The 108,438-nt window shown below is 63.0% G+C and carries 90 protein-coding genes, 2 tRNA genes, 1 rRNA gene and 2 pseudogenes; 55 read left to right on the plus strand and 40 right to left on the minus strand.

Features of this window, described 5'->3' with window-relative positions:
* The 7 genes from rrf to yfiB all read left to right on the plus strand — a co-directional run.
* Positions 1-101 (plus strand): 5S ribosomal RNA (gene rrf / locus Q6A47_RS18285); the annotation flags it as partial.
* Positions 102-251: 150 nt separating this feature from the next.
* Positions 252-3,734, plus strand: a complete 3,483-nt coding sequence (recC, locus tag Q6A47_RS18290) for an exodeoxyribonuclease V subunit gamma (protein ID WP_304485016.1) — start codon at positions 252-254, stop codon at positions 3,732-3,734.
* Positions 3,731-7,408: an exodeoxyribonuclease V subunit beta gene (gene recB / locus Q6A47_RS18295; RefSeq protein WP_304485017.1), complete on the plus strand. Its 3,678-nt coding sequence runs from the start codon at positions 3,731-3,733 to the stop codon at positions 7,406-7,408. The genes recC and recB overlap by 4 nt, the downstream gene beginning before the upstream one ends.
* Positions 7,405-9,480: an exodeoxyribonuclease V subunit alpha gene (recD, locus tag Q6A47_RS18300; RefSeq protein WP_304485018.1), complete on the plus strand. Its 2,076-nt coding sequence runs from the start codon at positions 7,405-7,407 to the stop codon at positions 9,478-9,480. Before recB ends, recD begins: the two co-directional genes overlap by 4 nt.
* 76 nt (positions 9,481-9,556) lie before the next feature.
* Complete coding sequence (gene yfiR / locus Q6A47_RS18305; RefSeq protein WP_369811554.1) at positions 9,557-10,132, plus strand: regulatory sequestration protein YfiR; 576 nt, start codon at positions 9,557-9,559, stop codon at positions 10,130-10,132.
* Entirely contained in the window at positions 10,129-11,397 is a 1,269-nt protein-coding gene (gene dgcN / locus Q6A47_RS18310; protein ID WP_295485995.1) for a diguanylate cyclase DgcN/YfiN, read from the plus strand. The genes yfiR and dgcN overlap by 4 nt, the downstream gene beginning before the upstream one ends.
* Positions 11,398-11,400: 3 nt before the next feature.
* Complete coding sequence (gene yfiB / locus Q6A47_RS18315; protein ID WP_304485019.1) at positions 11,401-11,901, plus strand: outer membrane lipoprotein YfiB; 501 nt, start codon at positions 11,401-11,403, stop codon at positions 11,899-11,901.
* Positions 11,902-11,932: 31 nt separating this feature from the next.
* Here the strand turns inward: yfiB and Q6A47_RS18320 are convergent, their stop codons facing one another.
* A complete protein-coding gene (locus tag Q6A47_RS18320; protein WP_304485020.1) occupies positions 11,933-12,883 on the minus strand; it encodes a LysR family transcriptional regulator in 951 nt (316 codons plus the stop codon).
* A gap of 131 nt (positions 12,884-13,014) precedes the next feature.
* Here Q6A47_RS18320 and Q6A47_RS18325 point away from each other — a divergent pair, with 131 nt between their 5' ends.
* Positions 13,015-14,538, plus strand: coding sequence for a CoA-acylating methylmalonate-semialdehyde dehydrogenase (locus Q6A47_RS18325; RefSeq protein ID WP_304485021.1), 1,524 nt, complete (start codon positions 13,015-13,017; stop codon positions 14,536-14,538).
* A gap of 10 nt (positions 14,539-14,548) precedes the next feature.
* Positions 14,549-15,442 (plus strand): 3-hydroxyisobutyrate dehydrogenase, encoded by an 894-nt coding sequence (gene mmsB, locus Q6A47_RS18330; protein ID WP_116887534.1) that lies wholly within the window; start codon positions 14,549-14,551, stop codon positions 15,440-15,442.
* Between the two features lie 103 nt (positions 15,443-15,545).
* Here the strand turns inward: mmsB and Q6A47_RS18335 are convergent, their stop codons facing one another.
* The 8 genes from Q6A47_RS18335 to Q6A47_RS18370 form a co-directional block, all read right to left on the minus strand.
* Entirely contained in the window at positions 15,546-15,890 is a 345-nt protein-coding gene (locus Q6A47_RS18335) for a cupin domain-containing protein (protein WP_029613387.1), read from the minus strand.
* 114 nt (positions 15,891-16,004) lie between these two features.
* The gene (locus Q6A47_RS18340) at positions 16,005-16,937 is read right to left on the minus strand and encodes a phosphatidate cytidylyltransferase (RefSeq protein WP_039575048.1); all 933 of its coding nucleotides are present in this window, start codon (positions 16,935-16,937) and stop codon (positions 16,005-16,007) included.
* Between the two features lies 1 nt (position 16,938).
* Positions 16,939-17,562: a lysophospholipid acyltransferase family protein gene (locus Q6A47_RS18345; protein ID WP_304485022.1), complete on the minus strand. Its 624-nt coding sequence runs from the start codon at positions 17,560-17,562 to the stop codon at positions 16,939-16,941.
* 8 nt (positions 17,563-17,570) lie between these two features.
* Positions 17,571-18,002 carry a hypothetical protein gene (locus Q6A47_RS18350; RefSeq protein WP_304485023.1) on the minus strand — a complete coding sequence of 144 codons (432 nt, stop codon included), beginning with the start codon at positions 18,000-18,002 and terminating at the stop codon, positions 17,571-17,573.
* Complete coding sequence (locus Q6A47_RS18355; protein WP_304485024.1) at positions 18,002-19,324, minus strand: phosphatase PAP2/dual specificity phosphatase family protein; 1,323 nt, start codon at positions 19,322-19,324, stop codon at positions 18,002-18,004. Before Q6A47_RS18355 ends, Q6A47_RS18350 begins: the two co-directional genes overlap by 1 nt.
* Positions 19,324-21,072, minus strand: coding sequence for a bifunctional alpha/beta hydrolase/class I SAM-dependent methyltransferase (locus Q6A47_RS18360; protein WP_304485025.1), 1,749 nt, complete (start codon positions 21,070-21,072; stop codon positions 19,324-19,326). The genes Q6A47_RS18355 and Q6A47_RS18360 overlap by 1 nt, the downstream gene beginning before the upstream one ends.
* A gap of 30 nt (positions 21,073-21,102) precedes the next feature.
* Positions 21,103-21,708, minus strand: coding sequence for a CDP-alcohol phosphatidyltransferase family protein (locus tag Q6A47_RS18365; RefSeq protein ID WP_304485026.1), 606 nt, complete (start codon positions 21,706-21,708; stop codon positions 21,103-21,105).
* Positions 21,709-21,830: 122 nt separating this feature from the next.
* The gene (locus tag Q6A47_RS18370) at positions 21,831-22,145 is read right to left on the minus strand and encodes a putative quinol monooxygenase (protein ID WP_029613384.1); all 315 of its coding nucleotides are present in this window, start codon (positions 22,143-22,145) and stop codon (positions 21,831-21,833) included.
* Between the two features lie 159 nt (positions 22,146-22,304).
* Between Q6A47_RS18370 and mdaB the strand changes: the two genes are divergently transcribed.
* From mdaB to ggt, 3 genes are all read left to right on the plus strand, one after another.
* Positions 22,305-22,895, plus strand: a complete 591-nt coding sequence (gene mdaB / locus Q6A47_RS18375) for an NADPH:quinone oxidoreductase MdaB (protein ID WP_039575063.1) — start codon at positions 22,305-22,307, stop codon at positions 22,893-22,895.
* Positions 22,896-23,004: 109 nt separating this feature from the next.
* Entirely contained in the window at positions 23,005-23,901 is an 897-nt protein-coding gene (locus tag Q6A47_RS18380; protein WP_039575065.1) for a LysR family transcriptional regulator, read from the plus strand.
* Positions 23,902-24,016: 115 nt separating this feature from the next.
* A complete protein-coding gene (gene ggt, locus Q6A47_RS18385; protein ID WP_304485027.1) occupies positions 24,017-25,684 on the plus strand; it encodes a gamma-glutamyltransferase in 1,668 nt (555 codons plus the stop codon).
* Between the two features lie 169 nt (positions 25,685-25,853).
* On the opposite strand, the pseudogene Q6A47_RS23090 reads toward ggt, so the two are convergent.
* The 3 genes and pseudogenes from Q6A47_RS23090 to ypfJ all read right to left on the minus strand — a co-directional run.
* A pseudogene (locus Q6A47_RS23090) lies at positions 25,854-26,595 on the minus strand (methyl-accepting chemotaxis protein); the annotation flags it as partial.
* Positions 26,596-26,634: 39 nt separating this feature from the next.
* Positions 26,635-27,651 (minus strand): annotated as a pseudogene (locus Q6A47_RS23095) (methyl-accepting chemotaxis protein); the annotation flags it as partial.
* 183 nt (positions 27,652-27,834) lie between these two features.
* Positions 27,835-28,722 carry a KPN_02809 family neutral zinc metallopeptidase gene (ypfJ, locus tag Q6A47_RS18395; protein ID WP_029613107.1) on the minus strand — a complete coding sequence of 296 codons (888 nt, stop codon included), beginning with the start codon at positions 28,720-28,722 and terminating at the stop codon, positions 27,835-27,837.
* A 199-nt stretch (positions 28,723-28,921) separates the two neighbouring features.
* On the opposite strand from ypfJ, the gene pcaH reads away from it, so the two are divergent.
* The gene (gene pcaH / locus Q6A47_RS18400) at positions 28,922-29,641 is read left to right on the plus strand and encodes a protocatechuate 3,4-dioxygenase subunit beta (protein ID WP_304485029.1); all 720 of its coding nucleotides are present in this window, start codon (positions 28,922-28,924) and stop codon (positions 29,639-29,641) included.
* Positions 29,642-29,652: 11 nt separating this feature from the next.
* Complete coding sequence (pcaG, locus tag Q6A47_RS18405; RefSeq protein ID WP_029613105.1) at positions 29,653-30,258, plus strand: protocatechuate 3,4-dioxygenase subunit alpha; 606 nt, start codon at positions 29,653-29,655, stop codon at positions 30,256-30,258.
* A gap of 40 nt (positions 30,259-30,298) precedes the next feature.
* Here the strand turns inward: pcaG and Q6A47_RS18410 are convergent, their stop codons facing one another.
* The 9 genes from Q6A47_RS18410 to Q6A47_RS18450 form a co-directional block, all read right to left on the minus strand.
* The gene (locus tag Q6A47_RS18410; protein WP_369811559.1) at positions 30,299-30,691 is read right to left on the minus strand and encodes a cupin domain-containing protein; all 393 of its coding nucleotides are present in this window, start codon (positions 30,689-30,691) and stop codon (positions 30,299-30,301) included.
* Positions 30,692-30,836: 145 nt separating this feature from the next.
* Positions 30,837-31,745, minus strand: a complete 909-nt coding sequence (locus Q6A47_RS18415) for a LysR family transcriptional regulator (protein ID WP_304485030.1) — start codon at positions 31,743-31,745, stop codon at positions 30,837-30,839.
* A 172-nt stretch (positions 31,746-31,917) separates the two neighbouring features.
* Positions 31,918-32,355, minus strand: a complete 438-nt coding sequence (locus tag Q6A47_RS18420; RefSeq protein ID WP_304485031.1) for a cupin domain-containing protein — start codon at positions 32,353-32,355, stop codon at positions 31,918-31,920.
* A gap of 264 nt (positions 32,356-32,619) precedes the next feature.
* The gene (gene trmA / locus Q6A47_RS18425) at positions 32,620-33,705 is read right to left on the minus strand and encodes a tRNA (uridine(54)-C5)-methyltransferase TrmA (RefSeq protein WP_304485032.1); all 1,086 of its coding nucleotides are present in this window, start codon (positions 33,703-33,705) and stop codon (positions 32,620-32,622) included.
* The gene (locus tag Q6A47_RS18430; protein ID WP_039575089.1) at positions 33,702-34,997 is read right to left on the minus strand and encodes an NCS2 family permease; all 1,296 of its coding nucleotides are present in this window, start codon (positions 34,995-34,997) and stop codon (positions 33,702-33,704) included. The genes trmA and Q6A47_RS18430 overlap by 4 nt, the downstream gene beginning before the upstream one ends.
* Before the next feature lie 183 nt (positions 34,998-35,180).
* On the minus strand, positions 35,181-36,404 hold the full coding sequence (locus Q6A47_RS18435; protein ID WP_304485033.1) for an MFS transporter: 1,224 nt from the start codon (positions 36,402-36,404) through the stop codon (positions 35,181-35,183).
* A 119-nt stretch (positions 36,405-36,523) separates the two neighbouring features.
* Positions 36,524-39,334: an FAD-binding and (Fe-S)-binding domain-containing protein gene (locus Q6A47_RS18440; RefSeq protein ID WP_304485034.1), complete on the minus strand. Its 2,811-nt coding sequence runs from the start codon at positions 39,332-39,334 to the stop codon at positions 36,524-36,526.
* Positions 39,335-39,406: 72 nt separating this feature from the next.
* Positions 39,407-40,552 (minus strand): FMN-dependent L-lactate dehydrogenase LldD, encoded by a 1,146-nt coding sequence (gene lldD / locus Q6A47_RS18445; RefSeq protein WP_295486059.1) that lies wholly within the window; start codon positions 40,550-40,552, stop codon positions 39,407-39,409.
* A gap of 61 nt (positions 40,553-40,613) precedes the next feature.
* On the minus strand, positions 40,614-42,284 hold the full coding sequence (locus Q6A47_RS18450; RefSeq protein WP_304485035.1) for a lactate permease LctP family transporter: 1,671 nt from the start codon (positions 42,282-42,284) through the stop codon (positions 40,614-40,616).
* Between the two features lie 247 nt (positions 42,285-42,531).
* Between Q6A47_RS18450 and Q6A47_RS18455 the strand changes: the two genes are divergently transcribed.
* Positions 42,532-43,299, plus strand: a complete 768-nt coding sequence (locus Q6A47_RS18455; protein ID WP_029613100.1) for an FCD domain-containing protein — start codon at positions 42,532-42,534, stop codon at positions 43,297-43,299.
* 62 nt (positions 43,300-43,361) lie between these two features.
* Here the strand turns inward: Q6A47_RS18455 and smpB are convergent, their stop codons facing one another.
* Positions 43,362-43,844: an SsrA-binding protein SmpB gene (smpB, locus tag Q6A47_RS18460; RefSeq protein ID WP_029613099.1), complete on the minus strand. Its 483-nt coding sequence runs from the start codon at positions 43,842-43,844 to the stop codon at positions 43,362-43,364.
* 160 nt (positions 43,845-44,004) lie between these two features.
* Between smpB and Q6A47_RS18465 the strand changes: the two genes are divergently transcribed.
* Positions 44,005-44,439: a type II toxin-antitoxin system RatA family toxin gene (locus Q6A47_RS18465; RefSeq protein WP_029613098.1), complete on the plus strand. Its 435-nt coding sequence runs from the start codon at positions 44,005-44,007 to the stop codon at positions 44,437-44,439.
* A gap of 76 nt (positions 44,440-44,515) precedes the next feature.
* On the opposite strand, the gene Q6A47_RS18470 is transcribed toward Q6A47_RS18465, so the two are convergent.
* The gene (locus Q6A47_RS18470) at positions 44,516-45,040 is read right to left on the minus strand and encodes an outer membrane protein assembly factor BamE (RefSeq protein ID WP_029613097.1); all 525 of its coding nucleotides are present in this window, start codon (positions 45,038-45,040) and stop codon (positions 44,516-44,518) included.
* Positions 45,041-45,137: 97 nt separating this feature from the next.
* Here Q6A47_RS18470 and fur point away from each other — a divergent pair, with 97 nt between their 5' ends.
* Entirely contained in the window at positions 45,138-45,542 is a 405-nt protein-coding gene (gene fur, locus Q6A47_RS18475; protein ID WP_028695114.1) for a ferric iron uptake transcriptional regulator, read from the plus strand.
* Between the two features lie 82 nt (positions 45,543-45,624).
* On the opposite strand, the gene recN is transcribed toward fur, so the two are convergent.
* On the minus strand, positions 45,625-47,298 hold the full coding sequence (gene recN, locus Q6A47_RS18480; protein ID WP_304485036.1) for a DNA repair protein RecN: 1,674 nt from the start codon (positions 47,296-47,298) through the stop codon (positions 45,625-45,627).
* A 161-nt stretch (positions 47,299-47,459) separates the two neighbouring features.
* Here recN and grpE point away from each other — a divergent pair, with 161 nt between their 5' ends.
* From grpE to Q6A47_RS18520, 8 genes are all read left to right on the plus strand, one after another.
* Positions 47,460-48,032 carry a nucleotide exchange factor GrpE gene (grpE, locus tag Q6A47_RS18485; RefSeq protein ID WP_280790895.1) on the plus strand — a complete coding sequence of 191 codons (573 nt, stop codon included), beginning with the start codon at positions 47,460-47,462 and terminating at the stop codon, positions 48,030-48,032.
* A 102-nt stretch (positions 48,033-48,134) separates the two neighbouring features.
* Entirely contained in the window at positions 48,135-50,060 is a 1,926-nt protein-coding gene (gene dnaK / locus Q6A47_RS18490) for a molecular chaperone DnaK (protein ID WP_039575114.1), read from the plus strand.
* A 201-nt stretch (positions 50,061-50,261) separates the two neighbouring features.
* Positions 50,262-51,386, plus strand: a complete 1,125-nt coding sequence (gene dnaJ / locus Q6A47_RS18495; protein WP_116887552.1) for a molecular chaperone DnaJ — start codon at positions 50,262-50,264, stop codon at positions 51,384-51,386.
* A gap of 13 nt (positions 51,387-51,399) precedes the next feature.
* Positions 51,400-52,203: a 4-hydroxy-tetrahydrodipicolinate reductase gene (gene dapB / locus Q6A47_RS18500; protein WP_029613917.1), complete on the plus strand. Its 804-nt coding sequence runs from the start codon at positions 51,400-51,402 to the stop codon at positions 52,201-52,203.
* Between the two features lie 211 nt (positions 52,204-52,414).
* Complete coding sequence (carA, locus tag Q6A47_RS18505; protein ID WP_304485037.1) at positions 52,415-53,551, plus strand: glutamine-hydrolyzing carbamoyl-phosphate synthase small subunit; 1,137 nt, start codon at positions 52,415-52,417, stop codon at positions 53,549-53,551.
* Positions 53,552-53,657: 106 nt separating this feature from the next.
* A complete protein-coding gene (carB, locus tag Q6A47_RS18510) occupies positions 53,658-56,879 on the plus strand; it encodes a carbamoyl-phosphate synthase large subunit (protein ID WP_304485038.1) in 3,222 nt (1,073 codons plus the stop codon).
* Entirely contained in the window at positions 56,876-57,358 is a 483-nt protein-coding gene (greA, locus tag Q6A47_RS18515; protein ID WP_080754696.1) for a transcription elongation factor GreA, read from the plus strand. Before carB ends, greA begins: the two co-directional genes overlap by 4 nt.
* Positions 57,336-57,785, plus strand: a complete 450-nt coding sequence (locus tag Q6A47_RS18520; protein ID WP_080754697.1) for an MFS transporter — start codon at positions 57,336-57,338, stop codon at positions 57,783-57,785. Before greA ends, Q6A47_RS18520 begins: the two co-directional genes overlap by 23 nt.
* 12 nt (positions 57,786-57,797) lie before the next feature.
* Here Q6A47_RS18520 and Q6A47_RS18525 read toward each other — a convergent pair whose 3' ends face one another.
* A complete protein-coding gene (locus Q6A47_RS18525) occupies positions 57,798-58,106 on the minus strand; it encodes a YhbY family RNA-binding protein (RefSeq protein ID WP_029613920.1) in 309 nt (102 codons plus the stop codon).
* Between the two features lie 102 nt (positions 58,107-58,208).
* On the opposite strand from Q6A47_RS18525, the gene rlmE reads away from it, so the two are divergent.
* The 16 genes from rlmE (at position 58,209) to Q6A47_RS18605 (ending at position 74,208) form a co-directional block, all read left to right on the plus strand.
* Positions 58,209-58,835 carry a 23S rRNA (uridine(2552)-2'-O)-methyltransferase RlmE gene (rlmE, locus tag Q6A47_RS18530; protein ID WP_029613921.1) on the plus strand — a complete coding sequence of 209 codons (627 nt, stop codon included), beginning with the start codon at positions 58,209-58,211 and terminating at the stop codon, positions 58,833-58,835.
* Between the two features lie 203 nt (positions 58,836-59,038).
* On the plus strand, positions 59,039-60,946 hold the full coding sequence (ftsH, locus tag Q6A47_RS18535) for an ATP-dependent zinc metalloprotease FtsH (RefSeq protein WP_029613922.1): 1,908 nt from the start codon (positions 59,039-59,041) through the stop codon (positions 60,944-60,946).
* A gap of 8 nt (positions 60,947-60,954) precedes the next feature.
* Complete coding sequence (folP, locus tag Q6A47_RS18540) at positions 60,955-61,806, plus strand: dihydropteroate synthase (protein WP_304485039.1); 852 nt, start codon at positions 60,955-60,957, stop codon at positions 61,804-61,806.
* 17 nt (positions 61,807-61,823) lie between these two features.
* Positions 61,824-63,164 (plus strand): phosphoglucosamine mutase, encoded by a 1,341-nt coding sequence (gene glmM, locus Q6A47_RS18545; RefSeq protein ID WP_029613924.1) that lies wholly within the window; start codon positions 61,824-61,826, stop codon positions 63,162-63,164.
* A 66-nt stretch (positions 63,165-63,230) separates the two neighbouring features.
* Complete coding sequence (gene tpiA, locus Q6A47_RS18550) at positions 63,231-63,986, plus strand: triose-phosphate isomerase (protein ID WP_304485040.1); 756 nt, start codon at positions 63,231-63,233, stop codon at positions 63,984-63,986.
* Positions 63,987-63,990: 4 nt separating this feature from the next.
* Complete coding sequence (gene secG, locus Q6A47_RS18555; protein WP_029613926.1) at positions 63,991-64,383, plus strand: preprotein translocase subunit SecG; 393 nt, start codon at positions 63,991-63,993, stop codon at positions 64,381-64,383.
* Positions 64,384-64,404: 21 nt separating this feature from the next.
* Positions 64,405-64,490: transfer RNA gene (locus Q6A47_RS18560), tRNA-Leu, on the plus strand.
* Between the two features lie 99 nt (positions 64,491-64,589).
* Positions 64,590-64,666 (plus strand) — tRNA-Met (locus Q6A47_RS18565).
* A 130-nt stretch (positions 64,667-64,796) separates the two neighbouring features.
* Positions 64,797-65,255 (plus strand): ribosome maturation factor RimP, encoded by a 459-nt coding sequence (gene rimP / locus Q6A47_RS18570; protein ID WP_029613927.1) that lies wholly within the window; start codon positions 64,797-64,799, stop codon positions 65,253-65,255.
* Positions 65,256-65,314: 59 nt separating this feature from the next.
* Positions 65,315-66,796 carry a transcription termination factor NusA gene (gene nusA, locus Q6A47_RS18575; protein WP_029613928.1) on the plus strand — a complete coding sequence of 494 codons (1,482 nt, stop codon included), beginning with the start codon at positions 65,315-65,317 and terminating at the stop codon, positions 66,794-66,796.
* A gap of 27 nt (positions 66,797-66,823) precedes the next feature.
* Positions 66,824-69,361 (plus strand): translation initiation factor IF-2, encoded by a 2,538-nt coding sequence (infB, locus tag Q6A47_RS18580; RefSeq protein WP_039575131.1) that lies wholly within the window; start codon positions 66,824-66,826, stop codon positions 69,359-69,361.
* Between the two features lie 117 nt (positions 69,362-69,478).
* Positions 69,479-69,877, plus strand: coding sequence for a 30S ribosome-binding factor RbfA (gene rbfA, locus Q6A47_RS18585; RefSeq protein ID WP_304485041.1), 399 nt, complete (start codon positions 69,479-69,481; stop codon positions 69,875-69,877).
* 3 nt (positions 69,878-69,880) lie between these two features.
* On the plus strand, positions 69,881-70,798 hold the full coding sequence (truB, locus tag Q6A47_RS18590) for a tRNA pseudouridine(55) synthase TruB (protein ID WP_304485042.1): 918 nt from the start codon (positions 69,881-69,883) through the stop codon (positions 70,796-70,798).
* 151 nt (positions 70,799-70,949) lie between these two features.
* The gene (gene rpsO, locus Q6A47_RS18595) at positions 70,950-71,219 is read left to right on the plus strand and encodes a 30S ribosomal protein S15 (protein WP_029613930.1); all 270 of its coding nucleotides are present in this window, start codon (positions 70,950-70,952) and stop codon (positions 71,217-71,219) included.
* Positions 71,220-71,478: 259 nt separating this feature from the next.
* On the plus strand, positions 71,479-73,584 hold the full coding sequence (gene pnp / locus Q6A47_RS18600) for a polyribonucleotide nucleotidyltransferase (RefSeq protein ID WP_029613931.1): 2,106 nt from the start codon (positions 71,479-71,481) through the stop codon (positions 73,582-73,584).
* Between the two features lie 264 nt (positions 73,585-73,848).
* On the plus strand, positions 73,849-74,208 hold the full coding sequence (locus Q6A47_RS18605; RefSeq protein ID WP_029613932.1) for a BON domain-containing protein: 360 nt from the start codon (positions 73,849-73,851) through the stop codon (positions 74,206-74,208).
* A gap of 105 nt (positions 74,209-74,313) precedes the next feature.
* Here the strand turns inward: Q6A47_RS18605 and Q6A47_RS18610 are convergent, their stop codons facing one another.
* From Q6A47_RS18610 to dksA, 12 genes are all read right to left on the minus strand, one after another.
* Entirely contained in the window at positions 74,314-77,250 is a 2,937-nt protein-coding gene (locus Q6A47_RS18610; RefSeq protein WP_304485043.1) for a DUF748 domain-containing protein, read from the minus strand.
* 77 nt (positions 77,251-77,327) lie between these two features.
* Entirely contained in the window at positions 77,328-78,197 is an 870-nt protein-coding gene (locus Q6A47_RS18615) for an oxygenase MpaB family protein (protein ID WP_304485044.1), read from the minus strand.
* A gap of 11 nt (positions 78,198-78,208) precedes the next feature.
* Entirely contained in the window at positions 78,209-79,873 is a 1,665-nt protein-coding gene (gene pgi, locus Q6A47_RS18620; protein ID WP_304485045.1) for a glucose-6-phosphate isomerase, read from the minus strand.
* 195 nt (positions 79,874-80,068) lie between these two features.
* Positions 80,069-80,932: a pantoate--beta-alanine ligase gene (gene panC / locus Q6A47_RS18625; protein WP_039575144.1), complete on the minus strand. Its 864-nt coding sequence runs from the start codon at positions 80,930-80,932 to the stop codon at positions 80,069-80,071.
* The gene (gene panB, locus Q6A47_RS18630) at positions 80,929-81,729 is read right to left on the minus strand and encodes a 3-methyl-2-oxobutanoate hydroxymethyltransferase (protein ID WP_304485046.1); all 801 of its coding nucleotides are present in this window, start codon (positions 81,727-81,729) and stop codon (positions 80,929-80,931) included. Before panB ends, panC begins: the two co-directional genes overlap by 4 nt.
* Positions 81,730-81,980: 251 nt before the next feature.
* On the minus strand, positions 81,981-82,460 hold the full coding sequence (gene folK, locus Q6A47_RS18635; RefSeq protein WP_029613937.1) for a 2-amino-4-hydroxy-6-hydroxymethyldihydropteridine diphosphokinase: 480 nt from the start codon (positions 82,458-82,460) through the stop codon (positions 81,981-81,983).
* Between the two features lie 2 nt (positions 82,461-82,462).
* On the minus strand, positions 82,463-83,845 hold the full coding sequence (locus Q6A47_RS18640) for a polynucleotide adenylyltransferase PcnB (protein ID WP_039575148.1): 1,383 nt from the start codon (positions 83,843-83,845) through the stop codon (positions 82,463-82,465).
* 743 nt (positions 83,846-84,588) lie between these two features.
* Positions 84,589-86,037 (minus strand): sigma-54-dependent transcriptional regulator, encoded by a 1,449-nt coding sequence (locus tag Q6A47_RS18645; protein WP_304485047.1) that lies wholly within the window; start codon positions 86,035-86,037, stop codon positions 84,589-84,591.
* Between the two features lie 4 nt (positions 86,038-86,041).
* Positions 86,042-89,017, minus strand: coding sequence for a sensor histidine kinase (locus Q6A47_RS18650; protein WP_162889489.1), 2,976 nt, complete (start codon positions 89,015-89,017; stop codon positions 86,042-86,044).
* Positions 89,001-89,177, minus strand: a complete 177-nt coding sequence (locus Q6A47_RS18655) for a hypothetical protein (protein WP_003250005.1) — start codon at positions 89,175-89,177, stop codon at positions 89,001-89,003. The genes Q6A47_RS18650 and Q6A47_RS18655 overlap by 17 nt, the downstream gene beginning before the upstream one ends.
* Positions 89,178-89,338: 161 nt before the next feature.
* Positions 89,339-90,226, minus strand: a complete 888-nt coding sequence (gluQRS, locus tag Q6A47_RS18660; protein ID WP_304485048.1) for a tRNA glutamyl-Q(34) synthetase GluQRS — start codon at positions 90,224-90,226, stop codon at positions 89,339-89,341.
* A 63-nt stretch (positions 90,227-90,289) separates the two neighbouring features.
* Complete coding sequence (gene dksA / locus Q6A47_RS18665) at positions 90,290-90,736, minus strand: RNA polymerase-binding protein DksA (protein ID WP_029612663.1); 447 nt, start codon at positions 90,734-90,736, stop codon at positions 90,290-90,292.
* 211 nt (positions 90,737-90,947) lie between these two features.
* Between dksA and Q6A47_RS18670 the strand changes: the two genes are divergently transcribed.
* Complete coding sequence (locus Q6A47_RS18670) at positions 90,948-92,120, plus strand: pyridoxal phosphate-dependent aminotransferase (protein ID WP_304485049.1); 1,173 nt, start codon at positions 90,948-90,950, stop codon at positions 92,118-92,120.
* Positions 92,120-92,833: a DNA/RNA nuclease SfsA gene (gene sfsA, locus Q6A47_RS18675; RefSeq protein WP_039575220.1), complete on the plus strand. Its 714-nt coding sequence runs from the start codon at positions 92,120-92,122 to the stop codon at positions 92,831-92,833. Before Q6A47_RS18670 ends, sfsA begins: the two co-directional genes overlap by 1 nt.
* Here the strand turns inward: sfsA and Q6A47_RS18680 are convergent.
* Positions 92,823-93,140 carry a Rieske (2Fe-2S) protein gene (locus Q6A47_RS18680; RefSeq protein ID WP_304485050.1) on the minus strand — a complete coding sequence of 106 codons (318 nt, stop codon included), beginning with the start codon at positions 93,138-93,140 and terminating at the stop codon, positions 92,823-92,825. The two genes, sfsA and Q6A47_RS18680, sit on opposite strands and share 11 nt — an antisense overlap.
* Positions 93,141-93,289: 149 nt before the next feature.
* Between Q6A47_RS18680 and Q6A47_RS18685 the strand changes: the two genes are divergently transcribed.
* Genes Q6A47_RS18685 through Q6A47_RS18695 form a run of 3 tightly spaced genes read left to right on the plus strand, consistent with a single transcriptional unit; the run spans position 93,290 to position 95,975 of the window.
* Positions 93,290-94,174, plus strand: a complete 885-nt coding sequence (locus Q6A47_RS18685; protein WP_304485051.1) for a heme/hemin ABC transporter substrate-binding protein — start codon at positions 93,290-93,292, stop codon at positions 94,172-94,174.
* 50 nt (positions 94,175-94,224) lie between these two features.
* Positions 94,225-95,208: a FecCD family ABC transporter permease gene (locus tag Q6A47_RS18690; RefSeq protein ID WP_304485060.1), complete on the plus strand. Its 984-nt coding sequence runs from the start codon at positions 94,225-94,227 to the stop codon at positions 95,206-95,208.
* Positions 95,209-95,225: 17 nt separating this feature from the next.
* A complete protein-coding gene (locus tag Q6A47_RS18695) occupies positions 95,226-95,975 on the plus strand; it encodes a heme ABC transporter ATP-binding protein (protein WP_408082845.1) in 750 nt (249 codons plus the stop codon).
* Between the two features lie 208 nt (positions 95,976-96,183).
* On the opposite strand, the gene Q6A47_RS18700 is transcribed toward Q6A47_RS18695, so the two are convergent.
* Positions 96,184-96,459 (minus strand): TfoX/Sxy family protein, encoded by a 276-nt coding sequence (locus Q6A47_RS18700; RefSeq protein WP_029612657.1) that lies wholly within the window; start codon positions 96,457-96,459, stop codon positions 96,184-96,186.
* A 145-nt stretch (positions 96,460-96,604) separates the two neighbouring features.
* Positions 96,605-98,167, minus strand: coding sequence for a bifunctional aminoglycoside phosphotransferase/ATP-binding protein (locus Q6A47_RS18705; protein ID WP_304485053.1), 1,563 nt, complete (start codon positions 98,165-98,167; stop codon positions 96,605-96,607).
* A 115-nt stretch (positions 98,168-98,282) separates the two neighbouring features.
* Between Q6A47_RS18705 and mrcB the strand changes: the two genes are divergently transcribed.
* From mrcB to msrQ, 9 genes are all read left to right on the plus strand, one after another.
* Positions 98,283-100,604, plus strand: a complete 2,322-nt coding sequence (mrcB, locus tag Q6A47_RS18710) for a penicillin-binding protein 1B (protein WP_304485054.1) — start codon at positions 98,283-98,285, stop codon at positions 100,602-100,604.
* Between the two features lie 25 nt (positions 100,605-100,629).
* Entirely contained in the window at positions 100,630-101,376 is a 747-nt protein-coding gene (locus Q6A47_RS18715; protein WP_304485055.1) for a tetratricopeptide repeat protein, read from the plus strand.
* The gene (locus Q6A47_RS18720; protein WP_304485056.1) at positions 101,373-101,705 is read left to right on the plus strand and encodes a YqcC family protein; all 333 of its coding nucleotides are present in this window, start codon (positions 101,373-101,375) and stop codon (positions 101,703-101,705) included. The genes Q6A47_RS18715 and Q6A47_RS18720 overlap by 4 nt, the downstream gene beginning before the upstream one ends.
* A 408-nt stretch (positions 101,706-102,113) precedes the next feature.
* Positions 102,114-103,838: an acetolactate synthase 3 large subunit gene (locus Q6A47_RS18725; protein WP_304485057.1), complete on the plus strand. Its 1,725-nt coding sequence runs from the start codon at positions 102,114-102,116 to the stop codon at positions 103,836-103,838.
* A 1-nt stretch (position 103,839) separates the two neighbouring features.
* Positions 103,840-104,331 (plus strand): acetolactate synthase small subunit, encoded by a 492-nt coding sequence (ilvN, locus tag Q6A47_RS18730; RefSeq protein WP_003250040.1) that lies wholly within the window; start codon positions 103,840-103,842, stop codon positions 104,329-104,331.
* Positions 104,332-104,386: 55 nt separating this feature from the next.
* The gene (gene ilvC, locus Q6A47_RS18735; protein ID WP_039575260.1) at positions 104,387-105,403 is read left to right on the plus strand and encodes a ketol-acid reductoisomerase; all 1,017 of its coding nucleotides are present in this window, start codon (positions 104,387-104,389) and stop codon (positions 105,401-105,403) included.
* Positions 105,404-105,554: 151 nt separating this feature from the next.
* Positions 105,555-106,406 carry a CDP-diacylglycerol--serine O-phosphatidyltransferase gene (pssA, locus tag Q6A47_RS18740; protein WP_029612651.1) on the plus strand — a complete coding sequence of 284 codons (852 nt, stop codon included), beginning with the start codon at positions 105,555-105,557 and terminating at the stop codon, positions 106,404-106,406.
* 77 nt (positions 106,407-106,483) lie between these two features.
* Entirely contained in the window at positions 106,484-107,497 is a 1,014-nt protein-coding gene (msrP, locus tag Q6A47_RS18745; RefSeq protein ID WP_304485058.1) for a protein-methionine-sulfoxide reductase catalytic subunit MsrP, read from the plus strand.
* Entirely contained in the window at positions 107,497-108,108 is a 612-nt protein-coding gene (gene msrQ, locus Q6A47_RS18750; protein WP_304485059.1) for a protein-methionine-sulfoxide reductase heme-binding subunit MsrQ, read from the plus strand. Before msrP ends, msrQ begins: the two co-directional genes overlap by 1 nt.
* Positions 108,109-108,438: the final 330 nt, after the last annotated feature.

A 108,438-nucleotide genomic window follows, 5' to 3' on the forward strand; every position in this document is an offset into this window, starting at 1 on the left:
GCATTGGAACCACCTGATCCCATCCCGAACTCAGCAGTGAAACGATGCATCGCCGATGGTAGTGTGGGGTTTCCCCATGTGAGAGTAGGTCATCGTCAAGATTCATTTCGCAAAACCCCTATCTGCGCGAGCAGGTAGGGGTTTTGTCTTTTCACGACGCTCAAAACAAGGCCATTCCAAGAGGCGCATTGCTGCCACTCTCGCCACCCAGTATGGTTCCGTCAGCGAATCCGTTTTCCAGAGAACCCGCAATGGCCACCACCACCTCACTGCAACCCGGTTTCATGATCGTTCAGGGCAACCGCCTCGACGAGCTGCGCAGCCTGGTGGTGAGTGTCATGCGTAATTACCCGTTGGCTCCGCTGGAAAACGAAATCGCCCTGGTGCAGAGCAACGGCATCGCCCAATGGCTCAAGCTCGCATTGGCCGAAGACCCTGGAGACGATGACCAGGGCGGCTGCGGTATCGCGGCCGCGATCGATGTGCAGTTGCCCGGCAGTTTCATGTGGCAACTCTACCGTCGCGTGCTGGGCCGTGATCAGATTCCAGAAGTTTCGCTGCTCGACAAAGCCCCATTGACCTGGCGCCTGATGCGCCTGCTGCCGGCCCTGATCGAGCGCCCCCATTTCGAGCCGCTCAAACGCTTCCTCACTGACGACACGGACCTGCGCAAACGCTACCAGTTGGCTGAACGTCTGGCCGACCTGTTCGACCAGTACCAGGTCTATCGCGCCGATTGGCTCAAAGACTGGGCCTCAGGCCACCACGTACTCAACACCGCCCGTGGCGAGCGCAAGCCTTTGGCGGACGGCAATCGCTGGCAGGCCGAATTGTGGCGGGCGCTGCTGGACGATGTCGGGGCAGAGGGCATGGCGCAAAGCCGCGCCGGTGTGCATCAGCGCTTCATCGAGCGAGTCGATGCCTTGGAGCACGCGCCCCCGGGATTGCCTGCGCGGGTGATGGTGTTCGGTATCTCATCGCTGCCCGCCCAAACCCTCGAAGCACTGGCCGGTCTGGCCCGCTTCAGCCAAGTGCTGCTGTGCGTACACAACCCCTGCCGCCACCACTGGGGCGACATCGTCGCCGACAAGGACCTGCTCCGGCATCAGTACAAGCGTCTGCAGCGTAAACACAGCATGCCGCTGCAACTGGACGATGAGGCGCTTCATCAGCACGCCCATCCCCTGTTGGCCGCCTGGGGCAAGCAAGGCCGTGACTACATCAACCTGCTCGACAGCTACGATGACCCTGGCAGCTACCGTGGTGTCTTCAGCGACGGTCGTATCGACTTGTTCAGCGAGGCGCAACCGCTGACGTTGCTCAATCAGTTGCAGGACGACATTCTCGAGTTGCGCCCGCTGTCGGAAACCCGCGAAACCTGGCCTGCCGTCAATGTCGCGAGCGACCGCTCGATTCGTTTTCACGTGGCGCACAGTCCGCAGCGCGAGGTCGAGATCCTGCACGATCAACTGCTCGCTCGGTTCAGCAACGACCCGACGCTGCGCCCACGCGATGTCATCGTCATGCTACCGGCCATCGATGACTATGCCCCGCATATCCGCGCTGTGTTCGGTCAACTCGACCGCCATGACCCGCGCTACATCCCCTTCACCCTCACCGACCAAGGCCAGCGTGGCCGCGATCCGCTGCTCATCGCCCTGGAGCACCTGCTCAAGCTGCCCGACAGCCGCTTTGCCGTCAGCGAGATCCTCGACCTGCTGGACGTGCCCGCGCTGCGCGCACGCTTCGGCATCAAGCAAAGCGACCTGCCGACCTTGCACCGTTGGATCGAAGGCGCAGGCATCCGTTGGGGCCTGAGCGGCGAGCAGCGAGCCAGCCTCGGCCTGCCGGAGGGGCTGGAACAGAACAGTTGGCGATTCGGCTTGCGGCGTATGCTGCTGGGCTATGCGGTAGGTGTCGGTGAAGGTTGCGACGGCATCGAGCCGTTCGATGAGATCGGCGGCCTCGATGCCGCCCTGATCGGTCCGCTGGTCGCCTTGCTGGATGCGTTGGAAGTGGCCTGCCAGCACCTCGCCGAACCTGCCAGCGTTCAGCAGTGGGGCGCGCGCCTGCATGCCCTGCTGCAGGTGTTCTTCCTGGCCGAGGAAGAACATGACGAACTGCTGCTGGTCGAGCTGCAGGACCTGCGCGACACCTGGCTGGAAACCTGCGAAACGGTCGGCTTGGACGAACGACTGCCCCTGACGGTCGTGCGCGAGGCCTGGTTGTCGGGTCTCGATCAAGGCAAGTTGTCGCAACGCTTCCTGGCCGGCTCGGTGAATTTCTGCACACTGATGCCCATGCGCGCCATTCCCTTCCGCATCGTCTGCCTGCTGGGCATGAACGACGGCGATTACCCGCGCGCCCAGCCGCCGTTGGATTTCGATCTGATGGCCAGCGACTACCGACCCGGCGATCGCTCACGACGCGAGGACGACCGCTACCTGTTGCTCGAAGCGCTGCTCTCGGCCCGCGATCAGCTGTATGTCAGTTGGGTCGGGCGCAGTATCCGCGACAACAGCGAGCGCCCGGCGTCGGTATTGATCGGTCAATTGCGCGATCACCTCGCCACCGGCTGGCAGTTGGCCGGTGCCGAGCAGGGCGAACGCGACGATTCTGGTCAACAATTGCTGCACGCGCTCACCCAGGAACATCCGTTGCAGCCGTTCAGCCAGCGCTACTTCCAAAAGGACAGCCCGCTGTTCAGCTATGCCCACGAGTGGCAGGTGTTGCACCAGCCTGATCAAACAGCGATCCCGGACACCCTGGCACTGCCAGCGTACGAGAGCGATGAGCCGCTGACCCTGACCCAGTTGCAGGACTTTCTCCGTCATCCGGTGAGGCATTTCTTCAGTCAGCGGCTCAAAGTGTTTTTCGAAGCCCTGCAAGCGCCCACTCCCGACGAAGAGCCCTTCGTGCTGGATGCCCTGCAGCGCTACAGCCTGAGCGAGCGCCTGCTCGATGCCGCACTGACCGCGACTGACGACCCGGAGCAGGCCTTGCATAGCCAAGCGCGGCGCTTGCAAGCCTGTGGGCTGCTGCCGTTGGCGGGCTTTGGCGAGTCGCTGCAGGTCGAGCTGATCCAGCCACTGCCTGATTTGCTGACACGGCACCGCCAACTATTGCAGCGCTGGCCCCGCGTGGTCGAAGGTGCGCTGCCGATTCGTTTCGAGCGTGGCGCCCTGCGCCTGGAAGGGTGGTTGGGCCGTGTCTATCAAGGCGATGGCGAGGACTTGCTGAGCATTACCACCGTCCCGAACAGCCTCGGCGCCGGGCGCAACAGCCTCAAGTGGCATCGCTTGATCCCCGCGTGGGTCATGCACCTTGCCGCCTGCGCCGTGGGTTATCCACTGCACACCGCGCTGGTGGCCAGCGACCAGACCCTGCTGCTCGCGCCTCTGCCAAGCGCCCAGGCCAGCGATCTGCTCGCCGACCTGCTGGTCGCGCGTCAGGCGGGCATGAATGCGCCCCTGCCGGTGGCGCCGAAAACCGCTTTCGCCTGGCTCGCTCAGTCAGATCCGGACAAAGCCCAGGCCGCTGCAGCGAAGGCCTACGAAGGCGATGGCCAGAACAGTTTCGGCGAGCGCAGCGAAAGCCTTGCGCTGATCCGTCAGTTCCGCGACTTCGCCGCACTCTCTGCCGACGAAACCTTCGAAGGCTGGTGCGAAGCCCTGTATCGACCTCTGTTCACCGCCGCCTGGAAAACCCAGGACTCGCCGGAGACCGCCGCATGACCCAGGCCCGGCCTCTGGCCCTGAGCTTTCCCCTGTACGGCAGCCAACTGATCGAAGCCAGTGCCGGCACCGGCAAGACCTTCACCATCTCCGCACTCTACCTGCGCCTGATTCTGGGCCACGGCGGCGAACACGGCTTTGGCCGCGAGTTGCTGCCTCCGCAGATCCTTGTGGTGACCTTCACCGATGCCGCCACCAAAGAGCTGCGCGAGCGCATTCGCACACGCCTGGCCGAGGCGGCGCGCTTTTTCCGTGGAGAGTTGGACGGCGCCGACCCCTTGCTGTATCAACTGCGCGACGACTATCCACACGACCACTGGCCACGGTGCGCCAGTCGCCTGGAAGTGGCGGTGCAGTGGATGGACGAAGCGGCGGTCTCGACCATCCATGGCTGGTGTCAGCGCATGCTGCGCGAGCATGCTTTCGACAGCGGCAGCCTGTTCACCCAGAGCCTGGAGACCGATCACAGTGAACTGCTCGGTCAAGTCATGCGCGATTACTGGCGGCGCTTCTGCTATGGCATGCACGGCGAGGCGCTGGCCTGGGTGCGCAGCCATTGGCTCAGCCCGGATGCATTGCTGCCGCGTATCCGCCCGCTGTTCGGGCGCTTTCCCGCTGACGCCGAAGGCCCTGAGCCGCAAGCGCTGATCGACGCCGCCCTGGCGCAACGCCAGCAGCAACTGCAGGCGCTCAAGGCGCCCTGGGCGCGATGGGCCGATGAGTTGCAGGAGATCTGTCGCGCAGCGGTGGCCGCCAAGCAGGCTGACGGGCGCAAGCTACAAGCGCGCTTCTTCGAACCCTGGTTCGACAAGCTGCGCACCTGGGCCGGCGATGATCAGCTCATGGAGCTCGACCTGGGCACGGGCTTCACCCGCTTGACCCCGGACGGGATGGCCGAAGCCTGGAAGTCCGGCCAACCGCCCGAGCACCCGGCACTGCAGGCCATGACCGAGCTGCGCGCTCAATTGCAGGCGTTACCCGGCCCCGATGCGGCAGTGCTTGGGCATGCCGCCGGCTGGGTCGCGGCGCGCTTCGAGGTGGAAAAACGCCGACGCGCGGAAATGGGCTTCGACGACATGCTCCTGCGCCTGGAACAGGCCTTGCGTGGCGAGGCCGGCGAACGTTTGGCCGGGCTGATTCGCGAGCAGTTCCCGGTGGCGCTGATCGATGAGTTCCAGGACACCGACCCGGTGCAGTACGGCATCTTCGAGCGCATCTATCGCATTGGCGAGAATCGTTGCGAAACCGGCCTGTTCATGATCGGCGACCCCAAGCAGGCGATCTACGCTTTCCGCGGCGCCGATATCTTCACCTACCTGGACGCCCGGCGAGCCACTGCCGGACGCCTGCACAGCCTGGACACCAACTACCGCTCCAGCCAGGCCATGGTCGAGGCGGTCAACAGCACCTTCCTGTTGGCCGAGCGGCGTGCGCAGGGGCGCGGTGCCTTCCTGTTCCGCGAGGCCGATGACAACCCGCTGCCCTTCGTCGAAGTGCACGCCAAGGGCCGCAGCGAACGCCTGCTGATCGACGGTCAAGCGTGCGCCGCGTTGCAGTGCTGGCACCTGCCCAGCGACGAACCGCTGTCCAGCAGCCAGTACCGTCAGCAATTGGCGGCGCGCTGCGCCAGCCATATCGTGGCGTTGCTCATGGGCGGCCAGCTCGGGGTGAGTGGCTTCGCTGATGAACAGGGTGCGTTACGTGGCTGCCGTCCGTCGGACATCGCCATTCTGGTGCGCGATGGCCGCGAAGCGCAGATGATCCGCAGCGCGCTGACTGCGCGCGGCGTGCGCAGCGTCTATCTGTCCGACAAGGATTCGGTGTTCGCCGCGCAAGAGGCTCACGACCTGCTGGCCTGGCTCAAGGCGTGCGCCGAGCCCGACGCCGAACGTCTGCTCAAGGCTGCCTTGGCCAGCCTGACGCTGGACCTGCCGTTAATGGAACTCGAGCGTCTGAATCAAGACGAGCGGGTTTGGGAGGCCTGGGTCATGCGCTTTCGCCTGTATCGCGAAACCTGGCAGCGCCAGGGTGTGCTGCCCATGCTGCGTCGCCTGCTGCACGACTTCCAGTTGCCGCGCAGCCTGATCGGCCGCAGCGATGGCGAGCGTGTGCTGACCAACCTGCTGCACCTGGCCGAACTGCTGCAGCAGGCGGCCGGCGAGCTGGACGGCGAGCAGGCGCTGATTCGTCATTTGAGCGAGCAACTGGCCAATGCCGCGCAGGCGGGCGAGGAGCAGATCCTGCGCCTGGAAAGCGACGAGCAACTGGTCAAGGTGGTGACCATCCACAAGTCCAAAGGCCTGGAGTACCCGCTGGTCTACCTGCCGTTCATCTGCACCAGCAAGGCCGTGGACGGTCAGCGCCTGCCCTTGGCCTGGCACGACCGTGACGGTCAGCCATTGCTGACCCTCAGCCCCACAGCCGAACAGATCGCCCTGGCCGATGACGAACGCTTGGCCGAAGACCTGCGCCTGCTCTATGTCGCCCTGACCCGCGCCCAGCATGCCTGCTGGCTGGGGGTGGCCGACCTCAAGCGCGGCAACCAGAAAAGCTCGCAGTTGCACCGCTCGGCCCTGGGCTACCTGCTCGGTGGCGGACAGCCGCTGTCCGACTCCGCTCAGTTGGCCGACTGGTTGCAGACGCTGTGCGCGCAAAGCGCTGCGATTGCCTGCCCAGCGCTGCCCGAGGTCGATGACCAGGTCTACCAGGCCCCGCGTCACGGTACGCAATGGCGAGCTGCACTCAAGCCGCGACGGGCAGCGACGGAGCAGTGGTGGATTGCGTCCTACAGTGCGTTGCGCGTGGGTGACCAGACCGTGTTGGCCGACAGCTCCCAGGCCCAGCAACTGCTCGACGACGAAAGCATCGATCCGCAACTGCTGCGCGAGGTGCCGCCGGAAAACGGTGATATCCACCGTTTCCCACGCGGACCGAACCCCGGCACCTTCCTCCACGGCTTGTTGGAATGGGCCGGCCGCGAGGGGTTCGCCGAGATCGCCAGCCAGCCCGCGTTGATCGAGCGTACCGTGGGCCAGCGCTGCAATCGTCGCGACTGGAGTGGCTGGATTCCCACGCTCAGCCAATGGTTGCAGCACCTGCTCATTCAGGACTTACCGCTAGCTCCCGAGGGTACGCTGCTGCGCTTGGCGCACCTGCAGCAGTACCAGATCGAGATGGAGTTCTGGTTTGCCAGCCACCGGGTCGACGTGCGCCGTCTCGACCAACTCGTCGTGCGCCACACCCACGGCGGCGCCGCGCGCCCGGCGGCACTGGCCAGTCAGCTCAATGGCATGTTCAAAGGCTTCATCGACCTGGCCTTCGAACTGGACGGTCGCTATTACGTGGCCGACTACAAATCCAATTGGCTCGGCCCGGACGGCAATGCCTACAACGCACCGGCCATGGAGCAGGCGATTCTCGATCATCGCTATGACCTGCAGTACGTGCTGTACCTGCTGGCCCTGCACCGCCAACTGCGCGCGCGCCTGCCCGACTATGACTACGACCGCCATGTCGGCGGCGCGCTGTTCATTTTCCTGCGCGGCACCGGCAGTGCCGGTCGCGGCCTGTACGCGGTGCGGCCACCCCGTGAGCTGATCGAACAGCTCGATGCGCTGTTTCGCGGCGATCTCCAGCCCGAACAGCAGGACCTGTTTGCCGGAGCCACACCATGAGCCGCACCCTCGACGACCTGCTGCCCACCCCGTTGCAGGCCGAGCACCTGGCGGCCTTGGCGCCGCTTGCCGACAGCCACGATCTGCTGGCGCTGTTGGACCGGTGGGTCGAACGCGGCTGGTTGCGTGCGCTGGACCGCGCGTTCGTCAGCTTTCTCGCGGAGCGTGAGCCGGGCGGCGATCCGTTGGTGCTGCTGGCGGCGGCGTTGGCCAGTCATCAGTTGGGGCATGGGCATGTGTGCCTGGACCTGGAGCAGACGCTGGCCGAGCCTGACTTCGCGCTGTCGCTGCCGCCGGAGGGCGACGCCCTGGCCGGACCGTTGCTGCTGCCCTCACAACTGCTCGCCGCCCTCGAACCCGCCCTCTGGCGGCAGCGTATCGCAGCGAGTGGACTGGTGGCCGATGGCGATAGCGCCGGGCATGAGGCGCGGCCGCTGGTGCTCAGTGCTCAGCGCCTGTATCTACGCCGCTACTGGCGCTATGAGCGGCGTGTCGACCACTCACTGCAGCAGCGCATCGCGACCCACGAAGCGATTCCCCACGACCTGCCGGCGCGTCTGGCGCAGTTGTTCGAAGGCGGTGCTCCGGCTGGCCAGGTGGACTGGCAGAAGCTCGCCTGCGCCCTGGCCACCCGCGCCGCCTTCAGCATCGTTACCGGCGGCCCTGGGACCGGCAAGACCACCACCGTGGTGCGCTTGCTGGCCCTGCTCCAAGGCCCGGCAGTGGAGCAGGGCAGGCCTTTGCGCATCCGCCTGGCGGCGCCCACCGGCAAGGCGGCTGCGCGCCTGACCGAATCCATCGGTCAGCAAGTCAAGCGCTTGCAGGTGGACGCTACGCTGCGTGCGCAGATTCCCACCGAGGTGAGCACGGTGCACCGCCTGCTCGGCAGTCGCCCCGGCTCGCGGCATTTTCGCCACCACGCCGGTAACCCGCTGCCGCTGGATGTCCTGGTGGTGGATGAGGCGTCGATGATCGACCTGGAAATGATGGCCAACCTGCTCGACGCCTTGCCGAGCCGCGCGCGCCTGGTGCTACTCGGCGACAAGGACCAGTTGGCGTCGGTGGAAGCCGGCGCGGTGCTGGGCGATCTGTGTCGCTATGCCGAGGAGGGGCGCTACACGGCGGCGACCCAGGCCTGGCTGGAGCAGGTCGGTGGCCAGTCGTTGCATGACAGCGGGCTGCTGCCTGGCGATGCGCAGCAGCATGCCTTGGCGCAGCAGGTGGTGATGCTGCGTCACTCCCGGCGCTTCGGTGAAGGCAGCGGTATTGGTCGGCTGGCACGGTGGGTCAACCTGCAGCAGGCCGAGCAGGCGCGCGCGCTGCTCAGCCTGCCGCCGGACGATGTGTTCGGCCTGTCGCTGCGCGGCGAGCACGACCGGGCCTTCGACCGTCTGTTGCTGGAGGGGCTGGGGCGTGGCGAAGAGGGGCCCCAGGGTTACCGCAGTTACCTGCGCACCCTAGGCCGCCATCGGCCGGCACCGGGTACACCGGCCGACGCCAGCGAGTGGGAGCACTGGGCGGCGCGGGTGCTGGGCAGCTTCGAGGGTTTCCAGTTGCTGTGTGCCGTGCGCCGCGGTGCCTGGGGTGTGGAGGGTCTGAACGAACGCGTAGCGCGGGTGCTGCACGGCGCCGGCCTGATCGATACACGCCTGCCGTGGTACGAGGGGCGACCCGTGCTGGTCACCCGCAACGATTACGGCCTGGGCTTGATGAACGGCGATATCGGCATTGCCCTGCGGCTGCCGGACGAGACGGGTGAAACCTCGCTGCGTGTGGCATTCGCCCGCAACGACGGTTCAGGCGGCGTACGCTTCGTGCTGCCCAGCCGGCTCAACGAGGTGGAAACCGTCTTCGCCATGACGGTGCACAAGTCCCAGGGTTCGGAATTCAGTCATACCGCCCTGGTGCTGCCCGATGCGCTGAATCCGGTACTCACCAAAGAGCTGATCTATACCGGTATCACCCGTGCCAAAGCCTGCTTCAGCTTGATCGAGCCGCGAGCCGGCGTGTTCGAGGAGGCCGTCAAGCGCAAGGTGCGACGGATTTCTGGCCTTGCGCTGGAAAATATCTGACATTCGTCAATACCTTGGCATCGCGGCCTTGTGCTATCGTGCGAGACATCTGAATTTAACTTGAGAAGTTTCCTAGATGTCAGTGGTTGTCTCGCCTCGGTGGCGGGTGGCGAACTGTGCGTTGTCGCTGTTGATCGTCGCCCTGTCGTCGTTCGCCGAGCCTGCGCGGGCGTATGCGCCGGCCACTGCGGTGCAGGTGCAACAGCGCGCCAAGGCAGTGACCCAAGTAGTCCTGGGAATCTTCAGCTACGCCCGGTGGCCGGTGGAGCCTGCGCCCTTGCGCCTGTGCCTGATCGGTCCCACCGAGTACGCCGATGACCTGATCAAGGGCGAGCTGCAGACTGCATCGCAACCCTTGCAGGTGCGTCGTCTGCTGGCCGACGACCCCCGCACCGCCGAGACCTGCGATGCGGTGTATATCGGTCGACTCGACACGGGTGAGCGTGATCGGCTGTTCAACGCGCTGGTCGGCCATCCGGTGCTGAGCATCAGCGAGGCGGACGACCCGTGTACGGTCGGCAGCCTGTTCTGCCTGCGCGTCGAGGACGAGCAGGTGAGTTTCGCGGTCAACCTCGACTCGGTGGCGCGCAGCGGCTTGCGTATTCATCCCAGCGTGCTGCAATTGTCGCGGCGTCGGGCTGCGCAGCCATGACCTCTCGCCTCACGCGCAGACGCCGGCCGACCTTGCGCGCCGCACTCGGCCGCGGCCATCTGGCCATCGCCCTGCTGGCGGTCGGCCTGGCCGGTATCTCGGGAACCTTGCTCGGCGTTGCCGCCCTGCGTGTGCATGCCAATCACAACCTGGAACTGATCGCCCGCTCGATCAGCTACACCGTGGAAGCCGCAGTGGTGTTCGACGACAGCCCCGCCGCCAGTGAGGCCCTGGCAGTGATCGCAGGCAGCGAGGAGGTCGCCGACGCCAAGGTCTTCGCCCTCGACGGCGATCTGCTCGCGCACTGGCAGCGCGACGACACCGGGCTGCTTGCACCGCTGGAGCGCCAGGTGGCGAAGGCCTTGCTGGACGAGCCCATCTATCGGCCCATCGTCCACCAGCAGCGCACGGTCGGGCATATCGAGCTGACCGGGCAGGGCGGCAGCCTGCTGCGCTTCCTGCTCAGTGGGTTGTTCGGCATTCTCTGCTGCATCCTGCTCAGCACGCTGGTCGCCCTGCACCTGTCGCGCCGTCTGTTCGGCGATATCGTCCGACCGCTGCGCAGCCTGGCCAGCGTCGCCCACGCCGCCCGCCGCGAGCGCAGTTTCGACCGACGCGTCCCCGAGGCACGCATCGCCGAGCTCAACGAACTGGGTACCGACTTCAATGCCCTGCTCGACGAACTGGAAGTCTGGCAAAGCCACCTGCAAAGCGAAAACGCGACCCTGGCTCACCAGGCCAGCCACGATAGCCTGACCGGCCTGCCCAACCGCGCGTTCTTCGAAGGACGTCTCAACCGCAGCCTGCGCAACGCCGCCCGCCTTCAAGACCACATGGCGGTGCTGTTTCTCGACAGCGATCACTTCAAGCAGATCAACGACAGCCTCGGCCATGCGGTGGGCGACGAGGTGCTGATCAACGTCGCCAGCCGCGTGCGCGCGCAATTGCGCGAGCACGACCTGGTGGCGCGCTTGGGCGGCGATGAATTCGCCGTGCTGCTGACCCCGCTGCACTCGCGTGAAGACGCCGAGCGCATCGCCGACAAGATCGTCGCCAGCATGCGCTTGCCGATCCAGCTCGACGATGGCCGCCGCGTGCCCAGTGCGTTGAGTGTCGGTATCGCCTTCTACCCGGACGATGGCCAGGACCCGGCCAGTCTGCTCAATGCCGCCGATGCGGCGATGTACCAGGCCAAGCGCAGCCGTCGCGGCCACCGGCAAGCGGCGCGTGGTGACTGGGCCACGGACCCCGATGACAGGAGCTGAACCGTGACACACCCTTTTTACCGCCAGCCGCTCGCCTGGCTGGCTTTGTTGCTGGCACTGACCGCGTTGAGTGCGTGCAAGACGGCGCCGCCCGTCGGCCTGAGTCCCGAGCAAATCGCTGTGCTGCAGCGCGAGGGCTTTACCCCCAGCGAAGAGGGCTGGGCGTTCGATCTGTCTGGCAAGGTGCTGTTCGGCAGCGACCTGGATCGGCTCAACGCGCAGAGCCAGGCCATCGTCGAACGCGTTGGCCGCGCGTTGCTGTCGGTGGGCATCCAGCGGGTGCGCGTCGATGGCCATGCCGATGCCTCGGGCAAGGCGGCGTACAACCAGCAGTTGTCCGAGCGCCGTGCGCAGAGCGTGGCGCAGGCGCTGGTGGGGATCGGTATGCCGCCAGGCGATATCCAGACGCGCGGGTTGGGCAGCCGCCAGCCGGTGGCCGACAACCGCACCAGCGCCGGCCGTACCGAGAACCGGCGGGTGTCGATCGTGGTGGGCGCCAATTGAAAGACGAGTGTGCGGCTAACGACCGTCGCCCTCAGTCCTGTGCGAACACCATCTCGCGCGTCTGGCCCATCAACAACGGCGCATTCGCCTCAGTCACCTCGCGGATGTAGTCCCACAGCAGGGTGATGCGCTTCAACTTGCGCAGATCCTCCCGGCAATACATCCAGAACTGCCGTGTCACCTCGACCTCATCCTCCAGTACCGTCACCAGCCGCGCGTCCTGCGCTGCCAGGAAGCACGGCAGGATTGCCAGGCCACGCCCTTGCAGTGCGGCGGTGTACTGGGCGATCACGCTGGTGCTGCGCAAGTGGGCATGGGCGTTGGGGATCAGGTTCGCCAGGTACAGCAACTCGGAACTGAAGGCCAGGTCGTCGACGTAGCTGATGAAAGGGTGCTGCGCCAGGTCGGCCACCTCGCCAATCGGCGCGTGGGTGTCCAGGTATTCCCGGGTGGCATACAGCCGCAGGCGGTAGTCGCACAGCTTGCAGCAGACATACGGCCCGTGCTCCGGGCGCTCCAGGGCGATGACGATGTCCGCCTCGCGCTTGGACAGGCTGATGAAGTGGGGCAGCGGCAGGATATCCACCGAGATCGCTGGCCAGGTGTCGACGAAGCGGCTCAGTTGCGGGGTGACGAAGAAGCTGCCGAAGCCCTCGGTGCAGCCCATGCGCACATGCCCCGACAACGCCACGCCGGAGCCGGACACCTGTTCGCAGGCCATGTGCAAGGTGCTTTCGATCGACTCAGCGTAGCCCAGCAGGCGCTGACCTTCGGCGGTGAGTACGAAGCCGTTGGTGCGCGACTTCTCGAACAACAGCGTGCCCATGGCACCTTCCAGCGAGCTGATGCGTCGCGACACCGTGGTGTAGTCCACCGACAGGCGTTTGGCGGCGCTGCTGGCCTTGCGCGTGCGCGCCACTTCGAGGAAGAACTTGAGGTCGTCCCAGTTCAGCGCGCTGAGGGAGGTCAGGTCTTTTTGCATGTTGATCCGGTTTTTTTGTGCATTCTTGTTGGATGTTTGCACATCTATACTCGAACTCACTCCCTGCACGCCACCCCGTTCGCTGCGGCGTAGGCGTCTTCGTTCCGACAATAATTCCAAGGAGAGCGCAGATGAACGCACCCCACACCCCCACGACCCACGTGCAGCAGGCCAAGTTGTTGATCGACGGGCAATGGGTGGAGTCGACCACTCAGGAATGGCGCGACGTGGTCAATCCGGCCACCCAGCAGGTACTGGCGCGCGTGCCGTTCGCCACCGCCGCCGAAGTCGACGCCGCCATCGCTGCCGCCCAGCGTGCCTTCAAGACCTGGCGTGACACGCCGATCGGTGCGCGCATGCGCATCATGCTCAAGTTGCAGGCGCTGATCCGCGAGCACAGCAAGCGCATCGCCGCGACCTTGAGCGCCGAGCAAGGCAAGACCCTGGCCGATGCCGAGGGCGACATCTTCCGCGGTCTGGAAGTGGTGGAGCACGCCGCGTCCATCGGCACCCTGCAGATGGGCGAGTTCGCCGAGAACGTGGCCGGTGGCGTCGACACCTACACCTTGCGCCAGCCGATCGGCGTGTGCGCCGGTATCACCCCGTTCAACTTCCCGGCGATGATTCCGCTGTGGATGTTCCCCATGGCCATCGTCTGTGGCAACACCTTCGTGCTCAAGCCGTCCGAGCAGGATCCGCTGTCGACGCTGATGCTGGTCGAGCTGGCCTTGGAAGCCGGAGTGCCAGCGGGCGTGCTGAACGTGGTGCACGGTGGCAAGCAGGTGGTCGATGCGCTGTGCACCCATCGGGACATCAAGGCGGTGTCCTTCGTCGGCTCGACCGAGGTCGGCACCCACGTGTACAACCTTGCCAGTCAGCACGGCAAGCGCGTGCAGTCGATGATGGGCGCCAAGAACCACGCCGTGGTGCTGCCCGACGCCAACCGCACCCAAACCATCAACGCCCTGGTCGGCGCGGCCTTCGGTGCAGCCGGCCAGCGCTGCATGGCCACCTCGGTGGCGGTGCTGGTGGGCAAGGCCCGCGAGTGGCTGCCGGACATCAAGGCGGCGGCGAGCAGGCTCAAGGTCAACGCTGGCAGCGAGCCCGGGACCGACGTCGGTCCGGTGGTGTCCAAGCGCGCCAAGGAGCGGGTGCTGGGGCTGATCGACAGCGGCGTGAAGGAAGGCGCCACGCTCGAGCTGGACGGCCGTGACGTGCAGGTGCCGGGCTTCGAGCACGGCAACTTCGTCGGCCCGACCCTGTTCTCCGGTGTGACCACCGACATGCAGATCTACACCCAGGAAATTTTCGGCCCGGTGTTGGTCACGCTTGAAGTCGACACCCTCGATGAGGCCATCGCCCTGGTCAACGCCAACCCGTTCGGCAACGGCACCGGCTTGTTCACCCAGAGCGGTGCGGCGGCACGCAAGTTCCAGAGCGAGATCGACGTCGGCCAGGTTGGCATCAACATCCCGATCCCGGTGCCGGTGCCGTTCTTCAGCTTCACCGGTTCGCGCGGCTCCAAGCTGGGCGATCTGGGCCCCTATGGCAAACAGGTGGTGCAGTTCTATACCCAGACCAAGACGGTCACGGCCCGCTGGTTCGACGACGACAGCGTCAACGACGGCGTGAACACCACCATCAGCCTGCGCTAAGGAGTTGGTCATGCGTATCGCATTCATCGGTCTGGGCAACATGGGCGCCCCCATGGCCCGCAACCTGATCAAGGCCGGGCACACGCTGAACCTGTTCGACCTCAACAAAACCGTGCTGGCCGAGCTTGCCGAACTGGGCGGGCAGGTCAGCACCTCGCCGAAGGACGCCGCTGCCAGCAGCGAGTTGGTGATCACCATGCTGCCGGCCGCTGCCCACGTGCGCTCGGTGTACCTGAACGAGGACGACGGTGTGCTCGCCGGCATCAAGCCCGGCACACCGACGTTGGACTGCAGCACCATCGATCCGCAGACCGCCCGCGACGTGTCCAAGGCTGCGGCGGCCAAGGGCATCGACATGGGCGACGCGCCGGTGTCGGGGGGCACCGGTGGTGCCGCGGCGGGGACCTTGACCTTCATGGTCGGCGCCAGCCCCGAGCTGTTCGCCACGCTCAAGCCGGTGCTCGAACAGATGGGCCGCAACATCGTGCACTGCGGTGCAGTGGGCACTGGGCAGATTGCCAAGATCTGCAACAACCTGCTGCTGGGCATCTCCATGATCGGCGTGTCCGAAGCCATGGCCCTGGGCAATGCGCTGGGCATCGACACCCAGGTGCTGGCCGGGATCATCAACAGCTCCACCGGCCGTTGCTGGAGCTCCGATACCTACAACCCTTGGCCCGGTGTGATCGACACCGCGCCGGCTGCACGCGGCTACACCGGTGGCTTTGGTGCCGAACTGATGCTCAAGGACCTGGGCCTGGCCACCGAGGCCGCGCGCCAGGCGCACCAGCCGGTGATTCTCGGTGCAGTCGCGCAGCAGTTGTACCAAGCCATGAGCTTGCGCGGCGAGGGCGGCAAGGACTTCTCGGCGATCGTCGAGGGCTATCGGAAGAAGGACGGCTGAGCTGAACGCAAAAAGGCTACGTGATGCTCCGCTCAGCGGGTTCACGCAGCCTTTGTGCACGCGGCCTTGCGTCGCGATGGGCCGCTTGGCGGCCCTTCAGGCGTCAGGCGAACACGAAGTATTTGCGCACGGTCTCCACCACTTCCCAGGTGCCCTTCATGCCGGGCTCGATGACGAACACGTCACCGCCCTTCAGGTGCTTGGGCTCTTCGCCCTCCGGGGTGATGATGCAATAGCCTTCGAGGAAGTGGCAGAACTCCCACTTGTCGTAGTTCACCTCGAACTTGCCGGGCGTGCAGATCCAGGTGCCCATGATCTTGCTGCCGTCGGCCGACAGGTAGGCGTTGAGGTTGACGGTGTGCGGATCGCCGCCGATGCGTTTCCACTTGGTCGCGTTGACGACCGGCGTCGGGCAGGTTTCGCGCAGGACAGTGATGAAGTCGGACATGGCAGAGCTCCTGATGACGGGCTGAATGACCCGTCACCATAGGGGCTGAACGGTGGCTGCGGTTGCCTGGGCTCGACCTTCATGTGTCTGGATGCGCTGTTCGACCCGCTTCGGTCAGGCCCACCAGTAGCGAACGAAGTGGAAGAACACCGGGGCGGCGAAGCACACCGAGTCCATGCGGTCGAGCATGCCGCCGTGGCCTTCGATCATGTGGCCCCAGTCCTTCACCCCACGGTCGCGCTTGATCGCCGACATCACCAGGCCGCCGAAGAAACCCATGGCGTTGACCGTCAACGCCATCAGCGCCGCCTGCCAGAAGTTGAACGGCGTGATCCAGCACAGCAGCGCCCCCACCAAGGTGGCCAGGGCCACGCCGCCGGCCAGGCCTTCGACGGTCTTGGAGGGCGACAGGTTGGGCGCCACCTTGCGCTTGCCGAACAGCTTGCCGCACACGTACTGCAGTACGTCGCTGATCTGCACCACCAGGATCAGCCAGGCGATCAGCAACAGGTTGCGGCCCTCGTAGCCCGGAATGTCCAGCGTCATCAGCGCGGGTACCGACGACACGCAGTACACCGCGATCATCAGCCCCCACTGCACTTTCGAGGCGCGTTCCAGGAAGCGCGTGGTGTCGCCGCCGAAGCTGGCCAGGATCGGCAGCAGCAGGAACAGGTAGACCGGAATGAAGATGCTGAACAGCCCGTACCAGTCCATGCCGATCAGCAGGTATTGCACCGGCAAGGCTACGTAGAAGGCTGCCGCCAGCGCCGGGTAATCGCTGCGCCGGGTCGGAGTGAGGGTCATGAATTCGCGCAGCGCGTAGAACGACACGCAGTAGAACAGCACGATCACGCCGTACTTGCCGAACACGAAGGCCAGGCCGATCACCAGCACCATCACCCACCAGGCGTTGATGCGGGCGTTGAGGTTGTCGATCACCGCATGCGGGCCGGGGCCGGCGCGCCATTTCAGCAGGCGACCGATCAGGCTGGCGAGCAGCAGCAGGGCGCCGATGCCGATGAACAGGGACAGGGTGTTGTCTTCCATTTCAGGCTTCCTTCGGGGCCAGGTTCAGCAGGGCCTGCCGGGCCCGCTCGAGAAACGCCTGCTTGTCTTCATCAGGCTGAACGTGCAACGGCTCGCCGAAGCTCAGGGTGCACAGCAACGGCAGCGGCAGGGCGCGGCCTTTGGGCATCACGCGGTTGAGGTTGGCGATCCACACCGGCACCACTTCGATCTGCGGCTGGGCCGAGGCCAGGTGGAACAACCCGCTCTTGAACGGCAGCAGCGGCTCATCACCCAGATTGCGCGTGCCTTCCGGGAAGAAGATCAGCGAGTCGCCCTGGGCCAGGGCGTCGAGCACCGGTTGCAGGGGATTAGTCTGGGCATCGCTGCGCTGGCGGTCGATGAGCACACCGTTGAACACTTTGCGGATGATGAAATCGCGCAGGCCCGGCTGGCACCAGTAATCGGCGCCGGCCACCGGCCGCGTGCGCCGCCGTAGCGGCTCGGGCAACGAGGCCCAGAGCAGGACGAAGTCGCCATGGCTGCTGTGGTTGGCGAAATACAGGCGTTGTATCGGCTGTGGCGTGCAGCCAAGCCAGAGGGCGCGCGCCCCGGTGATCAGGCGCGCGGCGCAGGTGATGGCAAAAGCGGTGAGGGCTGGAAGCATGGTGCGGTTCATCCTGTGAAAGGCAGCGTCAGCAGGGTCGTCAAGGCCAGCAGCAGTTGCAGTGCCAGGCACAGCGCCTGGCGCCGCAGCAGCGCCAGGGCGCCTTGGCTGCGGGCTGGCCAGTGGCGCGGGTCGTCGGCACTGGCCTTGAGTTTGAGGTCGAACAGCGCCCGGTCCAGCGCGTCGGTGTCTTCGTCGAGCTGGGGGCTGCTGGCCAGGCGAGTGAACAGCTCGGCGTCCAGGGCCACGCGCAGCGCCCAGTATTTGTGGGCAAGGCCGAGGATCAGCAGCAGTGCGCACAGGGCACTGGCCAGCGCAGGCAGGTGCAGGCCGAGCAGGGGCGTGAGGCCGTAGCCGATGGCCAACACTGTGAGGCCATCGGACAGGCGCTCCAGTTGTCGGCCGCGGCCAAGCAGGGCAGCAACCAGGTGCAGGTCCATCAACGCACCTCCTTGTGCCGCAGGGCTTGGCGATGGCCTGGGTGCAGCACCACGCCGGGGCGCGCCTGGCGGATCAGGGCTTGGGCCGCCTCGATATCGGCGCAGCGGCCGGTGTGGATCAGCCAGGCAGCCACGGCACTGGCGCTGCGTGAATAGCCCAAGGCGCAGCAGACCAGGACGCTGCCGTGCTGGCGCAGGCGTTCGATGGCCTCGGCGGCTTGATCCTGCAGCGCGGGGCTGGGGGGGATGAGGTCAAGGGTGGGCAGGTTGAGGTAGGCCGGCTGTTCCTGCTGCATTGCGGGTAAATCGCAGCGGTAGGGCAACTCGGCGCTCAGGTCCAGCACGCCGGCAAATGAAGTCGCCTGGCCCCGACCAGGTATCCGCCCCAGGTAGACTCCGTCACACACTTCATCGGCGTGAGGGTGTCGCCAGGTCCACAGGCGCGAGTTGATCCAGGCGCCGATCAGGTACGGTGCCAGCAGCCAGGTTGCCGCTGTCGACAGGCGTCCGGTGGCATCCTTCTGGAAGCCACCGGCACCGAACAGCACGTAGTTCAGCGCCACCATCAGCAACGCCAGCGCCGGCCACAGCAGGCCTAGCCACAGCCCGCCCAGCGACGCGCCCAGCCAGGCACACAGCCCGGCGCCGAGGCCGTAGCGCAGGCCCAGTCGCCAGCGTTTCGGCTCGCGCGCAAGCCTCGCCGCGTGCAGGGGCAGCGGCCCTCGATGGGGCCACAACCAGACGCACAACAGGCCGACCAACGCGCCGCTGGGCAGGTCGATGAAATGATGCTGCCAAGTGGTCAGCACCGACACCCCGATCAGCGCCATCCAGCCGTGCACCCACCCACGCAGCAGTGGGCGCCGGGTGTGGCGGGCGAACATCGTCCAGATGATCACCAGCAGCGCGATATGCAGCGACGGCGCCTGGTTGAACGGTTTGTCGAAGCCCATCAGCACGTCGAACAGCCAGCCGAACAGGCCGGCCAGCTCCGGTCGCTCGAAGGTGAAGCGCAGCGGCCACAGCAGGAAACAACTGACGCTGAGCAGTTGCGCCGTCAGCAGCGCCAGGGCATGCCGATCCATTTCCCGGCGATTGCGCGGCAGCAGGAAGGACAGCCCGTACAGCAGGTCGATCGACCAATAGGGAATGATGGTCCAGGGCCACAGCGGCATATGCCGTTCCCAGTCGAACACCAGGCTGCCGACGTCGTCGCGCGTGGCCGTGTAGCTGTTGGCCAGGCCATAGCTGAGGAAGAACAGCGGCCCCAGCAGCAACAGCCACAGCACCCCGCGCCGGATCAAACCGGCCTCGCGGGCCATCAACGTACCCGCTGGGCCAGGCTGACGCTGAAAATGCCCCAGGGGTCGATGCGCTGGGTGATCTTGCGAAAGCCTGCCGCCTCCACCAGTTGGTCCATTTCCGCCTGGCTACGCCGGCGCATCACCCAGGCGTCGCCACCCCGGTGGCTGGTCAGGGCGCGGGCGATCATCTCCAGTTGCGGGTGCCAGGGTTGGCCGGTGTAGACCAGGTAACCGCCGTCTTCCACGGCGTCGGCCAGACCGGCCAGGGAGTTGCCCACCCACTGATTGCTGGCGAACAGTTCGTAGAGGCCGGAGACCACGGCCAGCGTTGGGCGCGGGTCGAGGCTGGCCAGGCTCTGGCGGTCGAAGGCGTCGCCTTGGACGAAGCGCGCAATCTCGCCGAGGCCTTTTTCCTGGATCAGGGCAGTGCCCTGTTGCACGTTCAGCTCGCTGTAGTCGCGCAGCAGGATCGAGTCCGGCCGGTGTGTCTGCAAGGCGTCGAGGATGTAGCGGCCGTGACCGGCGGCGATATCGACGATGTGCACCGCGCGGCCTTGTTCGCGCAGCCGCTCGATGGCCAGGCGCAGCAGTTCCTCGACGTGCAGCTTGCGCTGGCGGATGCCGCGCCAGCCGATGGCGTCGAGGTAGTTGCGGTCGATCAGGCGACCCAGCCAACCCTTGCCGCTGGCCTGGTCGCGGTACACGTAGTCCAGTGTGCTGCCCGAGTCGAAGCCGGTGTCGAAACCCAGCTTGACGCCATCGGACAAGCCTTTGACCAGGCGCAGCCCTGCGCGGTAGCTGCGCCAGTACAGCGCGCGCGGCGAGTGGCGTGGCAGTGGGGCAGCCAGTGCCTCGGCTTCGGCGCAACTGGCGCCGGTCTTGTCGGCGTCGAGCAGCGAGGGCGGTGCCAGCGGCGCGTCGAAGCAATGGGCGATGAAGCGCTCGATGCGCGCCAGTGCGTGGGCGCGATCACGCTCGCCGAGGGTGTCATGGAAGAAACCGGGCAACACGTGCAGCTCCTTGCGCGCGCTGCCGAGGCGCTCGAAGAAGCGCTCCTGCGGCGCGCGTTCGACCACGAAGTCCGCACCGGACACCAGCAGTTGAGTCGGCACCTGGATCGCCTGGGCATCGGCCACCACACGTTCGGCGGCTTCGTACAGGCCCAGCAGCACGGTCACCGAAATCGGTCGGCTGATCAGTGGGTCGGCGGCATAAGAGGCGACCCGGTCGGGATCGTGGGTCAGCAGTTGCGGTTTGACGTAGCTGTTGACGAAGAAATTGCCACGCACGGCCTTGAGCAGCTTCAGGCCGGGGCGAGCGAAGGGCACGTAGAGCTTGACCTTGAACGCTGGCGAGGCGAGCACCAGGCAGCGCACCTTGGGGGCGTAGTCGTGGGCCCAGGTGGCGACCAGTACCGCGCCGACGCTCTGCGCCAGTACCACCATGTCGGCCTCGGCGATGCCATGCCGGGACTGGATATGCTCGATGAAAGTCTGCACGTCGCGCACGCTGGTGGCGAAGCTCGGGCTGTCGCCTCGCGCGCCGGGTGACAGACCATGACCGCGGGCGTCCCAGGCGAAGAGGTCGTAGCCCGGCAGGTTCAGTTCGTCGGCCAGGTGCGCCAGGCGCGCACCGTGCTCGTGGCCGCGGTGGAACATCACCAGCGCCCGGCGTGGCTGGTACGCGTTGCGGGTGGCCGGCCAGTGCCGGTAGTGCAGTTCGACGCCATCGTGGGTCGGGAAGTGCAGCGATTGCGCTTGGCGCATGGCGAAAGTCCTTGTCCTGCGGCAGTGGAATCAGCGGGTTTCGGCCAGCCCGTGGCGCACCCGGTTGTAGAGGGTATAGAGCGACAGCGCGAGGATGACCAGCAGCAGGCCGTCGATCCAGCTCGCCGGCAGCAGGCCGAAGGCGACGCCGGTGCCCAGCACGCCGAACGCGAAGGCGCGGTCGCTCTTGCCCATCGGCCCGTCGTAGCGCCGCGAAGCCCCGACCAGAGGACCCATCACGCCGGCGTATTCGCTGACGATCGCCAGGATCACCACCAGCACCACGAGCATCGGCCAGACGCCGGTCAGCAGCGCGAAGGGCAGGTACAGCGCGGCGTCGGCGATCACGTCGCAGAGTTCGTTGAGGTAGCCGCCGAGGGTCGACTGCTGGCCGAATTCCCGGGCCAGCATGCCGTCTACGGCATTGAGCGCCATGCGCAGCAGCATCCACACCGGCAGCAGAATGAACAACCCGGTGACGTCGGGCAGGGCGGCCAGCAACAGCCCGAGCAGCACCGACACCAGTGCCGCGAAGACGGTCACTTGGTTGGCGGTCACCCCGCGATCGTGCAGACGCTGCACCGTAGGGCGCAGCAGGGCCTGGAAGCGAGGTTTGAGCTGGTAGATGGATGGCACGGGGGACTCCCTATCCGGGTGCAGGTAGGAGCCGATTGTGGGGAAAGAGTTCGCGGGGCGGCAAGCGCTATGTGGCGGTCCTGTGAACCAGGCAGTGTCTGGATACCCGTGCCTGGCGCTGATCAGCGCCGCGCTAAGTCAGGGCTGAGCACGTCGACGTGCTGGATATCGAAGTCGCGCTCCAGGAAGTCCATGCGTCGTTCGAAGAAGCTCGTCATGTGCGCCAACGCGCAGTGGGCGTCGAACGCGGCCTGGTCGGCCCACACTTCGTAGAACACGAAGAGGCTGGGATCTTCCTTGTCTCGCAGCATGTGGTATTCGATGCAGCCCGGTTCCTGGCGACTGGGCTCGACATAGGCGCGGAACAACGCCTCGAAGGCCGCTGCCTGTTCCGGGCGGGTCTTGGCTTTGAGAATGAAGGCGACCGGTTCGTTCATGGGTGGGATCCTCAGGAAAGATGAAGTGCGATTTTAGGGCAGTAATCGATGCGGGATTCGTGACTTTCAGGCAAAAGCCTTTTGCCGCTGACCGACTTTTTACAGCTTGCGTGACGTCCTAACCTGCCGCCATCCCAAACGTTGCGACGAGATCCTCCCATGAAAAATATCCTCTTGCTCAATGGCGGCAAGCACTTCGCCCATTCCGACGGTCGCCTGAACACCACCTTGCACGAAGCCGCCATGGCCTACCTGGACCACGCGGGCTTCGACGTGCAGCAGACCTTCATCGACGGCGGCTACGATATCGAGGCAGAGGTGCGCAAATTCCTCTGGGCCGACGTGGTGATCTACCAGATGCCGGGTTGGTGGATGGGCGCGCCCTGGACGGTGAAGCAATACATCGATGAGGTGTTCACCGCAGGCCATGGTCGTCTGTACGCCAACGATGGCCGTACCCGCTCCGACGCTTCGCAGAAGTACGGCAGCGGCGGATTGCTCATGGGCAAGCGCTACATGATCTCGGCCACCTGGAACGCGCCGCAGCAGGCCTTCGACGACCCGACCGATTTCTTCGAAGGCAAAGGTGTGGACGCGGTGTATTTCGCGTTCCACAAGGCCAACCAGTTCCTCGGCATGACGGGCCTGCCCAGCTTCGTGGCCACCGACGTGATGAAACGTCCGGATGTGCCAGCGGCGGTGGCCGCATACGAGGCGCACTTGGGCGCGCTGTTCGACAAGGCCGAGTGATGGCTGCGCTGTTTTCGTCCGCTGCCGGGCAGCGATGGCCTGGGCGCGTGCTTGCACGGTGAGCGATCAACCGCTATCAATCACTCCTTCCTCCCGCCAAGGCGCACGCGTGAAAACTCGATCCGAAGAACTTCAGGCATTCGTGGCCGTCATCGATTGCGGATCGATCTCCGCTGCTGCCGAGCAGATGGGCCAGACGCCCTCGGCCATGAGTCGGACCTTGTCGCGCCTGGAGGCCAAGCTGGGCACCACCTTGGTCAACCGCACCACCCGGCGCATGGACCTCACCGAGGAAGGCCGCTTCTTCCTCGAACGCGCGCGGCAGATTCTCGCGCAGATGGACGATCTGGAGGAGCGCCTGTCGATCAACCGTCAGACACCGACCGGCCGCCTGCGCATCAATGCCGCTGCACCGTTCATGCTCCACGCGATCTTGCCGTGGATCGGCGAGTTCCGCCGCCAGTACCCCGGCATCGAGCTCGAACTCAACAGCGACGACCTGATCATCGACCTGCTCGAGCACAGCACCGATGTCGCCATCCGCATCGGCGAGCTGGCCGACTCCAGCCTGCACGCCCGTTCGCTGGGGTGCAGCCCGCTGCTGATCCTGGCCAGCCCGCAGTACCTGGAGCGCCATGGCACGCCACGCGCGGTCGAGGACCTGAGCCAGCATGGGCTGCTCGGATTCAGCGCGCCGGAAAGTCTCAACCACTGGCCCCTGCGTCACGCCCAGGGCGACCGCTGGGCGATCCGTCCGGCGCTGCTGGCCTCCAGCGGCGAAACCCTGCGTCAGTTGGCGTTGGCGGGTGAGGGGATCGTCTGCCTGTCGCACTTCATGACCCATGACGACATCCGCACGGGCCGTCTGCAGGTGCTGCTGGCCGAGGCCAACAGTGGCTATCGCCAGCCGATTCATGCGGTCTACTACCGCAACACGCAACTGGCGCTGCGTATCCAATGCTTCCTGGATTTCATCCAGGCCAAGCTGTCGACGTACGCCTGCTGAGTTGTCTGAACGCGACACGGTTGCCCAAAGACGTCCACCTCAGTGCCTGCCGTTTGCCTGAACGCGATGCCTGCGCCTTAAATGGAGGTTCGACAAGAACGACTAAGGAAGCGTCATGCGTATCGTCATGTTCCAGTCCCTGGCCCTCGGGGCCGCGATCCTGAGCTGTTCCTCGGCCTATGCCGTGACCCTCGAAGGCGGCGCGGTCGCCGCGCCCGATCAGTACGGCGCCCAGGTCGCCGCCGATATTCTCAAGAAGGGCGGCAATGCGGTGGACGCTGCCGTTGCCACCGCGTTCACCCTGGCGGTCACCTACCCGGAAGCCGGGAACATCGGTGGCGGCGGTTTCATGACCCTGTTCGTCGACGGCAAGCCGTATTTCCTCGACTACCGCGAAGTGGCGCCGAAGGCCGCGACCAAGACCATGTACCTGAACGACAAAGGCGAGGTGATCGAAAACCTCAGCCTGGTCGGTGCTCGCGCCGCCGGTGTGCCAGGCACGGTCATGGGCCTGTGGGAGGCGCACCAGAAGTTCGGCAAGCTGCCGTGGAGCGAGCTGCTCACGCCGGCCATCGCCTATGCGCAGAATGGATTCAAGATCGCCCAGAAGCAGTACCAGTACCGCGATGACGCCCAAGGCCTGTTCAAGACCGCGACCAACTTCAATGACTACTTCGGCAGCATGAAAGTGGGCGAGCTGTTCAAGCAGCCGGAACTGGCCCAGACCCTCGAGCGCATCGCCGACAAAGGCGTGAGCGAGTTCTATCAGGGCAAGACCGCCGACTTGCTGGTGGCGCAGATGCAGGCCGACAAGGGCCTGATCACCAAGGACGATCTGAAGGACTACAAGGCGCTGTGGCGCGATCCGATCGCCATCGAGTGGCGCGGCAACCTGGTCTACACGGCGCCGCCACCGAGCTCCGGCGGTGTCGCGCTAGGCCAACTGCTGGGCATCAAGGAGGACCGTGCGGCGGACTTCAAAGGTGTGGCGCACAACTCGGCGAAGTACATTCACCTGCTGTCCGAGATCGAGAAACGGGTATTCGCCGACCGCGCCGATTACCTGGGCGATCCGGCCTTCACCCAGGTGCCGGTCAAGCAACTGATGGCCAAGGACTACCTGGCCAAGCGCGCCGCGCAGGTCAATCCGACGGCCATCTCCGCCACCGACCAGGTCAAGCCGGGCCTCGAGCCGCACCAGACCACGCACTTCTCCATCGTCGACCGCCAGGGCAATGCGGTGAGCAACACCTATACCCTCAACCTCGACTATGGCAGTGGCGTGGTGGTCAAGGGCGCGGGCTTCCTGCTCAACGACGAAATGGACGACTTCAGCGCCAAGCCGGGGGCGGCCAATGTGTTCGGCGTGGTCGGCGGTGACGCCAACGCCATCGCACCGGGCAAGCGCATGCTCTCATCGATGAGCCCGAGCCTAATCACGCGTGACGGCAAGGTCACCCTGGTGCTGGGGACGCCGGGTGGTTCACGGATCTTCACCTCGATCTTCCAGGTGATGAACAACCTGTACGACTACGGCATGCCATTGGAAAAAGCCGTCGCCGCGCAGCGTGTGCACCACCAGTTGCTGCCCAAGGACACGATCTACTTCGACAGCTATGCACCGCTCACCGGCCCGGTGGCCGACGAACTGAAGAAGATGGGCTATGTCCTGGAGGACCAGGGCTGGGAGATGGGCGACGTGCAGGCGATCCGCGTGACCGGGCAGACGTTGGAGACTGCGTCCGACCCGCGTGGGCGTGGGGTGGGCATGGTCGTCAAGTGATCGGCTGAGCGCCGCCCCTCAAGGGGCGGCGTCAGTCCTGTACAGCCTCAGACGCGGAAATGGCTGACCAGCGTCTGCAACTGCCCGCCCAAGCGCGCCAGTTCCACGGTGGACGCCGCGGTCTCGTCGCTGGCGGCGGCGGTTTGTTCCGACACGTCGCGCACGTTGAGGATGCTGCGGCTGATCTCCTCAGCCACTGCACTTTGCTGTTCGGCCGCTGCGGCGATCTGCTGGTTCATCGACTGGATGCTCGACACCGTGCTGGTGATGCTCGCCAGTGAATCGCCCGCTTTGCGCGCCAGGTCCACGCTGCTGTCGGTCAAGGTCTGGCTGCCGAGCATGGCGTTGGCCACCTGCTGGGTGCCGTTCTGCAAGCTGGCGATGAGTTCTTCGATTTCCTCGGTGGACTTCTGCGTGCGCTGGGCCAGGCCGCGCACCTCATCGGCGACCACCGCGAAACCGCGTCCGGCTTCGCCGGCTCGGGCCGCTTCGATGGCGGCATTGAGGGCCAGCAGGTTGGTCTGCTCGGCCACCGACTTGATCACGTCCATGACGCTGCCGATCTTCTGGCTTTCCTGTTGCAGCAGGTTCATCGCGTCAGTGGAGCGGTGCACTTCGCTGGCCAGGCGTTCGATCTGGCTGATCGCTTCGCCCACCACCTTGTCGCCAGCACGGGCCTGGTCATCGGCCTGGGTCGCGGCATGCGAGGCCTGCTCGGCGTTGCGCGCCACCTCCTGCACCGTGGCCGCCATTTCATGCATGGCAGTGGCCACCTGGTCGGTTTCGACCTTCTGGCTGTTGGCGCCGGCGCTGGTCTGTTCGGTCACGGCCGACAGTTCTTCAGCCGCGCTGGCGATCTGGGTCACACCATCGCGAATGCCGCCGATCAGCTCGCGCAAGGTCGTGCCCATGCGTGCGATGCCTTGTTGCAGCACGCCGAGTTCGTCGCGGCGGGTGACCTGCAGGTTCTGCGTCAAGTCGCCGCCGGCAATGCGCTCTACCACCTCGAGGGTTTCACGCAGAGGACGGGTGATCTGACGGGTGATGATCACGGCAGCCAGCACGCCGAACAGCAGGGCCAGCAAGGTGGCGCCGATCTGCAGGGTACGGGCATCGCCGCTTTCGATGTCGCGGCGCTCGAGCTGGATCTTGTACAGCTCATCGCTGACCTTGACGATGTCGGCGCCTTGCACGGTCATTTCCTGGCGGGCCACGGCGATCTGCGCGGTGGCATCGCGCAGTTGGCGAACGGCTTCGCCATAACCGCGCACGGCGGTCTCGAACGGCTGGATGCCAGCGGTATCGCCTGTCAGTTGGCGCTTGAGGCCGTCGATTTCGCCGAGGGTCTGCTCGAGTTGAGTCAGCATCGCTTGCTCGGTCGCTGCGCTGGAAGCGGCGATGTAATCGCGCATGGTCAGTCGCAACTGCGTGAGTTGCTGACGCGCCTTGCTGATCGCCAGGTACTGCTGCAAACGGCTGGCGTCGCTTTCGTCGCGACTGAGCACGGTCTGGCTCAGGGCCTCGATCGCCTGCACGGCACTGGCCGCGTTCTGGTCGAGAGTCTGCCGGGCCGCGACGGTGACCTTGTAGCCAGCGCGCATCTTGTCGAGCGAGACGCGATAGTCGGCGATGGTCTTGCCCAGCTCGCGCAGCAGCTTGACGTTCTCAGGGCTCTTGAAGGTGTTTTCCAGGCGCTGCTGCTGGGCGGTGAAGGTGTCGAGCTTGGCCAGGGTGGTGGCGGCAGCGGCATCGTCGCCATTGGCGATCATGTACTGCAGGCGCGCCACGCGCAGGTTGGTGAGGTCGATGTTGAGCCGGGTGATGTCGCTCATCCAGTTGCTGCGGTTGATCATGCTGCCCAGGCTGCTCCAACTGGCCAGGGCCAGCAGGCCGGTCAACAACAGGACCAGGCCGAAGCCCAGTCCGAGTTTGAGATTCACGCTCTTATCGGCAAACCATCTGTTCATGCACGCTCTCCAGAAAATGTGTGTTGCAAGAATTCACGTCGCTGGGCGTTGTTGTTTTAGAGGGCCAGCTTTGGATCCAGGGGTTATCGGCAGCAAGCGCTGTCGCTGAAACGTTTTTCAGCGGAAAAATGCCCCATTGGTCGTATTGCGATCTGGAGAAGCGAAGAAACGCCCCGAAGGGCGTTACAGATTACGGGTATTGAAGGTGTCGCAGCGGTTCAGGTCGCCGCTGCCGAAGCCGGTCTTGAACCAGCGCACGCGTTGCGCCGAGGTGCCGTGGGTGAAGGAGTCCGGGACCACGCGGCCCTGGCCCTGCTGCTGCAGGCGGTCGTCGCCGATGGCATTGGCGGCGTTCAGGGCTTCTTCCACGTCACCGGGTTCCAGCCAGTTCAGGCGCTTCTGTGCCTGATAGGCCCAGACACCGGCCAGGCAGTCGGCCTGCAACTCCTGACGTACCAGCAGACCGTTGTCACCTTCCATACGCTGGCCGCTGCGACGGGCGGCATCGACCTTGGCCGAGACGCCGAGCAAGGTCTGCACATGGTGGCCGATCTCGTGGGCGATCACGTAGGCCTGGGCGAAGTCGCCAGCGGCGGCGAAGCGGGTTTCCATTTCGCGGAAGAACGACATGTCCAGGTACACGCGCTGGTCGGCTGGGCAGTAGAACGGCCCGACCGCCGAAGACGCGAAGCCGCACGCCGAATTGACCTGACCGCTGAACAGCACCAGTTTGGGATCGCGGTACTGCTTGCCGGCCTGGGCGAACAGGGCTTTCCAGGTGTCTTCGGTGTCACCGAGGATCGAGGCGACGAACTGCGCCTGTTCGTCGTTGGCCGGCGGCGCTTTGCTGGCCGTGGTGCCTGGTGCGGCCTGCTGTTGCTGCTGCATCTGGCCGGAGAGCTGGCCGAGCAACTGCAACGGGTCCTGGCCGGTCAGCCAGCCGATGCCGACGATCAACAGCACCGCGCCAAGGCCCAGGCCTTTGCCGCCCCCGAAGCGCATACCGCCGCCCCCGCCTGAGCCGCGTGCGTCGACCACGTTGTCGCTGCGTCGGCCTTTTCGCCAGTCCATAGAGTGTCTCCGCTGTAAGGGGCAGTGCATGCAGGATAGTCCTGCGCTTGAGAGCCGGTCAGCTACCGGAAAGTTGCATAACCGTATGGTTATGTCTGCCCAGCAAGTTTTCAATAGGCCGGGTGCGCCGCCTACCGGACACTGTGCGTCCGCCTGCCACGCACAGGCGGCCCGCACAATTCCAAGAGAGGACACCGGCATGCCTGCCCAGGATAACCGCCGCTTCGCGATCCGTGATCGCAACTGGCACCCCAAGGCCTTGACCCCAGACTACAAGACCTCCATTGCCCGCTCGCCACGCCAGGCGCTGGTGAGCATTCCCCAGTCGATGAGCGAAACCACAGGCCCGGACTTTTCCCACCTGCGGTTCGGCGAGCATGACCATGACCTGCTGCTGAACTTCAACAACGGCGGCTTGCCCATCGGCGAGCGGATCATCGTTGCCGGCCGTGTGGTCGACCAGTACGGCAAGCCGGTGGCCAACACCCTGGTGGAAATGTGGCAGGCCAACGCCGGTGGCCGCTACCGACACAAGAATGACCGCTACCTGGCGCCGCTGGACCCGAACTTCGGCGGCGTCGGTCGGTGCCTGACCGACCGCGATGGCTACTACAGCTTCCGCACCATCAAGCCGGGTCCGTACCCTTGGCGTAACGGGCCGAACGACTGGCGTCCGGCGCACATCCATTTCTCCATCAGCGGCCCGGCGATCGCCACCAAGCTGATCACCCAGCTGTACTTCGAAGGCGACCCGTTGATCCCGATGTGCCCGATCGTCAAGTCGATCGCCAATCCACAAGCGGTGCAGAGCCTGATCGCGCGCCTGGACATGAGCCAGGCCAATCCGATGGATTGCCTGGCCTACCGCTTCGACATCGTGCTGCGTGGCCAGCGCCAGACCCACTTCGAGAACCGCTGAGGAGCGCCGTCATGCCTATCGAACTGCTGCCGGAAACCCCTTCGCAGACCGCCGGCCCCTATGTGCACATCGGCCTGGCCCTGGAAGCGGCGGGCAACCCCACCCGTGATCAGGAAATCTGGAGCCGACTCGCCCGCCCTGAGGCGCCTGGCGAGCATATTCTGCTGCTCGGCCACGTCTACGACGGCAATGGTCACCTGGTGCGCGACTCCTTCCTCGAGGTGTGGCAGGCCGATGCCAACGGCCAATATCAGGATCAATTCAACCTGGAAAATGCCTTCAACAGTTTCGGTCGTACCGCCACCACCTTCGATGCGGGCGAGTGGACGCTGCACACGGTGAAGCCGGGGGTTGTGAACAACGCTGCCGGGGTGCCCATGGCGCCGCACATCAACATCAGCCTGTTCGCCCGGGGCATCAACATCCACTTGCACACGCGGCTGTACTTCGATGACGAAGCCGAGGCCAACGCGCAGTGCCCGGTGCTCAACCTGATCGAGCAGCCGCAGCGCCGGGAAACCCTGATCGCCAAGCGCTGCGAAGTGGACGGCAAGACCGCCTACCGGTTCGACATGCGTATTCAGGGGGAAGGGGAGACGGTGTTCTTCGACTTCTGACGGGATGGGGCGGCAGCGTAAGGCCGCCCCGACGGCCTGGTCAGCCTTTGACCGGCTTCAGGTCGAAGGCATCGGCCTGGTACTGGAACAGTAGGCAGTCAGCCTCGGCGGTGCAGCCACTTTCGTGAACCAGGTCGGCCGGCAGTTTGTAGTAAGCACCTGCCGGGTACTCGACGCGTTTGCCGTCGATCACCGCGTAGAAGGTGCCGGCCAGTACCACTGTCGGCAGCACCTGAGTGTGCTGGTGCAGGCCGTTGTCCACACCTTTCTTGAACTTCACGTAGGCCGAATAAGGCCCTTTGCCGAAGAGGTCGCCCTCGACGTTGGCGTAGCTGACGGCGCCTTGGGTGTTCGGTACGTCCTGCCATTTCAGCGCAGCGCTGTTCGGCACCGAAATCAAGGTGTCATCGCCGGCGTGGGCGGTGAGTGCCATAGCGCCCACGGTCAGACCTGCCAAGAGTTTAGTCAGGGTATTCATACAGAGGCTCCTTCGCCTGTTCAGTGAGGAGGCGAAGGTTAGTCAGGGTGTCGATGTCCAGATACGGGCAAAACGTGCCAGCGCCTGTACAGTTTCTGCACTAATCGCAACCCCAGCGCGTTGTCGCGTAGTACTGCTGCGCGTAATCGATCAGCGCGCGGACCTTCGGCGCCAGATAACGACTGTGCGGATACACCGCATACAGGTTTCGTCCCGGCAGATGCCAGTCGCTCAGTACTGGCACCAGTCGCCCGTCGCGCAACGCGTCGTCGACGATGAAACGGTCGAAGCTGGCGATACCCAGTCCGCCGATGGCTGCTGCACGTAGGGCCATCGGTGAATTGGCGCTCAGGCGCCTGGGCATCAGCACGTCGCGGTGGCTGCCATCGGCAGCGCTGAGCGTCAGGCGCTGGGGTTGCTGCAGGCGGCTGTAACCGAGCAGCGGATGGGTGCTCAAGGCTTCTGGCGTGCTGGGAGAGCCCTGCCGTTCGAGGTAGCCCGGTGCAGCCACCAGCAGTACCGGGCTGGGGGTCAGCAGCCGGGCGATCAGGCTCGAGTCGGGCAGGTGATCGGTGATGCGTAGGCAGACATCGACCTCCTCTTCCAGCAGATCGACGAAGCGATCGGTGCAGTTCAGCTCCACGTGCAGGTGCGGATACTGCTCGACGAAGTCAGGCAACCAGCGGCCCAGCTCCAGATCGCCGAACGCCGAGCCCACGCTCAGGCGCAAGGTGCCGGTGGGTTGCAGTTGGTGCTCGGACAGCTCCAGCGTCATGGCCTGCACCTGGTCGAGGATCAGTACGCAGTGACGGTAGAACAGCAGGCCTGCTTCGGTCGGATGCAGCCGGCGCGTGGTGCGCGTGAGCAGTTGCGTGCCGAGGGCGCGTTCCAGGTTCTTCACCTGGCGCGACAGCACGGTGTGGGAGACGCCGGCCTGGCTGGCGGCGGCGCTGAAACTGCCGAGGTCGACGACCCGGCGGAAGGTGTGCATGGCGCTCAACTGGTCCATGGGCCAGCGTGTTCCTCGCGGTAGTGACCGGGTAACGGTGAGAGCCAGGCCGGCGCGGTTGTCGCGCCGTCTGGGGTGAGCGCTCATCCTGCATCCGAGCGACGCTTCGTGCCATAGGCAGACGGCTACGCGCGCGCCCGGTATTGGCGCCGGTCTTGCTTCGCGCCTCGCTTCAGGGCTTGGCGCCAATCAGGTCGAACGCGTCGCTCTGGTACTGGAACAGCAGGCAGTCGGCGGCCGCTGTGCAGCCGCTTTCGTGGACCAGGCGCGCGGGCAGCCGATAGAACGCCCCGGCCGGATACTCGGTTCGCTTACCGTCGATCACGGCGTAGAACGTCCCGCTGAGGACCACCGTGGGCAGGGTCTGACTGTGCAGGTGAAGACCGTTGTCGGTGCCTTTGCGAAAGCGGACATAGGCCAGGTAATCGCCGCGGCCGAAAATGTCGCCTTCGACATTGGCATAGGTGACCGCCCCCTGGGTGCCTGGCACCTCTTGCCAGGTGAGCTTGGCGCTGTCGGGGACCGATATCAGTGGCGGGCCGGACTCGCGGGCGCAGCCGGCCAGTGTGGCGACGATGGCGATTGCCAGGGGGAACGTGAACGTGCGCATGATGTGCTTCCTCGACCGATGGAATGGACATGCAGCCAGCAACCGCAGACATCGGACGAACCACAGGTACACCTCACGTCAGCGCGTTGAAGCGCGCGGCATGAGGTGCTGACAACCCCTCGCCCCAAGGGTAGGCGTGCAGGCAATACGGTATAGGAGACGGCGCACGCGCGCTGCTGGCAAAAATGTCAGGTGCCAGGTGTCCAGCCCTGCGCCAGCACAGCCAGGAAGGGACGAGCCTCTCGTAGCCGCGCTGGCGGAGTGTCAGCGCCGGACCAGCAGCACCCCGCTTTCCATGTGATGGGTGTAGGGGAACTGGTCGAACAGCGCGCAACGTTCGATACGGTGGGTGTCCTGCAACTGGGCGATGTTCTGCGCCAGGGTCTCGGGGTTGCAGGAAATGTACAGGATACGCTCGAAGCGTCGGGTCAGCTCGCAGGTGTCCGGGTCCATACCGGCGCGCGGCGGATCGACGAAGACGGTGCCGAAGGCATAGCTTTTCAGGTCGATGCCTTCCAGACGCCGGAACGGGCGGACTTCGTTCAGCGCCTGGGTCAGTTCCTCGGCCGACAGGCGCACCAGGCGCACGTTGTCGATGCCGTTCTCGTCGAGGTTGTGCAGGGCGGCATTGACCGAGGTCTTGCTGATTTCGGTGGCCAGCACCTGGCGTGCGCGGGTGGCCAGCGGCAGGGTGAAGTTGCCGTTGCCGCAGTACAGTTCCAGCAGGTCGTCGTCGCGTCGGCCCATGGCTTCGCAGGCCCAGGCCAGCATCTTCTGGTTCACCGCGCCGTTGGGCTGGGTGAAGGCGCCTTCGGGTTGGCGATAGGTGAAGGTTCGCCCGCCGATGTCGAGTTGCTCCAGCGCATAGTCGCGGCCGATCACCACGCGCTTGCCCTTTGAGCGGCCGATCACGCTGACCTCAAGGTCGGCGGCCAACTGTTGCGCGGCGGCTTCCCAGGCGGCGTCCAGCGGGCGGTGATAGCACAGCGTGACCATCGCGTCGCCCGCCAGGGTGGTGAGGAACTCCACTTGGAACAGGCGGTTGCTCAGGTCTTCGTTGCCCTGCCAGGCGGCTTTTAACTGCGGCATCAGCACATTGATGCGCTGGCTGGCGATGGGGAAGTCGTCGATGAGGATCGCCTTGTGCTTCTCGCCCGGCGCGAACATGGCGTAGTGGCGCTGGCCCTCCTCGCGCCACAGGCGGAACTCGGCGCGCAGGCGATAGTGCTCGCGCGGCGACTCGAACACCGATGGAGCCGGCGCATCGAACGGTGCCAGCAACTCGTTCAGGCGCTCGACCTTGGCTTGCAGTTGCGTGGCGTATTGCGAAGGGTCGAAGGCAGCACTCATGCGTTGAACCAGCCCAGCTTGATGACGAACAGGATGGACAGGATCACCAACGCCGGGTTCAGGTCGTGGCGACGACCGGAAATCAGCTTGATGGCGGTCCAGGCGATGAAGCCAAAGGCGATGCCGTTGGCGATCGAGTAGGTCAGTGGCATGGCCAGGGCCGTGACTACGACCGGTGCCGCTTCAGTGACGTCGTCCCAGTTGATTTCGGCCAGGCCCGAAGCCATCAGCACGGCAACGAACAGCAATGCCGGTGCGGTGGCGAAGGCCGGCACGCTGCCGGCCAGCGGTGCGAAGAACAGCGCCAGCAGGAACAGCACGGCGACCACGATGGCGGTCAGGCCGGTACGCCCGCCGGCACTGACGCCGGCCGCCGACTCGATGTAGCTGGTGGTGGTCGAGGTGCCCAGCAGGGAACCGGCCATGGCGGCGGTGCTGTCGGCAATCAGTGCCCGGCCCATCTTCGGCATGTGGCCGTCCTTGCCCATCAACCCGGCGCGCTTGGCCACGCCGATGAGGGTGCCGGAGTTGTCGAACAGGTCGACGAACAGGAACGCGAAGATCACGCTGATCAGGCCAACGTCCAGCGCGCCCTTGATGTCCAGTTGCAGGAAGGTCGGTGCGAGTGAGGGCGGCAGCGAGACGATGCCGGCGAACGGGCTGGCGCCGATCAGGATCGACACCACGGTCACGGCGAGGATGCCGATCAGCACCGCCCCGCGGACCTTCAACGCCTCCAGGGCGACGATCAGGAAGAAACCGAGGGTGGCAAGGATGGGGGCGGGGTTGCGCAAGTCGCCCAGGCCCACCAGGGTCGCCGGGTTATCGACGACGATGCCGGCGTTGTGCAAGGCGATCAGCGCCAGGAACAGACCGATGCCCGCCGCGATGGCCGACCGCAGTGGCAGCGGGATACTGTTCACGATCCATTCGCGAATGCGGAAGATCGACAGCAGGAAGAACAGCACCGCCGAGAGGAACACCGCGCCCAGTGCCACCTGCCAGGTGTGACCCATGTGCAGGACCACCGTGTAGGTGAAGAAGGCATTCAGGCCCATGCCTGGCGCCAGGGCGATCGGGTAGTTGGCGATCAGGCCCATGGTCACCGAGCCGATGGCTGCGGCCAGGCAGGTGGCGACGAAGATCGCGCCCTTGTCCATGCCGGTCTCGCCCAGGATGCTCGGGTTGACGAACAGGATGTAGGCCATGGCCAGGAAGGTGGTGACGCCCGCAAGGATCTCGGTGCGCACGTTGGTATTGTGTGCCTTGAGTTGAAACAGCCTTTCCAGCATGCCTGCTCCCATGACGCCGCAGCGCCGTGAATGTGTTGGACCTCAACAGCAAAGCACAGACCGTACCGGGTGCCGTGGATTTGTGCGGGGTGCAAAAAAGCCGCGCATCATACCAGCATGGTGGGCGGGGGCCTATGGCTGTTGCGGGTGGCCGCTGCGCGGTGTGAAGTGGCTTGGCCAGGGCTACTCGGGATTGTGCATCCGGTCGCGGTTGGCCAGAGTCGGGAACAGCTTTATCCACACCCCGGTGACCAGCAGCGTGCCCACGCCACCGAGCACCACGGCCGGCACTGTGCCAAACCAGTGCGCAGTGACGCCGGATTCAAATTCTCCGAGCTGATTCGAGGCACCGATGAACAGCCCGTTCACCGCACTGACCCGCCCGCGCATGTCGTCCGGCGTTTCCAACTGCACGAAGGCACTGCGGATGACCATGCTGATCATGTCCGCCGCGCCGAGCACCACCAGCACCGCCAGGGAGAACCAGAACGAGGTCGACAGGCCGAAGGCGATGGTCGCCACGCCGAACACGCCCACGGCGGTGAACATGGTTCGACCGACTTTGCGCTCGACCGGGAAGCGCGCCAGCCACAACGACATCAACAGCGCCCCCACCGCCGGCGCCGAGCGCAGCAGGCCCAGGCCCCACGGGCCGGTGAGCAGAATGTCGCGGGCGAACACCGGCAGCAATGCCGTGGCGCCGCCCAGCAACACGGCGAACAGGTCCAGCGAGATGGCGCCGAGGATGTCGGGGCGGCTGCGGATGAAGTGGATGCCGGCCAGCAGCGACTGCACGCTGGCTCGGCCGCGCTGCGGCGTCTGCTGGCGGGCCTGGAGGCTGAGCGTGAGTGCGCAGGCGATGGCGTACAGCGCAACGGTCGGGCCATACACCCAGACGCTGCCCAAGGCGTAGAGCAGCCCGCCGAGCGCCGGGGCGACGATGGTCGCTGCCTGGGTGGCGGAGGCCGAAGCGGCGACGGCACGCGGGAACAGCCCTGCGGGCACCACGTTCGGCAGCAGGGCCTGGGTGGCGGGCATCTCGAAGGCGCGGGTGGCGCCGAGCAGGAACGCCAGCAGGAAGATCAGTTCGCGGCTGACGTTGTCGGTGGCACTGCCCAGCGCCAGGGCGAGGGCGATCAGCCCCTGCAGGCTTTGGCACAGCGCCGCCACCTTGCGCCGGTCGTAGCGGTCGGCCACATGCCCGGTGTGCAGCATGAACAGCACGCGCGGGGCGAACTCCACCAGGCCGACCAGGCCCAGGTCCAGCACATTGCCTGTGAGCTGATAGAGGTGCCAGCCGATGGCCACGGTGAGCATCTGGAAGCCGCTGGCAGTGAACACCCGGGCGAGCCAGAAGGCGATGAAAGGACGGTGGTGACGCAGCAGCAGCGGTGCGGACTCTGACATCGGAGGTCAACGGCGGCCAAGGAGGAGGGCTGCAGAGTAGCATCTAGTTGTAACAAATGGTTGCGAGCAGGCCGCTCTGTGGCGACCGCCCCCATCAGGAGGCGGCGCCGTGTTCAGGCTCAGAGGCTGCGCGCCCGCGTCACCCGGTCCACCAGATACACCAGCCCGTGATAGTCGATACCACTGTGGGTCGATAACCCGATCTCACAGGTCCGACTGGTGGAGATCCCTTCGCTGCACTGCTGCACCGCACCCTTGAGCGTGCGCAGTGCATGGGCATTGAGCTGCGGTGTGGTGAAGCCTTTGTCGCCGGCGAAACCGCAGCAGTGAATGCCCTCGGGTATCACGACCTGTTTGCTGCAGCGACGCGCCAGGTCGATGAGCGCCTGGCTCTCGCCCAGGTGCTGGGTGCTGCAGGTGACATGCACGGCCACCGGTTCATCCTGTGGGGTGAACTCCAGCTTGTCGAGCAGGTGGGTACGGATGAAGCGCACGGGGTCGTACAGGTCGAGGCGGCAGTTGCCCAGATCCTGCACCAGGCGAAGGGTGCAGGGGCTGGTGTCGCAGTAGATCGGGTCGAGCCCGCCGCGACTGGCCTGCAGCAGCGCAGCGATCAGTTCCTGGCGCTTGTGCTCGGCTTGTTCGGCATAGCCCTTGGAGGCGAACGGCTGCCCGCAGCACAGGCTGTCGGCGTGCTCGGGGAAGATCACCTGATAACCGGCTTTTTCCAGCAGTGCACGGGTCTTGTCCAGCAACGAGCGCTGCTCGCCGTCGGTGTACGCCGGGCCCATCACCCGCGACACGCAAGCGGCCAGGTAGACGACCCGGGGGCGTGCGTCCTGGCTGACCGGGATCACGCTGATCGGCGCGAGCGGTTGCGGCATGGCCGCTGTCCACTGCGGCAGGCGACCCCGGCTGGCCCTGCGCAAGCCGCTGCTCAAACTCTCCAGGCGCGGCGCGCCCAGCAGCTTGCGTGCACCGTTGGCCACGGCCAGGGTCAGGCGCGCACCGCGCAGCACGGTATGGAAATGTTCGGCGAGCCAATCGGCCCGTTGGAGGTGGCTCGCCGCCTGGCCGCGCAGCTTCTTCACCAACTCGCCGGTATTGATGCCCACCGGGCAACGCTGGGCGCACAGCCCGGTGGCGGCGCAGGTGTCGAGGCCCTGGTACTGGTAGGTCTGCAGCAGCTCGCGGGTGTCGATGCCGGCGCGGCGCTTGGCCTGGATGTCGCGCCACATGACGATACGCTGGCGCGGACTCAGGGTCAGTCCGCGTGACGGACACACCGGCTCGCAGAAACCGCACTCGATGCACTTGTCGACGATCTCGTCGGCGGCCGGTAGCGGCTTGAGGTGTTTCAGGTGAATGTCCGGGTCGTCGCTGAGCACCACGTCCGGGTTGAGGATGCCATTGGGATCGAGCAGCCGTTTGAGCTGCCACATCAATTGGTAGGCGTCCTGGCCCCACTCCAGTTCGACGAAGGGTGCCATGTTGCGTCCGGTGCCATGTTCGGCCTTGAGCGAACCACCGAACTCCACCGCCACCAACTGCGCCACATCGTCCATGAACGCTTGATAGCGCGTCACTTCCTCGGCGCTGTTGAAGCCCTGGGTGAAGACGAAATGCAGGTTGCCTTCCAGGGCGTGGCCGAAAATGATCGCCTCGTCGTAGCGGTGCTTGTCGAACAACTGCAGCAGTCGGTTGACGCCTTCGGCGAGCAGTTCCACCGGGAAGGTCACGTCCTCGATGATCACCGTGGTGCCGGTCTGGCGCACGGCGCCGACCGCCGGGAAGGTGTCCTTGCGGATCTTCCACAACAGGTTGTAGACGGCAGGGTCTTCGCTGAAATCGACCTGCTGTTCCAGGGCGAAATCGGCGATGGAGGCCATCACTTGGTTCAGTTGTTCGTGCAACAGGCTTTGGCTGGCCGCGCGCGACTCGATCAGCAGGGCACAGGCGTGGTCCGACAATCCCCGGACCCAGTCCGGCATGCCTGGCATTTGCTGAACCGAGCGCAGGCTGCGGCGGTCGAGCAGTTCCACGGCGGACACCGGCTGCTGCTTGAGCACGGTGACCGCGCGACAGCAGCTCTCGACGCTGGGAAACACCAGCAGCGCACTGGCCTTGTGCGGGTGGTCGGGCACGGTGTGGTAGGTGACGGCGCTGATGAAACCCAACGTGCCTTCGGAGCCGACCAGCAGGTGCTGCAGGATGTCCAGCGGCGCGTCGTAGTCCACCAGTGCATTGAGCGACAGGCCGGTGGTGTTCTTCAGTCGGTACTTGTGCCGGATGCGCTCGGCCAGGGGCAGGTTGGCGCGGGTCTCGCGGCCCAGGCGCGCCAACGCGTCCAGCAGGTCGGCGTGGCTGCGTTCGAAGGCGGCCACACTGGCCGGGTCCTCGCTGTCCAGGCAGGTGCCGTCGGCCAGCACCAGGCGCAGGCCGGCCAGGGTGTGATAGGTGTTCTGCGCGGTGCCGCAGCACATGCCGCTGGCGTTGTTGGCGACGATACCGCCGATTTTGCAGGCGTTGATCGACGCCGGGTCCGGGCCGATCTTGCGCCCATAGGGTGCCAACCAGGTATTGGCCTGGGCGCCGATCACGCCCGGTTGCAGACGAATCTGTTCGCCCTGATTGCGGATCTCGCGGCCATTCCAGCGCTCGCCCAGCACGATCAGCACCGAATCGCTCAGGGCCTGGCCGGACAAACTGGTGCCGGCGGCGCGGAAGGTGACCGGCACGCGCTCGCGCTGGGCCAGGCGCAGCAGGCCGATCACCTCGTCCTCGGATTCCACGCGCACCACCAGCTTGGGAATCAAGCGGTAGAAGCTGGCGTCGGTACCAAAAGCCAGGGTCGAGGTAGGGTCGTCGAACCGGCGTTCGGCGGGGATCAGGCGCTCGGCATCGCGCAGGAACGCAGCGGGCAGACTCATGCAATCTCCTCACGGGGCCGGCGCGTCTGGTGCGCGGCGTGCCCCGGGCTATCAGGCTTGGTTACGCAGGGCTCAGGCGCCCAGTTCGCGGACCAGCGAGTCGCGGGTGATCTCGCCGATCGTCTTGGTGCCGGTCAACACCATGGCCACGCGCATTTCCTTCTCGAACAATTCCAGCAGGTTCTTCACTCCGGCCTGGCCATGCACGGCCAAGGCCCAGAGGAACGCGCGACCGATCAGCACGGTGTCGGCGCCCAGGGCGATCATGCGCACCACGTCCAGGCCGCTGCGAATGCCAGAGTCGGCGAGGATCTTCAGATCGCCTTTGACCGCGTCGGCAATCGCCGGCAGGGCGCGGGCGCTGGAGAGCACGCCGTCGAGTTGGCGACCGCCGTGGTTGGAAACGACGATGCCGTCGGCACCGAAACGCACGGCATCGCGGGCATCGTCGGCGTCGAGGATGCCTTTGATGATCATCGGGCCGTCCCAGAATTCGCGGATCCACTCCAGGTCCTTCCAGGAGATCGACGGGTCAAAGTTGGCGGCCAGCCAGCCGATGTAGTCGGCCAGGCCCGTCGGGTTGCCGCGGTAGGCGGAGATGTTGCCCAAGTCGTGCGGACGGCCCATGACGCCCACATCCCAGGCCCATTGCGGATGGGTCATGGCCTGCAGCATGCGGCGCAGCGGGCCGTTCCTGCCGCTCATGCCGGAGTGGGCGTCGCGGTAGCGGGCGCCCGGGGTGGGCATGTCGACGGTGAACACCAGGGTGCGCACGCCAGCGGCCTTGGCCCGCTCCAGCGCATTGCGCATGAAGCCACGGTCCTTGAGCACGTAGAGCTGGAACCACATCGGTCGGTCGATGGCCGGCGCCACTTCCTCGATCGGGCAGACCGACACGGTGGACATCGTGAACGGGATGCCGTGCTCGGCCGCCGCGCGCGCCGCCTGTACCTCGCCCCGGCGGGCGTACATGCCGGTGAGACCGACCGGCGCCAGGGCCACCGGCATGCTCAAGGTCTCGCCGAACAGCTCGGTCTTGAGGCTCAGCTCGGACATGTTCTTTAGTACGCGTTGGCGCAGGGCGATGCTGGCCAGGTCCGAGACGTTGTGGCGCAGGGTGTGCTCGGCGTAGGCGCCACCGTCGGCGTAGTGGAACAGGAAGGGGGGCAGCTTGCGCTGGGCTGCGGCGCGGTAGTCGGTGGAGGCGGAAATGATCATGGAATCTCGCAGCGTGGGTTGAAGGAGATGCCGGACGCCTGGGCGCCCGGCCCCTTTCACTTTAGTGAGTAACCAGCATGCCGGTCAGCCAATAGGCCTGAATCAAGGTGATCAGGCCGACGATCGTGGCGAAGAACAGGCTGTGCTTTAAGGTGAAGCGGAACAGATCCGACTCTTTGCCCACCAGCCCGGTGGCGGCGCAAGCCACGGCGATCGACTGCGGCGAGATCATCTTGCCGGTCACGCCGCCGCTGGTGTTGGCGGCGACCAGCAGGGTGTCGCTGACGCCGATCTGGTGCGCCGTAGTGGCTTGCAAGGAGCTGAACAGGGCGTTGGAGGAGGTGTCGGAGCCGGTCAGGAACACGCCCAGCCAGCCGAGGAACGGCGAGAAGAACGGGAATGCCGCCCCGGTGCCGGCCAGTACCAGGGCCATGGTCGAGGACATGCCCGAGTAGTTGGTGACAAAGGCAAAGGCCAGCACCATGCCGATCGACAGAATCGGCCAGCGCAGTTCCCAGACGGTTTCCTTGAAAGTGGTCAGACCAGTTTTGACGTTGATCTTCAGCACGGCCATGGCGATCAGTGCCGAGAGAAAGATCGCCGTCCCGGTGGCCGAGATCGGGTCGAACTTGAAAACCGCCGGCATGGCCAGGGGAGCGGTGACGATCGGCGCGGTCTTGATCACCAGTTGATCCAGGTGCGGGATGGCAAAATTGAACACGAAGTTGTACATCGCTCCGCCAGGCCCGAAAGCAGCCTTGAAGGGCTTGAGGGTCCAGATGGTCACGAGCACGGTCAGGATCAGGAAAGGCGACCAGGCTTTGAAGATCTCGCCGAAGCTATAGGGCGATGGCTGGCCGCCGACGCCTGCGACAACCGCTGCGCCTGTGCTGCCCTGGGTCTGGGTGAGCGCGCGCTTGGGCTGCCAGACCTTCAGGAACAGGGTCAGGGCGATCAGGCTGGCCAGGGCCGAGGTGATGTCAGGCAGTTCCGGGCCGATGAAGTTGGAGGTGAAGTATTGGGTGACGGCAAAGCTCAGGCCGGCGACCAATGCCGCTGGCCAGGTTTCTTTCACGCCGCGCAGGCCGTCCATCATGAACACCAGCCAGAACGGCACGAACAGCGACAGCAGCGGCAGTTGGCGGCCGGTCATGGCGCCAATGTGGAAGGCGTCGATGCCAGTCACCTGGCCGGCGACGATGATCGGGATGCCCAGCGCACCGAAGGCCACTGGCGCGGTATTGGCGATCAGGCACAGGCCAGCGGCGTACAGCGGATTGAAGCCCAGGCCCACCAGCAGTGCGGCAGTGATGGCCACCGGGGCACCGAAGCCTGCGGCACCTTCGAGGAATGCGCCGAAGCAGAAGCCGATCAGCAGCACTTGCAGGCGCTGGTCGTCGGTGATCGACAGCACCGAGCTGCGGATCACTTCGAACTGGCCGCTCTTGACCGTCAGTTTGTACAAGAACACGGCTGCGACGATGATCCAGGCGATGGGCCACAGGCCGTAGAGGAAGCCGTAGCCGGCCGCGGCGAGGGCCATGTCGGCGGGCATGTGGAAGGCGAAGATCGCCACCAGGATCGACAAGCCAAGGGTGATGCTGCCCGCCACATGCCCCTTGAGTCGGAACACGGCCAAGGCCAGGAAGAAGAATACGATGGGGATGACTGCCGCCAGTGCGGACAGGCCGAGACTCCCGAGTGGGGCGTAGAGTTGTTGCCAGGTTTGCATATGGGGTAACCCCTAATTGTTGTTGGTCAGCGCTGGCATTGGATAATTGGTAAGACCAATTTTCAATGGCTGGTGGCTAGGTTAAAAGCCCGGTCAGGGGTGTGTCAATTTGTCCCAAGCAGAACTTTGGTCGCAGGCCGATGAGCGGAGCATCCATTGGGCACGGCCGGTGGTGTGGCTGAACGCTCGGCAGAGGCGCACAATGGGCGCCCCGCGATCAATAGCGGGGTCAGTGGAGAGGCAGGTGATGGTGTTTGATCAGGTGCGCCAGCGGCGCTTGTCCGACGATATCGTCGACCGGTTGGAAGCGATGATTCTCGAGGGCACCCTGAGCGCTGGGCAGCGCCTGCCCGCTGAGCGCGCGTTGGCCGAGCAATTCGGCGTCTCGCGACCGTCGCTTCGCGAGGCGATCCAGAAGCTGGTGGCCAAGGGATTGCTGATAAGCCGTCAGGGCGGCGGCAACTATGTCGCCGAGTCGCTGGGCTCGACCTTCAGCGATCCGCTGCTGCTGTTGCTCGAAGACAATCCCGAGGCCCAGCGCGACCTGCTGGAGTTTCGTCACACCTTGGAAGCGTCATGCGCCTACTACGCTGCCCAGCGTGCCACCGAACCTGATCGGGCGCGGCTCAAGGCCGCGTTCGATACGCTTCAGGACTGCTATGCCCGCGCCGATGAGGTCAGCCGCGCAGAAGAGGGGGCGGCCGATGCGCGCTTTCACCTGGCGATCGCCGAGGCCAGCCATAACGCGGTGCTGCTGCACACCATCCGTGGGCTGTTCGATTTGCTCAAGCGCAATGTGGTGACCAATATCGGCGGCATGTACCAGCAGCGGCCGGAAACGCGCGACATGCTGATCGCGCAGCATCGCGAGCTGTACCAGGCGATCGTCGAGGGGCGCGCGCAAGAGGCGCGTGAGGTGTCGAGTCGACACATCATCTATGTGCAGGAAGTGCTCGAGGAGGCACGTCAGGAAGCCCAGCGTGTGGCACGGGCGCAGCGGCGCAGCGGGCGGTGAAGTTGTGCTGGCGAGCCCACTGCCACGGTTGACGTGGTAGCGGGGTCGCCCGACACGGGGCGTTATTCTTCCTTGCCCTTGTTGCGCACCGCGCGCTGCAGCTCGCGATTGGAGTCGCGTTCGCGCAGGGTGTCGCGCTTGTCGAACTCCTTCTTGCCCTTGCCGAGTGCGATCTCGCACTTGATCAGGTGCTTGCTCCAGTACAGCGCCAAGGCCACGCAGGTGTAACCCTTTTGCGCCACGGCCGCTTCCACGCGCTCAAGCTCGCGCTTGTTCAGCAGCAGCTTGCGCGTACGGATGGGGTCGGCGACGACGTGGGTGCTGGCGGCGGTCAGCGGGGCAATGTGGCTGCCGAACAGCCAGGCTTCGCCATCCTTGAGCAGCACGTAGCTGTCGGTCAGGTGCGCTTTGCCGGCCCGCAGGCTTTTTACTTCCCAACCGGACAGGACCAGTCCGGCCTCGAACTTGTGTTCGATGAAGTAATCGTGTCGCGCTTTCTTGTTCTGCGCGATGGTCCCGGTCGGATGTTTCTTTTGCTTAGCCATAGGGGCGGCATTATAGGCAGTCGCCATGGCCTCTGGCTATGGGGTTCGGTGTGCTTGAGCCGACAGGATGAATCCCGGACAATGCCGGAATAGTTCCCTTGAACGGAAACGTCCCGAAGCGCCGCGAGGTGCTGCCGCCCAGCTTGGAAGTGATGCCTGGATGACTACCCATATTCAACGCTCCGCCCTGCTGCCATACCCTGCCCAGGCGCTCTATGACCTGGTCAACGACGTGGCCAGTTACCCTGAGTTTCTCCCCTGGTGCTCGGATTCGACGGTGATCGAGTCGAGCGATACGCACATGCGTGCCAGGCTGGAGGTGGCCAAAGGCGGCATGAGTCAGCAATTCGTCACGCGCAATGTGCTGGTGCCTGGGCAGTCCATCGAGATGACGCTGGAGGAAGGGCCGTTCACGCAGTTGCACGGGGTATGGGTCTTCAAGGCGCTGGGTGAGAAGGCGTGCAAGATCAGTCTGGACTTGTCGTTCGATTATGCCGGGCCGTTGGTTCGCGCCACACTTGGGCCATTGTTCAATCAGGCGGCCAACACCCTGGTCGATGCCTTCTGCCAGCGCGCCAAGGAGTTGCATGGCTGAGCGGTCATGGACGCTCATCGCTGCAACGGCCAACAAAAAGCCCGGACATGTCCGGGCTTTTTCATGAGCGCTGCCTTTACTGGGGCGAGGTCTCGAGCGGCGCGGGTGTCGGCACCGGCGTGGTTTCGATGGTATCGATTTCGCGCTGGATCGACTCTTCGGCCGAACCGGGCTTGGCAGGCGTCTCAGGCTGGCCGGACGGCTGCTTGGCCGGGCTGACCGTGGTATCGCCGCTTCCACCCAGGATTTCCTGGTCGCGGCTGACGCCTGGCATGAAGTCGCCGGACAGGCTCACGAGTTGGTCGCCTTCATTGAAGAACACGCTCATGCGTTCCTGCTGACGCTTACCGCCGCCTGGCTGAATGCTATAGAGGTAATCCCAGCGATTGGTATTGAAGGGGTCCTGCAGGAGCGGGTTGCCCATGATAAACCTTACCTGCCGTCGGGTCATTCCCGGACGCAATTGGTCTATCATGTCCTGCGTGACGACATTGCCCTGCTGGATGTCGATTTTGTAAACCCCGGGAAACGAGCAACCGGCGAGTGCGAGCAGTCCCACGAGGGTGAGGCTGGTTAGCAAGAGCTTGGTGTTGTTTTGCATCGGTGGGCGACTTCCACTATCTTGGCTGGACAACGTAAACCCCGATCATACCCGTATTAAGAGAAGCTGCGAAGCAGCATCGGCGAGAAAGCTGACCATGGTTGAAAATAGCGAATTGCGCAAAGCCGGTCTCAAGGTGACACTGCCTCGAGTAAAGATCCTTCAAATGCTCGATTCTGCCGAGCAGCGTCACATGAGTGCCGAGGACGTCTACAAGGCGCTGATGGAAGCAGGTGAGGACGTCGGTCTGGCGACCGTCTACCGTGTACTGACCCAATTCGAAGCAGCGGGTCTGGTGGTTCGCCATAACTTCGATGGCGGCCACGCGGTGTTCGAGTTGGCCGACGGAGGTCACCACGACCATATGGTCAATGTGGAGACCAGCGAAGTGATCGAATTCATGGATGCTGAAATCGAGCGTCGCCAAAGGGAGATCGTGGCCGAGCACGGTTACGAGTTGGTGGACCACAACCTGGTCCTTTATGTGCGCAAGAAGAAGTAACGATTTCTGATCGTGACTGACGACAAAGGCGACCCTTGGGTCGCCTTTGTGTTTTCTGAGTGTCTTGTGGAGGCGTGAGGCGTCAGGCTTTGCCGCTGACCACCATCTTGCGGGCGTGGGCCAGCGACTCCTTGGTCAGGTCGATGCCGCCGAGCATGCGCGCCACTTCCTCGACGCGCTCGCGTTTGCCCAGGTTGGTCACTGCCGTGTGAGTGGTCTCGCTGTTGCGCACCTTGTGCACGAACAGATGGTGATGACCTTGAGCAGCCACCTGGGGCAGGTGGGTCACGGTCAGTACCTGGCCACGCTCGCCCAGCCGGCGCAACAACTGGCCGACGATCTCGGCGGTCGGTCCGCCAATACCCACGTCCACCTCGTCGAACACCAGCGTCGGAATGCGCGAGGTCTGCGCGGTGATGACTTGGATCGCCAGGCTGATGCGCGACAGTTCGCCCCCCGACGCCACCTTGGCCAAGGCCTTGAGTGGTTGGCCAGGGTTGGCGCTGACCAGCAGTTCGACCTGCTCCAGTCCATGCGGTGACAGCTCGTTGCCTTCCAGTGGCGTCAATTCGATGCAGAAGCGTCCGCCAGGCATGCCCAGGCGCTGGATTTCCTGTTCCACCGCCAAGGCCAACTGCGCCGCAGCCTGTCGGCGCAATCCGCTGAGCTCGCTGGCCTTCTCTTTATAGTGCTGGGCATAGGCCGCCAGCTCGTCGCCCAGGCGTTCGACGGATTCGTCGCTGGCGTTGAGACCTTCGAGTTCGTCCATCAAGCGCTGCTGCAACTGTGGCAGCTCGGACGGATGAACACGGTGCTTGCGTGCCAGGGTGTAGAGCGTGTCGAGGCGTTCCTCCAGGGCTTGCAGGCGCATCGGGTCGGCGTCGAAGTGGTCGAGGAAGCGATTGAGTTCGCCGACCGCTTCCTCGACCTGGATCTGTGCGCTGGCGATCAGGTTCACCGCTTCGCCCAGCGCCTTGGGCGCATCGCTGACGGCGGAAAGGCGATTGAGGCTGCTGGTCAGGGCGCTGAGCACATTGCCGGAGTCGCTTTCGCTGCACTGGTCGATCACCTGGCGGCAGATGCCGAACAGCGCTTCGGCATTGGTCAGGTTCTTGTGCTCCTGCTCCAGTTGTTCGAGTTCGTTTTCGCCCAAGCCCAGGTTTTCCAGCTCTTCGAGCTGGTAACTCAGCAATTGGTGTCGCGCACGTTGCTCATCGCTGGAGTTGGACAGGCGCTCCAGTTCCAGTCGGGTCTGGCGCCAGCGCTGGGCGGCCAATTGCACTTGGCGCGCCAGGTCGACGGCGCCAGCGTACTCGTCGACCAGCCGCCGATGGGTGTCGGTCTTGAGCAGCGACTGGTGCTCGTGCTGGCTGTGGATATCGATGAGCAGCTCGCCGAGCGCCTTGAGGTCGCCGAGCGGGCAGGGTGTGCCATTGATATAGCCGCGGCTGCGGCCCTCGGCAGTGATGACTCGGCGCAGGATGCACGGCCCGTCGTGGTCGAGGTCGCGCTCGGTGAGCCAGGTCCGCGCTTCGGGAATGTCCGCCAGATCGAAGGTGGCGAGGAGGTCGGCCTTGTCGGCGCCCGGGCGGACCACGCCGCTGTCAGCGCGGTCGCCCAGGGCCAGGCCCAGCGCATCGAGCATGATCGACTTGCCGGCGCCGGTCTCGCCGGTGATGACCGACATGCCGCGGGCAAGCTCGAGATCCAGGTGTTCGACGATGGCGTAGTTGTGTATGGACAGATGCACCAGCATGAGGGCCGCTCCCGAGGGTCATGTCTGGTTATTTATACAGTAGTTTTTTCCAGCCTGCCAAGCGCCGTTCGGCGACAGGGATTATCACCCAGCCCTTGAAGCTGATTTTTCCGACCCCATATACACGCCACACACGGCAGGCATGGCCTGTACACCGGAAAATGCGGAGGAGAGCCCCGATGGCTGACGAACAGCTGGATGAACAAAACCTTAATGCCGAAGAAGTCGGTTCCGAGGACCTCGGTGCCCGCGTTCAGGTGCTCGAGGAGCAGCTGGCCGCCGCCAAGGATCAATCGCTGCGCGTTGCCGCAGACCTGCAGAACATTCGTCGGCGTGCCGAGCAGGATGTCGAGAAGGCCCACAAGTTCGCCCTGGAAAAATTCGCCGGCGACCTGCTGCCGGTGATCGATAGCCTGGAGCGCGGCCTCGAGCTGTCCAGCGCCGAGGACGAAGCCATCAAGCCGATGCGCGAAGGGATCGAGCTGACCCTGAAGATGTTCCAGGACACCCTCAAGCGCTACAACCTCGAGCCAGTCGATCCGCACGGCGAACCGTTCAATGCCGAGCACCACCAGGCCATGGCCATGCAGGAAAGCGCCGAGGTCGAGCCGAACAGCGTGCTCAAGGTGTTCCAGAAAGGCTATCTGCTCAACGGTCGCCTGCTGCGCCCCGCCATGGTGGTGGTCAGCAAGGCGCCAGCAGCGCCTCAACCGTCGATCGATGAAAAGGCTTGAAATCCGTCGGGGCATCCCCATCTAGGTGTCAAGCCTTCAAGTATTTCCGCAGTTGGCCAATAGCAGTCGCTGCTACCTCATTCAAGTTTCGGGAGAGTTAACATGGGCAAGATCATCGGTATCGACCTGGGGACCACCAACTCGTGCGTCTCCATTCTGGAAAACGGTAACGTCAAGGTCATCGAGAACGTCGAAGGTGCGCGTACTACCCCTTCGATCGTGGCCTACGCCAACGATGGCGAAATCCTGGTCGGTCAGTCGGCCAAGCGTCAGGCCGTCACCAACCCGCACAATACCCTGTTCGCTGTTAAGCGTCTGATTGGTCGTCGTTTCGAAGAAGACGTCGTGCAGAAAGACATCAAGTTGGTGCCTTACAAGATCGTCAAGGCCGGCAACGGTGACGCGTGGGTCGAGGCTGCTGGCAAGGAAATGGCTCCGCCGCAGATCAGCGCCGAAGTCCTGAAAAAGATGAAGAAGACCGCCGAAGACTACCTCGGCGAGCCGGTCACCGAAGCGGTCATCACCGTTCCGGCCTACTTCAACGACAGCCAGCGTCAGGCCACCAAGGACGCCGGTCGCATCGCCGGCCTGGACGTCAAGCGCATCATCAACGAGCCGACCGCCGCTGCACTGGCCTACGGCATGGACAAGGCCAAGGGCGACCACACCGTGATCGTTTATGACCTGGGTGGTGGTACGTTCGACGTGTCGGTCATCGAAATCGCCGAAGTCGATGGCGAGCACCAGTTCGAAGTACTGGCCACCAATGGTGACACCTTCCTCGGTGGCGAAGACTTCGACATGCGCCTGATCGACTACCTCGTCGATGAGTTCAAGAAAGAGTCCGGCATGGACTTGAAGAACGATCCGCTGGCGCTGCAGCGTCTGAAGGAAGCCGCTGAGAAAGCCAAGATCGAGCTGTCCTCGGCCCAGTCCACCGACGTCAACCTGCCGTACATCACTGCCGATGCAACCGGTCCGAAGCACTTGAACGTGAAGATCTCCCGCGCCAAGCTGGAATCGCTGGTCGAAGACCTGGTCAAGCGCACCATCGAGCCTTGCCGCATCGCGCTGAAAGATGCCGGTATCGACGCCAGCAAGATCGACGACGTGATCCTGGTCGGTGGCCAGACCCGTATGCCGATGGTGCAGAAAGCCGTTGCCGACTTCTTCGGCAAGGAAGCGCGCAAGGACGTCAACCCGGACGAGGCTGTCGCCATGGGCGCCGCCATTCAGGGCGCGGTTCTGGCCGGTGACGTCAAGGACGTGCTGCTGCTGGACGTCAGCCCGCTGACCCTGGGTATCGAAACCATGGGCGGCGTGATGACGCCGCTGATCGAGAAGAACACCACCATCCCGACCAAGAAGTCGCAGGTGTTCTCGACCGCCGACGACAACCAGGCTGCGGTGACCATCCATGTGCTGCAGGGCGAGCGCAAGCAAGCCACGCAGAACAAGTCGCTGGGCAAGTTCGATCTGGCCGACATCCCGCCAGCGCCGCGTGGCATGCCACAGATCGAAGTGACCTTCGACATCGACGCCAACGGCATCTTGCACGTCAGCGCGAAGGACAAGGCTACTGGCAAGTCGCAGTCGATCGTGATCAAGGCCAACTCCGGTCTGTCGGACGAGGAAATCGAGCGCATGGTGCGTGATGCCGAGGCCAACGCCGAGGAAGACCGCAAGTTCGAAGAGCTGGCCGCTGCCCGTAACCAGGGCGACGCACTGGTTCACTCGACCCGCAAGATGGTGGCCGACGCAGGCGACAAGGTCACTGCCGACGAGAAGGCGGCGATCGAAGCAGCCGTTGTCGCGCTCGAAGCTGCGGTGAAGGGTGATGACAAGGCGGCCATCGACGCCAAGGTCGAGGAGCTGTCCAAGGTGTCCGCGCCAGTCGCTCAGAAGATGTATGCCGAGCAGCAGGGCGAACAGCCTCAGGGCGGCGCCCAGCAGGCGGAACCTGAAGCCAAGCACGACGACGTGGTCGACGCCGAGTTCGAAGAAGTGAAAGATCACAACAAGCAGTAATTTCTGCATGTTGTCGGCCGGTTCAGCGGCATTGGTCGCTGAGCTGGTAGGATGTCGCCGCGCGGGGGCTTGCTCCCGCGTTGGCGTGTCTGGAACACGGGAAATATTTCCAGCATCTGTCAGGGCGCATCAGGCGTGTTGCGGCAGGTGCTGACGGCACGGTGCACAGATGCCGAAAGCCCTCAAGAGTGCGAATGACCTATGGCAAAGCGTGATTTTTATGAGGTCCTGGGTGTCGAGCGTGGCGCCAGCGAAAGCGATCTCAAGAAGGCCTATCGCCGCCTGGCGATGAAATACCACCCGGACCGCAACCCGGGCGATAAAGAGTCGGAAGACAAGTTCAAGGAGGCCAACGAGGCCTACGAAGTATTGTCCGACGCCAGCAAGCGCGCAGCCTACGATCAGTACGGCCATGCCGGCGTCGATCCAAGCATGGGCGGCGGCGGTGCCGGTTTTGGCGGCGCCAACTTCTCCGATATCTTCGGCGACGTCTTCAGTGACTTCTTCGGCGGTGGCCGTGGCGGTGGTCGCGGTGGTGCCCAGCGCGGCAGCGATCTGCGCTACACCCTGGAGTTGAACCTGGAAGAGGCGGTGCGTGGCACGACGGTCAGCATTCGTGTGCCGACCCTGGTCAACTGTCAGCCTTGCGACGGCACGGGTGCGAAGAAGGGCTCGACCCCGTCTACCTGCCCAACTTGCGGCGGTATCGGTCAAGTCCGTATGCAGCAGGGCTTCTTCTCTGTTCAGCAGACCTGCCCGCGCTGTCACGGTCAGGGCAAGATCATCACCGACCCGTGCTCGGCGTGCCATGGCGAAGGCCGTGTCGAAGAGTACAAGACCCTGTCGGTGAAAGTGCCGGCCGGCGTCGACACCGGCGATCGCATTCGCCTGTCCGGCGAAGGCGAGGCGGGCGCCCATGGCGGTCCGACCGGCGATCTCTACGTCGTCATCAGCGTGCGCGAGCATGCGATCTTCCAGCGTGATGGCAAGCACCTGTACTGCGAAGTGCCGATCAGCTACACCGATGCCGCACTGGGTGGCGAGCTCGAAGTGCCGACTCTCGATGGGCGTGTGAAGTTGCGAATCCCCGAGGGTACTCAGACGGGCAAGCAATTCCGTCTGCGCGGCAAGGGTGTGGCACCCGTGCGCGGTGGTGGTGCGGGCGATCTGCTGTGCCGGGTCGCGGTGGAAACGCCGGTCAATCTCAGTCGTCGCCAGCGTGAGCTGCTTGAAGAGCTGCGCGATTCGCTCGAGGGTGACAGCTCCCACTCGCCCAAGGCCAGTGGCTGGTTCGAGGGTGTGAAGCGCTTCTTCGGCGATCTCTGACAAGGAACAGGCTATGCGACGTATTGCGGTAATGGGCGCAGCAGGGCGAATGGGCAAGACCCTCGTCGAAGCGGTGCAGCAAACCTCCGGAGCCGGGCTGACGGCGGCGATCGATCGCCCCGACAGCTCTCTGGTCGGGGCGGACGCGGGTGAGCTGGCGGCCCTCGGTCGGATCGGTGTACTGCTGTCCGATGACCTGGCCAAGGTCGCCGACGACTTCGATGTATTGATCGACTTCACGCATCCCTCGGTGACGCTGAAGAACCTGGCGTTCTGCCGAAAGCATGGCAAGGCGATGGTGATCGGTACCACCGGCTTCAGTGTCGACGAGAAGCGTCTGCTGGCCGAAGCCGGGAAAGACATTCCGATCGTCTTCGCCGCCAACTTCAGCGTCGGCGTCAACTTGAGCCTGAAGTTGCTCGACATGGCGGCGCGTGTGTTGGGCGATGATGTCGATATCGAGATCATCGAGGCGCACCATCGGCACAAGGTCGATGCGCCCTCGGGTACCGCGCTGCGCATGGGCGAGGTGGTCGCTCAGGCGTTGGGTCGCGATCTGCAGGAGGTGGCGGTGTATGGTCGCGAGGGGCAGACTGGTGCCCGTGACCGCAAGACCATTGGCTTTGCGACCGTGCGGGCGGGCGATGTCGTCGGTGACCACACGGTGCTGTTCGCGGCTGACGGTGAACGCCTGGAGATCACCCACAAAGCGTCTAGCCGCATGACCTTTGCCAAAGGCGCTGTACGTGCGGCGCTGTGGCTGCAAGGGCGCGAGCCAGGGCTGTACGACATGCAGGATGTGCTGGAACTGCATTGAACGCGTAGGCCTGTCGCATACGTGTGTCTAAACGGCACATCTGCGGTAGACCGAGAGCTCACTTTTCTGTAAACTACAGCTTTAGTGTATCCACTAAAAGCGCGCAGAGAATTGAATTCAGCACATAAAAGCGGGGTGACGTATCCATACGGCACTCCGCTTTTTTGCAACCTGCGATCGCCCCTTCATGCGTCATTTACGGGAGGTCTTCTTGACAAAGCCAGCCATACTCGCCCTTGCTGATGGCAGCATTTTTCGCGGTGAGGCCATTGGGGTCGACGGTCAAACCGTTGGTGAGGTGGTGTTCAACACCGCTATGACCGGCTACCAGGAAATCCTTACAGACCCTTCCTACGCCCAGCAGATCGTCACTCTGACCTACCCGCACATCGGCAACACCGGCACCACCGCCGAAGACGCCGAGTCCGACCGCGTCTGGTCGGCAGGTCTGGTGATCCGCGACCTGCCGCTGCTGGCCAGCAACTGGCGCAACACCCAGTCGCTGCCCGAGTACCTCAAGGCCAACAACGTGGTGGCCATCGCCGGTATCGATACCCGTCGCCTGACCCGCATCCTGCGTGAGAAGGGCGCTCAGAACGGTTGCATCCTGGCCGGCGACGACATCAGCGAAGAAGCCGCCATCGCCGCCGCTCGTGGTTTCCCGGGCCTCAAGGGCATGGACCTGGCCAAGGAAGTCAGCACCAAGGAGCGTTATGAGTGGCGCTCCAGCGTTTGGGAGCTGAAAACTGACAGCCACCCGACCCGCGAAGCGTCCGAGCTGCCTTACCACGTGGTCGCCTACGACTACGGCGTCAAGTTGAACATCCTGCGCATGCTGGTCGCCCGTGGTTGCCGCCTGACCGTCGTGCCAGCGCAAACCCCGGCCAGTGAAGTGCTCGCGCTCAACCCCGACGGCGTATTCCTGTCCAACGGCCCGGGCGATCCCGAGCCGTGCGACTACGCCATCGCGGCGATCAAGGCCATTCTCGAAACCGACATCCCGGTCTTCGGTATCTGCCTCGGTCACCAACTGCTGGCCTTGGCCTCCGGTGCCAAGACCGTGAAGATGGGCCACGGTCACCACGGCGCCAACCACCCGGTCCAGGACCTGGACACCGGCGTGGTGATGATCACCAGTCAGAACCACGGTTTCGCCGTCGATGAAGCCACCTTGCCAAGCAATGTGCGCGCCATCCACAAGTCGCTGTTCGACGGTACCTTGCAGGGCATCGAACGCACCGACAAGAGCGCGTTCAGCTTCCAGGGCCACCCTGAAGCGAGCCCCGGCCCGACCGACGTCGCGCCACTGTTCGATCGTTTCATCGATGCCATGGCCAAGCGCCGCTGAGCATCCTGCATCGAGGCCCCGGACCGGCCTGTGCCGTGTCCGGAAGCGCCTGACCCAGATTGTTCAAGACGGCTTGCCGACTGACCCGCGGATTTGAGTGACAACCATGCCAAAACGTACAGACATCAAAAGCATCCTGATTCTCGGCGCTGGCCCGATCGTGATCGGCCAGGCCTGTGAATTCGACTATTCCGGCGCCCAGGCTTGCAAAGCCCTGCGCGAGGAAGGTTTCCGCGTCATCCTGGTGAACTCCAACCCGGCCACCATCATGACCGACCCGGCCATGGCCGACGCCACCTACATCGAGCCGATAAAGTGGCAGTCGGTGGCCAAGATCATCGAGAAAGAACGTCCAGACGCGGTGCTTCCGACCATGGGCGGTCAGACCGCGCTGAACTGCGCCCTGGATCTGGAGCGCCATGGCGTTCTGGAGAAGTTCGGCGTAGAGATGATCGGCGCCAACGCCGACACCATCGACAAGGCCGAGGACCGTTCGCGCTTCGACAAGGCAATGAAGGACATCGGTCTGGAGTGCCCGCGTTCGGGCATCGCCCACAGCATGGAAGAGGCCAATGCGGTCCTGGAAAAGCTGGGTTTCCCATGCATCATCCGCCCATCCTTCACCATGGGTGGCACCGGTGGCGGCATCGCCTACAACCGTGAAGAGTTCGAGGAAATCTGCGCCCGTGGTCTGGATCTGTCGCCGACCAAGGAACTGCTGATCGACGAGTCGCTGATCGGCTGGAAGGAATACGAGATGGAGGTGGTCCGCGACAAGAAGGACAACTGCATCATCGTCTGCTCCATCGAAAACTTCGATCCGATGGGCGTACACACCGGCGACTCGATCACCGTCGCGCCGGCGCAGACGCTTACCGACAAGGAATACCAGATCATGCGCAACGCCTCGCTGGCGGTGCTGCGTGAGATCGGCGTCGAAACCGGCGGTTCCAACGTGCAGTTCGGCATCTGCCCGAACACCGGCCGTATGGTCGTGATCGAGATGAACCCACGGGTTTCTCGTTCCTCGGCCCTGGCCTCCAAGGCCACCGGTTTCCCGATCGCCAAGATCGCGGCCAAGTTGGCAGTCGGCTACACCCTCGATGAGCTGCAGAACGATATCACCGGCGGTCGTACCCCGGCGTCCTTCGAGCCTTCGATCGACTATGTCGTCACCAAGCTGCCCCGCTTCGCCTTCGAGAAGTTCCCCAAGGCCGACGCGCGCCTGACCACCCAGATGAAGTCCGTGGGTGAAGTCATGGCCATCGGTCGCACCTTCCAGGAATCCCTGCAGAAAGCCCTGCGCGGCCTGGAAGTTGGTGCCTGCGGTCTGGACCCGAAAGTGGATCTGGCCAGTTCCGAAGCGTCGAGCATTCTCAAGCGTGAGCTGACCGTGCCCGGTGCCGAGCGTATCTGGTATGTGGCCGATGCCCTGCGCGCCGGCATGAGCCGCGACGAAATCTTCGCCCTCACCGGCATCGACCACTGGTTCCTGGTGCAGCTCGAAGACCTGATCAAGGAAGAGGAGAAGGTCAAGACCCTCGGCCTGGCCGACATCGACAAGGCCCTGATGCTGCGCCTCAAGCGCAAGGGCTTCTCCGACCAGCGCCTGGCCAAGCTGCTGGGCGTGACCGACAAGAATCTGCGTCGTCACCGCCATAAGCTCGACGTGCTGCCGGTTTACAAGCGCGTCGACACGTGCGCCGCCGAATTCGCCACCGACACCGCCTACCTGTACTCCACGTACGAAGAAGAGTGCGAGGCCAATCCGTCGACCCGCGACAAGATCATGATCCTCGGGGGTGGCCCGAACCGTATCGGCCAAGGTATCGAGTTCGACTACTGCTGCGTGCACGCCGCTTTGGCGCTGCGTGAAGACGGGTACGAGACCATCATGGTCAACTGCAACCCTGAAACCGTCTCCACCGACTACGACACCTCGGATCGTCTGTACTTCGAACCGCTGACCCTGGAAGACGTGCTGGAAGTCTGCCGCGTCGAGAAGCCCAAAGGCGTCATCGTCCATTACGGTGGTCAGACTCCGCTGAAACTGGCCCGCGCCCTTGAAGAGGCAGGCGTACCGATCATCGGCACCAGCCCGGACGCCATCGACCGTGCCGAAGACCGTGAGCGCTTCCAGCAGATGGTCCAGCGCCTGAACCTGCTGCAGCCGCCGAATGCGACTGTGCGCAGCGAAGAGGAAGCCATCCGTGCCGCCGGTGATATCGGCTACCCGCTGGTGGTGCGTCCGTCCTATGTGCTGGGCGGCCGGGCGATGGAGATCGTCTACGAGCTGGACGAGCTCAAGCGCTACCTGCGCGAAGCGGTGCAAGTGTCCAACGACAGCCCGGTGCTGCTCGACCACTTCCTCAACTGTGCCATCGAGATGGACGTGGACGCTGTCTGCGACGGTACCGACGTGGTTATCGGCGCGATCATGCAGCATATCGAGCAGGCCGGCGTCCACTCCGGTGACTCCGCATGCTCGCTGCCGCCCTACTCGCTGAGCAAAGGCGTGCAGGACGAAGTCCGCGAGCAAGTGCGCAAGATGGCCCTGGAGTTGGGCGTGGTCGGATTGATGAACGTGCAGTTGGCGCTGCAGGGCGACAAGATCTACGTGATCGAGGTCAACCCGCGTGCCTCGCGTACCGTACCGTTCGTATCCAAGTGCATCGGCACTTCGCTGGCGATGATCGCTGCACGCGTGATGGCCGGTAAGTCGCTCAGGGAGCTGGGCTTCACCGAGGAAATCATCCCGAACTTCTACAGCGTCAAGGAAGCCGTCTTCCCGTTCGCCAAGTTCCCAGGGGTTGACCCGATCCTCGGCCCTGAGATGAAATCCACCGGTGAGGTGATGGGTGTGGGCGACAGCTTCGGTGAGGCCTTCGCCAAAGCCCAGATGGGGGCTAGCGAAGTGTTGCCAAGCGGCGGCACCGCATTCATCAGTGTGCGCGACGACGACAAGCCGCAAGTGGCTGCCGTTGCCCGTGATTTGATCACCCTGGGCTTCGAGGTGGTCGCTACTGCCGGGACTGCCAAGGTAATCGAGGCTGCCGGTCTGAAAGTGCGTCGTGTCAACAAGGTGACCGAGGGTCGCCCGCATGTGGTCGACATGATCAAGAACGACGAAGTGTCGCTGATCATCAATACCACCGAAGGCCGCCAGTCGATCGCCGATTCCTACTCGATCCGCCGTAATGCGCTGCAGCACAAGATCTACTGCACCACTACTATCGCGGCGGGTGAAGCCATCTGCGAGGCGCTGAAATTCGGTCCTGAGAAGACCGTTCGTCGCCTGCAGGATCTGCATGCAGGACTCAAAGCATGAGCATTACCAAATATCCGATGACCGTCCAGGGCGCCCGCGCCCTGGAAGAAGAGCTGCTTTTCCTCAGCAAGACCGAGCGCCCGCGCTTGAGCCAGGCGATCGGTGAAGCGCGTGAGCTGGGCGATCTCAAGGAGAATGCCGAGTACCATGCCGCCCGCGAGGAACAGGGCATGGTCGAAGCACGTATCCGCGATATCGAAGGTCGGTTGCAGAACTCGGTGGTGATCGATGTCACCACCATCGCTCACACCGGCAAGGTCATCTTCGGTACCACCGTCGTGTTGGCCAACACCGAGAACGATGACGAGGTGACCTACCAGATCGTCGGCGAGGACGAAGCTGACGTTAGGCAAGGCAAGCTGTCGAGCAGCGCACCCATCGCCCGCGCCATCATTGGCAAGGAAGAGGGTGATACCGTCGTGGTCAAGACCCCGAGCGGAACCGTCGAGTACGAGATTGTCGAAGTCAAGCACATCTGACCGGCGCCAGCGCGCGCCGTCCCTGGAGGGGATCCTCTGGCAATTGGCCCAGGTGTTCTGGGTCGGCGGCCTGTGGGTTTTCCATGTGGGGCTGGTACCGGCGCTCAAGGTCAGTGGCCTGGCGCCTTTGCTGGTGCAGGACATCGCCGGACAGATCGACCGCTGGTTGATTGGTGTGGCGCTGCTTGGGCTGTTGACTCAGCTGGCCGTGCTGGCGCGAGTCGAGGGTCTATCGGCGTGGTGGCGGCAGTTCCGCGGCCAAATGCTACTGCTTGGCCTGGGCGCCTGTGTGGGGTACTACACGCTGCGCTACGGCATATCTGTTGGTGAGCGCTGGCAGATGTTCTGTTTCCTGGTGCTGGGTTTTTCCGGCATCGTGCTGGTGGCCCAGCCGGTTCCTGTCAGGGCGCGCAAGGCGCGCCACTGACGGGCGTCACTGTCACTTGTAGCGGTGGATGTTGGACAGTTGCTTGTTCGGCTGCGGGTTCTTGCGATAGATCAGCGCCTTCTTGCCGATGGTCTGCACCAGCTCGGCACGGCCAGCCTTGCACAGTTCGGCGATGGCAGCGGCGCGCTCCTCGCGATCTTCCGAGCGAATCTCGATCTTGATCAGCTCATGATCGACGAGCGCACGCTCCAGCTCGGCGATCACACCTTCATTGAGCCCATTGCCGGCAACGATCAGGACCGGCTTCAGGTCATGGCCAATGGACTTGTACTGTTTCTTCTGCTCGTTATTGAGCGGCATAATCTGACCCTTTTCGTCTGATTCTGTAAAATTGGTGGCCATTTTACCCGAGGGCCCGTGGCTCCGCCCAGTCAATCACGACGCTAATCATCGAGGTGCCCCGTGGCGCAGCGTTCCAAAAGCAGCCATAACTGGCTGAGAGAGCATTTCAACGATCCATTCGTGAAGCAGGCGCAGAAGGATGGCTACCGTTCGCGCGCAAGCTACAAACTGTTGGAGATACAGGAAAAGGATCGACTCATTCGTCCCGGAATGAGCGTGATCGACCTGGGCGCCGCGCCGGGTGGCTGGTCACAGGTGACCAGTCGTCTGATCGGCGGGCAAGGGCGGTTGATCGCCTCCGATATTCTGGAAATGGATTCGATTCCCGATGTCACCTTCATACAAGGCGACTTCACCCAGGATTCGGTGCTCGAGCAGATCCTGCAGGCCGTCGGCGATTCGCACGTCGACCTTGTGATTTCCGATATGGCCCCCAATATGAGTGGTACGCCTGCCGTGGACATGCCGCGCGCCATGTTCCTCTGCGAGCTGGCACTGGACCTGGCCGCTCGCGTGCTCAAGCCGGGTGGCGACTTCCTGATCAAGATTTTCCAGGGAGAGGGTTTCGACGTGTACCTCAAGGAAGTGCGCAGCAAGTTCGACAAGGTGCAGATGCGCAAGCCTTCGTCGTCTCGGGATCGCTCTCGTGAACAGTATCTGCTGGCCAGGGGGTACAAAGGCGAATGAGCAGGAATTGCCACAATGGCCGATAGTTAATTCCAATCGGCCATGAAATCAGCAACGTCCGAACTTCGTGTAGTCTAGGTTTCACAAAGGGTTACAGACGGTGCCTGCGGATGCGCAGGTAATGTAGTAAGTTAGGGCGGTGATTATCATGCGAGGCACGGCTGCGTCGTGCGCCGACCTCAGAGGGTAGCTAATTGAACGACATGGCAAAGAATTTGATCCTGTGGTTGATCATCGCCGCCGTCCTTGTGACGGTGATGAACAACTTCTCCAGCCCTAACGAGCCGCAGACCCTCAACTACTCCGACTTCATTCAGCAAGTCAAGGACGGCAAGGTCGAGCGCGTCACCGTCGACGGTGCCGTCATCACCGGTAAGCGTACTGATGGCGACAACTTCAAGACCGTGCGTCCGGCCATCGCCGACAACGGTTTGATCGGCGATCTGGTCGACAACCACGTCGTGGTCGAAGGCAAGCAACCCGAGCAACAGAGCATCTGGACTCAGTTGCTGGTGGCGAGCTTCCCCATCCTGGTCATCATTGCCGTGTTCATGTTCTTCATGCGCCAGATGCAAGGCGGTGCTGGCGGCAAGGGCGGGCCTATGAGCTTCGGCAAGAGCAAGGCGCGCCTGCTTTCCGAAGACCAGGTCAAGACTACGCTGGCTGACGTCGCCGGTTGCGACGAGGCCAAAGAGGAAGTCGGCGAACTGGTCGAGTTCCTCCGTGACCCAGGCAAGTTCCAGCGCCTGGGCGGTCGAATTCCTCGCGGTGTATTGATGGTCGGCCCACCCGGTACCGGTAAGACTTTGCTGGCCAAAGCCATCGCCGGTGAAGCCAAGGTACCGTTCTTCACCATTTCCGGTTCCGACTTCGTCGAAATGTTCGTCGGTGTGGGCGCTAGCCGGGTTCGTGACATGTTCGAGCAGGCCAAAAAGCATGCGCCTTGCATCATTTTCATTGACGAAATCGACGCCGTTGGTCGTCACCGTGGCGCAGGCATGGGCGGCGGTCATGACGAGCGTGAACAGACGCTGAACCAGTTGCTGGTGGAAATGGACGGCTTCGAGATGAACGATGGCATCATCGTCATTGCCGCCACCAACCGCCCCGACGTGCTCGATCCCGCGCTGCTGCGGCCGGGCCGGTTCGACCGTCAGGTGGTGGTCGGTCTGCCGGACATCCGCGGTCGCGAGCAGATCCTCAAGGTGCACATGCGCAAAGTGCCAATCGGCGAGAACGTCAACGCTGCCGTCATCGCCCGTGGCACCCCCGGCTTCTCCGGTGCCGACCTGGCCAATCTGGTCAACGAGGCGTCGTTGTTCGCCGCCCGCGCAGGCAAGCGTCTGGTCGAGATGAAAGAGTTCGAGCTGGCCAAAGACAAGATCATGATGGGCGCTGAACGCAAGACCATGGTCATGTCGGAAAAGGAAAAGCAGAATACTGCCTACCATGAAGCCGGCCATGCCATCGTCGGTCGTATCGTTCCCGAGCATGATCCGGTCTACAAGGTTTCGATCATCCCGCGTGGTCGTGCTTTGGGTGTGACCATGTTCCTCCCCGAAGAGGACCGCTACAGCCTCTCCAAGCGTGCGCTGATCAGCCAGATCTGCTCGCTTTACGGTGGACGTATCGCCGAGGAGATGACGCTGGGCTTCGACGGTGTCACCACCGGTGCGTCGAACGACATCATGCGCGCCAGCCAGATCGCTCGGAACATGGTCACCAAGTGGGGGTTGTCCGAGAAACTCGGCCCGCTGATGTATGCCGAAGAGGAGGGCGAAGTTTTCCTCGGTCGCAGCGCCGGCAGCCAGCAGGCGAGTGTGTCGGGTGAAACCGCCAAGCTGATCGATTCTGAAGTACGTAGCATCATCGATCACTGCTATGCCACCGCCAAGCAGATCCTTACCGAAAACCGCGACAAGCTCGACGCGATGGCCGAGGCATTGATGAAGTACGAAACCATCGATGCCGACCAAATCGACGACATCATGTCCGGGCGTGCTCCGCGCGAACCGCGTGATTGGGACAACGATGCCGGCACCTCTGGCACGCCAGCGTCCCAGGGCGATCGTCCCGAGTCGCCGATCGGTGGTCCAGCGGCCCAACATTAAGGGTTTCTATGACCTTGCAGCAGTACCCAACCCGGTTGCCTTGCGGCAACCGGGTTCTTGATTTATCCCGCACCCATGTCATGGGTATCCTCAATGTCACGCCGGACTCCTTTTCTGATGGCGGCCAGTTCAGCCGCCACGACGAGGCGCTTCGGCATGCCGAGGCGATGGTCGAGGCGGGTGCGACGCTCATCGATGTGGGCGGTGAGTCCACTCGGCCTGGAGCTCGCGCGGTATCGCCTGACGAAGAGCTGGGTCGAGTCGCACCCATCGTCGAAGCGATCAGCGCGCGTCTGGATGTGATCATCTCGGTCGACACTTCGACGCCCACAGTGATGCGCGAAGTGGCTCGACTCGGCGCAGGGCTGATCAACGACGTTCGTGCTCTGGAGCGCGAGGGTGCCCTGGAGGCGGCCGCCAGTACCGGCCTTCCCGTGTGCTTGATGCACATGCGCGGCGAGCCGGGTAACATGCAGGACAATCCGCGCTACGACGATGTCACCGCCGAGGTGGCGCGTTATCTGGAGCAGCGCATCGCTGCCTGCGCGGCGGCGGGCATTGCTCCTGAGCGCGTCATCCTCGACCCAGGCTTTGGTTTTGCCAAGAACCTGGCGCACAACCTGAGCCTGTTCAAGCATCTGGAAGCATTGTATTGCCTGGGTCGCCCCTTGCTGGTGGGCGTCTCGCGCAAAAGCATGATAGGCCTGGCGCTGGACCGTCCGGTCGGTGAGCGTCTCTACGGCAGCCTGGCGCTGGCGGCGTTGGCCATGACCATGGGCACAAGCATTCTGCGTGTTCATGACGTGGCCGAGACCGTCGATGTGGTGCGCATGATCGCTGCGGTGCAGAACGCCGAATAAGAACGTTTGGAGACACTATGAGCAGGAAATACTTTGGTACCGATGGTATTCGTGGCCGCGTCGGCGAGTACCCCATCACTCCCGACTTCATGCTGAAGCTCGGTTGGGCAGCAGGCATGGCTTTCCGCAAGCACGGCCACTGCCGTGTTCTGGTGGGCAAGGACACCCGGATCTCCGGCTACATGTTCGAGTCCGCACTGGAGGCCGGTTTGTCGGCGGCCGGTGCTGACGTCATGCTGCTTGGCCCGATGCCGACCCCCGCGATCGCCTATCTGACGCGCACCTTCCATGCCGAGGCAGGCATCGTCATCAGCGCTTCGCACAACCCGCATGACGACAACGGCATCAAGTTCTTCTCCGGTTCCGGCACGAAGTTGCCAGACGAAGTGGAGCTCATGATCGAGGAGTTGCTTGACCAGCCGATGAACGTGGTGGAGTCGAGCAAGTTGGGCAAGGTGTCGCGGATCAACGATGCGGCTGGACGCTATATCGAGTTCTGCAAGAGCAGCGTCCCCAGCAGCACTGACTTCGCAGGGCTCAAGTTGGTCGTCGACTGCGCCCATGGCGCTACTTACAAAGTGGCGCCCAGCGTGTTCCGCGAGTTGGGTGCCGATGTCACGGTGCTCAGCGCGCAGCCAGATGGCTTGAACATCAATGAAAACTGCGGTTCCACGCACATCGAGTCCCTGCAGGCTGCGGTGCTGGTGGGGCATGCGGACTTGGGTATCGCCTTCGACGGTGATGGGGATCGGGTGCTGATGGTCGATCACACCGGCGCCATCGTCGACGGCGACGAGTTGTTGTTCATCATTGCCCGCGATCTGCATGAGCGCGGCAAGTTGCAAGGCGGTGTGGTCGGGACGCTGATGAGCAACCTCGGTCTGGAGTTGGCGCTCAAGGACCTGGATATTCCGTTTGCCCGTGCCAAGGTCGGCGACCGTTACGTCATGGCCGAACTGATCGAGCGTGAGTGGCAACTGGGCGGCGAGAACTCGGGGCACGTGGTGTGCTGCAACCATACCACCACGGGCGATGCGATCATCGCTGCGCTGCAGGTGTTGATGGCACTCAGGCGTCGTGGTGAAAACCTGGCCCAGGCACGCCAGGCCATCCGCAAATGTCCGCAAGTGCTGATCAATGTCCGCTATGGCGCAGGCGGTGCCGATCCGCTGGAAAACTCAGCGGTGCAAGAGGCCAGTGCCAAAGTGACCGAGGCGATGGCCGGTCGTGGTCGCGTCCTGTTGCGCAAGTCCGGGACTGAGCCGCTGGTGCGGGTGATGGTCGAGGGCGATGATGAAAACCAGGTGCGTGGCCACGCCGAGGCCTTGGCCAAGGTCGTCGCTGAAGTTTGTGCCTGAAAGACGCTTGCCAGCGCGATTCTGGTTGGGTAAGATCTGCGCCCACTTTGACCGACGAGGTAGAGCATGCGTCGCCCCATGGTAGCTGGTAACTGGAAGATGCACGGTACCCGCGCCAGCGTCGCTGAGCTGAGCCTGAACCTGAAGAATCTGGTTCTTCCGAGCGGTATCGAAGTGGCGGTGTTTCCACCGGCGTTGTTCATCGGGCAGGTCATCGATGAATTGAGCGAGACGGAAATCATCGTCGGAGCACAGAATTCTGCAGTACAGCCCGAACAGGGTGCGTTGACCGGTGAAGTTGCGCCGAGTCAGTTGGCTGAAGTGGGTTGCAAGTTGGTGTTGATTGGGCACTCTGAGCGTCGTCAGATCATTGGCGAAACGAACGAAGTCCTGATTCACAAGTTTGCAGCCGCTCAAGCAGGTGGATTAAAACCGGTGCTTTGTGTAGGGGAAACTCTCGCGGAGCGCGAGGCTGGCAAGACACTGGAAGTTGTAGGGCGGCAACTAGGTAGTATCATCGATGCCTTGGGTGTCGCGGTATTTACCAATGCGGTCATCGCCTATGAGCCTGTATGGGCCATCGGCACGGGTTTGACGGCTTCGCCGCAGCAGGCTCAGGATGTGCACGCCGCCATCCGTGCTCAGTTGGCGTCGCTGGATGCCGAAGTTGCAGCGAATATGCAGCTTCTCTACGGCGGTAGCGTGAAGGCGGCCAATGCGGCCGAACTGTTCGGCATGCCGGATATTGATGGGGGGCTCATTGGTGGAGCATCCCTGAACGCAGACGAATTCGGTGCAATTTGTCGCGCCGCAGGAAACTGAACATATGCTGGAAACAGTCGTAGTTGTTTTTCATCTGTTGGCTGCGCTGGCGCTGGTGGCGCTGGTACTGATGCAACAGGGTAAAGGTGCGGAAGCAGGTGCATCTTTCGGCGCAGGCGCTTCAAATACTGTGTTCGGAAGCCAAGGTTCTGCTACCTTCCTGAGTAAGTTTACTGCTATACTTGCCGCCACTTTCTTTTTGACTGCACTTGGGTTAGGATACTTCGCCAAGCAGCAGGCACACCAGCTGACTCAAGCCGGTTTGCCAGATCCAGCGGTGCTGGAAGTCAAAGAGCAAAAGCCGGCAGTAAATGATGATGTACCGGTGCTCCAGCAGCAGAAGAGTGAAGCCGCCCCAAAAGGTGACGTCCCTCCTCCAGCAGAAGAGCAGAAGTAACGGGTTTCAAGTTGTAATATTGCCGAGGTGGTGGAATTGGTAGACACGCAACCTTGAGGTGGTTGTGCCCATAGGGTGTAGGGGTTCGAGTCCCCTTCTCGGTACCAATTGAAGCATGAGAGCCCGCTTTGAGCGGGCTTTCTTGCAGGTGGAGGTCGGATTGACCCAGCATAGGGTTCGGTCTTATACTTCCGCCCCAGCTTTGTCGCGGGGTGGAGCAGCTTGGTAGCTCGTCGGGCTCATAACCCGAAGGTCGTTGGTTCAAATCCAGCCCCCGCAACCAGTTTCAGCGGAGCCCCTTTTCAGGGGCTTTTTGCTAGCTGAACAGTTCTTCGCGTCGTTGTTCAACGGCGCTTTCAGGGATGGGCGCTTTGCCCATTTTTTATTTGCACAGCATGCACGAGGGGGTTCAGGTGTCGAGCAAGCTAGAACAGTTGCAGGCCTTGTTGGCCCCGGTTGTCGAGGGTCTGGGCTATCAGTGCTGGGGGATCGAATACGTTTCCCAAGGCAAGCATTCGGTACTGCGCATCTATATCGATAAGGACGGCGGAATTCTGGTGGACGACTGCGAAGCGGTCAGCCGTCAGGCCAGTGCCATCCTCGACGTGGAAGACCCGATCAGCAGTGAATACACCCTTGAGGTTTCCTCTCCAGGCATGGATCGCCCGCTGTTCACATTGGAACAGTTTGCTTTGCATGCCGGCGAACAAGTGAAGATCAAGCTGCGCACGCCTTTCGAAGGGCGTCGCAACTTCCAGGGCCTTCTCCGCGGTGTCGAGGATCAGGACGTGGTGGTCCAGGTGGATACCAATGAATTCCTGCTGCCGATCGACTCGATCGACAAGGCCAATATTATTCCCAGTTTTGACTGAGACGTGCCGGGGCCGGTGGACATTCCGGGCCTAATGGCTTGCGCAAGGCGAGGCGTACGATGAGCAAAGAAGTACTGCTGGTTGTTGAATCGGTATCCAACGAAAAGGGTGTACCGCCCGGCGTCATTTTCGAAGCGCTGGAAGTGGCTCTGGCCACTGCAACCAAGAAACGTTTTGAAGACGAAGTCGATCTGCGTGTGGAAATCAACCGCCACACCGGTAGTTACGAGACCTTCCGCCGTTGGACCGTGGTCGACGAGAACGATCTAGACGATCCGGCGATCGAGACTTGGCTGGACAAGATCAAGGACACGCATCCCGAAGCCAAGATCGGCGACGTGATCGAGGAAAAGATCGAGTCGATCGAGTTCGGTCGCATCGCCGCCCAGACCGCCAAGCAGGTGATCGTGCAGAAGGTCCGCGAGGCCGAGCGTGCTCAGGTGGTAGACGCTTATCGTGAGCGAGTCGGTGAGATCATTTCCGGCACCGTCAAGAAAGTCACCCGCGACAACGTCATCGTCGATCTGGGCAACAATGCCGAGGCGCTGCTGGCGCGTGAAGACATCATCGCGCGGGAAACCTTCCGTGTCGGCGTGCGCTTGCGTGCGCTGCTCAAGGAAATTCGTACCGAAAACCGCGGTCCGCAGTTGATCCTGTCGCGTACTGCGCCGCAGATGCTGATCGAATTGTTCCGCATCGAGGTGCCGGAAATTGCCGAGGGGTTGATCGAGGTGATGGCGGCGTCCCGTGATCCGGGTTCGCGTGCCAAGATTGCCGTGCGCTCCAAGGACAAGCGCATCGATCCGCAAGGTGCCTGCATCGGTATGCGCGGTTCGCGTGTGCAGGCTGTTTCCGGTGAATTGGGTGGCGAGCGCGTGGACATCGTCCTGTGGGACGAGAACCCGGCGCAATTCGTCATCAACGCCATGTCGCCAGCCGAGGTCGCTGCGATCATCGTCGATGAAGATGCCCATGCCATGGACATCGCCGTCGCCGAGGACAACCTGGCCCAGGCCATCGGTCGTGGCGGTCAGAACGTTCGCCTCGCCAGTCAGTTGACGGCCTGGACCCTGAACGTAATGACCGAGAAGGACATCCAGGCCAAGCAGCAAGCTGAAACGGGTGACATCCTGCGTAACTTCATCGAGGAACTGGAGGTCGACGAAGAGCTGGCACAGGTGCTGGTCGACGAAGGCTTTACCAGCCTCGAAGAAATTGCTTACGTACCGTTGGAAGAAATGCTCAACATCGATGGCTTCGACGAGGATATCGTCAACGAGCTGCGTGCTCGTGCCAAGGACCGTTTGTTGACCAAGGCCATCGCTACCGAAGAAAAACTGGCAGACGCCCATCCGGCCGAAGACCTGCTCTCCCTCGAGGGTATGGACAAGGATCTGGCGGCGGAACTGGCGGTGCGCGGCGTGGTTAACCGCGAAGACCTGGCCGAGCAGTCGATCGACGACCTGCTCGACATCGACGGCATCGACGAAGAGCGTGCCGGCAAGTTGATCATGGCCGCCCGAGCCCACTGGTTCGAGTAATTAGGCGCGGCCTGAGGAGAGAAGTGCATGACGCAAGTCACGGTGAAAGAACTGGCCCAAGAGGTCGAGGCACCGGTAGAGCGCCTGCTGCAGCAGATGCGTGAGGCAGGTCTGCCGCACACCGACGCCGGTCAGGTAGTGACCGACAATGAGAAGCAGACCCTGCTGACTCATTTGAAAAGCAGCCACAAGAGCAAGGCGGAAGAGCCGCGCAAGATTACCTTGCAGCGCAAAACCACCAGCACCCTGCGTGTCGCCGGTAGTAAGAGCATTAGCGTAGAAGTACGCAAGAAGAAAGTATTCGTGCAGCGCAGCCCGGAAGAAATCCAGGCCGAGCAGAAGCGCGAGGCCGATGAGCGCCGCGCCGCCGAGAATGCTGCACGCGAGAAGGTCGAGGCCGAGACGCGTCAGCGTAACGAGGAACAGGCGCGTCGCCAGACCTCCGAGGCACCGGCTGCTGCACCTGCTGCGCGCACCGAGCCGGCACCTGCCGCTGCTCAGCCAGTGGTCGCGGACGCCCCGGTGGCCGATGACGCGGCTGCCCGCGCCGCCGAGCGCAAGAAAGACGAAAACCGCCGCAACGAAAGCCGTGGCCGTGACGACGATCGTCGTAGCGGTGCGGGTGAGCGTCGTGGCGAGGCCCCTCGCGTGTCCATCAAGGTCAAGGTCAAGGAGAAGGAAAAAGCCCCGACTCCACGTGCTGCCCCGCGCACCACGGACGAAGAGAGCGATGGAGCACGCCGTGGCCGTGGCGGCAAGGGCAAGCTGAAGAAGCGCAACCAGCATGGCTTCCAGAGCCCGACCGGTCCGGTCATCCGCGACGTCAGCATCGGCGAGACCATCACCGTCTCCGAGTTGGCACAGCAGATGTCGGTGAAGGCCGCTGAAGTGGTCAAGTTCATGTTCAAGCTGGGCACTCCGGTCACCATCAACCAGGTGCTCGACCGTGAAACCGCGCAGCTGGTCGCCGAAGAGCTGGGCCACAAGGTCACGCTGGTCAGCGACACTGCCCTGGAAGACTCCCTGGCCGAATCGCTGAAGTTCGAAGGTGAAGTCGAGTCCCGTGCGCCGGTCGTGACCGTCATGGGTCACGTCGACCACGGTAAGACTTCGCTGCTCGACTACATTCGTCGCGCCAAGGTCGCGGCGGGCGAGGCGGGTGGTATCACCCAGCACATCGGTGCCTACCACGTGGAAACCGACCGCGGTATGGTCACCTTCCTCGATACCCCAGGTCACGCTGCGTTCACCCAGATGCGTGCCCGCGGTGCCAAGGCTACCGACATCGTCATCCTGGTGGTGGCAGCGGACGACGGCGTGATGCCGCAGACCCGCGAAGCCGTTCAGCACGCCAAGGCCGCCGGTGTTCCGCTGGTTGTCGCGGTGAACAAGATCGACAAGCCGGGTGCCGACCTCGACCGCATTCGTAACGAGCTGGCCGTCGAAGGTGTGACCTCCGAGGACTGGGGTGGTGACACGCCATTCGTCAAGGTTTCGGCGAAGATGGGTACCGGTGTCGACGAGCTGCTCGAAGCCGTCCTGCTGCAGGCCGAGATTCTCGAGCTGACTGCCACCCCGACCGCACCTGGTCGTGGCGTCGTCGTCGAGTCGCGTCTGGACAAGGGTCGCGGTCCGGTGGCCACCATCCTGGTTCAGGACGGTACGCTGCGTCAGGGCGACATGGTCCTGGTCGGTTCCAACTATGGCCGCGTGCGTGCCATGCTCGACGAGAACGGCAAGCCTGTGAAGCAAGCCGGCCCATCGATCCCGGTCGAAATTCTCGGTCTGGACGGTACGCCGGAAGCCGGTGACGAGCTGTCGGTAGTGGCTGACGAGAAGAAGGCGCGCGAAGTCGCTCTGTTCCGTCAAGGCAAGTACCGTGAGGTCAAGCTGGCCCGTGCTCACGCCGGCAAGCTGGAAAATATCTTCGAGACCATGGGTCAGGAAGAGAAGAAGACCCTCAACATCGTGCTCAAGACCGACGTACGCGGCTCGCTGGAAGCCCTCCAGGGCTCGCTGGGCGGACTGGGCAACGACGAGGTTCAGGTTCGTGTCATCGGTGGCGGCGTCGGTGGTATCACCGAGAGCGATGCCAACCTGGCGCTGGCTTCGAATGCAGTACTGTTCGGCTTCAACGTGCGTGCCGATGCTGGCGCTCGCAAGATCGTCGAGCAGGAAGGTCTGGATATGCGTTACTACAACGTGATCTACGACATCATCGAAGACGTCAAGAAAGCCTTGACCGGCATGCTGGGCAGCGATGTTCGCGAGAACATCCTGGGCGTTGCCGAGGTCCGTGACGTGTTCCGTTCGCCGAAGTTCGGCGCCATCGCTGGCTGTATGGTCATCGAAGGTACCGTGTACCGCAATCGCCCGATCCGCGTTCTGCGCGAGGACGTGGTGATCTTCGAAGGCGAACTGGAGTCCCTGCGTCGCTTCAAGGACGATGCCTCCGAAGTGCGTAATGGCATGGAGTGCGGTATCGGCGTGAAGAGCTACAACGACGTCAAGGTCGGCGACAAGATCGAAGTCTTCGAGAAAGTCCAGGTTGCTCGCACCCTTTAAGGTGCGGGTCTGGCCCAAGCCCCGCCGCTCTGCGGCAGGGCCGGCCTCTGCAGGCAGCGCCCGGTCAGGCATACCGTCTGACCGGGCGTTTGCCGCTTCAAGATACAGGTAGCAAGAATGGCAAAAGAATACAGCCGTACCCAACGTATCGGTGATCAGATGCAGCGCGAGCTGGCCGATCTGATCCGCCGTGAAGTCAAGGATCCGCGTGTCGGCCTGGTGACCATCACCGCCGTCGACGTCAGCCGTGACCTCGGTCACGCCAAGGTCTACATCACCGTCATGGGCCAGGATGGCAGCGATGCCGTGGCTCAGACGCTCAAGGCCCTGAACAGTGCCGCCCGCTTCCTGCGGCTGCATCTGGGGCGAGCCATGCAACTGCGCAGCGTGCCGCAACTGCATTTCCATTTCGACGAAAGTGTCAGCCGAGGTGTTCACCTTTCTGCACTCATCGAGCGTGCGGTGGCCGAAGACCGTCTGCACCAGGATGTCGACGAGCCGGACACCAAGGAGTAAGTGGTGGCCCAGGTCAAACGCATCCGCCGCAACGTCAGCGGCATCATCCTGCTCGACAAGCCACTTGGCTTTACCTCCAATGCGGCCCTGCAGAAAGTGCGCTGGTTGCTCAACGCAGAAAAGGCCGGCCATACCGGTAGCCTCGATCCGCTGGCCACCGGCGTGCTGCCGCTGTGCTTCGGCGAGGCAACGAAGTTTTCCCAGTACCTGCTCGACTCCGACAAGGGTTACGAGACGGTCATGCAGATGGGGCAGACTACCAGCACCGCAGACGCTGAGGGCGAGGTCCTGCAGACACGCGAGGTGACCGTTGGTCGCACGGACATCGAGGCTGTGATACCGCGATTTCGCGGCGAGATCCGCCAGATTCCGCCGATGTATTCGGCGCTCAAGCGTGACGGTCAGCCGTTGTACAAGCTTGCCCGCGCCGGAGAGGTAGTGGAGCGCGAGGCGCGTTCTGTTACTATTGGCCGCTTGGAACTGCTCGAGTGTGAAGGCACGCGGGCGCGCTTGTCGGTCGGTTGCAGCAAAGGCACTTATATCCGCACGCTGGTGGAGGATATGGGTGAGGTGTTGGGCTGTGGGGCGTATGTCGCAGAACTGCGGCGAACCCAAGCCGGGCCGTTCATGCTGGCACAGACCGTGACGCTCGAAGAACTCGAGCAGGCCCATGCCGAAGGTGGCAACGAAGCGCTCGATCGCTTCCTTCTGCCCTCGGACAGCGGGTTGCAGGACTGGCCGCTGGTGCTGTTGTCCGAGCACAGCGCGTTCTATTGGCTGCACGGCCAGGCAGTACGTGCACCGGATGCGCCGCAGTTCGGCATGGTGCGCGTACAAGATCACAATGGTCGCTTCATCGGTATCGGTGAAGTGAGCGAAGACGGGCGCATTGCGCCGCGTCGACTGATTCGGTCGGAATGACCGATACCGCCAGGACGGACTTCGGTCAGGTCGGGCGGAAACGAGGGTGGCTGTCAGTAGGCACGGTCACACCTTCTTTTATCCATACAGGGATTTAACGCCCTGGCCTATTGGACCCCGCTTGCGGGATCCGTTTATCAGGAGAAGCCACATGGCCCTCAGCGTCGAAGAAAAAGCTCAGATCGTTGCCGATTACCAGCAAGCCGCCGGCGATACCGGTAGCCCGGAAGTGCAGGTTGCTCTGCTGACCGCCAACATCAACAAGCTGCAAGGCCACTTCAAGGCCAACGAAAAAGACCACCACTCCCGTCGTGGTCTGATCCGTATGGTCAACCAGCGTCGCAAGCTGCTGGATTACCTGAAGGGCAAAGACACCACCCGTTACAGCGCCCTGATCGGTCGCCTGGGCCTGCGTCGCTAATAGCGGCCCGGCCAGTGGTGTGCGTGGCGTGTCGCAAGTTTGGGAAGCGTTGCCTGGCAGCGCGAACCCTGGACACGCCAGGCGTATCTTCGAGGTTGGCAGCCTGATGCCGTCGTGCGGATTTATCCGCCCGACGCTCAGGCTCCCAGCCTCGTGTTGTATCTGGACGGTCGAAGGAGACGACACTCCCCGCCGCCCAAGCATTCGCAAGACCCCGTTTTCCAAGTTCCCCCAAGAGCCACTGAAAAGGTAGGAAACCGTGAACCCGGTAATCAAGACGTTCCAGTTCGGTCAGTCGACCGTCACTCTCGAAACGGGCCGCATCGCCCGTCAGGCCACCGGCGCCGTGCTGGTCACCGTCGACAACGATGTCACCGTGCTGGTGACCGTGGTCGGTGCCAAGCAGGCCGATCCAGGCAAGGGCTTCTTCCCGCTGTCCGTGCATTATCAGGAAAAGACCTACGCTGCCGGTAAGATCCCAGGCGGTTTCTTCAAGCGCGAAGGCCGTCCTTCCGAGAAGGAAACCCTGACCTCGCGTCTGATCGACCGTCCGATCCGTCCACTGTTCCCCGAAGGGTTCATGAACGAAGTGCAGGTAGTCTGCACCGTGGTTTCCACCAGCAAGAAGACCGATCCGGACGTTGCGGCGATGATCGGTACCTCGGCTGCCCTGGCCATCTCCGGCATTCCGTTCGAAGGTCCGATCGGCGCTGCGCGCGTAGCCTTCCACGAGAGCACCGGTTACCTGCTGAACCCGACCTACGAGCAATTGCAGGCTTCGAGCCTGGACATGGTCGTGGCCGGTACAGAAACTGCGGTGCTGATGGTTGAGTCCGAAGCCAAAGAACTGACCGAAGACCAGATGTTGGGCGCTGTGCTGTTCGCCCACGACGAGTTCCAGACCGTGATCAAAGCGGTCAAGGAACTGGCCGCCGAAGCGGGCAAGCCGACGTGGGACTGGCAGCCGGTCGTTGCCAACACCGAGTTGCTCGACCGCGTGCGTGGCGAGTTCGGCGAGGCCATTTCGCAGGCCTACACCATCACTCAGAAAGCCGATCGCTACAACCGCCTGGGCCAACTGCGTGATGAGGCCATTGTCCGTCTGTCCAACGACGAAACCGGCCCGACTGCCGGTGCGATCAAGGAAATCTTCGGCGAGCTGGAATACCGCACCGTCCGCGAGAACATCGTCAACGGCAAGCCGCGCATCGACGGTCGTGACACCCGCACTGTGCGTCCGCTGAATATCGAAGTCGGTGTGCTGCCCAAGACTCACGGTTCGGCGCTGTTCACTCGTGGTGAAACCCAGGCACTGGTCGTTGCGACCCTGGGTACTGCGCGCGACGCACAGCTGCTCGATACCCTCGAAGGCGAGAAGAAAGACGCCTTCATGCTGCACTACAACTTCCCGCCGTTCTCGGTCGGCGAGTGCGGTCGCATGGGCGGCGCTGGTCGTCGTGAAATCGGCCACGGCCGTCTGGCCCGTCGTGGCGTGCAGGCCATGCTGCCGAGCGACAGCGAGTTCCCGTACACCATCCGCGTGGTGTCGGAAATCACCGAATCCAACGGCTCCAGCTCCATGGCGTCGGTGTGCGGTGCATCGCTGGCACTGATGGACGCCGGTGTACCGATGAAAGCGCCAGTGGCCGGTATCGCCATGGGCCTGGTCAAGGAAGGCGACAAGTTCGCGGTCCTGACCGACATCCTCGGCGATGAAGACCACCTGGGCGATATGGACTTCAAGGTCGCGGGTACCGCCAAAGGTGTCACCGCGTTGCAGATGGACATCAAGATCAACGGGATCACCGAAGAGATCATGGAGATCGCCCTGGGCCAGGCCCTGGAAGCGCGCCTGAACATCCTCGGCCAGATGAACCAGATCATCGCTCAATCGCGTACCGAGCTGTCGGCCAACGCGCCGACCATGATTGCGATGAAGATCGACACCGACAAGATCCGTGATGTCATCGGCAAGGGCGGCGCCACCATTCGCGCCATCTGCGAAGAGACCAAAGCGTCGATCGACATCGAAGACGACGGTTCGATCAAGATCTTCGGCGAGACCAAGGAAGCGGCCGAAGCGGCCAAGCAACGTGTTCTGGGCATTACTGCCGAGGCCGAGATCGGCAAGATCTACGTTGGCAAGGTCGAGCGTATCGTCGACTTCGGCGCCTTCGTCAACATCCTGCCGGGCAAAGACGGTCTGGTGCACATCTCCATGCTTAGCGATGCGCGTGTGGAGAAGGTCACCGACGTGCTCAAGGAAGGTCAGGAAGTCGAGGTGCTGGTACTGGACGTGGACAACCGTGGCCGGATCAAGCTGTCGATCAAGGACGTCGCTGCCGCCAAGGCATCGGGTGTCTGAGCCTGATTGGCACTGACTGAAAGAGGACCTCTACGGAGGTCCTTTTTTTACGCCTGTATAAAGCACGGCAGTACTTGCATCTTGCATGCAGTTTTTTTGCGGTACTTGCAAATTGCACGAGTCAGGCAAGGTTTGATTGTTTGTAAGCTATTGATCTGTAAGGTTTTAATGGGTTTTTGGAATGTGGCACAGCCCCTGCAACTACCTTTGCACCTGCTGCCAGGAATCACGGCGCAGATCTTTCGATAAACAGGAGTGAACCACATGAAGAAGTTTGCCATTGCTGCCGCTACTGCTACTGCTCTGACTCTGTCCATGGCTAACGGTGTATTCGCCGCAGAAGCTACTCAGGCTCCAGTAATGCTGGCTTCCAATCAGCCGGTAGCTGATGCCAAGCAAGAAACCTCCGACACCTGGATCACCACCAAGGTGAAGGCTGATCTGCTGACCGAGAAAGGCATTCCAGGCTCCGATATCAAAGTTGAAACCACTCACGGTGTAGTCGCTCTGTCCTCGAAGGATGGCGTGACCCTGACTTCGGCTCAGAAAGATACCGCTGTGATGATCGCCAAGAAAATCAAAGGCGTTAAGAGCGTTACCGCTGAAGCGCTGAAGACTCAGTAAGTCTCTGTGCTAGGCCCGATGGAACGGGCCAGTAGAACGAAAGCCCCGGCCATTGGCCGGGGCTTTTTGCTGAGTGAGCACAAAGCTTGGGACTCTGTTCGGGATTCACTCCGCATCCAGATGCATCGGTGTGATCACACGTCCGTCAGCTTCGGCTTTGCCGAGTGTGGTATCGATGAAATACACCCGATCATCTTCAAGCTTACCGTGATCCACCAAGTAGTCTTTGATGCTGCTAGCGCGTTCCTGGGCCAGGCTGCGCAGCAGTGCGGCGCTTTCTGCCCAAGACCTGATAACCGCCTCGCGCAGCTTGGTCGTGCGCTCGTCGCGACTCAGCTTCTCCCACTCGGCAGGCGGTTGCTGTTTGAGGCGAGTGCGATAGATGCCCTCGAGCATTGCCGGTTTGTCGCTGTCGTCGACCACCAGCATCGAGGCGTTGGCTGGAACCTTGTCGCCGCGGCGCTGGAGGATCTTGTACCAGGTACTCTGGTATTCGCGCTCCAGGCGTTGCTGGGCGATCAACGGGCCATCGCTGGTCTGCGCGCTGGTACCCTCGATTTCCAGGCGTAGCTCGGGCCTCTGCTTCAATGCAGCGGCCAGCTTGTCCAGATCGCCCTTGGCAGCAGTGCTCAGATCACTGGAGCCAGGCGCGAAGGCTACCGTGCCCAAGTCTTGCGAGCCGCCGCCAGCGATCAGTCCACCGATGAACTTGAACGGCGCCTGCGCTGCGCGAAGCACCAGATTGCGCATCGTTTGCCAGACGATCGGCATGACACTGAACTGTGGGTTGTTCAGGTCGCCGGAGACGGGCAGCTCGATCGAGATGCGGCCCTGGGTGTCCTTGAGCAATGCCACCGCCAGGCGAATCGGCAGGTCCACGGCATCAGGGCTGTCGACGCGCTCGCCCAGTTGCAACTGTTCGACAACCACCTTGTTCTCGGCCTTCAGTTGGCCCTTGGTGATCACGTAGTGCAGGTCGAGGTCCAGGCGCCCTTTGCGGATACGGTAGCCGGCGAATTTGCCCGAATACGGCGTCAGCGTGGTGAGCTCGACGCGCCGGAAGCGCGTGGCGATGTCCAGACTGGCCATCGGATCGAACGGATTCAACGCGCCTTTGATGGTGACTGGCGCATAGCGGTCGACCTTGCCTTGGACGTCGACTTTGGCTGGCTGCGACTGGCGATTGTCGATGGTGCCAATCTGGCCGTTGAGCTGCTGAACGGCCGTGGCGAAATTGGGTGTCAAGGTCAGGTCGGCGAAGTTGGCCGAACCGTCGTTGATGTCGATCTGGCCAATGCGGATGCCCAGCGGTTTATCAGCGCTGGCGGTAGCCGGTTTGCGCTCGCCGCTCGACGAGCTTGCGCTGGTTTGCGGGATCAGCAGGTCGTCGATGCTGGTGGTGCGGTCTTCGTTGATGATGAAGCGCGCGTAGGGTTGCTGCAGGGTGACTTTGTCGATCGACAATGCATTGCCATGCACGTAGGACAAGCCATCGACGTTGACCTGCTGCCACTTGACGAAGTCTCGGCCCTTGATGGTGTCGAGGGTGTGCAACTGATTGACCTGCGCCTTGCCTGTGACGCTGAAGGCCAGTGGCTGGGTACCCTTGAGGTCGACGTCGAGATCGCTGGCGAGCATGCCGCTGCGCAGTTCCAGGCGAATGAAGGGACTGATATAGGCCTGGGCCACGCGCAGGTCGATGTCGCGGGTACTGACATTCAGCTTGGCCGTGACTGGCGCGAGGTTGACTTGACCCGCGGCCTGCAGCTTGCCCTGACGGCCGACACCGGTGTCCAGTTTCAAGGTGAAAGGCGACTGGTTCAGGCTGTCGAAGCCTTTGAGGTCGAGATTCAGCGGGCCGACATCGAGCTCTACGGGGGCCTGTTGGCTGCGATCTGCCAGATGGATCAAGTAATCGCGTGCCTGCACGTCCTTGAGCAGTACCTGCCAGGGCTTGCTTGGCGCCGCTGCGGCCTGTTCGGGGGCAACGGGCTCGGCGGTAGCTGGCTCGGCCTTTTGCTTGGGTGTGACCTTGGCCGGCTGGCTGGCGAATAGCTTCTGCCAGTCGAGCTGACCATCGCGCTCAAGCGCCGCCCAGGTTTCGAGCTTTTCGCTGCGGACCTTGCCAACGCTGACCCGTTGCTTGGCGAGATCGACCGAAGTGTCGCTGATTTCCAGCTTCGCCAGACGGGCCAGCTTACGGCCATCCGGCGCCTTTATGGCGAACGGTGCGATGCGCAGCGAGGCGTTGTCCAGCAACAGTTCGGTCTGTTTGGACAGGTTGAGCTTGTAATGCGTGTCGAGGCTGAGCTTGCCGTCCTCGAGCACCAGCGGCACGGCGTCGCGCACATAAGGCCAGAACAGCTTCATTTTGCCGTCGGTGATTTTCAGGGTGCCTTCGGAGGCGATCGGGGACAGGCTGAGGTTGCCACTCCAGTCGATCCGACCGCCATTGGGGCCGTTGGCTACCAGTGTCATATCCGCGCTGTCGTCGGGCAGGGTGCTGAGGTTCTTAAGCTCCAGGTTCATCGAGTCGTAGAGAAACTCGATGGGCTCGCTCGGGCGCAGATCCTGGAAGTGCAGGTAGCCTTCGTTGAGCTTGATGCGGGCGATGCGCAGTGGGAAGGGGTCGCTTGGCGTTTCGTCCGCCTTGGGCTCGCTTGGCGGCAGCTTGAACAGGTGTGAGAGGTTGAGGCTGCCATCCTTGGCGAACAGCAATTCGGTGCGCGGCTTGTCCAGCTCGATGGCGTCCAGATGCAGGGCTCCGGTCCACAGACTGTCGAGTGAAAGATTGGCATAGAGGCGCTCGAACCCGACCTGCTCCTTCCCTGGCTCGCCCACCTGCAGGCCCCACAGGGTCAATTCGAGGGTGAAAGGATTGAACTCGATGCGCTGCAGGTGTGCCGGCACGGTGGCGTAGTGGGCCAACTGCTGGTTGGCGATGCGCAGAGCGACGCCGGGGAGGATGAAGAAACCCATGAGGCTGTAGAGGGCCACGATGGCTAGCAGGGCGCCGATGGCGCGGATCAATCCTTTGGGCATGTGCGGCGTCGTCTGTCGCGAACGGAGGTGCCTTGGAGTATGGCACGGCTGATCGGTTCCGAAACATCGGACAAACCCTAGATCAGGTCCATTCGCCTGCGGGCACGCTGAGCCGAGCCATTGCGCATCGCCCAGCGCAGTATCGGCGCGATCTGCTTCACCCCGAGACGTACTAACTGGCGCTTGAGCGAACTCTGACGTTGCCCGAGGAGATCGTTGGCCCATAAGGGCAGCAGGTCGATGCCCGCCTGCAGCATGAGGGTGCCAACGGGCTGCGCCACTCGGCTGGGCGCCGGCGCAGCGAGCAGGATTTGCACGACTTCCAGGCTACGGTCATCACAGCACAATTGCGGGCGCATGCCTTGCAGATAGTGTTGCACTTGCCTGCAGGAGCGCGGCACATCGCGCGCACCTAGTCGCTCGGCGACGAGGGCGATTTCCGCGTAGTAGGCGTCCTGGTCGCCAGCGGACATCTGCGGGTTGCGGTAGCGCAGATGTGCGGCGAGGAAGCTGCTCACCTCGGCGACGTGCACCCAGGTGAGCAGGTTTGGGTCGCTGGCTGCGTAGGGGCGTCCATCGGGCGCGATGCCGACGACCTGATGGTGAATCTTGCGGACCTTTTCGATCAGCCACTGCGCATCCTGGGTCGAGCCGAAGGTCGTGCCGGAGATGAATTGGCTGGTCCGACGCAGGCGTCCGAGCAAATCTTCACGAAAGTTGGAATGGTCCCACACCCCGGCCAGCGCCAGGGGGTGGAGCAGTTGCAGCATCAGCGCACTGATGCCGCCGATCAGCATGCTGGGAAAGTCGCCATGGACCCGCCAGCTCACGCTGTGTGGACCAAACAGGCCCGGATCGCCCTTGGGCGACTCCAGGTCGAGTTGACCGAGCGCAAGCCCGGTCATGCTCATCAGCTGAGTTTCGATACGGCGACGCAGTGCTTCCACGGGCGTGTGGATCAACCGCGGTGACGTCCGCGGAAGTAGTTGATCAGACCTTGGGTCGAGCCGTCCTCTGCGCTTTCCTCAAGGCTGCCCACCAGACGCTGGTACACGCCTTTGCCTAGCTCCTTGCCCAGTTCGACGCCCCACTGGTCGAAGGCGTTGATGCCCCAGATCACGCTCTGCACGAAGACCTTGTGTTCGTACATCGCCACCAGCGCGCCCAGGCGCCGCGGGCTGATGCGCTCGACCACCAACGTATTGCTCGGACGGTTGCCCGGGATGATCTTGTGCGGCGCAAGCGTTTCCACGTCCGCCTCGTTGAGCCCCTTGGCGCGCAACTCGGTTTCTGCTTCCTCGCGCGTTTTGCCGAGCATCAGGGCCTGGCTTTGCGACAGGCAGTTGGCGTAGAGCCACTGGTGGTGGTCGGCCACTGGGTTGAAGCTGACCACCGGCACGATGAAGTCGGCCGGGATCATCTGGGTGCCTTGGTGGAGCAACTGGTGATAGGCGTGCTGACCATTGCAGCCCACGCCGCCCCAGATCACCGGGCCGGTCTCGGTCTTCACCGGCGAGCCATCGGTCAGCACGCTTTTGCCGTTGGACTCCATGTCCAGCTGTTGCAGGTGCTTGGTGATGTTACGCAGGTAGTGATCGTAGGGCAGGATGGCGTGGCTACTGGCGTTCCAGAAATTGCCGTACCACACGCCCAGCAGGGCGAGCAGCACTGGCATGTTCTTCTCGAACGGCGCAGTCTGGAAATGCTGGTCCATGGTATAGGCCCCGGACAGCAGTTCCTTGAAGTTGGCGGTGCCGATGGCCAGGGCAATCGGCAAACCGATGGCCGACCACAGCGAATAGCGCCCGCCGACCCAGTCCCACATCGGGAAGATGTTCTCTTCACGGATACCAAACGCCACGGCCGCAGTCTTGTTGCTGGAGACAGCAATGAAGTGACGGTAGAGCTCGGCTTCCGAGCCGCCCTGGGCCAGGTACCAGGTGCGAGCAGCCTGGGCATTCTTCAGCGTTTCGAGGGTGTTGAACGATTTCGACGAAACGATGAACAAGGTGGTCTCGGCGCGCAGCTTGGCTGACAGCTCATGGAATTCGCTGCCGTCGATATTGGCCAGGTAATGGCAGCGCACGCCGCGCTGGGCGTATGGCAGCAGCGCCTCGGAGACCAACTCCGGGCCCAGGAAGGAGCCGCCGATACCGATGTTCACCACGTCGGTGATCGGCTTCTCGCTGTAGCCGCGCCACAGCCCGTCATGGATGCGTCCTACCAGTTCGGTGATCTGGTTGAGCACCTTGTGCACTTCCGGCATCACGTTGACGCCGCCGACATTGAGCTTGTCGCCGACCGGGCGGCGCAGGGCGGTGTGCAGCACAGGACGGCCTTCGGAGCCGTTGATGATCTCACCGCTGAACATGGCCTTGATTGCCTCTTCAAGGCCCACTTCCCGCGCCAGGTCGACCAGCAGGTCGCGGGTCTGTTCGGTAATCAGGTTCTTCGAATAGTCCAGGAACAGGCCGCAGCTGCTGAGCGAGAACTGCTCGAAGCGCTTGGGGTCGGCGGCGAAGGCTTCTCGCATGCTGAACCCCTGCATGGCGTCGCGGTGCTGTTTGAGCGCTTGCCAGGCGGGCAGGGCCGTCACGTCGTGGGGAGTGCGGTAATACGCCATTGCGGGTGGTTTCCTTCGGGCATGGTCTGGCTTGGACACTGGCAGTCATTGCCAGTTGCAAGAAAAGGCCATTATAGGCATTGGTCCGATGGCGGGAATGGGAGCGGTGCTGCGGAGAATGAAATTTTTGCGAGAAATGCGGCAAGGTGCTGCGAGCAGGCTCTGCGCGTTTGTCTGCGCAGAGCCTGCAAGGTCTTATGCAGCAGGCTCTTCAAGGTGCAGGTAGAGGTTGTCGATCAACCGCGTAGTGCCTAGATAAGCCGCCGCGAGAATGACCAGGTCTCGGTCGTCGATCACGGCTGGCTTGAGCGTCAGCGCATGGCGGATTTCCAGATAGTCCGGGCGCAGTCCCGCATTGATCAGGTGCGCCTGACCTTCGGCGAGCAGCGTCGAGAAATCTCGCCGACCGCGACCAAGTCCTTCGGCCAGCGCCCGCAGGACCTGATACAGCACCGGCGCCGTAGCGCGCTGGTCCGGACTCAGGTAGCCGTTGCGCGAGGACAGCGCCAAGCCGTCCTCGGCACGCACGGTCGGCTCGCCGATGATCTGGATCGGCATGTTCAGGTCGCGCACCATGGCGCGAATGACTGCCAGTTGCTGGTAGTCCTTCTCACCGAACACGGCTAGATCCGGCTGAACCATGTTGAACAGTTTGCTCACCACGGTCGCTACACCTTCGAAGTGGCCCGGGCGGCTGGCGCCGCACAGTCCCTCTGACAGATGCGGCACGCTGACTCGGGTCTGCACGCCCATGCCATCGGGATACATCTCCTCGACCGCTGGCGCGAATAGCAGGTTGCAGCCTGCCTGCAGCAGCGTTGCCTGATCGGCGACCAGGGTGCGCGGGTACTTGTCCAGGTCCTCGCCGGCGCCGAACTGCAGCGGGTTGACGAAGATGCTGGCAACCACGAAGTCGGCGCGCTGGGCCGCCTTGACGACCAGAGCGGCATGGCCGCTGTGCAGGTTGCCCATGGTCGGGACGAAGGCGATACGCTTGCCTTCGCCGCGCGCGCGCGCTACCGCAGCGCGTAGTTCACGGACGGTCTTGACGGTATTCATGCGCTGAACCCATGTTCAGGTGCCGGGAAGGAGATGTCCTTGACCGCCTTGACGTAGGCCGCCAGGGCGCTGTCGATGCTGGGCTGACCCGCCATGAAGTTCTTCACGAACTTCGGCACGCGACCGCTGAGGGTCAGGCCGAGCATGTCGTGCAGGACCAGCACCTGGCCATCGGTCCCGCTGCCGGCACCGATGCCGATCACTGGAATGCTCACAGCCTGGGCGATGTCCGTAGCCAGCGCGCTGGGTACGCATTCGAGCAATAGCATGGCCGCGCCTGCCTGTTGCAGGGCGAGGGCATCGGCGCGCATCTGCTGCGCCTGGGCCTCTTCGCGGCCTTGGACCTTGTAGCCGCCCAGTACATTGACTGTCTGCGGTGTCAGGCCCATGTGCGCACAGACCGGAACGCCACGGTCGGCCAGCAGGCGGATAGTGTCGCCCAGCCAGGCGGCGCCCTCGACCTTGATCATGTGCGCCCCCGCACGCATCAGCGTGGCGCAGTTGCTGAACGATTGTTCGAGGGTGGCGTGGGCCATGAACGGCAGATCAGCGAGGATCAGCGCACCCTGGTTGCCGCGTTTGACACAGGCGGTGTGGTAGGCCATCTCGGCGGTGGTGACTGGCAGTGTGCTGTCATGGCCTTGCAGGACCATGCCCAGCGAGTCGCCGACCAGCAGTACTTCGACGCCGGCCTGGCTTGCGGCCTTGGCGAAAGTGGCGTCGTAACAGGTCAGCATGGTGATTTTCTCACCCTTGGCCTTCAGGCCATGCAGGGTGGTGAGGGTGACTTCAGGCATGTAGCGAGATCCTCGTTCAGGCGCTGTGAAAAACGACTGCGTACAACGCGTGTATTCATCTTCCGGAGCGGCACATCATCGTGCGTGATGTTCGGGTCACAGGGCTGTCCGGGCCTAAATGGGTAGAGAGCGGCTGACGGGCGCCGCGGGACGCCTATAGTCGTGAGCGAGGTGGGGGAAGTCAATGACCCTGTTACGGCATTGTTACGCCCGGAGTGTTACTGCCGTTACCGATGGCAGAAGTGCCCGGATTACAGGCGCTCCAGCCCCACGAAGGGGCAGGCCTGAAGCAGTTGCGCGAGGCGACGACCGTCGGCCAGGGTGAAGTCGGCGGGTACCAGTTCGGCCAGCGGGTAGAGCACGAACGGGCGGGCGTGCATATGGTAATGAGGCACTTTTAGCCGGGGGATATCGATGACGTCGTCGCCGAACAGGAGTATGTCCAGGTCGAGCGTGCGCGGTCCCCAGCGCTCCTTGCGCACTCGGCCTTGGTCGTTCTCTATACCTTGCAAGGCGTCGAGCAGCGCTAGCGGCGCCAGGCGGGTGTCGAGTGCCGCGACGGCATTGGTGTAGCGGGGCTGGCCGGGCAGCAAGGATTCACTGCCATACAGGCCCGAGGCGGCGACCAGGCGTGTCGCGGGGATGCGGTCCACAGCCTGGAGCGCACTGCGCAATTGCTCGTCCGGGGCGTCCAGGTTGCTGCCCAGGCCGATGTAGGCGCGAACGGTCATGCTCAGTCGAAGCTGCCTTCGCCGCCGGACTTGCGCTTGCTGCCACTGCGCTTGCGCTTGCGCGTGGTCGAGGCGCCGTCATCGCGGCTGCCCAGTTCGCGAATCATGTCGCGGCGTTCGCTGTCGTGGGCATCCTGGTAGTCGGTCCACCACTGGCCAAGGTCGTCGGTTTCCTCGCCGGCGCTTTCGCGCAGCAGCAGGAAATCGTAACCGGCCCGGAATCGCGGGTTGTCCAGCAGCATGTCGGCGCGTTTACCACTGCGCCGTGGCAGGCGCTCCTGCATGTCCCAGATCTCGCGGATCGGCAGGGTGAAGCGCTTGGGAATCGCGATGCGCTGGCACTGCTCGGCGATCAGGTCGTGGGCGGCTTCGTTCATCGCCGGGATCGGCGGCACGCCCTGACTCTGCAGGAACAGCGAGCGCGCCGGGAGGGCAGGCCAGAGCAGAGCAGCGAACAGGAAGGCTGGGGTGACCGGCTTGCCTTGCTTGACGCGCAGGTCGGTGTTGCTCAACGCCTGGCTGATCAAGGTGTGGGTGTAGCTTGGGCGTTCGTCCAGCGCTTGGGCGCTGGCTGGGAACAGCGGCTCGAACAACTGCAAATCGACCAGCATCTCGAAGGCAATCGCCCCGTGGCCGGACAGGAACAGCTTCAACACTTCCTCGAAAAGGCGTGCTGGCGGGATCTCGCGCAACAGCTTGGCCAGATCGCGGATGGGCTGAACGGTATGTTTTTCGATGCCGAAATCCAGCTTGGCGGCGAAACGCACCGCCCGCAGCATACGGACGGGATCTTCCTGATAGCGATGGGTGGGATCGCCGATCAGACGCAGCAAACGGTTACGGATGTCGTGCACGCCATTGGCGTAGTCCAGGATGCGCTCGCTGACCGGATCGTAGTACAGCGCGTTGATGGTGAAGTCGCGGCGCTGGGCATCGTCTTCGAGCGTGCCGTAGACGTTGTCGCGCAGAATGCGTCCGCTGGAGTTGTGCGACGAACGGTGGGTGTCGCCTTGGTCTTCCTCGCTGTGGTGGGCACGGAAGGTGGCAACCTCGATGATTTCGCGGCCGAAATGGATATGCACCAGCTTGAACCGGCGACCGATGATCCGCGCATTGCGAAACTCGGCGCGGACCTGCTCGGGTGTGGCGCTGGTGGCGACATCGAAGTCTTTGGGAGCGATGCCCAGCAGCAGGTCACGCACGCAGCCGCCGACCAGATAGGCCTGGTACCCAGCGCTCTGCAGGCGCTCGACGATGCTCACGGCGTGGCGGCTGAACTGGCTGCGCTGGAGCGAGTGCTGGCTCTGATTGATCACCTCAGGCGTGGTGCGCCTGTGCTGACCACGGAGGGGAGGACGGAACGACTGGAACAGCTTCTTCAGCATGGGATGCACTGTATGAAGGAATGTTCGGCCAAGACTAGGAGAATGGCCGCATGATGGCGGGGGATTCTAGCATTTACTGTCGGGATGGTGTAGGCAGTGCCGCGAAGGGATTCTGATGGGGGTAGAAACGACAAGGGGAGCCTAAGCTCCCCTTCAAGTCGTTGCGTGCTCTTATTGTTTTTTTATCGGGCTTCTTGTTTTTGTTGAGTGCCCTGTCCACCGATATTTACGCTGTGGACGACCCCATGTTCGGGGTGAAGAGCAAACGGATTGCTTTGGTCGCTGAGTCATGCTGATCATTCGATCCAACCAGTTCAGGCGCTGCTTTAGTGCAGTGTTGTTATTCTCAGCCTGGTTGTGGGGCAAGCCCAAACACAACGCCTCTCCAAAAGAATCAGTTAGCTGCGCCTCCGCCGTCTTGTTCTTGTTATGCGTGAGTCGTTTCGTCTTGTTCTTATTTTGAATTGCCGTGCTTGTTATTGTTCTTGTACGAAAGATATAGCAGGTGCCGTGCCAACTTTGTGAGGGCCAATGAAATCGGGGGTTTGGGCGATTTTAGGCGTGAAGCTTGTCGGCGAAATGATGAGATTTCGTTACCGTATGCCTCGGTTTGTTACGCCAGGGGCGGACGAGGTAACAGATTTTTCACGTCGGAGGGGCGCTACTGGATGGCACGGTGAGGGCGGGGGCTCGGCGGGACATGTCCGGTGCTACACGTTGGGCGTGTCCCGCGTCGCGAATGATCAGTTTTCGCTGGCTACGTTACTCTTGCGTCGCGGGATGCCCAGGCGCTGGCGCCGTTCCCACAAACATTTGCGGCTGACGCCAAGTTTTCGTGCCAGTTCGGTTTCGGTCATGTGGTCCTGATGCTCGAGTACGAAATGCTGGAAATAGTCTTCCAGCGACAGGTCCTCGGTAGGTTCGTGGCTGGCGTTGCTGGTGCTGACGCCACCTGCTGGGTGAATACCTTCGAGCATGTCGTCGTCCAGGTCGGCCAATTCGATATCGATGCCCAATAGATCGGCCGATATTTCCGGACTTTCGCTGAGGATGACTGCCCGCTCGACCGCGTTTTCCAGTTCACGCACGTTCCCGGGCCAATGGTAGTGACGAATGGCCTGCTCGGCATCGGCCGCGAAATGCAGGTCGTCGCGGCCGATGCGTGCGCTCTGGCGAGCGAGGAAAGCATCGGCGATCTGGTTGACATCGCTGCCGCGCTCGCGCAGGGCCGGCAACTTGAGGGCGATGACATGCAGGCGGTAGTAGAGGTCTTCGCGGAACTGTCCTGCTTTGGCAAGGTTCTTCAGGTCACGGTGGGTAGCGGCGATCAGGCGCACATCGACCTTTTGCGACTGCACCGATCCGACCCGGCGGATCTCGCCTTCCTGAAGCACACGCAACAGGCGAGCCTGGGCCTCTAGCGGCAACTCGCCGATTTCGTCGAGGAACAGAGTGCCACCGTCTGCCGCCTCCACCAGGCCGGCGCGGCCGGCGCTGGCACCGGTGAAAGCGCCTTTTTCGTGGCCGAACAGCTCGGATTCGATCAGGGTCTCCGGGATCGCTGCGCAGTTGACGGAAATCATCGGGGCCTTGGCGCGGCGCGAGAGGTTATGCAGCGCGCGCGCCACCAGCTCCTTGCCGGTGCCGGACTCGCCCTGGATCAGCACATTGGAGTCGGTGGGCGCGACTTTGCGGATTTTACTGAACAGGTCCTGCATGGGCGCACAGGCGCCGATGATGCCGATCTCGCCATTGGCCGGGGCATTCATGGGCTTTTCGGCTGCCCCACCCTTGCTGGTGCGGCTTGGTTCGGCGGCAGTGGTGGCGCTGGCGAAAGCACTTTGGCGGTCGCGCAGAATGCGGGCGACGGCTTGCAGCATTTCATCGTGGTCGAACGGTTTGGCGATGTAGTCCACCGCGCCCATCTTCATCGAATCGACTGCCGAGCGTAGGCTGGCATAGCTGGTCATGATCAACACCGGCTTGCCTTCTCCGAGCTTGATCAGTTCGGTCCCGGGAGCGCCGGGCAGGCGCAGGTCGCTGACGATCAAATCGAAGGAGGCAATGCTGAAGCGCTCCTGGGCTTCCTGTACCGAGCCGGCTTCGCTGACCTGATACTGGTTGCGTTCCAGCAGTCGGCGCAGGGCCGAGCGAATGATGGTTTCGTCTTCGACGATCAGAATGTGCGGCATTGATTCAATTCTCTCGACGGTCTCGAATGTCAGGGGACGTCGCTACGACATGCCGGGGCAGGGTCACGCGGATCCGTGTGCCACATTGCCGATCAGGATCGGCCGGGCTGTCGATGGTGATTTGCCCATAATGCTCTTCCACGATGGAATAGACCAGCGCAAGCCCCAGTCCGGTTCCTTCGCCTGGATCCTTGGTGGTGAAGAACGGCTCGAACAGGCGATCCATGATGTTTTTCGGAATGCCGCTGCCTTCGTCTTCGACGATCAGGTCGACGGTGTGTTCGCTCGCTTCGCTACGCACACGCACCGCACTGCCCGGTGGCGAGGCATCGCGGGCGTTGGACAGCAGGTTGATCAGTACCTGGGCCAGGCGCTGCGGATCGCCTTCGGCCCAATGGTCGGGGTCACACAGGTTGAAGAACTGCACCTCGAAATTGCGCCGGTTCAGGGCCAGCAGCCCGATCGCATCCTGCGCCACCTCGGCCAGGGCCACCGGTTCTTCGTTGTTCTGATGGCTGCCACCGGCGTGGGCGAAGCTCATCAGTGACTGGACAATGCGTGACACGCGTTTGGTCTGCTCAAGGATCTGGCTGGACAGCTCGATGATCTCACCGTCGTCTTCGCGTTCCTCGCGCAGGTTCTGCGCCAGGCAGGCGATGCCGGTGATCGGGTTGCCGATCTCGTGAGCCACGCCCGCCGCCAGGCGACCGATGCTGGCCAGACGTTCGGAGTGCACCAGCTTCTCCTCCAGCGCCTGGTTTTCGGTGAGGTCTTCGACCAGCAGCACCAGGCCGCTGTTGCCCGGAGCCAGCGGTTCGTCGATCGCCGCCTTGTGCAGGTTCAGCCAGCGCGGCTGGCCGTCGAGCGCCAGGCGTTGTTTGTGCAGGTGCTCGTCAGGCAGGTTGATGAAGCCTTCGAGCAAACCGCGCCAGGGTTCGGCGATGGTGATCAGGCGCGACCCCACCACATGCTTGGCGGCGATTCCGGTCAGTTCCTCCATGGCCTTGTTCCACATCAGGATCTCTTGATCCTTGGCCAGCGAGCAGACGCCCATGGGCAGTTCCTGAAGCGTCTGGCGGTGATAGCGGCGCAGGGCGTCGAGCTCGGCGGCAAGGCCGGTCAAGCGCGAGTGGTAGTCTTCCAGCCGGCTTTCGATGAAGTGGATGTCTTCGGTGACGTAGTTCTCGTTCCCGGACTTGTAGGGCAAGAAGGTCTCGACCATGTCTTGGGCCACGCTGGGACCCATGAGTCCCGAAAGGTTGGCTTCGATGCGATCACGTAGTCGACGCAGGGCGTAGGGACGGCGCTCGTCGAACGGCAGGTAGAGGTCGCGCAGGGCCTGCTCGACCTCTTTCTGTGCGGCCTTGGCCCCCAGCGGCTTGGCCAGTTGGGTGGCGAACTCCTGGGGTGAGGCAGCGTGCAGTTCGCGACGCTGTGGGCGGCGCACGTTGTCGACGGCACAGGCCTCGGCGGCGCTGACTTCCTCGCTGCTGGCATTGGTGAACAGCGATATCAAGGTAAACAGCAGGACGTTGGCGGCCAGCGAAGCGATGGCTGCCATGTGCCAACTGGTGTCGTCCAGTACGTAGATCATGTCCAGCAGGGGAATGTAGAAGCCTTGCACGTTGCCCAGCAGTGGCAGCAGCATGGTCACCAGCCAGACCAGGGTGCCAGCCAGCAGGCCCGCGATGAAGCCGCGGCGGTTGGCGGTCGGCCAGTACAGCACCGAGAGCACGCCGGGCAGGAACTGCAGGGTGGCGACGAAGGCGACGATGCCAAGATTGGCCAGGCTCTGGTGGGTATTCTGGGTCAGGTAGAAGACGAAGCCCGCGGTGATGATCGCCACGATCAGGGCGCGACGGGTCCACTTCAGCCAGCGGTAGATATTGCCCTCGGCCGGTGGCTGGTACAGCGGCAGCACCAGGTGATTGAGCGCCATGCCCGACAGCGCCAGGGTGGTGACGATGATCAGGCCGCTGGCGGCGGAAAGCCCGCCGACATAGGCCAGCAAGGCCAGCGCTTCGTTATTGGCGGCGATGCCCAGGCCCAGTGTGAAGTACTCTGGATTGGTGCTCGCGCCCAGGCGCAGACCGGCCCACAGCACCAGCGGCACCGCCAGGCTCATCAGCAGCAGGAACAGCGGCAGGCCCCAACTGGCACTGACCAGGGCGCGGGGACTGAGGTTCTCGGTGAAGGCCATGTGGTACATGTGCGGCATGACGATGGCCGAGGCGAAGAATACCAGCAGCAAGGTGCGCCATGGGCCTTCCTGCAGCGGGGTGTGCAAGGCTGCCAGTGCGGTCTGGTTCTGCAGCAGCCAGACTTCCAACTCGTGCGGACCTCCGAACACGCCGTACAGCGCATACAGCCCGATGCCGCCCAGTGCCAGCAGCTTGATCACCGACTCGAAGGCGATGGCGAACACCAGGCCTTCGTGTTTTTCGCGGGTGGCGATGTGCCGCGAGCCGAAGAAGATGGTGAACAGCACGATCAGCACACAGAAGGCGAAGGCGACCCGTGCCTTGACCGGCTCGCCGGTGAGGATGCTGATGGAGTCGGCCACCGCCTGTATTTGCAGGGCCAGCAGCGGCAGCACGCCGATCAGCATGATCACCGTGGTCAGGGCGCCGGCCCAGGTGCTGCGAAAGCGAAAGGCCAGCAGGTCGGCCAGCGAAGAGAGCTGGTAGGTGCGGGTGATCTTGAGGATCGGATAGAGCAGAACGGGGGCCAACAGAAAGGCGCCGGACACGCCCAGGTAGCAGGCAAGGAAACCATAGCCGTATTGGTAGGCCAGACCTACCGAGCCGTAGAAGGCCCAGGCGCTGGCGTAGACGCCCAAGGACAACGTGTAGGTCAGGGGATGGCGGATGACCGAGCGCGGGATCAGCCCGCGCTCGCTGATCCAGGCCACGCCGAACAGCACCAGCAGGTAGGCGGCGCTGATCAGGATCATCTGGGTCAGGCTAAAGCTCATCGGCATCTCGTTGGCTCTGCAGGATGAAGGTGACGACGATCAGGATCAGCCAGAGCAGGTAAGGGCGATACCAGGCTCCGGTCGGTTCGATCCACCAGTCCATGATGGCCGGGGAGAACAGGTAGATCCCCACGACCAGAAGCAGGACCAAGCGATAGATATACATGCGGGCCTCGATGGCAAGGTGCTGCGCAAGTGAGCTTCTTATTATTGGCGCAAACGTCCGGGGCGATGCTAGCGGGATTCGCACTCGTTCGCCAAGGATTTGAATTGGCTGGGCTTTTTATCACGCAGAAAGGAGCGGTGGCCGGCGGGTGCGCCGTGGCCTCAGCTCAGTTCGGCCTCGGGTAACGAGGGCCGCGCCTGGATTGCGTCGGGGCGCCATTGCGCGATCGCCTGGGCCAGCACCTCACTGGGGGGCGCGCTCGACAGCGTTGCCGGTGCCTGCTGACCCAGCGCTCGAAGTGCTCGTAGCAGCAGCGGTGTCGCCTGTTCGGCCGGCAGCGGCGGCGAGCGGTAGGTCTTGCCCAGTTTGTGCCCGTCAGGTTGGGTGATCAACGGGATGTGCAGGTAGCGCGGCTGCAAGAAGCCGAGCAATTCCTGGAGGTACAGCTGGCGCGGTGTGTTGTCGAGCAGGTCGGCGCCACGCACGATGTCGGTAACTCCCTGCCAGGCATCGTCCAGGACCACCGCCAGTTGATAGGCGTACAGTCCGTCGCGACGCTGGATGACGAAATCGCCCACCTCGCGGCCCAAATGCTGCTCGAAGCGACCTTGCACGCGGTCGTCGAAGCGGTAGATCAGTTCAGGGACCCGGATGCGGATGGCCGCGTTTTCGCGAGCATGGCCCGCGTTGCGACAAAAGCCGGGATAGAGGCCGCCATGCCCCTCGAGCTGCTTGCGCGAGCAGGTACAGGCGTAGGCAAGGCCCATGCTGAACAGCCGATCGACCACGGCGGCATAGGCGTCGTGGCGCTGACTCTGGAAGACCACCTCGCCGTCCCAGTGCAGGCCGTAGCGCTCCAGCGTCTGCAGAATGGCGTCGCGCGCGCCAGGCATCTCGCGGGGCGGATCGGTGTCTTCCATGCGTAGCAACCATCGGCCGCCTGCGGCGCGTGCGTCGAGCCAGGAGGCCAGGGCGGCGACCAGTGAGCCGAAGTGCAGGAAACCGCTGGGAGTGGGGGCGAAGCGGCCTATATAGCGGGAGTCTTTCATGGGCATGTCAGGCATATAAATGAAATGGGGCGCTAGATGCGCCCCATTCGGATGAAGTCAGGATCAGCCCTTGCCGGCCGATTTTTCCTTCTTCTCGGCAATTTCCTTGCAGTCGAAGCATAGGTCGGCCGTTGGGCGAGCTTCCAGCCGGCGCAGGCCGATCTCGATACCGCAGGTGTCGCACCAGCCGTATTCCTCGTCCTGGATTTTCTGCAGGGTCTTGTCGATCTTCTTGATCAACTTGCGTTCGCGATCGCGGTTGCGCAGTTCAAGCGCGAATTCTTCTTCCTGGCTCGCACGGTCGGCCGGGTCCGGGAAATTCGCCGCTTCGTCCTTCATGTGGTCCACAGTGCGGTCCACACTGATCATCAGCTCGCCTTTCCAGGCGCTGAGCAGCTTGGTGAAGTGCGCGCGCATGGGAGCGCCCATGTATTCCTCACCCTTGGTTTCGACATAGGGCTCGACACCGTACATGGTCTGACCGGTTTTTTGCTTTTCTACGGTGGACATGAATAGACCGCCTCTCACTCATCTGATCCAATGCGCAGGATGCTCCATTTCCGGCGACCGCCGGCCCTGCGACTGCGAGCCGCCGAACTTACCAGATAGGTCGGGGGTTGCGCTAGCCCGCCCGATCCGAGGTATTGACAGCGGCCCGCAGCGTCCGTTCTGTGTCGGTCGACAGTAGAATCATCAGTCTAGTCCCAAACGAGAGAAGGTCATGGCCTATCCCTACAGCGCGCGCAGTCGCGCCATCGAACCCTTCCATGTCATGGCCCTGCTGGCACGGGCCAATGAGCTGCAAGCGGCAGGTCATGATGTGATTCATCTTGAGATCGGCGAGCCGGACTTCACCACCGCCGCGCCGATCGTCGAGGCCGGTCAGGCTGCGCTGGCCGCCGGCCACACCCGCTACACCGCCGCCCGCGGTCTGCCGGCGTTGCGTGAGGCGATCGCCGGTTTCTATGGCCAACGCTACGGCGTGTCGGTCGATCCCGAGCGTGTCCTGATCACCCCCGGAGGCTCCGGTGCACTGCTGCTGGCCAGCAGTCTGCTGGTGGACCCAGGCAAGCATTGGCTGTTGGCCGACCCTGGATATCCGTGCAATCGCCATTTCCTGCGTTTGGTGGAGGGCGGCGCGCAACTGGTACCGGTGGGGCCGGAAGTGAATTACCAGCTCAACGCCGACCTGGTGCAGCGCCACTGGAACCACGACACCGTCGGTGCCTTGGTGGCCTCACCTGCCAATCCGACCGGCACGGTGCTGGGTCGCAACGACTTGGCCAGCCTGTCTCAGGCCACGCGCGAGCGCCATGGGCATCTGGTGGTGGACGAGATCTATCATGGCCTGACCTACGGCATGCAAGCGCCCAGCGTGCTGGAGGTCGATAACGAAGCCTTCGTGCTGAATAGTTTTTCCAAGTATTTCGGCATGACCGGTTGGCGCCTCGGCTGGCTGATCGCGCCGCCCTCGGCGGTGGCCGATTTGGAAAAACTGGCCCAGAACCTCTACATCAGCGCCCCGAGCATGGCCCAGCATGCGGCGCTCGCCTGTTTCCAGCCCGACACCCTGGCGATTCTCGAAGAGCGCCGTGCGGCGTTCGCCCGCCGCCGTGATTATCTGCTACCTGCCCTGCGCGGGCTGGGCTTCGGAATCGCCGTAGAGCCGCAAGGCGCTTTCTATCTATATGCCGACATCAGCGCCTTTGGCGGCGATGCCTTCGCGTTCTGCCGGCATTTCCTCGAAACACAGCATCTGGCCTTCACGCCCGGCCTGGATTTCGGTCGCCACCAAGCCGGCCACCATGTGCGCTTTGCCTACACCCAGAGCCTGCCGCGTCTTGAGCAGGCGGTGCAGCGCATCGAGCGCGGTCTGCGGAGCTGGCAAGGCTGATGCGCTTCGATCCTCCACTCGAACGGGCGCGCCTGCTGCGCCGCTATAAGCGCTTCCTTGCCGATATCGAACTGGACAGTGGCGAGCACTTGACCATTCACTGCCCGAACACCGGCTCCATGCTCAACTGCATGCGTGAGGGTGGACAGGTATGGTTCAGCCGCTCCAACGACCCGAAGCGCAAGCTGCCCGGCACCTGGGAGATCAGCGAGACGCCGCAGGGGCGCCTGGCCTGCGTCAACACCGGTCGGGCCAACGCCTTGGTCGACGAGGCCCTGCGCGCTGGCGTCATCGCCGAACTGGCCGGCTTCACCGCGCTGCGGCGCGAAGTGGCGTATGGCGAGGAGGGCAGTCGCATCGATTTTCGGCTCGAATTCGCCGAGGGCCCGGCCTACGTCGAAGTCAAGAGCGTCACCCTGGGCTATCCCGACAGCACGGTGGCTGCCTTTCCGGATGCCGTGACCCAGCGCGGCGCCAAGCACTTGCGCGAGTTGGCGGCATTGGCGCGCCAGGGCATTCGCGCGGTGCAACTGTATTGCGTCAATCTCACAGGGATAGAGGCGGTACGCCCGGCCGAGGAAATCGATGCGGCCTACGCCAAGGCGTTGCGCGCTGCGGTGGCTGACGGCGTCGAAGTATTGGCTTATGGCGCGCGCCTGGATGCCGAGCAGATCGTGCTCGAACGTCGCTTGCCGGTGCTGCTCAATCCTTGAGCCAGATGCCGCTGCTGTCCTCATGACAGTCCAGTGCGTGCAGGGCTTCGCCTTCGCAAGGCCCGGCGATGCACTCGCCGGATTCGATCAGGAACAGTGCCCCATGATGGGCACAGTGGATCAGGCTGGCGCTGTCGTCGAGAAAGGCCTGCTCATCCCAATTCAGCGCGATGCCGCGGTGTGGACAGCGGTTTCGGTAGAGGTAGACCCGACCCTGACGGCGCACGCCGAACAGCGATTGACCGGCTACGCTGAAGGCGCGGCTGCTGCCTTCGGCTAGTGATGCGGTGGGGCAGAGGAAATGCATGGTAGGCGTCACTCTCGAAAGCGGTAGTCGCTTGACGCATCAATGCGAATAATTATCAAATTGACCCTATTCACTGCGTCAGCCTTCCTATGGTGCGCAGTTCTGCCGAGGGCCTCAAGGTGCTCGGCTGTCTTCTGCGAGGTAACCCGATGATGCGTCGTACGGCTGCTCTATTCATCCTCTTGGCCGGCTTTACGCTTTCGACCCAGGCGTTGGCTGAAGCTCCCGCCCAGCGCTGGGTCAGCGCAGGCGGTGCGCTGAGCGAATGGATCAGTGCCCTGGGAGGTGAGTCGCGTCTGGTCGGCGTCGACACCACTAGCCAGCATCCGCCGTCGCTCAAGGCCTTGCCGAGCATTGGCTATCAACGCCAGCTGTCGGCCGAAGGCATTCTGAGCCTGCGTCCCGATGTGCTGGTGGGGACTGAAGAAATGGGGCCGCCGCCGGTGTTGGCGCAGGTCCGTGCGGCGGGCGTGCGTGTCGAATTGTTTTCCAGCGCAGCCGATCTGGCAGCAGTGGACCAGAATCTTGCGCACCTGGGTGAGTTGCTCGGAGCCCAGCAACAAGCCCGCGAGCTGACGACCCGCTACCATCGTGAGCTCGAGGCACTGAGCACCAAGATCGAACAGGCCCAGGCTCACCAGCGCGCGCCAGGCGTGCTGCTGCTGGTCGGGCATGCCGGCGCCAAACCGCTGATCGCGGGGCAGGGTACGGCAGGCGATTGGCTATTGCGTCAAGCGGGTGCGCGCAACCTGGCCGATCATCAGGGCTACAAGAATTTTTCCGTCGAAGCGCTGGCTGGGCTGGACCCGGATGTGGTGGTGTTCTCTGACCGTGCGCTGGCGGGTGACCAGGCGCTCGCTGCTTTGCTCAAGGAGAATCCGGGGCTTGTTGCGTCGCGTGCGGCACGCGACAAGCGCCTGCTGTCGCTGGATCCCACCTTGCTGGTCGGTGGTTTAGGGCCACGCCTCCCAGCCACACTGCATGAGCTGGCAGCGGCCTTCTATCCGGCAGACAAGGCCAGCCTCGCCCCATGAGGCAACGCGTCCGCCCGCGCGCGCTGTTCATCGGTCTTACTCTCCTGTGCGTGCTGGCGGTGTGGTTGTCGCTGGCGCTGGGGCCGGTCAGCTTGCCGTTGATCGATGTCCTGCGCGCAGGCGCACGATTGCTGGGGTTGCCGCTCCAAGGCGCGGGGCTAGAGCAGGCCGAGCTGATTCTCGGTCAGATTCGCCTGCCGCGCACGTTGTTGGGACTGGCAGTTGGCGCCGTGCTGGCACTGTCCGGTGTGGCCATGCAGGGGCTGTTTCGCAATCCGCTGGCCGACCCCGGCTTGGTCGGTGTTGCCAGTGGCGCGGCGTTCGGCGCCGCCGTCGCCATTGTCGGTGGAAGCTGGGTGGGTGGCTTACCCGAACTCCTGGCGCCCTACTTGCTCTCGTTCTGTGCGTTCATAGGTGGGCTCGGCGTCACTGCGTTGGTCTATCGCCTGGGCCGACGTGACGGGCAGACGGACGTCGCCACCATGCTGTTGGCCGGTATCGCCATGACCGCGCTGGGTGGTTCGGCAGTCGGGCTGTTCACTTATCTGGCGGATGACGCCACTTTGCGGACCTTGACCTTCTGGAACCTGGGCAGTCTCAACGGCGCCAGCTATCAGCGTCTGTGGCCGCTGCTGCTCGTGGCGCTGGGCGTGAGTCTGTGGCTGCCGCGTCGGGCGCGGGCGCTCAATGCCTTGTTGCTGGGCGAGTCGGAGGCACGTCATCTGGGTATCGAGGTCGAGGCACTCAAGCGCGAACTGGTGTTCTGCACGGCCCTGGGCGTGGGTGCGGCGGTGGCTGCGGCGGGGTTGATCGGGTTTGTCGGACTGGTTGTGCCGCACTTGGTGCGACTGCTTGCAGGGCCGGACCACCGTGTACTGCTGCCGGCCTCGTTGCTGGCTGGCGGCGCGCTGCTGCTGTTCGCCGACTTGGTGGCGCGGCTGGCGCTGGCGCCTGCCGAGTTGCCCATCGGTATCGTCACGGCATTCATCGGTGCACCCTTCTTTCTGTTCCTATTGGTCAGGAGGAACCGCTGATGCTCGAAGTCGAGGGCTTGTCGCTCAGCCGAGGCGGTGCCGAAGTCCTGCGTGATATCAACCTGCAGTTGCGCGCCGGGAAGGTGTTGGGCGTACTGGGACCCAATGGTGCAGGCAAAAGCAGCCTGCTGGGGAGCTTGAGCGGTGAGCTAGCGCCCAGTCAGGGTCAGGTCAGGCTGCATGGGAGGGACCTCGCGCAGTGGTCGGGCCCAGAGCGCGCTCGGCGCCTGGCGGTGTTGCCGCAAGCGTCCAGTCTCGGATTCGCTTTCAGCGTCGAAGAGGTGGTGGGCATGGGGCGCTTACCTCACGACAGCGGGCAACAGTCTGACCGGCAGATCATCGACGCGGCGCTGCGTGCCGCCGATGTCTTGCACCTGAGCGCGCGCAACTACTTGGCACTGTCTGGTGGCGAGCGCCAGCGCGTGCACCTGGCGCGGGTACTGGCCCAGTTGTGGCCCGGTAACGAAGGCGCGATTCTACTGCTCGACGAACCCACCTCGGCGCTGGATCCGTTGCATCAGCATACGACCCTGCAAACGGTGCGGCGATTCGCGGATTGCGGAGCGTCCGTTTTGCTGATTCTGCACGATCTGAATCTGGCAGCGCGCTACTGCGACCATATCCTGTTACTTGAGCAGGGCAGGACCCATGCTTACGGAGCGCCGACCGAGGTGCTCACACCCCAGGGGCTGAAGTCGGTGTTTGGCATCGATGTCCTGGTGCAGGCGCATCCAGAACTGGGGCATCCGCTGATCATCGCCCGCTGACGTTATTGGCACGGGTGTGTTCGATCAACGAGCGTTGTCCAGGCAAAAAAAGACCCGGCAAATTGCCGGGTCAATAACCGTGATTAGCCTGATGAGGAGATAATCTGAGAGTCCGAACCAGGGGCTTTCAGTTTACCCAACCAGTCTCGCGACCAGTTGTGATAATCATAACGATTCTCATTTCGTGGTCAACCTCTTTTTTCACTCATCACGATTTTTTTTGCGGGACTGTCTTGGCATCCAACTGCTGGTTCAGCGCTTGTTTGCGCTCGGCCGGCAGGTCATTCCAATGCATGTCCAGCAGTGCGGCTTCTATGGCGTACAGCAATACCTTCGAGGCACGGAACCCTCGGGTCTTGACTGCCTGGTACGCGCCGACCGCACCCAGGCGGCGCAGGTCGGATACGCTGTGGATGCCGGAGGCATGCAACCACTGCGCAGAGGTCTTGCCCAGATTCTTCAGATGCTGCAACTCATCATTCATCGAGCCTCCTTGCGCTGGCCGATCGGTTCTGTGGATAAATCGCGAACGGTCAGACTGGAGTGTAGCGGGGCTTGGCACAGGCGCGGCCTTTCGCCATCGGATGACGACGGACTGCCCACGTGCCACTTCGATCACCCCGCGCTTGTCACAAACCCGGCAGGCGCTGGCGGATCTGCTCGATCAACTGGTCCATGCTGGCGCTTTCATGGGTATCGACACGCTTGCCATGGACCGCTTCCTCGTCGTCCAGTGGCTCGCGACTGGCTTGTTGAGCCTTGACGACCTCCAGCGTGGCGTCGGATGGATCGACATTTTCCGTCTGACGCTGCTCAAGCCAACTGATGATGACCGCCTCGGGGGCTTGGCAGTCGAGGATCAGGAAAGGCACGCCTGTGCTACTGGCCACATTCGCTACGGCCTTGCGCTGCTCGCGCTTGAGGTAAGTGGCGTCTAGCACGACGGGGAAACCGGCGCGCAGGATGGTGTCTGCCAGAGCGTTCAGGCGCTGGTAGGTCGCTGTACTTGCTTCCTGGTCGTAGATCCCGGCTTGCAGCTCGCCGGTACTGTGTACGGGCTGTTCACCGAATAGACGCTTGCGCTCCACATCCGAGCGTACGCGAATCGCTCCCAGCGATTCCACCAAGCGCATGGCCACGTGGCTCTTGCCCACCGCCGAGACGCCATGGGTAATGGCCAACAGGCGCGAAGGAATGGCGCTGTAGCTTTCAGCCAGATCGGCGTACTTGCGGTAGGTGCGCAGGGTGGTGGCGCGTTGCATGCCGTCGGCGTCAGGCGCCATGCTGAACAAAGCGACCTTGGCCCGCACCAGGGCCCGGTAGGTCTTGTAGAAGTTCAGCAACTCCAGGCCCTGGTAATCGCCGGTCAGCTCCAGGTACTGACTGATGAAGCGGCGAGCCAGACACTTGAGACCACGGTCTTCCAGGTCCATGGCCAGGAATCCGACGTCGGCGTAGACGTCGGTGAGGCGAAACGGCTCGTTGAACTCGATGCAGTCGAAGATCACCACCTTGCCGTCGATCACGGTGGCATTGCCCAAGTGGATGTCACCGTGGCATTCACGAATGAAGCCGTCGCGTTTGCGCGCTTGCAGCAGGCCGTGCAGCCGGTCGAAGCTGCTGCGCGCCCAGGCTTGCAGGGCATCGAGCTGCTGCAGGTCGGCCTTGTCGGTGAGGAAAGGGCGGATCTGCTCGAAATTCTGCTCGACCGGCGCCATCACTGATTCGGGTGTGCCCAGGGGGTGCTCGACCGGCACCTGCGGCGCCTGCAGATGGAATTCGGCGATCTGCCGGGCCATCTGGTCGATATGTCCGGCGTTCAGTTCACCGTTGGCCTGCAGCGTGCCGAGCATCTGGCCTTGGGGGAACTGGCGCATTTTCAGGGCGTATTCGATCGCCTTGCCCGTGCCGCCGATCTGTGGCGCGTCGGCGCTGCCCGTGATCGGCAGCACTTCCAGGTAGAGGCCGTCGGTCAGGCGCTGATTCAGGCGCAACTCTTCGTTACAGAAATGCTGGCGTTGCTCCAGCGTGGTGAAATCCAGAAACCCGAAGTTCATCGGTTTCTTGATCTTGTAGGCATATTCGCCCGTGAGCAGCACCCAGGAGATGTGCGTCTCGATGAGCTCGAAACCCTCGACGGCGTGAGGGTAGAGGGCGGGGTTCTGCAGCGCGCTGATCAGGGCTTGGCTCACGGAGATCCTTCCGGGTGTCAGGGAATTCGAAGCTCACATTATGGTCAATGCAGCCGCCCCTGCCTACCGCCGCAGGCCGACCCCTGCCTTCGCAAAGTGCGTATAATCCGCCGCCATGACTCGAACTCGAAATCCCCGAACTCCGAAAAAACGTCCGCCCAGCCGCTCCCGCGTCTGGCTGGGCTGGGCGCTGAAGCTCAGCCTGGTCGGCCTGGTGGTGATCGCCGGCTTTGCGGTGTATCTCGACGCTGTCGTCCAGGAGAAGTTCTCCGGCAAGCGCTGGACCATCCCGGCCAAGGTCTATGCTCGGCCGCTGGAGCTCTTCACAGGCCAGAAGCTGAGCAAGGACGACTTCCTCACCGAACTCGATGCCCTGGGCTATCGCCGTGAGGCCGCCGTCAACGGTCCCGGTGAAGCGTCGGTCAATGGTGGCACGGTGGACCTCAACACCCGTGGCTTCCAGTTCTACGAAGGCATGGAACCTGCGCAGTTCGTGCGCGTGCGCTTCTCCGGCGATTATGTGGCCGGGCTGGCGGGCGCCAACGGTGCCAAGCTCGATGTGGTACGGCTGGAGCCGCTGATGATTGGCGGCATCTACCCGAAAAATCTCGAAGACCGCATTCTGATCAATATCGATCAGGTGCCGCCGTACTTGCTGGAAACCCTGATCGCGACCGAAGACCGCGATTTCTACAGTCACCACGGTGTGTCGCCCAAGTCGATTGCCCGGGCCATGTGGGTCAACACTTCGTCCGGCGCCATGCGCCAGGGCGGCAGCACCTTGACTCAGCAGTTGGTGAAGAACTTCTTCCTGACCAACGAGCGCAGCCTTAGCCGCAAGCTGACCGAAGCGATGATGGCCTTGCTGCTGGAACTGCACTACGACAAGCGCGAGATACTCGAAGCCTATTTGAACGAAGTGTTCGTCGGTCAGGATGGTCAGCGTGCGGTACACGGATTCGGGCTTGCCAGCCAGTTCTTCTTCAGCCAGCCGCTGTCCGAACTGAAGCTGCACCAGATCGCGCTGCTGGTGGGCATGGTCAAGGGGCCGTCCTATTACAACCCTCGGCGATATCCGGAGCGCGCATTGCAGCGTCGCAACCTGGTGCTCGACCTGCTGGCCCAGCAAGGTGTGGCCAGTCAGGAGGTCGTCGATGCCGCGAAGAAGATGCCGTTGGGTGTCACCAAGCGCGGCAGCCTTGCAGACAGCTCCTTCCCGGCGTTCCTCGACCTGGTCAAGCGTCAACTGCGTCAGGACTATCGCGACGAAGACTTGACCGAGGAAGGACTGCGGATTTTCACCAGTTTCGATCCGATCCTGCAGATGAAGGCTGAAACGGCCATGACCGACACCTTCAAGCGTCTGGCCGGCCGCAAAGGTGCTGATGAGGTCGAGTCGGCGATGGTGGTGACCAATCCGGAAACCGGCGAAGTGCAGGCGCTGATCGGCAGTCGGCAGTCGGGCTTCGCTGGCTTCAATCGGGCCATCGATGCCGTGCGCCCGATCGGTTCCCTGGTCAAGCCCGCGGTTTACCTGACCGCGCTCGAACAACCGAACAAGTACACCCTGACCAGTTGGGTGCAGGACGAACCGTTCTCGGTCAAGGGCGCCGATGGTCAGGTCTGGCGTCCGCAGAACTACGACCGTCGCCCGCACGGCACCATCTACCTCTATCAGGGCTTGGCCAACTCCCTCAACCTGTCCACGGCCAAACTCGGCCTGGAGGTGGGGGTGCCCAACGTACTCAAGACCATCGGCCGCCTCGGTGTGCAGGTGGACTGGCCTGCATTCCCCTCGATGCTGCTGGGGGCCGGTGGCATGTCGCCGATGCAGGTTGCGACCATGTACCAGACCATTGCCAATGGCGGCTTCAATACGCCGATGCGCGGTATTCGCAGTGTGCTGACCGCCGAGGGCGAGCCGCTCAAGCGCTACCCGTTCCAGATCCAGCAGACCTTCGACCCCGGCGCCATTTACCTGGTGCAGAACGCCATGCAGCGGGTGATGCGCGAGGGCACCGGACGCTCGGTGTACAACGTGCTGCCGAACAACCTGACCTTGGCAGGCAAGACCGGCACCAGCAACGATTCGCGCGACAGTTGGTTCTCCGGCTTCAGCCAGGATCTGCTGGCGGTGGTCTGGCTTGGCCGCGACGACAACGGCAAGACGCCCTTTACGGGTGCTACCGGTGCGCTGCAGGTGTGGACCAGCTTCATGCGCAAGGCCGATCCGCTGCCGTTGGACATGCCGCAGCCGGACAACGTGGTCCTGGCCTGGATCGACCCGCACAGCGGCCAGGGCTCGGATGCCAGCTGTCCGGGAGCGGTGCAGATGCCGTATATTCGCGGCAGCGAACCAGCGCCCGGCACGGCCTGTGGCGGCGAGCAGAATCCTGCCGAGTCGGTCATGGACTGGGTCAAGGGCTGGATGAATTGAGTGGCTGTATTGAAGAGGGTATGACGTGAACAAGTGGTGGTTTCCTGCCTTGACCGCGCTGGCCGTGTTGCACGGTTGCGCCAGCGTCCCGCGTGGCGCCATACCCGTGGTGGATTCGAGCACCCGGGTCTCGAACAGCGAGCGCGTGACCGCCAATCGTGGTGCGCCGGTGCGGGCACCGAGCGGCGGCACGTCCCAGGCTCAGTCGCTGCCTGAAGACTCGGGCGTCACCGTGATGATCCCGCAAGGCGCGGGCTCGACGCCGATCCAGACCTACCCGGCACAGACCGGTGCTGCGCCCTTGAGTACTGGTCCGATCACCACCAGCCCTAACCCGGCCGGTGATGAGCCGTTCGATATCGCCGCCATGAACAATGCGCCAGCGGCCAGCAGTGCGCCTACCGGCATCCCGCGCGGCAGTGCCGGTGGGCTGTCGGCGGACGAGCAGCTCGATGGGCCGGTACTCGCCTTGCTCACCACTGCCCAGCAGCAGCAGGGCGGCGGCGATTTCAATGGCGCCGCGTCGAGCCTCGAACGTGCCCAACGTATCGCCCCGCGTGAGCCCCAGGTGCTGTTCCGCCTGGCCCAGGTGCGACTGTCCCAGGGTGATGCCGCGCAGGCCGAGCAACTGGCTCGCCGGGCGTTGACCTATGCCAACGGCCGTCCTGATCTGCAAGCCGAGTTGTGGAACGTCATCGCCCAGGCCCGTGACAAGCAAGGTGACAGTGCTGGCGCGGCGTCGGCCCGTCAGAAGGCGCGGACCGCGTCGTGATGGAGCAGCGTATCCTCGACATCGCCGATCATCTGCTGCTGATCGAGCGGGAGCTGCAGATCCAGGGTTGGTGGGATGAGCATCCGCCCAGCCCTGAGGCACTTGCCAGCAACATACCCTTCGCAGTCGACAGCCTAACGTTCGAGCAATGGCTGCAATGGATTTTCCTGCCACGCATGAAGTTGATTCTCGAGCATGGGCATCCCCTGCCCAATGCGTCGGGGATTCTGGTCATGGCCGAAACCGTGTTTGCTCATCGCCCTGATGAAAGTCGTGAGCTTCGGCGGCTGCTGGCCGCATTCGACGAATTGATCACGCCATCTGCCTGATTTTCTCTGTTTTTGCTTCCGGGGCCGCAGATTGTGGCCCTTTTTTATGGAAATCTTTATTTTCCTGCTGCATCACTGCTTTTTAGTGGTGGATGAAATTGAACTCTTGGGAAAACTGGCAATAATTTTTCTTGACTTGCACGCGCTGAATCAGAAGAATCCAGTTTCCGCTGTAGGGGGACTGCCAGAAGCAGACCCGCTAGGCAGATCATGAGGCGCACACCCGCGCCGACTCGCTACACCCCGCAACGCGTTACCTCGCGCTGGGTGGGAAAACCCCGCAACACTCTGGGGCGCTCCCAATACTTGCTCAGTCAGTGCTGACGTTCGCTCATGCTCTGCTTGGCAGTAAACCTATTAAGACCCGCCCGGATGGGGCGGTATTCTGGCGTTTTAGAGGTGAACAACGTGGAGCTTTTATCTGGCGCTGAGATGGTCGTCCGCTTCTTGCGTGACGAAGGCGTTAAGCACATCTACGGGTACCCTGGCGGTGCTCTCCTGCATGTTTACGATGCCCTGTTCAAGGAACCGGAAGTCGAACACATCCTGGTCCGTCATGAGCAGGCGGCCACCCACATGGCCGACGGCTACGCCCGCGCCACCGGCAAGGCGGGTGTGGTGCTGGTGACCTCCGGTCCCGGGGCGACCAATGCCATTACCGGCATCGCCACGGCCTATATGGACTCGATTCCGATGGTCATCCTGTCGGGCCAGGTGCCGAGCACCATGGTCGGCACCGATGCCTTCCAGGAAACTGACATGATCGGGATCTCTCGGCCGATCGTGAAGCACAGCTTCATGATCAAGCACCCGACCGAGATCGCCGAGACGCTGAAGAAAGCCTTCTATCTGGCTCAATCCGGCCGTCCGGGCCCCGTCGTGGTCGACATTCCGAAGGACATGACCAATCCGGCCGAGAAATTCGAATACGTCTACCCGAAAAAGGTCAAGCTGCGCTCCTACAGCCCAGCCGTACGTGGTCACTCCGGGCAGATCCGCAAGGCGGCCGAGATGCTCGTGGCCGCCAAGCGCCCCATCATCTATTCCGGTGGCGGCGTGATTCTGGGTGGCGGTTCTGCGGCGCTGACCGACATCGCCAAGTCACTGAACCTGCCGGTGACCAATACCCTGATGGGATTGGGCGGCTTCCCGGGCACTGATCGCCAGTTCCTCGGCATGCTCGGCATGCACGGCAGCTACACCGCCAACCAGGCGATGCACAATGCCGATGTCATCCTTGCGGTCGGCGCGCGCTTCGACGACCGTGTGGTCAATGGACCGGCCAAATTCTGTCCGAATGCCAAGATCATCCACATCGACATCGACCCGGCGTCGATTTCCAAGATGATCAAGGCCGATGTGCCGATCGTCGGCCCAGTCGACAGCGTGCTCAGCGAGATGCTGACGATCCTCAAGGAAATCGGCGAGAAGCCTGAGAAGGTTGCGCTGGATGCCTGGTGGAGGCAGATCGACGAATGGCGCGGTGATCGCGGTCTGTTCCCTTACGACAAGGGTGACGGCAGCGTGATCAAGCCCCAGCAGGTGATCGAGACGCTGTGCGAAGTGACCCAAGGCGATGCCTTCGTCACGTCCGACGTGGGCCAGCACCAGATGTTCGCAGCGCAGTACTACCGTTTCAACAAACCCAACCGCTGGATCAACTCCGGCGGCCTGGGCACCATGGGCTTCGGTTTCCCGGCTGCCATGGGCATCAAGCTCAACTTCCCGGATCAGGACGTGGCCTGCGTGACGGGTGAGGGCAGCATCCAGATGAACATTCAGGAACTGTCCACCTGCATGCAGTACGGCCTGCCGGTGAAGATCGTCAACCTGAACAACGGGGTGTTGGGCATGGTTCGCCAGTGGCAGGACATGGCCTACAACGGCCGTCACTCCCACTCCTACGTCGAGTCGCTGCCTGACTTCATCAAGCTGGCCGAGGCTTATGGCCATGTGGGTATTCGCATCACCCGCCTGGAAGATCTCAAGCCGAAGCTGGAAGAGGCCTTCGCGATGAAGGACCGCCTGGTGTTCATCGACATCGCGGTGGACCGGTCCGAGCACGTCTATCCCATGCAGATCAAGGATGGCTCGATGCGTGACATGTGGCTGAGCAAGACGGAGCGTACCTGATATGCGGCACATCATTTCCCTGCTGCTGGAAAACGAACCCGGTGCCTTGTCGCGCGTGGTTGGTCTGTTCTCCCAGCGCAACTACAACATCGAAAGCCTGACCGTGGCACCGACCGAGGACCCGACGTTGTCGCGCCTCACCTTGACCACCGTGGGCCACGACGAAGTGATCGAGCAGATCACCAAGAACCTGAACAAGCTGGTGGAAGTGGTCAAGCTGGTCGACCTCTCGGAGAGCGCCCACATCGAGCGCGAACTGATGTTGGTCAAGGTCAAGGCCACCGGCGCTCAGCGTGCCGAGATCAAGCGCACCACGGACATTTTTCGTGGCCAGATCGTGGACGTCACCGCCAGCGTGTACACCGTGCAACTGAGCGGAACCAGCGACAAGCTGGACAGCTTCATTCAGGCGATCGGCACCGCATCGATTCTCGAAACCGTGCGCAGTGGCGTCACCGGCATTGCCCGTGGCGACAAAGTCCTCAGCATCTAACTTCATCCAATTAGCGATGGCCCTGCGGGGCCGAGATATAACCAGGGGTATTTCCATGAAAGTGTTCTACGACAAAGACTGCGACCTCTCCATCATCCAGGGCAAGAAAGTCGCCATCATCGGTTACGGCTCCCAAGGTCACGCCCAGGCGTGCAACCTGAAGGACTCCGGTGTAGACGTCACCGTCGGTCTGCGTAAAGGTTCGGCCACCGTCGCCAAGGCAGAAGCCCACGGCCTGAAAGTGGCCGACGTGGCCTCGGCCGTCGCCGCTGCCGACCTGGTCATGATCCTGACCCCGGACGAATTCCAGGGCACCCTGTACAAAACCGAGATCGAGCCGAACATCAAGAAAGGCGCTACCCTGGCCTTCTCCCACGGCTTCGCCATCCACTACAACCAGGTCGTTCCGCGTGCCGACCTCGACGTGATCATGATCGCGCCGAAGGCGCCGGGTCACACCGTTCGCTCCGAGTTCGTCAAAGGCGGCGGTATTCCAGACCTGATCGCTGTTTACCAGGACGCCTCTGGCAACGCCAAGAACGTCGCGCTGTCCTACGCCGCTGGTGTCGGTGGCGGCCGTACCGGCATCATCGAAACCACCTTCAAGGACGAGACCGAAACCGACCTGTTCGGCGAGCAGGCCGTTCTGTGCGGCGGCACCGTTGAGCTGGTCAAGGCCGGTTTCGAGACGTTGGTCGAAGCCGGTTATGCGCCGGAAATGGCCTACTTCGAGTGCTTGCACGAGCTGAAGCTGATCGTCGACCTCATGTACGAAGGCGGCATCGCCAACATGAACTACTCGATCTCCAACAACGCCGAGTACGGTGAGTACGTCACCGGCCCTGAAGTCATCAACGAAGAATCCCGCAAGGCCATGCGCAATGCCCTCAAGCGCATCCAGGACGGCGAGTACGCGAAGATGTTCATCAGCGAAGGTGCTACCAACTATCCGTCGATGACCGCCAAGCGTCGCAACAACGCAGCCCACGGTATCGAAGTGATCGGCGAGCAACTGCGTTCGATGATGCCTTGGATCGCGGCCAACAAGATCGTCGACAAGACCAAGAACTGAGTCTTGCTCGAATAGATGAAAAACGCGGCTTCGGCCGCGTTTTTTCGTTTAGGCCGCCCGCATCTGGTATAAAGCGACCAGAGGTCGGCTGTCAGAACCTGTTTCGCCGGCCCATGTCGAATCTATTCCACCCCGTTGCAAGGTACTTTTCATGACCGAACGTCCCGAAGAGCCGAACAAGCCCTCCGACGCCGAAAGCCTGCTACCTGTCGATGAGCATGTCGAAGAAGGTCACGATGCCGAAGGGCGCAAGGTCCGGCACCGCGGTATCTACCTGTTGCCCAACCTGTTCACCACTGCCAACCTGTTCGCCGGTTTCTACTCGATCATCAACTCCATCAGCGCGCAAAGCGCTTTGAGCGCGGGCGATCCGCGCGAGGCGAGCAAGTATTTCGCTTTCGCGGCCATCGCCATCTTCGTTGCCATGGTGCTCGACAGCCTCGATGGCCGCGTGGCACGCATGACCAACACCCAGAGCGCCTTTGGCGCTGAGTATGACTCGCTTTCCGACATGGTCGCCTTTGGTGTGGCGCCCGCCTTGCTGGCCTTCGGCTGGGCACTGGGTGACATGGGCAAGGTCGGCTGGATGGTTGCCTTCATCTATGTGGCGGGTGCTGCACTGCGTCTGGCCCGTTTCAATACTCAGGTTGGCACGGCCGACAAGCGCTACTTCATCGGCCTGGCCAGTCCGGCAGCGGCAGGTGTAGTGGCCGGTACTGTCTGGGCCTTCAGCGATTACGGCATCCAGGGTTCGAAATTATCCTTCCTGGTCGCGCTGCTGGTTGCGGCCGCCGGCATGCTGATGGTCAGCAACATCAAGTACAACAGCTTCAAGGAACTCGACCTGAAAGGCCGTGTGCCGTTCGTTGCCATCCTGGCCGTGGTATTGGTGTTCGCCGTGGTATTCAGTGATCCGCCACGCATCCTGCTGCTGATCTTCCTCGGTTATGCGATCTCCGGCCCCGTGCAGTACTTGCTGCGCACCCGTCGGCGCAAGAACTGAAAAATAGTTAATGCTGGAATAACCTCCCGGCTCCAGAGTCTTACTGGTACATCCCTCACCAGTGCTTTGGAGCCGTCATGCTCATCAAGCTGCCTAGATCGTCCGATTGCCACGAATCGGAGGTCACCCCTGAAAGCCTCTACGTCTCACGCCGCTCCCTGTTAGGGGGCTCGATGGCCGGTTTGGCGTTGTCGGCCTTGCCGCGGCTGGGCCAGGCTGCACAGGTCTCGCGTTATGCCGATGTCGATGATGGCGCCGCGCCCGCATGGCTTAAGGAGAAGCTTGAGCATGCACGCTGGCAGGCAGTGACGGTCAAGGACGAAGCCATCACACCTTTCAAGGACGCTACCCACTACAACAATTTCTATGAGTTCGGGCCTGACAAAGGGGATCCTGCTGCCAATGCAGGCAGTCTGAAAACCGAGCCCTGGAGCCTGGTCGTCGATGGTGAGGTCGGTAAGCCGGGGCGCTATGCGCTGGAAGACTTCGTCAAGCCGCTGCAGTTGGAGGAACGTATCTATCGGCTGCGTTGCGTCGAGGCCTGGTCGATGGTGATCCCTTGGCTGGGGTTTCCGTTGGCCGATGTGCTCAAGCAGGTCGAGCCCACTGCCAAGGCTCGCTACGTCCGCTTCGAAACGCTGCAGGATCCCCGGAGCATGCCAGGGCAACGTTCCGGCTTCGCCTTGATCGACTGGCCTTACGTGGAAGGGCTGCGTCTGGATGAGGCGATGAATCCGCTGGCGATATTGGCGGTGGGCATGTACGGGCGCGAGCTGGCTAACCAGAATGGGGCTCCGCTGCGCTTGGTGGTGCCGTGGAAGTATGGCTTCAAGAGCATCAAGTCGATCGTGCGGATGAGCTTGGTGAGTGATCAGCCCCACACGACTTGGCAGGGCTTGGCGCCCAGTGAGTACGGCTTCTATGCCAACGTCAATCCGCAGGTCGATCATCCGCGTTGGAGCCAGGCGCGTGAGCGGCGTCTGCCCAGTGGCCTTTTCAGCCCTAACGTGCGTGCCACCCAGATGTTCAATGGTTATGAAGAAGAAGTCGCATCACTCTATAGCGGCCTCGATCTGAGGAAGAACTATTGATGCGCTACCCCTGGTTTCGCCTGGCGATTTTTCTCATCGGTTGCTCGTTCCCGCTTTGGTGGCTGTATGAAGCAGCCATGAGTCTGTTGGGGCCTGATCCGGGGAAGGTAATGATGGACCGTCTGGGGCTTGGCGCGCTGATTTTCCTGCTGATCAGCTTGTGCATGACGCCTTTTCAGAAGCTGACGGGATGGCCTGGCTGGATCGTGGTTCGACGCCAGTTGGGGCTGTGGGCGTTTGCTTACATCGTGCTTCACGTCCTGGCCTACCTGTTCTTCATTCTGGGGCCGGATTGGGGGCAGTTGGCGATCGAGTTGCGTAAGCGGCCTTATATCATTGTGGGGGCGTTGGGCTTGCTTGGGTTGCTGGTGTTGGCTGTCACCTCGAATCGCTACAGTCAGCGGCGACTGGGGGCGCGGTGGAAGAAGTTGCACCGTCTGGTGTATGGCGTGTTGGCCCTTGGGTTGCTGCATTACCTGTGGATTGTCCGCTCGGACCTGGAGGAATGGGCGTTCTATGCGGCCCTTGGGGTGCTTTTGTTGGTGCTGCGAGTTCCGGTAGTGGCTCGGGGTTTGGGGCGGGTAGGTCGCAGGCGGATAAATGCACGGTAAGTACGCATGAGGCGACGACGCGGGGTAGGGGTCTCAATCGCCTTAGCGACCAACTTGTTTCAACTATTTGAATTTATTTGAAATTAAGCCTTGACCGCTGTTCAGATCCCCTTATAATGCGCCCCACTTCCGCAGCAAACGGAACGCGAAACTCCTTGATAATCAACGAGTTAAGCGAGTTCGGTGTGGTGCGAAGGGCTTCGTCCTCGGGTTGAAAGCGGTGAAAAAGGCAGTTGACAGCATCGTTTGGTGCTGTATGATTCGCCTCCCGCTACGAGAGATCGCAGCGAGTCAAGTGTTTGAAGCTAAACGAGTTTCTCGGTAAAAACT

This window comes from Pseudomonas boreofloridensis, from assembly GCF_030580795.1.
Lineage (GTDB): Bacteria > Pseudomonadota > Gammaproteobacteria > Pseudomonadales > Pseudomonadaceae > Aquipseudomonas > Aquipseudomonas boreofloridensis.

What these genes read in the sequence shown, in the direction of transcription:
- recC (WP_304485016.1), top strand. Translation starts at nt 252, where the DNA reads ATGGCCACCACCACCTCACTGCAACCCGGTTTCATGATCGTTCAGGGC.
- recB (WP_304485017.1), top strand. Translation starts at nt 3,731, where the DNA reads ATGACCCAGGCCCGGCCTCTGGCCCTGAGCTTTCCCCTGTACGGCAGC.
- recD (WP_304485018.1), top strand. Translation starts at nt 7,405, where the DNA reads ATGAGCCGCACCCTCGACGACCTGCTGCCCACCCCGTTGCAGGCCGAG.
- yfiR (WP_369811554.1), top strand. Translation starts at nt 9,557, where the DNA reads ATGTCAGTGGTTGTCTCGCCTCGGTGGCGGGTGGCGAACTGTGCGTTG.
- dgcN (WP_295485995.1), top strand. Translation starts at nt 10,129, where the DNA reads ATGACCTCTCGCCTCACGCGCAGACGCCGGCCGACCTTGCGCGCCGCA.
- Q6A47_RS18320 (WP_304485020.1), bottom strand. Translation starts at nt 12,883, where the DNA reads ATGCAAAAAGACCTGACCTCCCTCAGCGCGCTGAACTGGGACGACCTC.
- Q6A47_RS18325 (WP_304485021.1), top strand. Translation starts at nt 13,015, where the DNA reads ATGAACGCACCCCACACCCCCACGACCCACGTGCAGCAGGCCAAGTTG.
- mmsB (WP_116887534.1), top strand. Translation starts at nt 14,549, where the DNA reads ATGCGTATCGCATTCATCGGTCTGGGCAACATGGGCGCCCCCATGGCC.
- Q6A47_RS18335 (WP_029613387.1), bottom strand. Translation starts at nt 15,890, where the DNA reads ATGTCCGACTTCATCACTGTCCTGCGCGAAACCTGCCCGACGCCGGTC.
- Q6A47_RS18340 (WP_039575048.1), bottom strand. Translation starts at nt 16,937, where the DNA reads ATGGAAGACAACACCCTGTCCCTGTTCATCGGCATCGGCGCCCTGCTG.
- Q6A47_RS18345 (WP_304485022.1), bottom strand. Translation starts at nt 17,562, where the DNA reads ATGCTTCCAGCCCTCACCGCTTTTGCCATCACCTGCGCCGCGCGCCTG.
- Q6A47_RS18350 (WP_304485023.1), bottom strand. Translation starts at nt 18,002, where the DNA reads ATGGACCTGCACCTGGTTGCTGCCCTGCTTGGCCGCGGCCGACAACTG.
- Q6A47_RS18355 (WP_304485024.1), bottom strand. Translation starts at nt 19,324, where the DNA reads ATGGCCCGCGAGGCCGGTTTGATCCGGCGCGGGGTGCTGTGGCTGTTG.
- Q6A47_RS18360 (WP_304485025.1), bottom strand. Translation starts at nt 21,072, where the DNA reads ATGCGCCAAGCGCAATCGCTGCACTTCCCGACCCACGATGGCGTCGAA.
- Q6A47_RS18370 (WP_029613384.1), bottom strand. Translation starts at nt 22,145, where the DNA reads ATGAACGAACCGGTCGCCTTCATTCTCAAAGCCAAGACCCGCCCGGAA.
- mdaB (WP_039575063.1), top strand. Translation starts at nt 22,305, where the DNA reads ATGAAAAATATCCTCTTGCTCAATGGCGGCAAGCACTTCGCCCATTCC.
- ggt (WP_304485027.1), top strand. Translation starts at nt 24,017, where the DNA reads ATGCGTATCGTCATGTTCCAGTCCCTGGCCCTCGGGGCCGCGATCCTG.
- ypfJ (WP_029613107.1), bottom strand. Translation starts at nt 28,722, where the DNA reads ATGGACTGGCGAAAAGGCCGACGCAGCGACAACGTGGTCGACGCACGC.
- pcaH (WP_304485029.1), top strand. Translation starts at nt 28,922, where the DNA reads ATGCCTGCCCAGGATAACCGCCGCTTCGCGATCCGTGATCGCAACTGG.
- pcaG (WP_029613105.1), top strand. Translation starts at nt 29,653, where the DNA reads ATGCCTATCGAACTGCTGCCGGAAACCCCTTCGCAGACCGCCGGCCCC.
- Q6A47_RS18410 (WP_369811559.1), bottom strand. Translation starts at nt 30,691, where the DNA reads ATGGCACTCACCGCCCACGCCGGCGATGACACCTTGATTTCGGTGCCG.
- Q6A47_RS18415 (WP_304485030.1), bottom strand. Translation starts at nt 31,745, where the DNA reads ATGGACCAGTTGAGCGCCATGCACACCTTCCGCCGGGTCGTCGACCTC.
- Q6A47_RS18420 (WP_304485031.1), bottom strand. Translation starts at nt 32,355, where the DNA reads ATGCGCACGTTCACGTTCCCCCTGGCAATCGCCATCGTCGCCACACTG.
- trmA (WP_304485032.1), bottom strand. Translation starts at nt 33,705, where the DNA reads ATGAGTGCTGCCTTCGACCCTTCGCAATACGCCACGCAACTGCAAGCC.
- Q6A47_RS18430 (WP_039575089.1), bottom strand. Translation starts at nt 34,997, where the DNA reads ATGCTGGAAAGGCTGTTTCAACTCAAGGCACACAATACCAACGTGCGC.
- Q6A47_RS18435 (WP_304485033.1), bottom strand. Translation starts at nt 36,404, where the DNA reads ATGTCAGAGTCCGCACCGCTGCTGCTGCGTCACCACCGTCCTTTCATC.
- Q6A47_RS18440 (WP_304485034.1), bottom strand. Translation starts at nt 39,334, where the DNA reads ATGAGTCTGCCCGCTGCGTTCCTGCGCGATGCCGAGCGCCTGATCCCC.
- lldD (WP_295486059.1), bottom strand. Translation starts at nt 40,552, where the DNA reads ATGATCATTTCCGCCTCCACCGACTACCGCGCCGCAGCCCAGCGCAAG.
- Q6A47_RS18450 (WP_304485035.1), bottom strand. Translation starts at nt 42,284, where the DNA reads ATGCAAACCTGGCAACAACTCTACGCCCCACTCGGGAGTCTCGGCCTG.
- Q6A47_RS18455 (WP_029613100.1), top strand. Translation starts at nt 42,532, where the DNA reads ATGGTGTTTGATCAGGTGCGCCAGCGGCGCTTGTCCGACGATATCGTC.
- smpB (WP_029613099.1), bottom strand. Translation starts at nt 43,844, where the DNA reads ATGGCTAAGCAAAAGAAACATCCGACCGGGACCATCGCGCAGAACAAG.
- Q6A47_RS18465 (WP_029613098.1), top strand. Translation starts at nt 44,005, where the DNA reads ATGACTACCCATATTCAACGCTCCGCCCTGCTGCCATACCCTGCCCAG.
- Q6A47_RS18470 (WP_029613097.1), bottom strand. Translation starts at nt 45,040, where the DNA reads ATGCAAAACAACACCAAGCTCTTGCTAACCAGCCTCACCCTCGTGGGA.
- fur (WP_028695114.1), top strand. Translation starts at nt 45,138, where the DNA reads ATGGTTGAAAATAGCGAATTGCGCAAAGCCGGTCTCAAGGTGACACTG.
- recN (WP_304485036.1), bottom strand. Translation starts at nt 47,298, where the DNA reads ATGCTGGTGCATCTGTCCATACACAACTACGCCATCGTCGAACACCTG.
- grpE (WP_280790895.1), top strand. Translation starts at nt 47,460, where the DNA reads ATGCGGAGGAGAGCCCCGATGGCTGACGAACAGCTGGATGAACAAAAC.
- dnaK (WP_039575114.1), top strand. Translation starts at nt 48,135, where the DNA reads ATGGGCAAGATCATCGGTATCGACCTGGGGACCACCAACTCGTGCGTC.
- dnaJ (WP_116887552.1), top strand. Translation starts at nt 50,262, where the DNA reads ATGGCAAAGCGTGATTTTTATGAGGTCCTGGGTGTCGAGCGTGGCGCC.
- dapB (WP_029613917.1), top strand. Translation starts at nt 51,400, where the DNA reads ATGCGACGTATTGCGGTAATGGGCGCAGCAGGGCGAATGGGCAAGACC.
- carB (WP_304485038.1), top strand. Translation starts at nt 53,658, where the DNA reads ATGCCAAAACGTACAGACATCAAAAGCATCCTGATTCTCGGCGCTGGC.
- greA (WP_080754696.1), top strand. Translation starts at nt 56,876, where the DNA reads ATGAGCATTACCAAATATCCGATGACCGTCCAGGGCGCCCGCGCCCTG.
- Q6A47_RS18525 (WP_029613920.1), bottom strand. Translation starts at nt 58,106, where the DNA reads ATGCCGCTCAATAACGAGCAGAAGAAACAGTACAAGTCCATTGGCCAT.
- ftsH (WP_029613922.1), top strand. Translation starts at nt 59,039, where the DNA reads ATGGCAAAGAATTTGATCCTGTGGTTGATCATCGCCGCCGTCCTTGTG.
- folP (WP_304485039.1), top strand. Translation starts at nt 60,955, where the DNA reads ATGACCTTGCAGCAGTACCCAACCCGGTTGCCTTGCGGCAACCGGGTT.
- glmM (WP_029613924.1), top strand. Translation starts at nt 61,824, where the DNA reads ATGAGCAGGAAATACTTTGGTACCGATGGTATTCGTGGCCGCGTCGGC.
- tpiA (WP_304485040.1), top strand. Translation starts at nt 63,231, where the DNA reads ATGCGTCGCCCCATGGTAGCTGGTAACTGGAAGATGCACGGTACCCGC.
- secG (WP_029613926.1), top strand. Translation starts at nt 63,991, where the DNA reads ATGCTGGAAACAGTCGTAGTTGTTTTTCATCTGTTGGCTGCGCTGGCG.
- nusA (WP_029613928.1), top strand. Translation starts at nt 65,315, where the DNA reads ATGAGCAAAGAAGTACTGCTGGTTGTTGAATCGGTATCCAACGAAAAG.
- infB (WP_039575131.1), top strand. Translation starts at nt 66,824, where the DNA reads ATGACGCAAGTCACGGTGAAAGAACTGGCCCAAGAGGTCGAGGCACCG.
- rbfA (WP_304485041.1), top strand. Translation starts at nt 69,479, where the DNA reads ATGGCAAAAGAATACAGCCGTACCCAACGTATCGGTGATCAGATGCAG.
- rpsO (WP_029613930.1), top strand. Translation starts at nt 70,950, where the DNA reads ATGGCCCTCAGCGTCGAAGAAAAAGCTCAGATCGTTGCCGATTACCAG.
- Q6A47_RS18605 (WP_029613932.1), top strand. Translation starts at nt 73,849, where the DNA reads ATGAAGAAGTTTGCCATTGCTGCCGCTACTGCTACTGCTCTGACTCTG.
- Q6A47_RS18610 (WP_304485043.1), bottom strand. Translation starts at nt 77,250, where the DNA reads ATGCCCAAAGGATTGATCCGCGCCATCGGCGCCCTGCTAGCCATCGTG.
- pgi (WP_304485045.1), bottom strand. Translation starts at nt 79,873, where the DNA reads ATGGCGTATTACCGCACTCCCCACGACGTGACGGCCCTGCCCGCCTGG.
- panC (WP_039575144.1), bottom strand. Translation starts at nt 80,932, where the DNA reads ATGAATACCGTCAAGACCGTCCGTGAACTACGCGCTGCGGTAGCGCGC.
- panB (WP_304485046.1), bottom strand. Translation starts at nt 81,729, where the DNA reads ATGCCTGAAGTCACCCTCACCACCCTGCATGGCCTGAAGGCCAAGGGT.
- folK (WP_029613937.1), bottom strand. Translation starts at nt 82,460, where the DNA reads ATGACCGTTCGCGCCTACATCGGCCTGGGCAGCAACCTGGACGCCCCG.
- Q6A47_RS18640 (WP_039575148.1), bottom strand. Translation starts at nt 83,845, where the DNA reads ATGCTGAAGAAGCTGTTCCAGTCGTTCCGTCCTCCCCTCCGTGGTCAG.
- Q6A47_RS18645 (WP_304485047.1), bottom strand. Translation starts at nt 86,037, where the DNA reads ATGCCGCACATTCTGATCGTCGAAGACGAAACCATCATTCGCTCGGCC.
- Q6A47_RS18650 (WP_162889489.1), bottom strand. Translation starts at nt 89,017, where the DNA reads ATGCCGATGAGCTTTAGCCTGACCCAGATGATCCTGATCAGCGCCGCC.
- Q6A47_RS18655 (WP_003250005.1), bottom strand. Translation starts at nt 89,177, where the DNA reads ATGTATATCTATCGCTTGGTCCTGCTTCTGGTCGTGGGGATCTACCTG.
- gluQRS (WP_304485048.1), bottom strand. Translation starts at nt 90,226, where the DNA reads ATGAAAGACTCCCGCTATATAGGCCGCTTCGCCCCCACTCCCAGCGGT.
- dksA (WP_029612663.1), bottom strand. Translation starts at nt 90,736, where the DNA reads ATGTCCACCGTAGAAAAGCAAAAAACCGGTCAGACCATGTACGGTGTC.
- Q6A47_RS18670 (WP_304485049.1), top strand. Translation starts at nt 90,948, where the DNA reads ATGGCCTATCCCTACAGCGCGCGCAGTCGCGCCATCGAACCCTTCCAT.
- sfsA (WP_039575220.1), top strand. Translation starts at nt 92,120, where the DNA reads ATGCGCTTCGATCCTCCACTCGAACGGGCGCGCCTGCTGCGCCGCTAT.
- Q6A47_RS18680 (WP_304485050.1), bottom strand. Translation starts at nt 93,140, where the DNA reads ATGCATTTCCTCTGCCCCACCGCATCACTAGCCGAAGGCAGCAGCCGC.
- Q6A47_RS18685 (WP_304485051.1), top strand. Translation starts at nt 93,290, where the DNA reads ATGATGCGTCGTACGGCTGCTCTATTCATCCTCTTGGCCGGCTTTACG.
- Q6A47_RS18700 (WP_029612657.1), bottom strand. Translation starts at nt 96,459, where the DNA reads ATGAATGATGAGTTGCAGCATCTGAAGAATCTGGGCAAGACCTCTGCG.
- mrcB (WP_304485054.1), top strand. Translation starts at nt 98,283, where the DNA reads ATGACTCGAACTCGAAATCCCCGAACTCCGAAAAAACGTCCGCCCAGC.
- ilvN (WP_003250040.1), top strand. Translation starts at nt 103,840, where the DNA reads ATGCGGCACATCATTTCCCTGCTGCTGGAAAACGAACCCGGTGCCTTG.
- ilvC (WP_039575260.1), top strand. Translation starts at nt 104,387, where the DNA reads ATGAAAGTGTTCTACGACAAAGACTGCGACCTCTCCATCATCCAGGGC.
- pssA (WP_029612651.1), top strand. Translation starts at nt 105,555, where the DNA reads ATGACCGAACGTCCCGAAGAGCCGAACAAGCCCTCCGACGCCGAAAGC.
- msrP (WP_304485058.1), top strand. Translation starts at nt 106,484, where the DNA reads ATGCTCATCAAGCTGCCTAGATCGTCCGATTGCCACGAATCGGAGGTC.
- msrQ (WP_304485059.1), top strand. Translation starts at nt 107,497, where the DNA reads ATGCGCTACCCCTGGTTTCGCCTGGCGATTTTTCTCATCGGTTGCTCG.